The following is a 110855-nucleotide window of genomic DNA, read 5'->3' as shown; positions in this document are numbered from 1 at the left end:
CGTTGGCGGCCAGCTCGGGCGTGCCGTAGGTGGCGTACTCGGCGACCTTGACCACGCCGCCCAGCAGCAGCGCGTTGTAGTGGACCGGCGGCAGCTCGGTCATCGTCGTGGCCACGACCGTCCCGAACACCGAGTGCGTGTGCACGATCGCCTGAGTGCCCGTGGCCTGGTAGACGGCCAGGTGCATGGGGGTCTCCGACGACGGCTGGAGCTCGCCCTCGACCAGGTGCCCCTCCAGGTCCACGATCGGGCACGCCTCCGGGGTCAGCCGGTCGAGCGCCACACCGGAGGGGGTGACCGCCACCTGGTCGCCCCGGCGCACGCTCAGGTTGCCCGAGGTGCCGATGACCAGGCCCAGCTCGACGGCGCGCCTGCCGTACTCGCACAACTGCTCGCGGAGGCTCATGGGTGGGCAGAGTAGTCGGTCGTCCGAAATACTTCCAGCGGTTGTCGTGGTCAGAGGCGGTCGAGCGCCTGGAGCATGAGCCGTTCGAGGTCGACGCGGGTGAGCCGGCCCGGGTAGAGGAGCAGGTGCAGGCTGAGGCCGTCGACCAGGGCGAGCAGGTGTTCGGCGAGGTCGTCGAGGCTGCCGTCCGCGCGCACCTCGCCGGCCGCGCGGGCCTGGCCCAGCAGCTCCCGTACGGCGGCGCGCAGCTCGTCGGCCTCGGCCCGCTGGACCTCCGCCAGCCGGTCCGAGGCCAGGCTGCGGCTCCAGAAGCTGACCTCCAGCCGGCTCTCCTGGGTGCGCTCGGCGTCCAGCGGCAGGTTGTCCAGCAGCAGCTCGCGCAGGGCGGCCAGGCCCGTGACGCCCTCGACCTTGCGCGTCAGCCGCTCCCTGATGCGCTGGTGCGACTGGCTCAGCGCCGAGAGCAGGATCTCGTCCTTGTCGGCGAAGTAGTGCGCGAGCACGCCGTTGGAGTAGCCGGCCTCCTTGGCGATGGCCCTGGTGGTGGCGGCGTCGATGCCGTCCCTGACGATCACCCTGCGGGCCGCCGACAGGACCTCGGCCCTGCGCTCATCGTGATCGACGATCTTCGGCATCGGGATCCCCCTCTTCTCGCGGCGACTCCCACCATATTGACTTTTTATTCGGACGTCTGTCTATTTAGTCCATGACCGTCGCCACTGTCGGCGTGCACATCGTCGACATCCTCGCCAGGCCCGTCGAGCGCATCCCCGAGGGCCAGGACACCGTACTCGTCGAGCAGATCCGCCTCACCGCCGCCGGCGCCGCCGCCGGAACGGCCGTGGACCTGGTCAAACTCGGCAACGAGGTGATCACCATGGGCGCGATCGGGGACGACGAGCTCGGCGACTTCCTGGTGGCCGTCCTCACCAAACGCGGTGTGGACGCCTCCCGCCTGGTCCGCAGGGCCGGCGAGCAGACCGCCGCCTCGATCCTGCCCATCCGCCCCGACGGCGGCCGGCCCAGCTTCCACGTGCCCGGCGCCAACCTCGGCGTCACCCTCGCCGACCTGGACCCCGACGTCCTGCGCCGTGCCCGCGCGATCCACCTGGGCGGCATGGACGTCACCTTCGGCCTGGGCGACCCCGCCTTCTTCGCCCTCCTGGACGAGGTGCGCGCGGCCGGCGCGATCGTCACGATGGACCTGCTGTCGGAGCTGCCCGACCTGCTGGCGATGGCCCGCGCGTTCCTGCCCCACGTGGACTACGTGCTGCCCAACGAGTCGCAGGCACTGCTCATGACCGGCGACCCCGACGTGGCCACCGCCGCCGCCACCCTGCTCGCCGACGGCCCCAAGGGCGTGCTCGTCACCCTCGGCGCGGCCGGCAGCCTCGTGCTGACCTCCGGCGGCGGGCCCGAGCGGGTGCCGGCGCTGGAGACGGAGGTCGCCGACACGACCGGGTGCGGCGACGCGTACTGCGCCGGCTTCCTGACCGGCCTGCTGCACGGCCGCGACGTGCCGGAGGCCGCCCGCTGGGGCACCGCCGCCGCGGCCCGCGTGGCCACCGGGCTCGGCTCCGACGCCGGCCTCACCGACCTCGAATCCACCGTAAGGACTCTCGCATGACTGACGCCGAACTCCGCGAACGCGCGCTGAAGGTCGTCCCCGGCGGCATGTACGGGCACCTCAACGCGGCCATCTTCGCCCCCGGCTACCCCCAGTTCTTCCAGCGCGGCGAGGGCTGCCGCCAGTGGGACGTGGACGGACGCGAGTACATCGACCTCATGTGCAGCTGGGGACCGGTCGTGCTCGGGCACCGGCACCCGCGCGTCGAGGAGGCCGCAGCCCGCCAGCTCGCGCTCGGCGACTGCCTCAACGGCCCAGGGCCGATCATGGTGGAGCTGGCCGAGCTGCTGGTCGACACCGTGCCGAGCGCAGACTGGGCGATGTTCTCCAAGAACGGCACCGACGCCACCACCCAGGCGCTCATGGTCGCCCGCGCCGCCACCGGGCGCACGAAGGTGCTGATGGCGCACGGCGCGTACCACGGCGCCGACCCCTGGTGCACGCCCTCGACCGCCGGCACCACCCCGAATGAGCGCGCCGACCTGGTCGAGTTCACCTACAACTCGCTGGAGTCCCTGGAGGCCGCCGCCGCCACCGTCGAGGGCGACGTCGCGGCGATCATCTGCACCCCCTTCAAGCACGACTCCTTCGAGGACCAGGAGCTGGTCGAGCCCGCCTTCGCGCGCGGCGCCCGCGCCCTGGCCGACCGCATCGGGGCGGCCCTGGTGATCGACGACGTGCGGGCCGGGTTCCGGATCGACCTGCGGGGGTCGTGGGAGCCGTACGGGGTGCGCCCCGACCTGACCGCCTGGTCCAAGGCCATGGCCAACGGCTACCCGATCGCCGCCGTCACCGGCACCGACGCCCTGCGCGGCGCCGCCCAGACCCTCTACACGACCGGTTCCTTCTGGTTCTCGGCCGTGGCGATGGCCGCCGCCAAGGCCACCATCGAGACCCTGCGCGACACCGACGGCATCGCCGCCATGGAACGCGCCGGCACCCAGCTCAGGGAGGGCCTGTACGCCCAGGCCAAGTCCCACGGCTTCGTCGTGAACCAGACCGGCCCGGTGACCATCCCGTGGCTCAGCTTCGACGGCGACGCCGACCTGTCCACGGCCCTGTACTGGAGCGACGCCTGCCTGCGGCACGGGGTGTACCTGCACCCGTGGCACAACTGGTTCATGTCGGCGGCCCTGACGGAGCAGGACGTGGCCCGCGCCCTGGAAGCCACCGACCAAGCCTTCACCGAAACCCGCACCCACTTCGCCTGACCCTCACCCGAACGGCCCACCCGTTCGCCCGGTCACCGGGTGGGCCTGCGGAACCCCACCCTGGATGGCGCCTTCACCTCGCCGCGAACGGCGCTTTCGGCTCTGGACGATGGTCACACTACGCGCTCGCCGTGTGACGATAAGTGTCATGCCGTCCCCCCGACATGACGCTCTCAGACAGATGTTCGCCGACCGGCCTCAAGTGGCGGTGGAGATCCTGCGTGCCCTGATGGGCGTCGACCTGCCCTCCACCTCGCTGGTCCGGCAGGAGGACCGCCTGTTCAACACCCGGCCTTCCGACGACATCGAGCCGGACCTCGGCATCGTGCTCGGCCCGCCGCAGAGCCCCGCGCACGCGATCATCGTGGAGATCCAGCAGGACAAGTCCAAAGACCCCCGGCAACTGGCCCGTTACGCCGCCGCGCAGTGGCTGATGCTGCGCTGCGACGTGACAGTCCTGGTCGTCTGTCCAGACCGGGGAGCCGCCGCCTCCTACTCTCAGCCGATCGACACCGGGCTTACCGGCTACCGCCTCCAGGCGTACGTGCTGGGCCCCGACGACGTACCGGCGATCACCGACCCGCAAGAGGCCGCCGCCCACCTCGAACTCGCGGTCATGTCCGTCATGATCCACGGGCGTGAGCGGAAGGTCATCGAGGCGTTCGCGTCGCATCTTGGAGGAGATCATGGCGTCCACCGACTGGCCGGGCCACAGCCGCTTCGCCCACCAACACTTCGGCAGGGGCCACGCAGTGGGTTACGCAGAGGGCAGTCAGGAGACCGCACGGAGAATCGTGCTGTATCTGCTGGACGCGCGTGGAATCGATGTCCCCGAGGACGTTCGCGCGCGCGTCGATGCCTGTACCGACGTCGACCTGCTCATGCACTGGACCGTTCGCGCGAGCAGTGTTCAGTCCGCCCGCGACCTGTTCGACGATTCGGACGGCTGACGCACTTGGCGCCGGGTACTCAGGTGCACCCGGTCCAGGTTCTGATCGTCCTGTCTCGTTCACGGCAATCGGCGTTCGAGAGGAGACCATGACGTCCATCAACTGGCCGGTCTACCGTCCTTGCGTTCGCGAGGCGTACAAGCAGCGCCGCACGGTGGCTGACTGGGCGCCCGAATGGATGCTCGGCTTGCTGGCCTTCATGGCGGGCTACGAGGAGGGCTACGGAGAGAACTACAAGGAGGAGTACGTGGAGCGTGCTCGGCTGGCGGGCATGAAGTGTGTGCTCAAGAGCCTGCTGGCCGAGCGTGGGATCGAGGTGCCGGACGACGTCCGTGAGCGGATCGATGCCTGTACCGAGGTCGACCACCTCGTGGCCTGGACCGTCCGCGCGAACGCCGGACGATCTCTCCAGCAGGTCTTCTCCTGACGGCCGGGATCACGGCCGGGCGACGGGCGGCGGCGTGATCCTGTAGAGCCCGTCGCCGGAGCCGGAGCCGGAGGCCGGGACGGCCAGGACGAGGGCGGTCGCCGGGAACAGCGGGGACGGCAGCCCGTCGTACGGGAACCACTGCCATGAACGGAAGACGTGCGGCTCGGTCACCGCCGGAGCGTCGGCGCCCCGGAGCATGGCGACCGCCGCCGTCACCCGTACGGCTCCCTCCGGGTGGTCCAGGGCCATGCCGGTGACGACCGGCGGTCCGGCGTCGCGGATGCCGGTCTCCTCGGCCAGTTCGCGGACGGCCGCCGCCTCGAAGGTCTCGCCGGGCTCCACCGCCCCGCCGGGCAGGCACCACGACAGGGGCTCGCCCGCCTTCACCCGCTCGCCGAGCAGCACGCGCCCGTCCGGGTCCGTGAGCAGCACGCCGACGCCTACGATGCGATTCACCGTCAAAAACCGACTCCTCCCGCCAAGAGCTGTAATGCTGCCAAAAATCCGGACATGGGGTGAGTGTTGTTGATGCTCACGTAAGGAGACCGGATGGGAGCCGATCCCGAGAGCCGGTTCGAGGAGATCTATGCATTCTCCTACAGACCCCTGCTCGGCTACGCGCTGCGCCGCTGCCCCGACCCCGACGACGCGGCCGACGTGGTGGCCGAGACGTTCATGATCGCGTGGCGGCGCATCGAGGAGGTGCCGAGCGGGGAGGAGGCCCGGCTCTGGCTGTACGGCGTGGCCAGGAAGGTGCTGGCCAACCATCGGCGCGGTGAGCGCCGCCACGAGCGGCGCACCGAGGCGTTACGGGCGGAACTGGCCGCCGCACCCGTGGTCGCCGGGCCGTCCGTCGAGGACCTGTCGCCGCTGGCCCGGGCGTTCAAGACGCTCTCCGACGACGACCGGGAGCTGCTCGCCCTGGTCGCCTGGGAGAAGCTGGACACGGGCCAGATCGCCACCGCCCTCGGCATCACCCGCAACGCCGTACGGGTCCGCCTGTACCGGGCCCGCCGGCGCTTCGCCCGCCGCCTGACCGAGGCCGGGGTCGAGCGCACACAGGCCGTCGCCCTCGAAGGGAGCCCGTTGTGAACATCCCGGATCCCGCGAGCGGGCGCGGCGGGGAGCCCGTTGTGGACGTCCCGGATCCCGCGAGGGGGCGCGACAAGGAGCCCGTTGTGAACGTCGCCGATCCCGCGCGCAGGCGCGGCAAGGAGCTCGTTGTGAACATCGCCGATCTCGCCCGGGTGCGCGACGAGGAGCTGGCGGGCGTGCCCGCCGGGCAGGCGTCCGGCGCGGGGGCGCGGGCGCTCATGAAGTCGATCACGTCCGAGCCGATCACCACCGAGGGGCGCGAGCCCGTCGCGCGCCCGCGCCGCAGGGCGCCGCGCAAGATGTTCCTGCTGGGGGCGGTGGCGGCCGGGCTGGCCGCCGTGCTCGCCGTCACGCTGCCGATCTTCGGCCCGGTCACCGAGTACGCCAACGCCGCCGTCACCGTCAAGACCGGCGACGACTACATCGACGTCGTCATCACCGACCCCGAGGCGGAGGCGGCGGCCTACACCGAGGCGTTCAGGGCCGTCGGCCTGGACGCCACGGTGGAGAAGATCCCGGTCGCGCCCGAGTACGCGGGCATGCTGTTCGGCCCCGCCACCCCCGGGAACTTCCCACCGGGGACCGGCGTGACCGTTCGCAGCGTCGAGAACTGCGCGTCGGTGTGGTGCGGCACGATCTCCATGCCGACCGGGTACCGGGGCAAGGTCATCTTCGCGATCGGCCGCCCGGCCGAGCCCGGTGAACGGTACGCCGCCGGCGCGCCGAGCACGGTGGGCATCGCCGCTGACGGCGTGGCGGGCGTCAAGCTCGTGGGCAAGCCCGTCTCGCACGCCAGGGCCGAGCTGTCGCGCCGCGGTCTCAAGATCGAGTACGAGGTGATGTGGTCGAACCCCGACGGCAGCGGCAGCGGTTACGAAGTGGCCGCGCAGCACGTCAAGGACGACTGGATCGTCGACAGCGCGATCAAGGTCGCCTCGGACACGGTCCAGGTGACCGCTGTGGCCTCCGCCGACGTCCCCAAGGACTCCCTTCCGCGGGCCGCCCGCCCGCAGAAGGGCTGGGCCCGTCCCTGACTCCGGCGAACCCCGGCTGACTCCGGCGAACCCCGGCGAACCCCGGCTGAGTCCGGCGAACCCCGGCACCGGCCTCGGCGGCGTCTATGCGCCTTCGAGGGGCGCCGGGGTTTCCCCGTCCGTCCGGGCCGCGGATTCCGCGGCCGCCCAGGTGAAAATGCCCTTCGCCATCAACGACTGTTCGCCGGCCGCTCGGGCGGCGAAAACCTGGGCCCTGACCCCGTGTACTCCCGAGTCGTCAGGAGCGGCCAGCGCGGCCATTTCCGCGAGATGTCCGGCGAGCCGCTCGTCGCCCTCGGAAAGGGCTTTGAGCGCCGCGTCGGCGAGCGCGTGCGGCCCGCCCGCGAGTTCCGCCACGGATTTGGCCAGCACCGCCTCGGGGGCCGGTTTGAGATTGGCCGGATTGCCGTCGTACCAGCCGCCGTAAAGGCGCCAGAGATTCCGTACGACGAATTCCGGCTCGTCATAGCGGGCCCGCAGATAGGGCCGGTCGGAATGGCGCTCGGAGGGTTTCACCGAATGCACGATCTCGTCCAGCCGGGCGCCCGCGTTGAGCAGGTCGAGCGTCTGCGTGATGATCGACTCCAGCCATTCGGCCGTCTCCAGCAGCGCCTGCCGCACGCGGTCGGCGCCGAAGACGGGCGCGCCGTGGCTGGGCAGCATGATCTCGGCGTCGAGGGCCGCCATCCGGCGCAGCGCGTGCACCCACTCGCGCGGGTAACGCTGCACCTTCTGGGGGTTGCCGCAGTTGGGCGTCACCCAGATGAACAGGTCGCCGGGCAGCAGCAGCCGGTGCTCGCGCACGTAGCCGACGGTGGCGTCGTCGGTCTCGCCCTTGGCGTGCAGCAGGTCGAAGGTCAGCCCGCCGCGCCGTACGGTCAGCGCGTCGGTGTAGGTGACGTCGGGCCGCCGGTAGTCGGCGGGCCAGCGCAGGCGGGTGTTCTGGAACTGCCGCTGGTTGATCACCGTGTTGTAACCATTTGTCAGCAGGTAGCGGTCGAACCGATCGATCACCGCCTGATGGGCGTAAATCGTGGCCCGAGGGCCCGACTCCTCGAACGGTCCCGTGCCGAAGACGTGGTCGATGTGCCCGTGTGAGTAGAACGCGGTGGTCAGCGGCGCCCGGGACCAGCGGCGGACGTCCTCGTGCAGGCGTCCGGCGGCCCACGGCCCGCCGGTGTCGAAGAGCAGCAGCTCGCCCTCGGTCTCGAAGGCGATCGCGTTGCCGAACCCGGCCCACCAGCCCACGCCTTCCGTCACGGTCTGGACGCCCTTGCCCTCCATGCCGGTGTCCACGATGCTGTCGTCAGACTCGCCGCGCCACACCCGGTCCGCGTACTCGATAATCATGTGACCCACCCTGCTTCTAGAACGTCGTTCTAGGCAAGGGATCACGGCAAGGTCACGTCTCGATTGCGCCCCCTTGACGCGTGTCGGCGGGCATTCGTACGTTCGGGCAAACGTTTAGGAAACTTTCCTAACTGAATCCTCTTCGGGAGCCCCCATGACCCACCCGGGCGAGATCACTCGGCGTCAGCTGCTCCGCCGCATCGGCCTGACCGCGCTCGTGGCCGGGCCCGGCGCGAGCCTGCTGAGCGCCTGCGCGACCAGCGGCGGTGGCGGCGACCAGCCCTCGGCGGCGCCCGCCACGTCGATCGCGGCGTCGGCGGACCCCAAGAACCCCTTCGGCGTCGACGTCAAGAAGCCGCTCGAAGTGGTCATCTTCAGCGGCGGCTACGGCGACTCCTACGCCAAGGACCTGCACGAAGAGCTGTACAAGAAGGCCCACGCCGGCGTCACGGTCAAGCACACCGCCACCCAGCAGATCGGCACCCAGCTCCGGCCGCGCATCGTCGGCAACGACATGCCCGACGTGATCAACAACTCCGGCCCCGAGGCGCTCGACCTGGCCGCGCTGGCCACCGAGGGCCACCTGGCCGACCTGACCCCGCTCTACGACGCGCCCTCCTTCGACGACCCGTCCAAGAAGGTCCGCGACACGATCACGCCCCTCGTGCTGCAGAACGGCAAGCTCGACGGCAAGGACCTGGTGCTCAACTACACCGTCTCCCACCGGGCGCTGTGGTACAACGCCAAGCTGTTCGCCGCCAAGGGCTGGAGCGTGCCGAAGACCTGGGCCGAGTTCACCGCGCTCGGCGAGACGGCCAAGAAGGAAGGCGTCGTGCTCTTCGCCTATCCCGGCAAGAAGGGCCCGTACTACCAGCTCTGGAACGTCCTCTACACGGCCGCCAAGATCGGTGGCAACCAGGTCATCATCGACATCGACAACCTCGTCGACAACGCCTGGAAGAGCGAGGCGGTCAAGCAGGCGGTCACCGCCTGGCTGGACGTCCAGCAGAAGTACGGCGACAAGGCGTACCTGGGCCTCGACCACACCCAGACCCAGGTCAAGCAGCTGCAGAACAAGGTGCTGTTCTACCCCTGCGGCTCCTGGCTGGAGAACGAGATGACCAAGGACATCCCGCTCGACTTCGAGTACGCCCTGGCCCCCATCCCCGACGTCACCGCCTCGGACAAGATGCCGTACGGCGCGATCCAGGTCGGCGTGGGCGAGAACTTCGTCGTCGCGGCGAAGGGCAAGAACCCGCAGGGCGGCCTGGAGTACCTGCGGATCATGTTGTCGAAGGAGGGCGCGGCGGGCTTCACCAAGAAGACCAACAACCTCACGGTGGTGACCGGCGCCGCCGACAGCTCCGAGTTCCCGCCCGGCCTGGTCAGCGCCGCCAAGGCGCAGGAGGCGGCCGGCGAGAACATCATCACCGACGCCCGGTTCGAGGGCTGGTACAAGGAGCTGTTCGACTACGGCTGGGAGCAGACCAACGTCCTGATGTCCGGCCGCATCACCCCCGACGAGTTCTGCGAGCGCATGCAGAAGAAGGCCGACGACGTCAAGAAGGACGACTCCGTCACCAAGCAGACGCGGAGCGCCTGAGCACATGGAGCGGTTGCGCAAGTACGGATTCGTCATCGGGTTCCTGGCCGTCCCGGTCACGCTTTACACGGTCTTCGTGATCAGCCCATATGTGCAGGCTTTTCAGCTCTCGCTGACGAGCTGGAACGGCGTCAGCTCGGTCGTCCGATACGTGGGGCTGGACAATTTCGGCCGGTTGTTCGAGGACGACAATTTCTGGCAGGCCCTGCGCAATCACGGAATTCTCCTGCTGGTGCTGCCGCTCCTGACGATCGTCATCGCCTTGTTCCTGTCGTTCCTGCTGAATCTCGGCGGCGGCACCCGCGGCGCGGGAATGCGCGGGGTGTGGGGGTCGAATTTCTACCGGGTGGTGTTCTTCTTCCCCCAGGTTCTCGCCGTGGCCGTGGTCGGCGTGCTGTTCCAGGCCATCTACCGTCCCGACGAGGACGGTGTGATCAACGGCACGCTGGCCAGGCTCGGGCTGTCCGAGCCGATCGGCTGGCTCACCGAGCCGGGCCTCGCGCTCTGGTCGATCATCGCGGTGATGGTCTGGCAGGCGGTCGGCTTCTACGTGGTGCTGTTCTCCGCGGGCATGGCCGCCATCCCCAAGGACTACTTCGAGGCCGCCTCGATCGACGGGGCCGGCCGGGTGCGGCTGTTCTTCTCCATCACGCTGCCGCTGCTGCGCGACACCCTCCAGGTCGGCTGGATCTACCTGGGGATCGCCGCCTTCGACGGCTTCGCGCTGATCCAGGTGCTGGCGGGCGACCGGGGCGAGCCCGACGGGGCCACCACCATCCTGCCCATCACCATCTACAAGACCGCCTTCGACTACCACAAGGTCGGCTACGCCTCGGCGATGGGCGTGGTGCTGTTCTTCCTGACCGTGACGTTCGCCGTGCTGACGCTCCGCACGACCAGGCGTGAAAGGGTTGAGCTCTGATGGCTTCGCGTGGAGCGGGCAGGCCGCGGCCCGGCGTGCTGAGCGGGCTCTCCCATGTCGCCCTGGCCGTCTGGGCCCTGCTGATCATCCTGCCGCTGTTGTGGACGTTCCTGGCCTCGTTCAAGAGCAACACCGAGATCTTCGGCGACCCGCTCCAGCTCCCCGGGGCGCTGCGGCTGGACGCCTGGGGCCGGGCCTGGGACAAGGCGCACGTCGGGCAGTACATGCTCAACACGGTCATCGTCGTGTTCTTCGGCACGGCGGGCACGATGCTGTTCGGCTCGATGGCGGCGTACGTGCTGGCCCGCTACAAGTTCCTCGGCGGCAAGCTGATCTACTACTACTTCGTCGCCGGGCTCGCCTTCCCCATCTTCCTGGCGCTCGGGCCGCTGTTCTTCGTCGTCAAGCAGTTCGGGCTGCTCGACTCGCACATCGGCCTGATCATCGTCTACATCGCGTACTCGCTGCCCTTCACGATCTTCTTCCTGGCCGCGTTCTTCCGCACCCTGCCCGAGGCGGTCGCCGAGGCGGCGCTGATCGACGGCGCCTCGCACACCAGGACGTTCTTCCAGATCATGGTGCCGATGGCCAAGCCCGGCCTGGTCAGCATCACGATCTTCAACGTGCTGGGGCAGTGGAACCAGTACCTGCTGCCCCTGGCGCTCATGGGCGGCGCGCCGGACAAGTGGCCGCTCACGCTCGGCATCGCCCGGATCTCCACCAGGGCCGGCTACGAGGCGGACTGGCCGGGCCTGTTCGCCGCGCTGAGCATGACGATCCTGCCGGTGATGGTGGTCTACATCATCTTCCAGCGGCAGATCCAGTCCGGGCTCAGCTCGGGGGCGCTGAAGTGAGTTTCACCGAACACGGCGTGTAGCCGTACGGCTACTCGTTAGAGTGAGGGACCTTCCGCCAGCACACCCGGAGGGTCCCTCATGCGCGTGCCCGCACTCTTGCTCGTCCTGTTCACGGCCGCCGCCTGCGCCGGGCCGCCGGCGCCGCTCCAGGAGGTCACCAAGCCGAGCCCGCCGGGCGCGCCCGAGCTGAGCGGCGGCGGTGAGTTCACCTCCGGCGACACCGCGGCGATCGCCTACGACCGCCGCCTGGCCCCCGAGGGCGCGCAGGCCAGCCTCACGGCCGAGTCCACCGGCGGCGAGACCCGCACCTCGCTGGTCGTGGAGGGCTTCCTGCCCCGCCACCACTACGGCGCCCACCTGCACACCGCGCCCTGCGGCGCCGACCCCGACGCCGCGGGCGGCCATTACCAGCACAACCCCGGCCACGCCGACCCGGCCAGCGAGATCTGGCTCGACGTCACCACCGACGGGTCGGGCGCGGGCCGTTCGACGGCCCGCCATCCCTGGAGCCTCGACCCCGCCGCCCTGCCGAAGTCGCTGGTCATCCACGCCAAGGCCACGAAGAAGAGCGGCGCCCACGCGGGCGAGGCGGGCCCTCGGGTGGCCTGCCTGACGCTGCACTAGCCGAAAGGCGTGCATAATTACACAATTACATATTGTGGAGGTCCCGCGTTGACTAGCCGCCAGTGGCAGCCGCCCCGTTTACGGTTGTTCGAGCAGGTGCACCGCCGGGCCACCTGGCTGGAGCTACTCTACGACCTCGTCTTCGTCGTCGCGGTCGCCGAGCTGGCCGACGTGCTCGCCGGCGGGGCCGACGCCGGTCGCGTCCTCACCTTCGTCGGCCTGTTCGTGCCGGTCTGGTGGTCCTGGGCGGGTTACGTCTTCTACGCCAACCGGTTCGACACCGACGACGTCAGCCACCGCCTGCTCGCGCTGCCGCAGATCCTCGCGGTGGCCACGATGGCGGCCAGCGTCAGTGACATCGAGCAACGTTCGGCCCTGTTCGCGATCTCCTACGCCGCGGCCCGGATCCTGCTGGTCGTCGCCTACCTCAGAGCCGGCCGGCACGTCCCCGAGGCCAGGCCGCTCACCGTGCGGTACGCGGCCGGGTTCAGCGTCGCCGCGGTCATCTGGGTGGCCTCCCTCGCCGTCGATCCGCCGCAGCGGTACGCCTTGTGGGCCGTGGCGCTGGTGATCGACCTGGCCACCCCGCTGCTCAGCCGCGGCCACCAGAGCCGGCTCCCGCCGCAGAGCGAGCACCTGCCGGAGCGGTTCGGGCTGTTCGTCGTGATCGTGCTCGGCGAGGTGGTCGCCGCCGTGGTCACCGGGCTCAAGGGGCACGAGGTCACCCCGTCCGTGCTGCTGGTCGCGCTGGCCGGGGTGGCCATCGCGATGGCCTTCTGGTGGTTGTACTTCGACCACGTCGACGAGTCCGTCGTGCTGCGCACCAAGCTGGCCGGGCAGGTGTGGGTGTACTCGCACCTGCCGCTGTCGATGGGCCTGGTGGCGTTCGGCATCGGGATCGAGCACGCGATCATGCACCCGTCGGGGGCGAGCTGGGCCGTCGGGGTGCCGGCCGCCGTGGTCTTCGCCGTGCTCGGCCTTCAGCACCTGTGCTCGGCCGACCGCCGGGCGGGTGCCGTCCGGCTGGCCGCCGCCGTGCTCGCCCTCGCCTCCTCGGCGCTGCCCGTCGCGGCGGCGCTCCCGCTCCTGCTGTTGTACGGCGCCGCGCAGGTGGGCTACGACCTGCTGCGCCCCTCCCCGGAAGGCACACCGTGACCCAGGAAGTGACCCAGGAAGTGACCCAGGAAGTGTTCGACCGCCAGCTCGCGGCCATCGCCGACGGCGACCTGGCGGCGCTGCTCGCCCAGTACCACGACGAGGCGGTGGTCGTCCGGTTCGACCGGGCGGCCAGGGGCGCCGCGGAGATCCGCGAGCTGTTCACCGGCTACCTGGCGGCCGGGCCGCGGGTGGAGGAGATCACGTCACTGCGCGTCGAGGACGACGTGATCTTCTACAACGCGGTCATGACCGTGGGCGGGAACCGGGTCACGACGTTCGGGACGCTGGTCGTCAGGGACGGCAGGATCTGGCGCCAGACCGCCGCCGCCCTGCCGCTCACCTGATCGCCGCCGCCATCGGCTGCCAGGGCGCGGCGTCGAAGATCAGCATGATGGTCCGGATCCGCCCGTCCGGGCCCAGCCGGAAGTGCTCGGCCGTGCGCTGCGTGCCGGCCGGCGTGGCGGTGTGCAGGTCGTAGACGAGGGTCGCCTCCGACTCGCCGTACAGCTCGCTGATCAGGTCGATCCCGGTCACCACGCTCACCAGGGCCTCGATGCCGGCCAGGTGACCGGCGGGGTCGGCGGAGGAGACGAACGGGCTCCTGAAGGAGAAGCCCTCGCCGATCAACGCCGCCGCGGCCGGCACGTCGCCGCGGAGCCTGGCCTCGTGGTAGGCCCTGACGACCTCGCGGGCGCTCGTCATCGCCCCTCCAGGTGTGCCGCGAGCCGCTGCTCGTTGTCGGCCAGCCGCAGGCACAGGTGCCGCAGCGTGGTCAGGTCCGCGGCCGAGAAGCCCTGGAACATCGCCCGCATCGCCATCTGCGACGGCGTGCGGAACGCCTCGATCCACGCCCGGCCCTCGTCGGTGATCACGGCCAGCACCGAGCGCCGGTCGCGGCTGTCCTGGACCCGCCGCGCCAGGCCGTCGCGCTCCAGGGTGTCCACCAAGCCGGTCACGTTGCGCGAGCTGACCCCGGCGGCCTGGGCCAGGTCGCCGATGCTGATGCCGGCGCCGGCGCCCGCCGCGCCGAGGCGCAGCAGGACGTCCATCGCGCCCGAGCTGAGCCCGCGCCCCTCGCTGCCGTGCGCGCGCATGCGCTCGACCGCCTGGTACGCCGTCCGCACGGCGGCGGCCGCCTCGAAGGCCGCGGTGTCGCCGCCGCCGGCGAACTCGCTCATGGCCGCCCTGGCCCGCGGGTCGAAGAGGGAGCCGTCCGGCTCCTGGTCAAATTTATGTACGTCCTTCACAATGAATGTCTACCAGAAAAAGCGAAGGCCCGTGCGGAACGCACGGGCCTTCACGGCAGGACGGTCAGGAGTGGGCGTGCTCGGCCGGGATCGTGCCGAGGCGGCCCGCCTGGAAGTCCTCGAACGCCTGGACCAGCTCGGCGCGGGTGTTCATGACGAACGGGCCGTGGTGGGCCACCGGCTCACCGATCGGCTCGCCGCCCAGCACGATCACGTCGAGGGTGTCCTTGGCCTCGATCGTGATGGTCTCGCCCAGGGTGGTCAGGCCCGGCCGGTTGCCGAAGCCGTCGAAGACCGCGAGCTGGCCGCCGTGCAGCGGACGCCGCTCGGCGCCGACCGTGCCGCGGCCGGAGAGGGCGTACACCAGGGCGTTGTAGTCCTTGCGCCAGGGCAGGGTCAGTCGCGCGCCCGGGGTGATGGTGGCGTGCAGCAGCGTGATCGGCGTCTGCGTGCTGCCCGGACCGCTGTTCCCGGCCAGCTCGCCGGCGATCAGCCGGACCAGCGCGCCGCCGTCGTGGCTGCTCAGCAGCGCGACGCTGGACCGCCCGATGTCCTGGTACTTCGGCGCGATCATCTTCTTGGCGCCCGGCAGGTTGACCCAGAGCTGGATGCCGTGGAACAGCCCGCCCTTCTGCACGAGCCACTCCGGCGGCGCCTCCTTGTGCAGGATGCCGGAGGCGGCCGTCATCCACTGGGTGTCGCCGTTGCTGATCGTGCCGCCGCCGCCGTTGGAGTCGAGGTGCTCCATGACGCCGTCGATCATGTACGTGACGGTCTCGAAGCCGCGGTGCGGATGCCAGGGCGTGCCCTTGGGCTCGCCGGCGGCGTAGTCGATCTCGCCCATCTGGTCCATCATCACGAACGGGTCGAGGTATTCGAGCTTGATCGCCGCCAGGGCGCGGCGCACGGGGAAGCCCTCGCCCTCGAACCCGCTGGGCGCGGTCTCGACGGCGAGCACCTTCCGCTCGGGGACCCCCGCCACGGGCGCGGGCACGCGGGGGAGGGTGAGCGGGTTCTCAACGGTTACGGCGGGCATGTCGCGCTCCTTCCAGCGGGATCTGCCCCATGCAACCAAGTTGAGATTTCAACTATTCCGTCGCGTCACGGGATGCGGGACATCATCCGTTCCATGCCGTTGATCCAATTGTCGCGCAGCGCCTGGACGGCCTTGGCCGGCTCATCGGCCAGCAGGAACTCGGCGATGCGGCGGTGCTCGGCGGCCTCGCGCTCCAGGGGCGCGTCGTCACCGGCGATCAGGTGCGCGTAGCGGCGCATGCCGGCCTTGACGCTGGTGATGAGGTCGAGCAGGCGTTCGTTGCGGCAGCCGCTCAGCAGCAGGTCGTGCCACTCGTCGTCGTGGCGCTCGATGACCTGCTGCTCGGCCACGTTGTCGGGGAAGTCCTGGGCCAGCTTGAGCAGGTCGGGGGCGATCGAGCGCAGGTGGGCCGGGTCGGAGCAGTCGAGGGCCAGCGACTCCAGGGCGGCCACGATCTCGCACAGCTCGCGGAACTCGCGCCGGCTCACCGGGGCGAACCGGAAACCGCGCCCCTGGTTGCTCTCCAGCACGCCCTCGCCCGCCAGCGTGATCAGCGCCTCGCGCAGGGGAGTGCGGCTGACGCCCAGGTCGGCGGCGAGGGAGGCCTCGTTGATGTCGGTGCCGGCGGCGAAGTCGCCCCGGTCGAGCCGGCTCAGCAGCTCTTCCCTGATCTGCTCACGCAACGGTCGCCGCTCGATCGGCATGGGGGACTCCCTCTCGTTCAGGACAACCGAATCTTAACCCTTGACGTGATGCAAAATACTGCACTATGAATTCGGCATACAAAATATTACATTGCATGATCGAGGAGTTCGAGTGGGGCTGACCCGGATACCGGGGCTGCTGTTCGGCGGAGACTACAACCCCGAGCAGTGGCCGGAGGAGGTGTGGGCCGAGGACGCGCGGCTCATGGCCGAGGCCGGGGTCAACATGGCGACCGTCGCGGTGTTCTCCTGGTCGCGCCTGGAGCCCGAGCGCGGGGTCTACGACTTCGGGTGGCTCGACCGGGTCATCGACCTGCTGCACGAGCACGGCATCGCCGCCGACCTGGCCACCGCCACCGCCACGCCGCCGCCCTGGCTGGTGCGCGAGCACCCCGAGATGCTGCCGGTCAACGCCGACGGCGTCCGGCTGGAGTTCGGCTCCCGGCAGGGCTACTGCCCGAGCTCGCCGGTCTACCGCGAGCACGCCGTGCGGATGGCCACCGCGATGGCCGAGCGCTACGGCGACCACCCGGCGCTGGCCATGTGGCACATCGGCAACGAGTACGCCGACCACACGCTGGAGTGCTTCTGCCCCGAGTCCGCCGCCCACTTCCGCCGCTGGCTGGAAGAGCGGTACGCGACCGTGGGCGGCCTCAACGCCGCCTGGGGCACCTCCTGCTGGGGCCAGCACTACACGTCCTTCGGCCAGGTCGAGCCGCCCAGGACGGCCCCGGGCCCGGTCAACCCCGCCCAGGTGCTCGACTGGCGGCGCTTCTGCAGCGACGCCCTCCTGGAGCTGTTCCTGGCCGAGAAGGCGGTGCTGTGCGCGATCACGCCGGACGTCCCGGTCACCACGAACTTCATGAGCATCCTGCACGGCCTCGACTACTGGAAGTGGGCCGCGGCCGAGGACCTGGTGAGCGACGACGCCTACCCCGACCCGGCCGACCCGACCTCGCACGTGCAGGTGGCGCTCAGCTACGACCTCATGCGCTCGCTGCGGCAGGGGCCCTGGCTGCTGCTGGAGTCCGCGCCGTCCGCGGTGTCCTGGCGCGAGGTGAACGTCCCCAAGCCGCCCGGCATGATGCGCCTGCACAGCCTCCAGGCGCTCGCCCACGGCTCCGACGGCGTGATGTTCTTCCAGTGGCGGCAGGCCAAGTACGGCCCCGAGAAGTTCCACTCGGCGATGCTGCCGCACGGCGGGACGCGTACCCGCGGCTGGCGGGACAGCCTGGCGCTCGGCGCCGACCTGCGGCGGTTGTCGGAGGTCGCGGGCAGTGACACCCGCGCCCAGGTCGCGCTCGTGCTCGACTGGCCGAGCTGGTGGGCCCTGGAGGCCCCCGAGTCCATGCCGTCCAACCGGCTCAGGCTCAAGGAGCTGCTGCTCGCCTGGTACGCCCCGCTGCACGCCAGGGGCATCGCGGTCGACCTGGTGCCGCCCGGCCGGGACCTGTCGCCGTACGAGCTGGTCATCGCCCCGAACCTGTACATGTGCACCGCCGAGCAGGCCAAGGCGCTGGAGGCGTACCAGGGCAGGCTCGTCGTGGGCCCGTTCAGCGGCGTCGTGGACAAGAGCGACCAGGTGCACGAGGGCGGCGCGCCCGGCCCGCTGGGCGACCTGCTCGGCATCGCCGTGGAGGAGTTCTGGCCGCTCGCCGACGGGGACGTCCAGCGCACCGGCCTCGGCGAGGCCCGCACCTGGGCCGAGTGGATCAGGCTGGAGGGCGCCGAGCCCGTCGCCCTGTTCGAGGGCGGCGACCTGGACGGCCTGCCCGCCGTCACCCGCAAGGGCACGGCCACCTACGTCGGCTGCCTGCTCGACGACGTGACGCCGGTGCTGGAGCCGCTGCTGGACGGCATCGACCGCATCGACGTGCCGCAGGGCGTGGAGGCCGTCAGGAGGGGCGGCCACCTGTTCCTCCTCAACCACACCACCGCCCCGCAGCCGGTCACGCTCCCGCACCCGGGGACGGACCTGCTCACCGGGGCCGAACTGCGGGGCGGCATCGAGCTGGCCCCGCGCGACGCCGTCGTGCTCAGGATCGAAGGAGACAAGTGACGCACCCGTACATACCCAACGCCGAGCCGGGCGTACGAGCCGAGATGCTCGCGGCGGTCGGCGCGTCGAGCGTCGACGAGTTCTACGCCGACATCCCCGCGGAGCTGCGGCTCGACCGGCCGCTCGACCTGCCGGCGCCGTTCACCGCCGAGCGCGACCTGGTGCGCCACATGAAGGGGCTGTTCGCCCGGAACACCGACACCGAGGAGGCGCTCAGCTTCCTCGGCCACGGCTGCTACCCGCACCACGTGCCCGCCGTCTGCGACGAGGTCAACTCCAGGAGCGAGTTCCTGACCGCGTACGCGGGCGAGCCGTACGAGGACCACGGCCGCTTCCAGGCCCTGTTCGAGTACGTCAGCATGATGGGCGAGCTGCTGGAGATGGACGTCGTCAACGTCCCCACCTACGACGGCTTCCAGGCCTCGGGCACCGCGCTGCGCATGGCCTGCCGCTACACCAAGCGGTCGAAGGTGCTGGTCACCGGGGCGATCGGCGCCGACAAGCTGAGCAAGCTGCGTGACTTCCTGGCCCCCGACATCACCATCGAGCTCGCCCCGGTGGCCGAGGACGGGCAGATCGGCGAGGTCGCGCTGGACGACTCCTACGCCGCCCTGTACCTGGAGACCCCGAACGTCTACGGCGTCGTCGAGACCCGTGGCCGGGAGCTGGCCGACCACGCGCACGCCGCCGGCGCGCTGCTGGTCGTCAGCGCCGACCCCATCTCCCTGGGCGTGCTGGCCCCGCCGGCCTCCTACGGCGCCGACATCGTCTGCGGCGACATCCAGTCGCTCGGCATCCACCAGAACTACGGCGGCGGCCACGCCGGCTACATCGCCACCCAGGACCACGAGCCGCTGGTCGCAGAGTTCCCCTCGCGCCTGTTCGGCATCGCGCCGACGAAGGTCCCCGGCGAGTACGGCTTCGGCGACGTCTTCTACGACCGCACCTCCTTCGCCCTGCGCGAAGAGGGCAAGGAATGGGTGGGCACGGCCGCGGCGCTGTGGGGCATCACGGCCGGGGTCTACCTCGCGCTCATGGGCCCGCAGGGCATGAAGGAGCTCGGCGAGACCGTCCTGGCCCGCACCCGGTACGCGATGGACGCCCTGGGCCGGTCGGTCACCGTCCGGCACGCGGGCTCGGTGCACTTCCGCGAGTTCGCGATCGAGGTGGCCGACTCCGCGTCGCTGCTCGCCGGGCTGCGCGAGCGCGGCATCTACGGCGGCGTCCCGCTGGACGAGCGCACGGTGCTGGTCTGCGTGACCGAACGCCACACCATCGACGACATCGACCGGCTCGCGGCAGCCGTACAGGAGGTTGTGCAGGCATGAGCGGGCACGGAGCCGAGTCCTTCGCGGAGCTGCCGGTGGCGCCCAAGCCGCCGCTGCGCCGCTTCCACCAGGCACGCTGGGACGAGCCGATCATCTTCGAGCTGTCCAGCCCCGGCCGCCGCGGCATAGCCGTGCCCGAGCCGGGCGCGCCGAAGGTCGAGCTGCCCGAGGGCGTCGGCCGGGCCACCCCGCCGAGGCTGCCCGAGATGGCGCAGCCGCACGTGGTGCGGCACTACCTGCGGCTGTCGCAGGAGAACCTGGGCGTCGACCTCAACATCGACATCGGCCAGGGCACCTGCACGATGAAGTACAGCCCGAAGGTCAACGACCAGTTCGCCAACGCGATCGCCGAGCTGCACCCGCTGCAGCACGAGGACACCGTGCAGGGCGTGCTGGAGGTCTACTGGCGGCTGGAGCGCATGCTGGCCGAGATCTCCGGCATGTCGCGGGTGTCGCTCCAGCCCGGCTCGGGCTCGGCGGCCATCTACGCCAACATCGCCATGATCAGGGCCTACCACGCCGCCCGCGGCGAGGGCCACCGGGACCAGGTCATCACCACGATGTTCTCGCACCCCTCGAACGCGGCCTGCGCCAAGGTCGCCGGGTACGAGGTCATCACCCTCATGCCGGACGCCAACGGCCTGCCCGACATCGAGGCCCTGCGCGCCGCCGTCGGCCCGCGCACGGCCGCTCTGATGATCACCAACCCCGAGGACACCGGCATCTACAACTCCCGGATCAAGGAGTTCGTGGACCTGGTGCACGAGGTCGGCGGCCTGGCCTGCTACGACCAGGCCAACGCCAACGGCATCCTCGGCATCACCCGGGCCCGCGACGCCGGGTTCGACCTGTGCCACTTCAACCTGCACAAGACGTTCTCCACGCCGCACGCCTGCGGCGGCCCGGCGGCCGGCGCCTGCGGCGTCTCGCCGGAGCTGGAGCCGTTCCTGCCCGGCCCGGTCGTCTCCTTCGACGGCGAGTCCTACGGGCTGGAGACGCCCGCGCAGAGCGTCGGCAAGATCCGGCCGTTCCTCGGCGTCACCCCGAACATCGTGCGCGCCTACGCCTGGATCATGACCCTGGGCGCGAAGGGGCTGCGCGAGGTGGCCGAGACATCGGCGCTGAACAACAACTACCTGATGCACAAGGTGCTGCAGATCCCCGGGGCCTCGGCGCCGTGGAACCAGCGCCGGATCGAGCAGGTCCGCTACTCCTGGCAGGAGCTGTCGGAGGAGACGGGGGTGCACTCGGAGGAGATCGGGGTGCGCGCCGCCGACTTCGGCGTCCACTACTGGACCAGCCACCACCCGTACCTGGTGCCGGAGCCGTTCACGCTGGAGCCGACGGAGTCGTACTCGCGGGAGGACCTGGACGAGTACGCGGCGATCCTGGAGCACGTCGCCTCGGAGGCGCGGCGGGATCCGGAGTTCGTCAAGGGCGCGCCGTACAACCAGACGATCCACAAGATCGACCCGACGCCGCTCGACGACCCCAAGCAGTGGGCGCCGACCTGGCGGGCGTACGTGCGCAAGCACCTGGCCGCGGGCGGCTGAGCCATGACGTCCGGAGGGAACGGCGTGATCGGGCTGGTCGTCAACCCGGTCGCCGGGCTGGGCGGGTCCGTGGGGCTCAAGGGCAGCGACGGCGCCGACGTGCAGCGCGCGGCCCTGGCCAAGGGCGCCGAGCCCAAGGCAGGGCGGCGGGCCGCGCAGGCCGTCGCCACGCTGCTCGCCCGCCGTCCCGGGGCCCGGCTGGTGACCGTGGCGGGGGCGATGGGCGAGGACAGCGCCCGCGCCGCCGCGGTCCCGTACGAGCTGGCGCCCTCCGGCGTCCAGGACGATGGCATGAGCACGGCCGCGACCACGGCCGCGGACACCCGGGCGGCCGTCGCCGCGCTCGCCGGCGTGGACCTGCTGCTGTTCGCCGGCGGCGACGGCACGGCGCGCGACGTGCTCGACGCCGTGCGGGAGCTGGGCGGCCAGGCGCCGCCCGTGCTCGGGATCCCGGCCGGGGTCAAGGTGTACTCGGGGTGCTTCGCGCTCAGCCCGGCCACGGCCGGGTTCGTGGCCGCCGACTTCCTGGCCCGGCCGGACAGCGTCGAGGCCGAGGTGGTGGACCTGGACGAGGAGCGCTACCGCCGCGGGCTCGTCAGCCCCCGGCTCTACGGTAGCCTGCGCGTCCCGGCAGGCCGCGCGGCCCTGTCGGGACGCAAGGCGGGCTCCTCGGACGCGGCTCCGGCCACGGTCGAGGGCATCGCCCGGGAGGTCGCGGCCCGGCTGCGGCCGGGGGCGCGCTACGTGCTCGGTCCCGGCGCCACCACGGCGGCCGTGGGCAGGGAGCTCGGGCTCGCCACCACGCTGCTCGGCGTGGACGTGGTCGAGGCCCGCGCGGGCGGTGGCGCCGATCTGGTGGCCGCCGACGTGACCGAGGGGGAGCTGTTCGAGCTGGTACGCGGCCGGGAGACGGTCATCGTGCTGTCGGTGATCGGCGGACAGGGCTTCGTGCTCGGCCGCGGCAACCAGCAGGTCTCGCCGCGGGTGCTCGACGAGGTGCTCGGTGACGGGTCCGGCGACCGGCTGGTCGTGCTGGCCACCCAGCAGAAGCTGGCCGGGCTCGGCGGACGGCCGCTGCTGGCCGACAGCGGGGACCAGGAACTGGACCGGAAGCTGGCCGGGCACGTACGGGTGATCACCGGGTACCGCGAAAGCACGATTTATCGCATTTATGCGGCAAGTGAGGAGTTCTACGGATGAACAGGCTCGATGGCAAGGTCGCGATCGTCACCGGCGGTGCCTCCGGCATCGGCCGGGCGACGGCGTTGCTCTTCGCCGAGGCGGGCGCCCAGGTCGTCGTCGCCGACATCGACGGCGCCGGGGCCGAGGCGACGGCCAAGGAGATCACGCGGACGGGGGCGGCCGCGGTGGCCGTCCAGGGGGACGTGTCCGCGGAGGAGGACTGCCGGCGCGTCACCCGCACGGCCGTGGACACCTACGGCGGCCTGCACGTCCTGTTCAACAACGCGGGCATCATCCGCCGCACCACCGCGCTCGACCTCGACGCCGACGAGTGGGACCGCGTGATGGCGGTCAACGTGCGCTCGGTGTTCCTGATGTGCAAGCACGCCATCCCGCTCATGACCGAGGGCGGCTCGATCGTCAACACGGGCTCCGGCTGGGGCCTCAAGGGCGGCGGGAACGCGATCTCCTACTGCGCCTCCAAGGCGGCCGTCGTCAACATGACCAGGGCGCTGGCGATCGACCACGCCAAGGCCGGGATCCGGGTGAACTCCGTCAACCCCGGCGACACGAACACCCCGATGCTGCGGGACGAGGCCCGTCAGCTCAACGAGGACTGGGCCGCCTTCGAGGCCGACGCCGCCGACCGGCCGATGGGCCGCTCGGGCAGCCCCGAGGAGATCGCCCAGGCCGTCCTCTTCCTGGCGAGCGACGCCGCCAGTTACATCACCGGTTCCGCTCTCGTCGTCGACGGCGGCGGGCTCGCGTAGCCCCCAACAGCACCACCCCCCCGAAGGAGCCCATCATGAAGCGTGCGCTGGCCGTACTGGGTCTGCTCGCCACCGCCGCCACCGCCTGCAGCGGCGGTGGAGGGAACGTTCCAGGCGTGAGCGGGAACGCCGCCGCAGGGCAGGTCACCATCCGCTGGTCCACGTGGGGATCGGCGGAGGACGTCAAGCTCTACGAGTCCTTCACCAAGGACTTCGAGCAGCGTCACCCCAACATCAAGCTCAAGCTGGAGTCCGTCGCCAAGTACGAGGACTACCACCCCAAACTGCTCGCCCAGCTCACCAGCGGCACGGCTCCCGACGTGTTCTTCGTGGGCGACGACAACATCGGCAAGTTCGTCTCCGCCGGTGTCGTCTCGCCGCTCAACGACCAGCTCGCGGGCCCGGACTCCAAGAGCAAGCCCGAGGACTTCTTCGAGGGCGTGTACGGCGGCGCCAAGAAGGACGGCCAGATCTACGGCGTCCCGAACGACACCAACCCCGAGGTCCTCTGGTACGACAAGAAGGCCCTGAAGGCCGCCGGCATCACCGAGGACCCGGCCACCCTCAACGCGTCCAAGCAGTGGACCATGGCCAAGTACCTGGACATGAACGCCAAGCTCAAGGCCGCGGGCCTGGGCGGGTCCATCTACTGGAACTGGTACGGCTCCACGTACTCGGTCGTCTCCGGCTTCGGCGGCAAGGTCTGGGACGGCGGCAAGTTCGTCGCCACCACCGACCCCAAGTCCCGCAAGGCGCTGGAGACGCTGGCCAAGGGCTACCAGGACAAGACGTTCCTGAGCGCGGACGTGCTGCCGGCCAGCAACGGCGCGAACACCCAGTTCATCAAGCACAAGGCGGGCTTCTTCGCCGGTGGCCGCTGGATGATCGACATCGTCAAGAAGGGCGGCGAGCTGGACAACTACGACATCGTCCCGTTCCCGTCCGAGACCGGCGAGCCGATGCCCGGCGCCGTGGCGGCCTCCTACCTGGCGCTCAACAAGGGCACCAAGCAGCCCAAGGAGGCCTTCACCTTCCTGACGGAGTTCGTCAGCAAGGAGGGCCAGCTCCTGCGGCTCAAGAACGGCGGCGCGGTGCCCTCGATCAAGGGCGCCGAGCAGGTCGTGCTGGACGGCAACTACCCCGCGCACGCCCAGACGTTCCTCGACGTGCGGGACACCGGCTTCGCGAACTACCCCGAAGAGGTCGCGGTGCCCGGCCTGACCGCCTCGATCAACGAGCACCTGATGAAGGTCTGGCAGGGCAAGCTCGGCTTCGAGCAGGGCATGACCGAGCTGCAGACCCTCGTCGACGGCAAGCTGGGCTAGCGGATGGCCGTGCTCGCCGGGCCGCGCGGCAAGACCGCCGCGCGGCCCGCCAAGAAGCTGCGCGACCGCGACGGCTGGTGGGCCGCGATCTTCCTCGCGCCGCAGGTCGGCGCGCTGGTGGTGTTCCTGGTGATCCCGCTCGGGTTCGCCGTGGTGCTGGCCTTCATGAACTGGGACGGGCTCGGCGAGAAGTCGTGGGCCGGGCTGTCCAACTTCGCCGCCCAGCTCACCGACCCGCTGTTCGGCCGCGCGGTGTGGAACACGGTCAAGCTGGCGCTGCTGACCGTGCCGTTCGGGCTCGCCCTGGCGGTGCTGATCGCGGTCGCCCTGAACAGCATCAAGGGCAGCAACGTCTACCGGGTCGTGTACTTCATGCCGGTCGTCACCAGTTCGGTGGCCGTCGCCCTGATGTGGCAGGTCATCCTGGCCGGCGACGAGAACGGCGTGCTGAACACCTCGCTCAGGAGCTGGTTCGGCGTCAGCGGCCCCGACTGGCTGCTCGACCCCGGCTGGGTCATCGTGGCGATCGCCGTGGTGACGATCTGGTCCTCGCTCGGCCTCAACGTGGTGATCTTCATGGCCGGGCTGCAGACCATCCCGCCGCAGGTCGTCGAGGCCGCCCGGATCGACGGCGCGAGCTCCTTCCGGATCTTCCGGTCGGTCACGCTGCCGCTGCTGTCGCCCACGATCTTCTTCTCCAGCGTGGTCGCGGTGATCAGCTCGTTCCAGGCGTTCGACCAGATCTACGTGCTGGTGGACCCGAAGGACAACGAGGGCGCGCGCACGATCGTGTACCACATCTTCGATCTCGGCTTCAAGAAGTTCGAGTTCGGGCCGAGCAGCGCGGCCGCCCTGATCCTGCTGGTGCTGACGCTGCTCGTGACGCTGGTCCAGTTCGCCGCGCAGAAGCGCTTCGTCCACTACGACTCGTGAGGCGGTACGCATGAGATCACGGCAGATCGGTCTGCACGCCGCGCTCACGGTCGGCGGGCTGCTGATGCTGTTCCCGTTCGTGTGGATGTTGTTCACCTCCGCCAAGGGCGTGCGGCAGATGATCAACGATCCGACCGCCTGGCTGCCCAACCCCTGGACCTGGCAGAACTATCCCGACGCGCTGTCGACCATGCCGTTCGGGCTGGCGTACTGGAACAGCTTCTACATCGCCGCGCTCAACGTGGTGCTCACCCTGCTCACCTCGGCCATGGCCGCCTACGCCTTCGCCCGGATCAGGTTCAGGGGCTCGGGCGTGCTGTTCGTGCTGTTCCTGGCCACGCAGATGGTGCCGGCGCAGGTGACGATCGTGCCGCTCTACCTGATGCTGGCCAAGTTCGGCTGGATCGACTCGCACCTGTCGCTGATCATCCCGACGATCGCGAACCCGTTCGCGGTGTTCCTGCTGCGTCAGTTCATCAGGGCGGTGCCGATCGAGCTGGAGGAGGCGGCCAGGATCGACGGCGCGGGCCGGTGGCGGTGCTTCTGGAGCATCGTCCTGCCCAACATCCGGCCGGGGCTCGGCGCGCTCGGCATCATCGTGTTCCTGGCGTCCTGGAACTCGTTCCTGTTCCCGCTGATCTTCCTGAACACGCCGGAGCTGGCCACCGTCCCGCTGCTGCTCAGCCAGTTCGCCCAGCAGCACGGCGCGACCGACTACGGGCAGATCCTGGCGGCCTCGGCGATCGCCGTGGTGCCGACGCTGATCGCGTTCCTGATCGGGCAGCGGAAGATCATCAACTCGATGGCCGCCTCCGGCCTGGGAGGAAAGTAAGTGCTGGACCTGCGCGAACGTCCCTTCACCGAGCGCGGCTCGCGGCTGCTCGTCATGGCGGCCGACGACGGCTCGCTGCGCGTCGCCGAGGCGCTCTACGAGACCCGGCTCGACGACACGACCGTCCGCGCCGGACTGCGGTTCTACGCCGGTTCCCGGGAGCTGCGCGTGCGCCGGGCCCTGCCCCACCGGGTGGAGTTCGACGGTGACGTGACCCTGGCCTTCGCCGACCCCGACACCCTCGTCGCGGTCGGCGAGGGCGCCAGGGCCGTCTGGGACGGCGGCGAGGCCGCCGTGGACGGCTGCGTCACCCTGGCCGGCGAGCGGACCGTCACCGACGGCGCGAAGGTGCTGGCCGAGGCCGCCGAACGCTGGGCCGCGTGGTTCGCCCGGATGCCCGCCGTCCCCGGGGAGCTGCGCGAACGCGCCGAGCAGGCATGGTGGACGCTGGCCGTCAACCTGGTGCGCATCCAGGGCAGGGAATCCCTCATCCCCTCCAAGTACGGCTACGTCGGCCTGTGGAACTGGGACTCCTACTTCCACGCCATCGCTCTGCGGCACGCCGACCCCGCCCTGGCCAGGGAGCAGATCCGCATCCTGCTCGACAACCAGCGTCCCGACGGCCTGATCCCCGACGTGGTGCACGACCACGGCGTGCTCGCCGAGACCACCGACCTGCCCCGCTCCGACCTGGCCCGGCTGGCCCAGCACGTCGGCGGCGAGCCGATCGCGCACGTCGTGCCCGTCACCAAGCCGCCGCTGACCGCCTGGGCGGTGTGGAAGATCCACGAGGTGGACCCCGACCCGGGCTTCCTGGCCGAGGTCCACGAGCCGCTGGTCAGGTCGCAGCAGTGGTGGTTCGCCCACTCCGACCCGGACGGCGACGGCCTGGCCGAGTACCTGCACCCGTACTCCTCGGGCCTGGACGACAGCCCCATCTGGGACGGCGGCCCGCGCGCCGAGCCCCCGGACCTCAACTCCTACCTGGCCCTCCAGTACGACCGCCTGGGCGACATCGCCGCCGCGCTCGGCAAGGACGCCGGCGAGTGGCGGGCCAGGGCCCAGGCGCTCGTGGACCGCATGGTCGAACGCCGCTGGAACGGCCGCCGCTTCGTCACCAAGGTCGCCGGCGCGGCCGACGCCGACGTGCGGACGCCGCTCGACCTCATGCCGCTGCTCACCGGCCGCCTCCCGGCCGAGATCGCCGACCGGCTGGTCCAGGACCTCACCTCGCCCGCCTTCTGGGGCGAGCGGCCGGTCCCCACGGTGGCCTTCGACGACCCGCGCTTCGACCCCGACGCCATGTGGCGCGGCCCGGTCTGGCTGAACGTCAACTACCTGCTGATCGACGGCCTGCGCCGCTCCGGCCACCCGGACGTCGCCGCCGAGCTCGCCGCCCGCACCCTGGCCATGGTGCGCGACGGCGGCGGCCTGTACGAGTACTGGAACCCCCTCACAGGACGGCGGGCGGGCCGCGCCACGACCGGCTTCGGCTGGTCCTCGGCCCTGTTCGTCGACCTCGCCCACGCCGCCCTATGAGGACTTGACGAGCCCGAACGCCCCCCGCGTCAGCACCAGCAGCTCCTGGGCCACCGGGCCCTGCTGGAAGGGGGCGTCCGGGTTCACGGCCGTCGTGGACACCACGTAGGTCCGGCCGGCGGCCGTACGGGCGAGGAAGCTCATGGCCAGCAGGCCCGGCTCCGAGCCGCCCTTGTGCCACACGACGGGCCACTGGTTCTTGTCCAGCCGCAGCCCCGCGTCGGTGATCGACAACACCTCGCCGACGCGGGCGTCCTTCAGCCGGGCCAGCCCGGCGTAGGCGCGGCAGACCTGGGCGGGCGTGGCGAACCACTCCAGCCGGTCCAGGTCGCGCGGCTCGGCCCACGGCCGCACCTTCGACAGCGGCACCTTGTCCACGACCCCGGCCAGGTAGCCGCGGCGCGCCGACGTGCCGAGCGACAGGTACCGCTCGGCGTGCCGGGGGTAGTCGGCGCCCTTGAGCACGAACAGCTCCCGGGTCGTCAGGAACGGCACGTTGCGCCGGTCGCCGCCCCACGAGCGCACGACCCGCTCGACCGCCTTGCGACCGGCCTGGTGGATCAGCAGGTCGGTGGCGGTGTTGTCGCTGATGGAGATCATCAGCCGGGCCGCCTCCAGCACCGTCACCTTGCTGTTGTCCGGGCGGTCCTGGAGCTCGCCGCTCGGCAGGCTCTTCAGCTCGGGCCTGATCGTCAGCTCGGTGTCCCAGCCGAACGCGCCGCTCCTGATGCGCTCGGCCACCGCGCCCAGCACGTACAGCTTGAACATCGAGCCGAGCGGGAAGCTCTTCTCGCCGGCCACCGCGTGGACCGGGCGGCAGCGGCCGTCGCCGGTCAGCTCGGCGGCCAGGAAGCCGGCCCGCGGCGCGGCCTGGCGCAGCCGCTGGTCCAGCTCCGGCCAACTGGCCGGCGCGACGCCGGTGAACTGGATGTAGTCGACCTTCCCGGTGCCGTCCACCCCGAGCGCGAGGGTGAACGCCTTGCCGCCCGCCGTGACGGTCGCCGACAACGTCCGCTCCTGGGCCTGGTCCAGCCGGTCCAGCCGCATGTCCTCGAACCCGGCCAGCGCCTGGTTGAGCTGCGCCGGCGGGATGTGGTCGAGGAAGCTCGGCGCGAAGTGCCCGGCCAGCTCGGCGTCGCCGACGGGCAGCCGGGTGACGGCCTCCAGCAGCCAGCGGAGCTGCCCGCCGACGGGGGTGTCGGGGATCTCGACCGCGGCGCTCGTCGTCGGCGTGGCGGTGGCGGACCCGGTGATGGTGGCCAGGGCTGGCACGGGCTGCGTCGCGCAGGCCGTGACCGCCGTGACCGCCGCGGCCATGACGGCGGTGGCCAGTGCGGGGAACCTGTAGTGAGACATGTGCCCAGCCAACAGCCGCGGCCGGGCCCGCGCCCACCATATGGGCCGCCGTCCTCGCAGGTGAGGCTGTCCGTACCGAATGTGCGGATAACCTCATAGACGCCCATTCGGTTCCCCCTGACGATGGTGGTTCATGAGTTCCAGGCTGCTCGCCGGGTCGCTGGCGACCATCGGCGCCGTGGGGGCCCTGGCGGGTGCGCTGCTGGGGTCCGGGCTGCCCGCGCCGCCGCAGGAATGGGCCTTCGGCGTCCTCGGCCTGGTGCTGCCCGCGCTGGGCTGGCTGCTCACCGTCCGCCGTCCCGATCTGCGGTACGGCTGGCTGTTCCTGGCCGCGGCCGCCTGCTTCGGACTCGCCGCGCTGGGCACCGGCCTGGCCGTCAGGTTCCACTACAGCGGGCCGGTCGTCGTCTGGCTGTCCGCGCTCTATGCCACGTTCTACGGCCTGACCTGGATCTTCGTCCCGCTGCTCTTCCCCGACGGTCGCCTGCCGTCCCGGCGCTGGCGGCCCGTGGCCTGGATCGGCGGGGTCGCGATCGCCATGCACACGGTGGGAAACGGGCTGTTCGGCGTCGACCCGGCCCGGCCCGGCGAGCTGCCGGCCGTGCTGACGACCGGGGCGATCTGGGCGGCCCTGGCCAGCGCCCTGGGCCAGCTCCTCACCTTCCTGACGGCCGTCGTCGTCCTCGCCGGCCTCGTGGTCCGCTGGCGGCGCAGCGAGCGGGCCGAGCGCGGACAGTACGCCTGGATGGTCGCCGGCACCGCCGTCCAGCTCTTCGCGGGCGTGCTGCTGCTGTTCCTGCTGGACGCCCGGTTGTGGGGCGCCGTGGTGATCGGCCTGCTCACGGTGATGGCGGCGCTGCCGGTCGCCGTCCTGGTGGGGATCGTGCGGCACCGGCTGCTCGACATCCGGTTCGGCCTGCGGGGCTCCCGCCTGCACCTGATCTTCGACCTGCGGCCCACCGTGGACGAGGTGCTGTCCGGCCTCGGCACCGCGCTGGCGGCCACGCCCGAGCCGGTCGAGCAGCTCGGCAGGCTCGCCGCCGCCGTCCGCGACGGGCTGGAGGCCAGGTGGGCGGCCGTGACGCTGGCCGACGGCACCCGGGTGGCCGCGGGCGAGGAGGAGGGCGGGACGGCGCTGGCCGTGCCGGTGCGCGGCGGCCTCGGACGCATCGAGCTCGGCCCGCGCCGCGCCGGCCGGTACGACCGGGAGGACCGGCGCCTCCTGGAGGCCCTGGCCGTGCCCGCCGGGCTGGCCATCCAGAGCGCCGGACTGGTCGCCCGCCTGGTCAACGCCCAGGAGGCCGAGCGGCGGCGGATCGAGCGCAACATCCACGACGGCGTGCAGCAGCAGCTCGTCGCGCTCATCGCCGGGCTGGAGCTGGCCCGGGTCACCGGCGCCGGCCCCGACGCGCTGGCCCGCCTGCGCGAGCAGGCCCGCCAGACGCTCACCGACCTGCGCGAGCTGGCCGCCGGCATCCACCCGTCGGCCCTCAGCCAGGGCGGCCTGGTGGAGGCCGTGGAGGAACGCTGCTCCGGGCTGCCGGTGCCCACGACCGTCACCGCCGACCCCGGGCTGCGGGCCCGCCGATTCGCCGACGAGGTCGAGGGCGCGATGTACTTCACCGTCAGCGAGGCCGTCGCCAACGCGCTCAAGCACGCCGCCGCCGCCAGGATCGAGGTACGCCTGACCCTGGCGCCGGGCCGGGTACGGGCCACCGTCGCCGACGACGGCAGGGGCTTCGCCCCGGCCACCGCCGCCCGCCGCGGCCTGGCCACGCTCGCCGACCGCCTGGACGCGCTGGGCGGCGGCATGGAAGTCCACAGCGAGCCCGGAAAGGGGACACGCATGCACGCGTGGGTGCCGGCCGATGCCTGAGCCCGTCCGCACGGTCGTCGCCGACGACCACTACCTGGTGCGCGAGGGCACCCGGCAGCTGCTCGAACTGTCCGGCGAGGTGACCGTCGTCGGCGCGGTCGGCGACGCCGACGAGCTGCTGGACGCCGTGCGCCGGCTGGAGCCGCAGGTCGTCGTCACCGACATCCGCATGCCCGGCGGCGAGTGGCGGCCGGGCTTCGAGGGCATCGACGCGGCCCACCGCATCAGGGCCGGCCACCCCGGCACCGGAGTGGTGGTGCTGTCGCAGTTCTCCGACGCCCTGTTCGCCTTCGAGCTGTTCAAGCACGGGACGGCCGGGTTCGCCTACCTGCTGAAGGACCGCGTGGGCGACCTCGACGAGCTGCTCGGCGCGATCCGGGCGGTCGCCGGGGGCGGCTCGGTCATCGACCCCAAGGTGGTCGAGGGCCTGCTGGCCAGGCGCGAGGTCCGCGGGCAGGGGGAGTCGCTGACCCCGAGGGAGCGGGACGTGCTGCGCGAGATGGCCCACGGCCGCTCCAACGCCGGCATCGCCCGTGCCCTGCACCTGTCGATCTCGTCGGTGGAGAAGAACGTGAACGCCATCTTCACCAAGCTGGGGCTGGAGAACAGCGGCGACGTGCACCGGCGGGTGGCCGCCGTCCTGGCCTACCTCGGCCCGGCCGAGCGCTGACTCAGCCGAAGACGGCCGGGGGCGGGACCGGGGCGAGCACGGCGTCGCCGTCCTTGATGGGGTAGGCGCCGCCGATGAAGTTCTTCAGCGTCTCCCCGTGCACGCAGCGCGCCTGGGTGAGGCCGCCGGCCGCGCGCCGGGACAGCAGGTCGAGCGGCAGCTCGGTGCGCGAGGCCGCGACGATCAGGTTGCCGAACCGGCGGCCCCGCATGATCCCCGGCTCGGCCAGCAGCGCCACGTGCCGGAACGCGTCGCACACCGTGGCCAGCAGCCGCTTGGCGAACGCCAGGCCCTTGCCGTCGGCCATGTTGATCAGCAGCGTGCCGTCGGGGCGCAGCACGCGGGCCAGGTCGCCCATGTACTCCGCGGTGGCCAGCTCCACCGGCATCGTGGCGCCGGTGAACGCGTCGAGCACGACCAGGTCGGCCGAGTCGTCCCACACCTTGGCCGTGCCCTCGCGGCCGCCGGCCACGATGACCTTCAGCCGGGGGACCGAGCGCAGGTCGAGCTGCTCGCGGACCAGGTTGACCAGCAGGCCGTCGGGCTCGATCACGATGTGCCGGGAGCCGGGGCGGGTGGCCGAGACGTAACGCGGGATCGTGCACGCGCCGCCCCCCGACGTGGACGCAGCTCAGCGGCCCCTCCGGCAGGAGGTCGATGACGTCGGCCATGAGCCGGACGTACTCGAAATCCAGAAATGTCGGGTCTTGTAGGTCAACGTACGACTGAGGTACGCCATCCTTGGACAGCACCCAGCCGTCCTGCCTGTCCAGGTCCCGGAGAAGCTCGACCTCGCCGAACGTCACCGGATAAAGGCCAGGCATCGGTTCCCGCTGTCCACGTGCCACGCTGATCCCTCCCTGGGAGAACCGTATGCGACGCAAGAGGCTGATTGTGCTCGTCATCGCGGTTGTCGCGGTATTGGGGGCGGGCTCCTTCGCCGTTCTGGCCGCCGGGCAGGTCAAGGGCAGCGCCGCCAAGACCGCCGCCGCCTACTTCGACGCCTGGCGGAAGGGGGACGTCGCGGGCATGGCCCTGCTGGTCGACCGGCCGCCGGCCGACTTCTTCGACCGGCACCGCGAGTTGTCGCAGAACCTGCACGTCGAGTCGATCCGGCTCACGCCGGGGCCGGTGCGCGGCACGGGGGAGGAGTCGGCCGAGGTGCGCTTCACGGGCGTGCGGGAGCTGACGGACCTCGGGTCGTGGCCGTTCGACAGCACGCTGCGGCTGGGCGTGCGCGACCGGGCCTGGCGGGTGCTGTGGACGCCCGAGACGCTGCACCCGCTGCTCAAGGACGGCGGCACGCTGGAGGTGGAGGAGGTCGAGGCCCCGGCGGCCGAGCTGGTGACCAGCGAGGGCGCCAAGATCCCCAACGACAGCTACGCCGACGCCTACCTCAATCCGCTCAAGCCCGAGTTCGCCAAGGCCAACCACGGGCTGGAGCTGGTTTCGCGGATGCCGGGACGGCCCGACAAGACGCTGCTGACCCGCCTGCCGAAGGCGAACGTCGAGCGCACCACCCTGTCGCAGCCGGTCCAGGCCGCCGCCGCGCGGGCCCTGGACGGCGTGGCGAACTCCTCGATCGTGGTGCTCAGGCCGAGCACGGGCGAGATCCTGGCCCTGGCCGACCGGCTGGAGGACAACTTCAGCGCGGTGCGCGACGCCTTCCCGCCCGGCTCCACGTTCAAGACGATCGTCGCCGCCGCGCTGCTGGAGAAGGGGGTCGCCACGGGCGACGAGATGGGCTGCCCGGCCTCGTACGCGCCGGACTTCGCGGCGGCGATCAGCAACGACGGCGACGTGGACCGGGGGACCGTGACCTTCGCCGACGCCTACGCCTACTCCTGCAACACCACGTTCGTCGAGCAGGCCACCAGCCGGCTGTCCATGGAGGACCTGCGCAGGACCGCCGCCCGCTGGGGGTTCGACCGGCCGATGGCGACCGGCGTGGGCGGCCGGTGCGGCACGATGCGACAGAGCGACGACACGGACATGTTCTCCCTGGACGTCATCGGCCAGGGCACGGTGGTGGCCACCCCGCTGTGCATGGCCACCGTGGCCGCCGCCGTGCAGAGCGGAACGTGGCGCTCGCCCCGCCTGCTGTCGGAGGACGACGTGCGCCGCGTGGACGGCGAGCCGTTCCCCGACGTCAAGCTGGACGAGGGGGTGGTCGGGGGGTTGCGGGAGATGATGGCCGCCGTCGTGGACCACGGGACGGCGAGCCAGGCGGGCCTGCCGGAGGGCGTGGCGGGCAAGACGGGCACCGCCGAGGTGCAGGACCAGACGTCGCACGGCTGGTTCATCGGCTACCGGGGCGACCTGGCCTTCTGCGTGTTCGTCAGGAACGGCGGATCGGGGCGCTCGGCCGCGGTGCCGATCGCCGTGCGCTTCCTGAACGGCCTGTGACGGCTCGACCCGCTGGACAGGCTTGTGACCTTTGGCACTTCAGCTCAATCCGTAACCTACGGTACCGTAGGTTACATGACGACCATCACCGTGAAGCCGAGGCTGCGTGGCTGGTTGCACACCGGGGCGCTGCCGGTGACGCTGGTGGCCGGGTTCGTGCTCGTGGCGCTCGGCCCGACCCTGCAGGCCCGGCTGGCGGCCGGCGTCTACGCGATCACCTCGGGGCTGCTGTTCGGCATCTCGGCGACCTACCACCGGGGCACGCTGGGGCCGCGCCTGGCCGAGGTGCTGCGCAGGTTCGACCACGCCAACATCTACCTGATCATCGCGGGCACGTACACGCCGTTCGGGCTGCTCGCCCTCGACGGCGCGGCCAGGGTCGCCGTGCTCTCGGTGGTGTGGGGCGGCGCGCTGGCCGGGGTGCTGTTCCGGGTGTGCTGGATGAACGCGCCGCGCTGGCTCTACACCGTCCTGTACCTGGCGCTGGGCTGGACGGCGATCTTCGTGATGCCGCAGCTGCTCGAAGGGGCCGGGGTGGCCGCCGTCGTGCTGGTGGCCGTGGGCGGGGTGTTCTACTCGGCGGGCGCGATCGTCTACGGGCTGCGCCGTCCCGATCCGTCGCCGCGCTGGTTCGGCTTCCACGAGGTCTTCCACGCCTGCACGATCGCCGCGTACCTGGTGCAGTACATCGCGGTGTCGATCGTGGTCTATTCCCACATGTAGGTCGACATTTGACCCGGCACTGGTCTCTTTTCGCACGAATCGCGGAAAGCAGACCAGTATGCAGGAACTTTCGCGTTCGTGGTGGCTGCTGCTCGTCCGTGGCATCGCCGCGATCATCTTCGGTGTGCTGGCGTTGATCTGGCCGGGGATCACTCTGCTGGTGCTGGTGATCTTCTTCGGTGCGTACGCCATCGTCTCCGGCGTCTTCGAGCTCTTCGCCGCCTTCCGGCACGGCGCCCGGTCGCGGGCCTGGCTCATCTTCTCCGGCATCGTCGGCATCGTGGCCGGCATCATGGCCTTCGCCTGGCCCGGGATCACCTCGCTCGCGCTGCTCTACCTCATCGCCTTCTGGGCCATCGTCTCCGGTATCTCCGAGATCGTGGCGGGCGTGCGGCTGCGCAAGTCCATCGAGAACGAGTGGATGTTCATCATCGCCGGCATCCTGTCGGTGATCTTCGGTGTGCTGCTCATCATCTGGCCCGGCGCCGGAATGCTGAGCCTCGTCTGGCTGATCGGCATTTTCGCGATCCTGTATGGAATCGCGATGATTGTGCTGTCACTTCGTTTGAAGAAGTTCACTCGCGGGGCAGGAATACCGTAAATTTTACGGATACGACCGGGTTCCCTGTATGGAACCTCCGGCCTGTCTCACGACATTGGAGAAGGCATGGACGTACACACCCGCCTTGCCCGTCACCTGCTCGTCGATGGCTACCGTCTCGTCCTCGATCTCGAACTCAGCCGTGGCTCCTGGTTGGTGGACGCCCGCAACGGCCGCCGCTACCTGGACTTCTACACCTTCTTCGCGTCCGCCCCGCTCGGTGTGAACCCGCCCTTCGACCCCGACTTCGCCGCCCTGCTCGGCCAGGTCGCCCGGAACAAGCCCGCCAACCCCGACATCTACACCGAGCACCTGGCCGACTTCGTCGACACGTTCGTCCGCGTGCTCGGCGACCCCGAGCTGCCCCACCTGTTCTTCGTCGAGGGCGGCGCCCTGGCCGTGGAGAACGCGCTCAAGACCGCCTTCGACTGGAAGAGCCGGCGCAACGAGGCCGCCGGCCGCCCCCGCGACCTCGGCACCAAGGTCATGCACCTGACCCGCGCCTTCCACGGCCGCAGCGGCTACACGCTGAGCCTGACCAACACCGAGCCGGGCAAGACCGACCGCTTCCCCAAGTTCGACTGGCCGCGCATCGACGTGCCGGCCATCCACCTCGGCGACGTCGAGGCCGCCGAGGAACGCGCGCTGGCCCAGGCCAGGGCGGCCTTCGAGCGTCACCCGCACGACATCGCCTGCTTCATCGCCGAGCCGATCCAGGGCGAGGGCGGCGACAACCACATGCGCGGCGAGTTCCTGCGCGCCATGCAGGCCCTGTGCCACGAGCACGACGCCCTGTTCGTCCTGGACGAGGTCCAGACCGGCGGCGGCACCACCGGCACGCCCTGGGCCTACCGGCAGCTCGGCCTGGCCCCCGACGTGGTGGCCTTCGCCAAGAAGGTGCAGGTCGGCGGGATCATGGCCGGTCGCAGGGTCGACCTGGTGGCCGACAACGTCTTCCAGCTCAGCGGCCGGATCAACTCCACGTGGGGTGGCGGCCTGGTGGACATGGTCCGCAGCCGCGGCCTGCTGGAGATCATCGAGCGCGACGGCCTGATCGCGCGGGCCGGCACGCTCGGGGGCGTCCTGCTCGAACGGCTCACCAAGCTGGAGGCCGAGCACCCCGACACGGTCTCGGGCGTGCGCGGCAGGGGCCTGATGTGCGCCTTCGACCTGCCCGACCAGGCCGCCAGGGACGGCTACGTGACCCGGCTCAGGGAGGAGCACGGCGTGCTGGCGCTGCCCTGCGGGCCCCGGTCCGTCCGCCTGCGCCCGGCGCTGAACATCCCCGAGGCCGACCTCGAACACGGCCTCGGCGCGCTGTCGGCCGCGCTCTGAGCGCCGCTCGCTCGGCACTCACTCGGTGGAGGCGATGCTGGTGGCGCTGCGGCGCGGCCCGCCGTAGCGCCAGAAGAAGTTCAGCAGCACGCTGACCCGGTTGCGCCCGCCCAGCAGGTAAGCCACGTGCACGAAGATCCAGGCCAGCCAGGCGGGCAGGCCGCGCATGGTCAGCCCGTTGCGCAGCTGGAGCACCGCCTCGGCCTTGCCGACCGTGGCCATGATCCCGGGGTCGCGGTAGGAGAAGCGGCTGATCGGCCGCCCGTGCGCCGCGGCCAGGATCTGCCTGCCCACGTGCTTGCCCATCTGGATGGCCGGCTGGGCGAGCTGGGGCAGCGGGTCCGGCTGTCCGGCCAGGTCGCCGGCCACGAAGATCTCCGGATGGCCGGGCACGCTGAGCGCGTCGGTGAGCGTGATCCGGCCGCCCTTGCCCTGCGGCAGCCCCCAGTCGGCCACCTCCTTGGGCGCGGTGACGCCGAGGGCCCAGACGGTCACGTCGCTCGGCAGGCGCGTCCCGTCCTCCAGGATGACGGCGTCCGGCTGCACGCCCGCCACCGTGGCTCCCAGGCGCATCCGGACGCCTCTCCTGCGCAGCGCCTCGGCCGCCGCGTCCCGCAGCCGCGGCTTGTACGGCGCCAGCACGTAGTCGAACCGCTCGACCAGGGTGACGCTCGTCTGGTCGGGCCGGATCTCGGGATGCGTCAGCGGCACCGTACGGCGGCGCAGCTCGGCCAGCGTGCCCGCGGTCTCCACGCCGGTCGCGCCGCCGCCCACCACCACGACGTGGGCGCTCTCGCGCCGGCCCGCCGCGGTGTCCTCCAGGCAGTGCTGGAGATGCCGCCGCAGGTCGGCCGCGTCGCGCAGCGAGTAGATCGGCAGCGCGTTCTCCTCGGCGCCGGTCACGTGGACCCAGTTGGTGGTGACGCCGGTGGCGATCACCAGGTAGTCGTAGTCGAGGGTGGAGCCGTCCGCGAACTCCACCCGCCGGTCGGCCGGGTGCACCTTGCTCAGCGCGGCCCGGTGGGCGCGGACGTTCGGCCACTTCGCGGCGAACGTACGGATCGGGTAGGAGACGTCGGACGTGCCCATCCCCGCCGTGGCCACCTGGTAGAGCAGGGGCTGGAAGGTCGAGTAGGGGTTCCGGTCCACGAGCGTGACCAGGGCGCCGCCCTTGGCCAGTTCCCGCGTCGCGGCCAGGCCGGCGAAGCCCGCCCCCACGACGACGACGCGCGCTCTCCGCACCATGACCACGTCCCTTCCCGGATTGCGTTCCATGGTCCATATGGCACCCAGAGCATCGGTTAAACCATTTCTGCCACAGACACCACCGGGAGGTGGGGAGATCCGGGGTAGGGCACCGGTATGTCTGAGCAAGTGACCACGATGGAACGCCTGGGCCGCCGGATAGCCGAACGTCGCGAATCGCTGAACCTGAGCCGGCAGGAGCTGGCCGAGAGGTCCGGCGTGGCGGTCGGCTACGTCGCCTATCTGGAGGACCAGTCCGGCATCTCAGTGCGCGAGGCCCTGGCCCGCCTGGCCGAGGCGCTGGAGACCACCGTGGAGGGCCTGCTCGGGGAGGTGACCGAACCCGCCGGCGCGGGGCCGGCCTCGGCGCACCCCACGCTGGTGCCGCTGGCGGAGGAGGAGTGCCTGCGCCTGCTGCGGCCCGGGGGAGTGGGCCGGATCGCCTTCGAGGGCCGCTACGGCCTGACCGTGCTGCCGGTGAACTTCCGGATGTCGGAGGGGGCGATCGTGTTCCGCACCGCGGCGGGCGGCAGCACCGACGAGGACCTGAGCACGGGTGTGGAGGACGTCGAGTACGAGGTCGCGTTCGAGGTCGATCGCATAGAGGAGCTGACGCGGGGCGGCTGGAGCGTGCTCGTCCACGGCTCGCTGCACCACGTCACGACCGAGGACGAGCAGGCCGAGGCGGCGAGCACGGGCGTCGAGCCGTGGGCCGGCGGGCGGCGCCAGCACTACCTGAAGATCAGGCCCAGCCGCCTGACCGGTCGCCGGATCACGACCGCCTGAACCCCCGCCGGGTCAGGAGCCGTCCTTCCTGAGCGACAACCACAGTCCGATGGCCGTGACCCGGGAGTCGACGCCGAGCTTGGCGTAGATCCGGTTGACGTGGTTCTTCACGGTCTTCTCGCTGAGGAACAGGCATTGGGCGATCTGGCCGTTGGACCGGCCCGAGGCGATCAGGTCCATGACCTCGGCCTCGCGTTTGCTCAAGGAGGTGATCACACTGTCGAACGCTGCGTCGTCGACTCTCATCCGGCCTCCGGGGGCGCGCAGACGGTCTGATCGCCGATGGCCCCCGTGCTTCCGGCGTTAGCGGTAGACAGCGAGCATAACTCGCATTGTCCTGATTTGGGGGCGTTGGCGGGAGAAAACGACAACAGCCGGTCCCGAGGGACCGGCTGTGTGCTTGGGGTGAGTGAAGGGACTTGAACCCTCGACATCCAGGACCACAACCTGGCGCTCTGCCAACTGAGCTACACCCACCATGGCCGCCCGCTCCGTGACGGCACAGGAAAAGTGTAGCGGGGTTCGGGAGTCTTTACGCCATCCAATTAGCCGCTGACCCGCTCGGCGAGTTGCCGGGCGGTCGCCGAGTCGGGGCCGGGCTGCGCCACGAAGATCGCCGCGCGGTAGTAGCGCAGCTCCCTGATGCTCTCCTTGATGTCGGCGAGAGCGCGGTGGCCGCCCTGCTTCTCGGGGGCCGCGAAGTAGACCCGCGGGTACCAGCGGCGCACCAGCTCCTTGATCGACGACACGTCGACCATGCGGTAGTGCAGCCAGGCGTCGACCCCGGGCATGTCCCTGGCGATGAACGTGCGGTCGGTGCCGATCGAGTTGCCGCACAGCGGCGCCTTCTTCGGCTCCGGCACGTGCCGCCGGATGTAGTCGAGCACGAGCGACTCCGCCTCGGCCAGCGTGACGCCGCCCGGCAGCTCGGGCAGCAGGCCCGAGGCGGTGTGCATCTCGCGCACGACCTGCGACATCTGCTCCAGCGACTCCGGCGGCGGCTTGATGACCACGTCGACGCCTTCGTCGAGCTGATTGAGCTCGCTGTCGGTGATGACACAGGCCACCTCGACCAGCGCGTCGCGCCCCAGGTCGAGCCCGGTCATCTCGCAGTCGATCCAGACCAGCACGTCACTCATTCGATCTCCTCGCCCAGCGGCTCGGAGCAATCCGCCCGCTTGTTACCCCACCAGCCTAGTGCCCCCGCTTACGCGGGCTTGAGCGAGCCGAGAACCTTCGCCACCACGTCTGTGCCCAGATTGTCGGGAACGGAGATGTACAACAACGTCGGACGCTGCCCGGCCCCGCGGTCCATGAGCACGATCGCGGCGTTCTCCTTCTTCCACTTGTAGCCGTTCTTCTCCGCGACGGCGGTGAAGTCGAGCTGGAACTGCATGACCCACGCGTCATGGTCGCCGATCTTCGTGGCCTTGTTCTCGATCAGCTTGGTCGTGTGCTGCGGCTCGTAGAACTGGGTGCTGAACTGCATGAACAGCGCCTTGGCGGTGTCCTCCAGAGCCGAGGCGCCGGTGTAGGGGATGAGCGCGGCCAGCGGGCCGGCGTAGGCGTTGCCGATCCAGTCCTTGTCGCCCTCGTAGTTCTCCTGCGAGCTGGCCTGCACGCCGCTCGTCCACATCTGCTGGGAGGGGTCGGCGCCGTTGACGTCGCCGTACGCCGGCACCTTCCAGCCGTCGGGCGCCTGGTAGGACAGGCCGCTCCGCGGGTCGGTGATGCGGCCGTCCTGCGGCTGCGGCAGCTCGCCGCCCTGCGGGGGCAGCTCGGTCGGCGGCCCGGCGGAGGGCGGTTCGGCCGTCGGGAACGGCTGCGGCTCCTCGGTGGTGGGCGAGGCGACCGGGGTACTGCTGCCCCGGTTGAGGAAGAAGATCCCGGCGACCACGATCAGCGCGACCACGACCAGCGCGGCCAGGCCGCCGAACACCCACGGCAGCGGGTTGCCCTGCTTGGGCGGCGGCGCCTGGCCGGGGCCGGGCAGCGGACCGCCGGCCCACTGGGTGGGCTGCTGCGTGGGCTGCTGGCCGAAGGCGGGCTGCTGGCGGGTGGGCTGCCCGTAGGCGGGCAGGCCCTGGGCGGGCTGACCGCCGTAGGGGGGCTGACCCTGCGCGGGCTGCTGGTCGGCGGGCTGTCCGTAGGGCGGCTGGCCGGAGGAGGGCCGGCCGTACTGGAGCGTGGGGTTCGCCGGGGTGGCCGACCAGTCGGGGGACGACTGGGGCTGCGGCCCCGGGCCCGGCTGCGGCCCGGAGGACGGCTGCTGCGGCTGAGGCTGCCGCTCCTGCGCGTGGGTGGCGTCCGTCCATTGGTTGCCGTCCCACCAGCGGAGCTGCGGCTCTCCGTACGGGTCGGGGTACCAGCCCGCGGGGGTCTGCGTGGTCATGCCCGTCAGATTAGTAAGAACCGCTTTGTTGCGCATTCAGGGAAGGTCAGCACTTGTAGGTGAAGCTCGCCTTGTCGGTACGCGCCGGGCCCGGCGAGAGCACCTTCAGCGTGGCCGTGGCCTTGACGTTGCTCTTGCCTGACAACGTCCAGCGCAGCGGCACCGAGTAGGACGTCTTGTCGGCGCTCGTGCGCAGGCTGCCCTTGACGACCTCCTTGTCCAGGTTCTTGCGCCACTCGTAGCGGATCTCGCCCACGCCGCCGTTGGTGACCACCGTCCCGGTCAGGACGATCGCGCCGCCGCAGCCCAGCGTCTTCTTCGGCGCCACCACGTCGATCGACCGCACCGCCAGCTCGGGGGCGTCCGTCAGCCTGAACCAGGCCACGATCGCGCCCGCCATGACGACCGCGAAGAGCGCCGTGGACAGGATCGTGCGCCGCCGCCGTCGCCGCGACACCTTGGCCACCCGGCCTTGGGACCGCTTCTCCGGCTGGTGGACGGTCGCGGCGCCGTCGCGTCCCTCGCGCCAGATGCGTTCGGCCGTCGTCTCGGGCTGCCGCACGGTGCCGGCACCGGCTCCCGGGCCGCCCACCCCAGGGCCGAACTGCAGGCGCGGCGGCGACCCCGACGCCGGCACGTGCAGCAGCGTGACGATGTCGCCCTCGTCCTGGGGCGCCGGCGGCGGCTGCGCGGCGAACGACGGCGGCTGCGCGAACGCCGACCTGCCGCGCGCCGCCCGCGCCAGCGCGTCCCGGCTGATCAGGCCGCCGGGCAGCGCCGCGCGTTCCTGGCTCAGCATGGCGCGGGCCGGTTCGAGGCCGAGTGTGGTGGCCGTGCCGGCGGCCCGTTCGAACAGGCCGGCGGCCCGCGGCGCGGTCTGCGTGAAGGACGCGGCCAGCCCGCGGGCCAGCGACGCCCAGCCCGCCGCGTCCCGCTCGCGCGGCGAGACCTGGCCGCGGATCGCGTCGGACAGGCCGCGCTCCGACAGCAGCGCGGCCCCCTCGGCGGTGATCACCACCGTGCCCGGATGCACCGAGCCGTGCGTGACCCCGGCGGCGTGCAGCGCGAGCAGCGTCTGCGCGGTCTCCGTCAGCACCGACGCCGCCCCCGCCGGATCGACGGGCGCGCCGGCGAGCAGGTCGGCCAGCGTGGGGCTGACCGCCTGCGCGGTGAGCAGCCACACCTGGTCGCCCGCCGCGACCACGTCGGCCACCGGGATCAGCCCGCCCATGCCGCCCAGCACGAGGTGCTGGTCGGTCATGACCGTGTTCACCACGCGCTCCCGGACGCCGGGCAGGCCGATGACCCGCGGGTCGAACAGCAGCGCCCCGGCCCTGCGGCCGTCCGGCGAGATGGCGTCGATCCAGTTGCCGAGCTCGGTCATCCACGTGTGCTCGGTCAGCCGGAATCCGGCGATACCGTTCCTGTGGTTGTCCATCCCCCTTGCCCCCCGGCGCGTCTAGCGCTGCTTTCTGTGGCGTCCTGCCATGCGACGTTTCACCGCAAGTGTGACCGGAACCGCGCCGGACGTCATCAGGCCGAGCGCGAGGAGTCCGGCCTGCGCCTTGCCCACCTGGTCCAGGGTGGGCGTCTCGGTGCCGCCGTCGCCGTCGCCGCCGCCGCTCGGCGTCCCGGTCGGGCTGGGCTCCTCCGTCTCCGAAGGCGGCGGGCTGCTCGGGGGCGTCCTGGTCGGCGGCGTCCTGGTGGGCGGGGCGGAGGTCTGGGTGGGCGTGGGAGTGGCCGAGGTGGGCTTGCTGCCGTCGCTGGTCGTGCTGTTCTTGCCGGTGATGTCCGGCTCGGGGGAGTCGGTCGGGGTCGGCTTCGGCGTCCTGACCGGCCGCCTGGTCGGCTTCCGCGTCGGGGTCGGCTTGGGCGTCCTGGACGGCGAGGCCGCCGCCGTCGCCGTCGGCAGGACGGGCGGCGGGGTCGAGACGGCCGGGTCCGCGGAGGTCGGCGTCGGGTCCGGCTCCGGGGTGGTCTCCTCGGGCGTCGCGGTCGGCTCCTCCTCCGTGGGCTCCTCGTCGATCACCGGGTCGGTCGCGCTGGGCGTGACCTCGCTCGTCTGGGCCCGCAGCACCGGCTCGTCGGAGGAGGAGTTGACCAGGATCACGCCCACGGCCACCACCACGCCCACGGCGACCGCGCCGATCGCGATCTTGGCCGAGAGCTTGCTCAGCAGGCGGGCGGGGTCGGGGAAACGGGTCTCGGTGAGCGCGGTCTGCGTCTCGGCGGCATCGTGCAGGGGGCTCGGGAACAGCAGGATCAGCAGGCCGGCGAGCGCGGCCAGGCGGCGGCGTCCGCGCTCCTCCCAGTCGGCCCCGTACGCCTCGGCCGCGATGGCCTCCAGCTCGGTCAGGAACGCCTCGGCGGACGGCGGCCGTTCGCCCGGCTGCTTGGCCAGGCCGCGTTCGACCAGGCTCTGGAGCGCCGTGGGCACTTCCTCGACGGGCGGCGGCGCGCTCTGGTGCTGGCGGGCGAGCGCGGCGACGTTGGGCGCCCGGAAGGGCCGGGTGCCGGTCAGGCACTCGAAGAACACGACGGTGGCGGCGTAGACGTCGGTCGCCGGCCCGGCGGCCCCGCCCGCCCACTGCTCGGGCGCCATGTACGGCGGCGTGCCCGCGGCGCTGGCCCCCTCGCCGGCCCGGACCGCGATGCCGAAGTCCACCAGCTTGCTGACCCCGTCGCCCTGGACCATCACGTTCTCGGGCTTGAAGTCGCGGTGGACGACGCCGATCGCGTGCGCGGCGGCCAGCCCCTGGAGCGAGCCCTTGAGCACGACCAGCGCCGCCTCGGCCCCGGTCGGCCCCTCGGAGCGCAGGATCTCGCGCAGCGAGACGCCGTTGACCAGCTCCATGACGATCGCCGCGCCCTGCCCCGACTCGACGTAGTCGATCAGGCGCGCGTGGTGCGAGCTCTGCAGGGTGCCGAGCAGCCGGGCCTCGTGCCGGAACCTGGCCACGAAGCCCATGTCGGCCCTGAGCTCGTCGTTCAGATATTTGATGGCGACTTCCACGCCGTCGTGGTCACGCGTGGCCAGGACCACCCGGCCGGCGGCACCGCTGCCCAGTTCCCGGACTTCGGTGTAGCCGGGGACCCCCCACTGCCCATCGCCGTACATAAACGGTCTCCTCTGGAGTCATTCGGGCCCCCACCCGCATCAAACGCTGCGTAGCTTAACCAGAGGGAAGGGCTTTCCCGCCACCGATATGCCGATATGGCCGAATTTGCGAGGTTAGTCCACCGTGCCGGGCTTATCGGATTGTGGGGATTCCTGCGGTTTGGGCGTTTCCTGTGGTTTTGGGGTTTCTTCTGGCTTGGGTGTCTCTCTGGGGCATTCTGGGGTTTTTCCGCTCGCCTGGTCCGGGCCGTCGGCCGCCTCCGGCGTCGTGCTCGCCGTGACGGTCCAGGTGGTGCCGCACGGGACGGTCCTGAGCGCCCGGCTCACCGTCCTGGTGTACGTGGTGTCGCCGGACAGCGTGAGCCGCTCCGAGCCGGCCGGCTCGCCGCCGAGCAGGAACCCCACCTCCAGCGTCACCGGCCGGTCGTCGGCGGTGACCACCGAGACGGTCGCCGCCAGGCCGCCCTCGCTCAGCCCGGCCCTGACGATCGAGACCCGTCGCACGGCGGGCGGGCAGGTGACCTCGACCCGGGCGGTCCGGACGCGGTCGCCGGCGCGGACCCGTACCGACAGGGTGGAACCGCACGGGCGCGCGCGGAAGGAGTGGGTGAAGACGCGGGAGTAGGAGGTCCGGCCGGACAGGCTGGCCGTACGGGTGCCGACGGTCTCGCCGTCCACCGCGAACGCGGCCTCGACCGGGAGCTCGCCGGTGCCGTCGGCGGTCACGCCGACCCGGGCGCGCGCGGTCAGCCCCGGCGCCTCGGGCATCGCCAGCGAGACGAACAGCCCGTTCACCCGCGTCTGGCAGGCCGGCACCGGCACCGAGGAGGACCGGGCGCCGCCCGGCGCGGCGGGGGAGGTGACGACGGTCAGCGTGACGGTCCCGCCGCACGGCCGTTCGCCGAGGTCCCAGGTGAAGGCGCGGGTGTAGGACGTCGCGCCGCTCAGCCGCAGGCGGTGGACGTGGCCCTCGCCGCCCGGCGCGGTCCACGTCCCGGTGGCGTTGACGGGAGCGCCCCCGGCGGTCCGGACGGTGACGGAGGCGCGCGCGACGCCGTCGCCGCCGACCGTGACGTCACCCACGCTCACCCTGAGAACGGTCGCGACGGGCGTCGGCGTCGGGGTGGGCGTCGGTTTGGGGGTCGGTGTGGGGGACGGCGTCGGGGTCCGGGTGGGCGTCGGTTCGGGCGTCGGTGTGGCGGTCCTGGTCGGCTTCCTCGTGGGCCCGGCCGTCGGCGTGCGCGGCGCCCGGGTGGTGACGGGCGGCCTGGAGGTCGTCGGCGGCGGCAGCAGCTCGGGCGGGGACGCCGGCGACGGCGGCCCCTCGTGCGAGGTGCGCGGCGTCGCCTCGGGGGTGGTCGGCGGCGCGAGCACCGCCTCGGCCGTGCTCGGCGGCGCGGTCACCGCCTCGGTCGTGGCCGGCGGCACCGCGACGGCCGCGCCGACCGGCTGCTCGGCAGGCTGCCGCCGGGCGGCGAGCGCGACCACCACCGCCACCGTCACCACCGCCACCAGGGCGGTGCCCATGCCCACCCGCACCGCGTTGGACCGCAGGCCGCGGAAGACCGTCCTGGCCAGGGACGTGGTGACCTCGGGGGTGGGCTGCGGCGGGGCCGGCAGGAGCAGCGCGAGCAGGGCGACCAGCGCGGCCAGGCGCCGTCTGCCCCGCTCCTCCCAGTCCTCGCCGTACGCCGCCCGCGCCGTGGCCTCCAGCTCCTCGACGAAGGCCAGGGCGCTCGGCGGCCGGTCCCGCGGCTCCTTGGCCAGGCCGCGCCGGACGAGCCCCTGGACCGCCTCGGGTGCGTCGTGGAAGGGCACCGGCGCGTGCACGTGCTGGTAGCCGAGCACGCTGGGCTCGGTCGACCGGTACGGCCGGTGCCCGGTCAGGCACTCGAAGAAGACCGCGGTGGCCGCGTACACGTCGGTCGCCGGCGAGGCGGGCCGGCCGGCCCACAACTCCGGCGCCATGTACGGCGGCGTCCCCTCCGGATGCGTGGCCGTGCCTTGCGGCACCGCGACGCCGAAGTCCACGAGCTTGCTCATCCCGTCGTCGCGGACGAGCACGTTCTCGGGCTTGTAGTCCTTGTGCACGACCCCGGACGCGTGGGCCCTGGCCAGGCCCAGCAGCGAGCCCTTCAGCACGACCAGCGCCGCCTCCGGCTCGGTCGTGCCGTTCTCACGCAGCAGGGCGCGCAGCGAGACGCCGTTGACCAGCTCCATCACGATGCAGGCGCCGTTCGGCTCCTGGATGTACTCCCACATCGTGGCGATGTTCGGGTCGCGCAGCGAGGTCAGCACCCGCGCCTCGGCCTGGAAGCGGGACAGGGCGGCGGGGTCGCGCAGCAGCGCCTCGGAGAGGTACTTGATCGCGACCTTCACGCCCGTCTCGTCGTGCACGCCCAGCACGACGCGCCCGCTCGCGCCCGCGCCGAGCTGTCTGATCTCCGTGTAACCGGGAGCACTCCACTCCATCGCCCTCTCCCATCAGGAGCCGGCCCACCTGATGAGACGCGTGATCAAGGAGTCGGGTTTGCCAGGTGGTTCCGGATTCATGGAACTACTCCCGACGGAGGATGTGAACCGGTATATCGATACCTTCTGGAAGTGCCGGATCCGGTTGCGGTTCGCCCCAGGTCGTGACCAGCGGATGCACCCCGGCCCAGACCGGCAGCGCGTAGTCCTCCTCCTCGTCCTCCGGCGCCCCGCTGCGGATCTTGACCGACGCCTCGGCCAGCGACAGGGCCAGCACGGCGGTGGCGGCCAGCTCCTTGCGCGTGGGCGGCCGGACGTAGTCCCACTGGCCGGGGGCGAGCTGCTCGGTGAGCGCCCGCAGGGCCGCCAGCCGCTCGTCGGGGTCGCTCACCAGCCGGGCGCGGCCGTAGACGATCGCCGAACGGTAGTTGAGGGAGTGGTTGAAGACCGAGCGGGCCAGCACGATGCCGTCCAGGTGGGTGACGGTGACGCACACCTCGGTGCCGTCGCCGGCCCGCAGCGAGCGCGCGCCGGTGGAGCCGTGCAGGTAGAGGGTGTCGCCGATCCGTCCGTAGCCGGTGGGCACGACCATGGGATGGCCGTCGGCCACCACGCCGAGATGGCAGACGAGCCCGCTGTCGAGCACGTCGTAGAGATCGTTCCGGTCGGTGCTGCCGCGGTGCTTCTCTCGGCCGAGAGCCGTGCGCGGGGTGGAGGAGAGCATGATTCGACGCTAATCGCGAAGTGGACCTATCCTGTAGGGCCACTAACCGACCCTTCCTAGAGACCACTTTCGTGCGCACCCACATTGACCTGCCGGTATCCCTGTCCCGCGACTCGGCCGTCCCGCTGACCACCCAGCTCGCCGGCTGGCTGCGGCACGCCATGATGGGCGGCGCGCTCGCGCCGGGCGAGCGGCTGCCGTCCACGCGGGCGCTGGCCGACCAGCTCAAAGTGAGCCGGACGGTCGTCACCGAGGCGTACCAGCAGCTCTACGCCGAGGGCTGGCTGGAGGGGCGCCACGGGTCCGGCACGTTCGTGGCGGCCATGGAGTCGCACGTCCCGCCGCGCGAGAGCCCGTACGAACCGGCGCCGCCCGCCCGCCGTCCCGAGGGCGAGTGGATCGACCTGCGTCCCGGGGACCCCTGGGTGCGCGACTACGACCGGGCCGCCTGGAAGCGGGCCTGGCGCAGCGCCGGCGAGCTGCCGCCCGGCGACTCGCCCGACCTGCACGGCCTGCCGCGCCTGCGCGAGCTGCTCGCCGACCACCTGCGCAGGGCCAGGGGCATGGCCGTCGGCCCCGAGAACGTCCTGGTCACCAGGGGCACCGGCAACGGGCTCGACCTGTGCGCGCTGGCCCTGCTGGCCGGCGGCGGGCGGGCGGGCGTCGAGGACCCGGGCTACCACGTGGCCCGCACGGTGTTCGCGGCCAGGGGCGCCGAGGTCGTGCCCTGCCCGGTGGACGAGGACGGCGTGATCGTCGACGACCTGCCCCGCGACCTGCGCGTCCTCTACACCACCCCGGCCCACCAGTACCCGCTGGGCGGCCGGCTGCCGATCCCGCGCCGGGAACGCCTGCTGTCCTGGGCCAGGAGCACCGGCGCCACGATCGTCGAGGACGACTACGACGCCGAGTTCCGCTACGACGTCGCCCCTCTCCCCGCCCTCTACGGCCTCGACCCCACCCGCGTCGTGCTGCTCGGCTCGCTGTCCAAGACCCTGGCCCCCGACGTCGGCGTCGGCTGGCTGGTCGGCACGCCCGACCTGGTGAGCCGGATTGCCGCCCTCCGCGCCGCGGTCTCCGACCGCACCAGCGGACCGGTCCAGCAGGCCGTCGCCACCCTCCTGGAACGCGGCGACCTCGACCGCCACCTGCGCAGGATGCGCCTGGAGTACGCCCGCCGCCGGGCCGCCGTGGTGGAGATCCTCGGCCCGGTCTGCCGCCTGCGCGGCGACACCGCCGGGCTGCACGTGCTGGCCGAGCTGCCGGCGGGCGACGTCCAGGAGGTCGTGGAGCGGGCCAGGGAGCGCGGCGTGCTGCTCGACCCCGCCGACCGCCACCACCACGACCGCGCCCGCCTGCACGGCCTGGTCCTCGGCTACGGCTCGGCCTCGCTCAGGGACGTCCGGCGCGGCTGCGCGGTGCTGGCCGGGCTGATCCGGGATGCTCAGACCGGATTGAGTATCTGAGCGCTGGCGCCCGCCGGGCCGCCGTCGGCAGGGTGGCGGGCATGAAACCCTGGCTCCTGCCGGCCTCGCTGATCGTCACGGCGGTCACCGCGTGGCTCGTCCTGTACGCGGGCGTGCCCCTGTCCACCCTCCTGTCGCTGGGCCTGGGCGCGATCTGCCTGGTCTGGCTGGCCGTCCTGCTGACCTTCCCGTGGAACCTGTCGTTCGCCGCCCGGCAGGTGGTGCGCGACATCGAGGTCTCCCGCGAGACCGGCATCGACGTCCCGGCCCGCGGTGCGGAGGAGGCCAGGACGATCGCCCGCCGCATGCTCGTCCTCGCGGTCGCCGGGCACGTGGTCTCGGCCGTCGTGGTCGCGGTGGTCACGTTCTTCTCCGGGCGGCAGATCGGCTACTACTTCGCCGGGTTCTACCTGCTGGCCACCGCGTTCCGGCCGGCCGGAGCCTACGTCGGGCACCTGCGCGAGCGGGTCAGGACGCTGGGACGCGAGGTCCGCTACCCGCGCCTCGACGTGATCGCGCTGCGCGACCAGGTCGAGGCGCTGTCCGCCGCCGCCGAACGGCTCACCCGGCAGGCCGAGGAGCTCGGCGGCGAGCTCGCGGCCACCAGGGCCGGCCTGGAACGGGCCGACCACGACCTGGACCGCCGGATCACGCTGATGGCCCGCCGCTTCGAGGAGACCGTGGACGGCCTCAACGACAACCAGGAGATCATCACCGGGCTGCGCGCGTTCCTCAGACTGCTTCGCGCGGACCCCACATAGGCGGCTCCAGACCGCGCAGGACGGGCAGCGAGCGGGCCGCGTATAGCGGGTCCACGGGCAGCACGTGCCGGGCCCACCAGCGCGCGGGGCCCGGGTCCGGCGAGGCGTCGGTGAAGCCGAGGGCGTACTCGTCGTACGGCGGGTCGTACAGGTAGCCGGTGGCCACCCCGCGGCGCTCCAGCTCGGCGACGGCCGCGTCCCTGTCGCGCACCAGCAGCGGGACGCGGAACAGCGGCTGGTCCAGGTTGTCCAGCACGGCGGGCGCCACCGTGGGCAGCTCGGCCAGCCGGGCGATCCCGGCCAGCCGCCGCGCCCGCTCGCCGGGCACCTTGGCCAGGCGCCTGGACTGGTACCAGCGGACCAGCCGCCCCCGCCGGGCGCGGTAGGCCGCCAGGTCGGCGCGTACCCACGGGTCGAACGGCGGCAGCGCGGGCACCTGCTTCAGCGCCAGCTCCAGCGCGTCGGGCTCCAGGGCGATGCGGTAGCCCTCGCGCTCCTCCTGCATGCCGAGGGCGCGCATCAGCGCGAGCGCCGGGCGGACGAGGTCGAGCCTGAGCGCCGCCTGCCGGGCCATGGAGGTGGCCACGCTGAACAGGTCGGCGCGCAGCGCGCCGGGGACGAGCAGCTCGTCGCGGGCGCGTTCGAGCGCTTCGAGGTCGGCGCGGTCGGTCACCGCGAGCACGCCGCCCGAGCCCGCGCCCGGATGCTTGGACAGGCTGAAGACCCCCGCCTGGCCGAACGTGCCCAGCGGGCGCCCGCCCGGAGCGGTCTCCAGGGCGTGCGCCACGTCCTCGATCAGGATCTTTCCCGCGAAGGCCGACACCTGGTCGGGCAGGCCGTACAGGTTCGTCGTCAGGACGGCGTCCACCGTGGACAGGTCGACGCGGGAGACGTCGATGTTGCCGTCCCGCGGGGACAACGGCGCGATCACCGGGCGCAGACCGGCCGCCAGCACGAGGAAGAGGATCTCGTCGGCCGAGACCGGAGACATGAGCAGCCGCTGACCCGGCAGGCACCAGTGGCGCAGCGCGAGGTAGAGGCCGAGGCGGTTGGATGGGAGCCACAGGCAGTGCCGCCCGGTGCGCTCCGCGATGAGTCTCACCCTTGTAGGACGGTACGCAATCGCCCAAAAGTTTTCAACGCTTTGTCGGCGGTCTTGAGCAGCAGCGGATTGGCCATCACCGTGGCGCGCGTCTTGCGCACCGGCACCCGCATCATCCAGTGGACCCCCGCCGCCACGCCGGCCCTGGCCACACGGCCCTCGGCCACCTCCAGCTCGCCGTTCTTGAGCTTCTCCTTGTACTCCTTCTCGCCCCGGCCCATGTCGATCACCTGGACGCCCGACGCGGCGGCCGCCTCGGCCATCGCCAGGTGGTGGATGAGCCCGGGGGAGTACTTGGCGTAGGCGGTGTCGTAGGCCGGGAACCAGCCGGCCAGCGTCGTGCGGGTGCGCACCCCGAAGTGCCCGGCCACCGGCACGTCGTCGACGTAGACCATGTCGAGGACGCCGGCGAAGCTGTCGGACCGGGTGGCGAGCAGCCGCTCGACCAGCTCGACGATCCACCGCTGGGAGAACCGGTCGGTGCGCCCGGTACGCCGGTACTGGTCGGTCTTCCAGCCGAGCAGCGTGTGCAGCGGCCCGGTTTCGGCGATCGCGTAGTCGTGGCGCAGCGGCCCCGACTCGCGCTGCAGCTTGCGCGACTTGGCCAGGGTCGACTTGTACGTCTTGCCGGACCGGGCGCGCAACGTCTCGGTGTAGGGGCCCCACCCGTCGCGCAGGTCGATGATCGGCGAGGGGTGCGTGGTGCACCGCCCGTCGAGCAGCGGCTGGCCGGAGACCAGGTGGTCGAACTCGTAGACCGACAGCCCGCAGTCCTTGATCAACCGATGCGGGTCGAGGTCGAGGCCCTTGGCGTGGACCAGGCCCTGCGCGTCGGTCAGCCCCGCGGCGACCGGCTTGCCGATGCCCAGCGGATGGCGTTCGAAGGGGAAGAAGCCGACGATGTCCGGCCCGTCGTACAGGACGGCCACCCGGACCAGGTCGCGGAGCTCGCCCACGGTGACCGTGAACTCCGGGGACAGGAAGGGGTTGTCGAAGGCGGCGTCGGACTCCTGCAGGGCGCGCCATCGGCTGAGCTCGGGCTGTCCCAGATCGCGAGGGTGGGCAACGGTGACGCGCATGGGCTCCTACTGTCGGCTTACCACAACCTGACCAGCATGCGGTCAGAGGTGTAGGGCCAGGTTAAAGGATGGGCGCCCATGCCTGGGATGTGCCGGGCCTACTGTTATGCAACTCTCAGCTGGCTTTCAGGACCGAGTGGCGTTCTAATGTGTGTCCATGACGGTACCAGGGATCGACTGGCCGCGGCTGGTCTCGTGGCTGGGCAGGAACGTGCCGGACGCCGGGGAGCCGCTGTCCGTCTCGCTGATCTCCGGAGGCAGGTCGAACCTGACCTACCTGGTGGAGGCGCGCGAGCGCCGGCTGGTGCTGCGCAGACCGCCGCTGGGTCACGTGCTGCCCACCGCCCACGACATGCGGCGGGAGTGGCGGGTCATCTCCGCGCTGGCGCCGACGCCCGTCCCGGTGCCCGAGCCCGTCGCCTTCTGCGCCGACGAGGAGGTGGTCGGGGCGCCGTTCTATGTCATGGGGTACGTGCCCGGCGCCGCCGTGCAGACCAAGGACGAGCTGGGGCAGCCGACGCCGGCCCAGACGCGGCGGCTGTCGGAGCGGCTGGCCGAGGTGCTGGCCGCCATCCACGCCGTGGACTACCGGGAGGTGGGGCTCGGCGACTTCGGCCGTCCCGAGGGGTACCTGGCCCGGCAGCTCGACCGGTGGTGCCAGCAGTGGGAACGGTCGAAGACCGCCGACCTGCCCGACTACGACAGCCTCGTACGGCGGCTGCGCGAGCGGCTGCCCGCCGCGTCCGACAGCACCCTGGTGCACGGCGACTACCGGCTGGACAACACGCTGGTGCGCCTGGCGCCGCCGCCGGCCGAGATCGAGATCATGGCCGTGGTCGACTGGGAGATGTCCACGCTCGGCGACCCGCTGGCCGACCTGGGGCTCACGCTGACGTACTGGCACGACCGCGGGGACGACGAACGGGCCCGCATCCCCGTGTCGGGCGACGTGACGGTGGCGCCGGGGTTCATGAACGCCGCCGAGTTCGCCGCCCACTACGGGAAGGTCTCCGGCCGCGACATCTCGGACCTCGGGTTCTACGTGGCCTTCGGCAACTTCAAGCTGGCGGTGATCGTGGAGGGCATCCACGCCCGCTTCAAGCAGGGTAAGACCGTGGGGGAGGGGTTCGACCGCATCGGCGCGGCCGTGCCGACGCTGATCTCCCGCGCCCATCGCATGCTCGACCAGCCCTGACCCCGCAAGGAGCCCCATGAGCACAGTTGCACTCATCACCGGAGCGGCCAGCGGCATCGGCGCCGCGGTGGCCCGGCGGCTGTCGTCGGGCGGCGCGAAGTGCGTCCTCGTCGACCGCGACGGCGAGGGCGTCGAGCGGGTGGCCAAGGAGGTCGAGGGCGCGTGGCTGGCCGCCGACGTCAGCACCGAGGAAGCCTCCCTGGAGGCCGTCGCGCTCGCCGAGCAGCGGTACGGACGCCTCGACCTGGTGCACCTCAACGCCGGCATCTCCGGGGGCGTCGACCTGGCGAACTTCGACCTGGAGCGCTACCGCGCGATCGTCGGCGTGAACGTGGACGGCGTCGTCTTCGGCGTGCGCGCCAGCGTGCCGCTGCTGGCCAGGTCGGGCGGCGGCGCGATCGTGGCCACGTCCTCGCTGGCCGGGCTGGTGGCCTTCGCCGGCGACCCGATCTACACCATGACCAAGCACGCCGTCGTCGGCCTGGTCCGGGCGCTGGCCGAGCCGCTGTCCCAGCAGAACATCCGGATCAACGCCGTCTGCCCCGGATTCACCGACACTCCGCTGGTGGCCGCCGCGCGGGAGATGTTCGTCGACGCCGGATTCCCGCTGCTCACGGCCGAGGACGTCGCCGCCGCCGTCGAGTCCGCCTTCTACGCCGAGACGCCGGGCACCCTGCTCATCGTGCAGCCGGGTAGGCAGCCGGTGCCGTACCGTTACTCGGGGGTTCCCGGGCCCGCGGGCGGTCAGCGCCCACCCGCTTCCGATTGACAGCAAGTCTGCTGCAAGCGGAACGATTACCGTCATAAGGGCCGGGCACTGCCTGGCCCTTGTACGTTGCGTGATGGTAAGGAGCGTTCCGTGATTCCCACCGAGGGCAGACACGCGCGCAAACGGTCGCCATGGCCGATCGCCCTGGGGGCCGGCGTCCTCGCGGTCGTGCTCGTCGTCGGCATCATGGTCTACGCGGGCATGCGGTCGAGCTCCCGCGAGGGCTTCAAGGGCGGCGAGGTGGCCGAGGTCGGGCCCACCCAGGCGCCGCCGCGGCTCGAACAGCCGCCCGTGCTCCACGACTGGCCCCGGTGGGGCATCACGCACACGCAGTACAGCACCGAGACCGAGCCGCGCCCGGTCGTCGAACAGGCCAGGGGCATGCTCGGACGGGTGCCGATGCTGCAGAACCAGCACATCATGGGCTGGGGCGTGGGCAACCCCGAGCCGAGCCCCGGCCAGTTCAGCTTCCGCGACCTCGACCGGCGGCTGACGTTCATGGCGTCGTCGCGGGCGGTGCCGGTGATCACCCTGTGCTGCGCGCCCGACTGGATGAAGGGCGGGCAGCCCGGACGTACCGACTGGAGCAAGAACCACACCGTCGCCCCCAAGCCGGAGCACTTCGACGACTACGCCAAGCTGGCCGCGCGGGTGGCCCGGCAGTACCCGACCGTCAAGTACTACATGGTGTGGAACGAGTTCAAGGGCTTCTGGGACCCCTCCACCAACCGCTGGGACGCCGAGGGGTACACCCAGCTCTACAACAAGGTCTACACGGCGTTGAAGAAGGTCGACCCGCAGATCAAGGTGGGTGGGCCGTACATGCCGATCGAGACCGGCTCGGGCGGCGGGCCGTCCGAGCTGAAGGGCCCGTGGGGGACCGTCGACCAGCGGGCGCTCGACGCCATCGAGTACTGGATCGAGCACAAGAAGGGCGCCGACTTCATCGTCGTGGACGGCGCCTCGATGACGACCGACAAGGGGAACGTTCCCGACGACTTCGGCGCTCTCGGCAAGTTCGGCGCGATCACGAAGTGGCTGCGGGAGAAGAGCGACGACCTGCCCGTCTGGTGGGCCGAGTGGTACGTCGAGCCGGAGAACTCAGGGTGGAGCGAGGAGCGGCGCACGGCCGTGCAGGCGGCGGCGATGATGGAGTTCGCCAGGAGCGGCGTCACCACCGCCCTGTACTGGAACCCGCAGGTGAAGGGGACGGGCCAGTGCGACGGCTGCCTCTGGGCGCCCGGGCGGGGGGACGAGATGCCGATGGCGGGGCTGCTGAGCGGGTTCACCCGGTGGTTCCCGGCGGGGGCGCGGCTCGACAGCGCGGTGACGTCGTCCGACCCGAAGGTGAAGGTGCTGGCGCAGGAGCAGCAGGTCGTCATGGTGAACACGTCCGACCGGGAGGTGACGGCCACGGTGGACGGCAAGGCGGTGACGCTGGGGGCGTACGAGATCAAGTGGGCGGGAAGAGGCGGCGCCTGACGGCACCCGACGCCTGCGGCGCCCATGGTCCCAAACCCGGCGCCTGCGGCGCTGATGGTCCCCCCCGGGAAGGGCGCCTTCGGCACCCCCTGGAAGGGCGCCTTGCGCATCCCTGGTTGGCGCGTCGTTCTTGGTCATCGGCGACGTACGGCGCTCACCTGCGCCTCGGCTCCTGGGGTTCGCCGCGGCTCCTACACCGGACTCCACGACACCGTCACCATGCGTCGAACACCCACGAGAGCCCCTCAGCCTAGGCATCGCCCTCACCCGCCGGCCTGCCTCGCCCTCACCCCCGGCGACTCCCGACACCCGAGCCCGCACCCAGGCCCCTCCCCACCCGACCCCGGCTTCACGACCCGGCCTCACGACCCCGGCTTCACGACCCCGGCTTCACGACCCCGGGCCCGTTCCGGGGCAGCCGCCCGGTACGGTCCACCGCTTCACCGATCCCGACACACATGAACGTAGAGTGGTGCTCCATAAGCTGAAAGTGACTGACTTGTGATGCCGGGGACCGTGATGACCGACAGCAACGCCGAGCCGCCCATCGTGCACATCCTCGACCCGATGAGCGCGGCCTACGACGCCGCCTTCGCCACCTTCCTGGCCCACACCGACCAGAAGATCCGGGCCCGCGAAGAACTGGCCCGGGTCGTGGGACGGCTGCCCCACCGCCGTACGCTCATCGACGCCGGCGCGGGGACGGGCGAGACCACCGCGTGGCTGGCTCCCAGGTTCGACCGGACGATCGCCATCGAGCCGAACGAGCACCTGCGGGCCGAACTGGCCCGCAGGTGTCCCGAGGCCACGATCCTCGGTCAGGACATCGCCACCGCCGCCCCGGAGGAGACCGCCGACCTGGTGTTGTGCGCGCACGTCCTGTACTACCTGCCGCAAGATTCCTGGCTGCGGCAGCTCCAGAGGCTGGCCTCCTGGACGGCCGAGGGCGGCTTCGCCGTGGTCGTCATGCAGAACCCCGACAGCGACTGCATGCGCCTGCTGCGCCGCTTCACCGGTCATCGCTACGACCTGGACGCCCTCGGGCGCGCCTTCGCCGCCACCGCGGGCACCGAATGGGAGATCGGCATCAGCACCGACCCGGCCTCCGTCACCATGCCCGACCTGGAGACCGCCCTGGCCGTCGCGCAGTTCATGCTGAACGTCGTCCCGCTGTCGCAGCCGCCCGCCATGGACGAGGTCGCCGCCTACCTCCAGGAACACTTCCGCACCCCGGACGGCTACCGCCTGAGCTGCGATCAGGACTTCCTGGAACTCCAGCGCAACGGCCCAGACGCCTGACAACAGGCAACCCGCCCGGACCGCCCAGTGGCGGCCCGACGCGGCCCTGACGGGCCTCCACGGTCGGCCCTGACGGCCTCCGCGATCGGCCGGGACGGGCCTCCGCGATCGGCCCTCACTCGCCCTGGGCGGGTGGCGGCGTGACGGCCATCGTGAAGGCGGTCTCGGTGAGGAGCGCCTGGTCGAGCACGATGTGCGGCCGCGTGCCGCGTTCGAGCTGCTGGAGGCCGAGCACCACCGCCAGCGCGAGCAGCGCCCGCCGTTCCGCCTCCCCCTCGTCGAAGCCCAGCCCCACCAGGAGCCCGGCGACGAAGTCGACGCGGCGGCGGGTGACCCGGGTGACGATGTCGGCGACGCCCTCGCGTTCGGCGTCGAGGTAGAGGCGGCTCTCGCCGCCGCGCCGCCCCGCGCGGGCCGCGACCGTGCCGAACAGGGCGCGCAGCCGGGCGCGCGGCTCGGCCTCGGCGGAGGCGGCCGCGATGATGTGCTCGGTCTCCTCGGCCTCCCAGCGTTCCATGACCGCCCGGACGAGCGCGCCGCGGTCGGCGTGGTGCCAGTAGAAGGAGCCCTTGGTGGTGCCGAGGTCGCGGGCGACGGCCTCGACCCGCACCGAGTCCAGCCCGATCTTGGTGAACCGCGCGTACGCCGCGTCCACCCACTGTTCCGCCGTGATCCGGCCCCCTTGCGCCATTCGCCATACGGTACCGTATAGTCCTCACCATACGGCACCGTATGGAGGCGTCATGAGAACACCCGTCTACTGGTCGTCCGCCCTGGACGACATGCCCGCGCCCGACTACGCCGACGTGGTCGTCGGCGTGCTGCCGCCGCGCGCGACCGACGACCCGCGGACCTGGGCGAAGGCCGTCTTCTCGATCAGGTCGATGCCCCGCTGGATCGCCGCGGCCCTGTGGTTGCGCCAGGCGGTCGTGCCGCTGGTCGGCATCCCGCGCGCGCCGCGCGACGTCTTCCGGGTCGCCCGGGTCGAGGGGGAGGAGGCGCTGATCGCGGCCGACGACCGGCACCTGGACTTCCGCTGCGGGGTGGGGGTCGATCGCGAGGCCCGGCTCGTGCGGGTCACGACCACCGTCCGGCTGAAGGGCCGGCGCGGCCGGCTCTACTTCTGGCCGGTACGCCTCGTGCACCCCATCGTCGTCCGGGCGATGCTCCGCTCGGCCCAGCGCCGCCTGGGTGCGCCTAGAGGGTGACGACGACCTTGCCCGTGGCGTGGCCCTGCTCGACGTGGGCGATGGCCTCGGGCACCTGGTCCAGCCGGTACGTCCGGCTGACGACCGGGACGACCTGGCCCGCCTCGACGAGCCCGCGCACGGCGGCCAGTGTGTCCCGGTCCGCGGCCGTGACGAAGTTGACCAGGCGCTGCCGGACGAACGGCTTGGTCACGAGCACGCGCAGGATGCGCCCGGTCGGCCCGAGCAACGACCCGCCGCCGGAGCCCCCGTTGGGGACGTAGGCGCCGGTGGGGGCGAGGGCCCGCCGGTAGTCCGCGAGACGCCGGTCGCCGACGTTGTCGAGGATGACGTCGTACCGGCCGGGATACCGGGCGAAGTCCTGCCGGGTGTAGTCGATGACCTCGTCGGCCCCCAAGGACGCGACGAGCTCCGCCTTGCCGCCGCTGCACACGCCGGTCACCTCGGCGCCCAGTGCCTTGGCGATCTGCACCGCGAACGTCCCCACCCCGCCCGCCGCGCCGACGACCAGGACCTTCTGCCCCGGTTTGACCTCGCCTCTGGTCGCCAGGGCCTCGTAGGCGGTCAGCGCCGCCAGCGGCACGGCCGCCGCCTGCTCGTACGTCGAACCGGCCGGCTTCTCCAGCAGCACCTTGTCCTGGGGGACGGCGACGTACTCGGCGAAGGCGCCCCGGAAGTGGCCGAACACCTCGTCGCCGGGCTTCAGCCGGGTGACGTTGCGGCCCGTCGCCTCGACCTGACCGGCCAGATCCATGCCGAGCCCGTCGAACTTGGGGCGGCGCAGCCCGGAGACGGCCCGCATCACGTACGGCAGACCGCGCACGAAGTGCCAGTCGCCCGGGTTGACGGCCGCGGCCCGCACCCGGACCAGCACGTCGTCGTCGCCGACCGGCGGCGGATCGACCTCGCGCAGTTCGACGACGGCCTCGGGCGGCCCGTAGGCGGCGTAACGGATGGCCTTCATGGCACGCTCCTACTCGACGGTTCTGAGGATCTGCTCGATGGACGCCGTGCGGGCGCGCAGCTCGGCCAGGTCGGCGGCCGAGCGCTGCTGGGCGTCAAGGGTGTTCTCGGCGAGCTGCTCGAACCGGTGCACGAGCCGGCGCAGGTCGTCCTTCTGCAGGGCCTCCAGCTTCGCCTTGCGGAAGTCGAAGAGGCCGACGATGACCAGGCAGATCAGGAAGCCGGTCACGAGCAGCACACCGAGGATGAAGATCACCTCGGGCCAGGCGGTGGGCATCAGGGGCGCTCCTTGGGCTCCGGGTCGGGCGCGGTGAGGGTCTTGGCCGCCTCGGCCAGCGCCGCTGCGGTGAGGTGGACGTCGAAGTCGGTGACTTCGTAGTACTTCATGGCCTTGCCGTCCTCGGAGAGCTCCAGCGTGCCGACGATCAGGCCGGCCGCTTCCAGCCGCCGCAGGTGCATGTGGAGGAGCGGACGGCTGACGCCGATCTCGCGGGCCAGGTGGCTCACATAGTCGCGGCCGGCGGCCAGGGTCGCGACGATGCGCACCCGCAGGGGGTTGCCCAGCGCCGCCAGCATCTCGACCAGCTCGTCACCGGTCGGCCCGGCATCGGTCATGATTTCCCGTCACGTGAAAGATTTTCCTTACACATGAGAGCGTACCTCGCCCAAAGGGTTTTTGGGCAGAAGATTTCAGACGGTCTGCGCGGAGTCGGGAGCCTTGTGCCGCTCGCCCGTGGGCCTGCGCCAGTACGTCAGGAAGCGCAGCACCCACTCCACCGGCCCGTACCGGTGTCCCTTGAGCCACCAGTGGCTGTAGAGCACCTGGACGGTGAAGATGGCCAGCGCGATCAGCACCTCGACGGCGGGGCTGACCCGGTCCACCAGGGCCAGGCCGTAACCGGTGAAGATCAGCGAACAGATCAGCGACTGGCCCAGGTAGTTCGACAGGGCCATCCGCCCGGGGGCGGCCAGGGCCCGGCCCACCCGCGGCAGGTACGGCAGCACCCGCAGGAACGTGGCCGCGTACGCGGCGGCCAGCAGCGGCGCGGTCACCAGGTCGATCGCCTCGCCCAGGAACTTGTTCACCGTGCCGTTCCAGGCCGACTGCGTGTAGACGAAGGCCCCGGCCAGCCCGACCGTGAACCCGGTCCACTGCAGCCTGCGCAGCGCCACCTTGTGCGCCGACAGGTTCCGCAGCACGCCCAGCTTGCCGACCGCCAGCCCGATCAGGCACGCGGCCAGCACCGCCGGCCCCTGGAACAGCACCCGCAGCAGGACGATCAGCGACAGCTTGCGCATGTGCTCGGAGATGATCTGCCAGAACACCCCGCCGAGGGCGGTGTCGGACCTGGCGGCCTCGGCGGTGCCCTCGGCGACCGTGCCGGAGGCGTCCAGGCCGACCATCGCCAGCAGGGCCAGCATGAGGAACCCGAACGCGAGCACCAGGGTCAGCAGCCCGGCCAGCACGATCGCGGTCTTGGGGCCGATCCGGCGCAGCACCAGCAGCGCGATCCCGACGAACGCGTACGTGGTCAGGATGTCGCCGGGGAACAGCAGCACCGCGTGGGCCAGGCCGATCAGCAGCAGCCCGCCCAGGCGGCGCAGGAACATCGGCACGAACGCCCGCCCCTGCCGGACGGCCGAGTCGAGCTGGAGCGTGAAGCTGTAGCCGAACAGGAAGGAGAACAGCAGGTAGAACTTGTTCTCCATGAACAGCGTCACGAGCCAGCGCACGACCCAGTCGAGCGAGGAGTCGAAGCCGGGCTCCGCCATCCCGGCCATCCGGTAACCGGAGGCCAGGAAGGCGATGTTGACGACGAGGATCCCCAGCAGCGAGAAGCCGCGCAGGGCGTCCACAGAAGTGATCCTCGCGGCCGCGAGTCGTGCATCGGGCATGGCGGGAAGTGTCTCCTGTGTCCTCATCAGGCCTACATCATCCCGCAAAACCTTAGCGTTTCCTGTGAATTCAGTTATTTAGTGCGATGTGGATAAATCTCTCCACGATCACTGCTACTGAGATCAAGAACGACGGGATGGCCAGGAACATCAGCCCTCTGCGCGCCCGTCGTGCCCGGTTCGGCCCGTTCAGCCCGATGACCTCGTAGCCGAACAGCGCCACCCACGTCACGACCAGCGCCCCGATGCCGACGGGCGTCCACGGCGAGGTGGGGTCGCCACGTCCCTTGTAGGGGTTGGGATCGGGGATCTCCGTGCCCTTCACGAACTTCTTCCAGGTGTAGAGCGCGGCGTCGTCGTTGGAGAAGACCTTCTTCAGGTCGGGCGAGGCGTCCAGCGCGGCCCGGAACCGCTGTCCCCAGTCCTCCGGGAAGCCCTCGTTGAGCTGCAGGTAGCTGACCTGCCCGCGGCTCACCATCAGGTACGAGTTGCGCGGCTGCTCCTTCAGCTTGGCCACCGCGTCGGCGATCTGCGTCGGGTCCTTGTGCACCAGAGCCTGGACGCCGAAGTTGACCAGCTCGACGTCCCGCTCGCCCCACGGCAGGGTCGGCGTGACCTCCGGGCCCTCCTTGGGCACCAGGTAGAGCACCTTGGCGCTCGGCTTGTCGTGGTCGTAGACGTAGTGCAGGGCGGCGACCTCGCCGGTGGTGACCCGTTCGAACTTCTCGTTGCCGTACCTGGCCAGCAGGAACGCGAAGGCGAACAGCACCGCGAAGCAGGCCGCGAGCACGACCGAGATCTTCCTGGTCAGCTCGGGGTTGAAGCGCACGTTCCGCCTGCGCAGCGGCACGGTCTCCTCGCGCACGTCCGCGCTGTCGGCCGGCAGGTTCGGGAAGAACGCGTAGGCGGCCAGCAGGCAGGAGCCGGGCAGCGCGAACATGTATATGCGCAGCCCGATCTCGCCGCCGTAGCTCTGCAGCCCCAGCGCCAGCACCGGCACGCACAGCAGGATCAGCGCGGACCGGTCGAACACCCCGCGGCGCAGCCGCCGGAACAGCCCGGCCGCCGCCAGCGAGAGGATGACCCCGAGGATGCCGAGCCGCGCCTGCAACACCAGCGCGTGCGCCGGGTCGCTGCCCTCGACGCGGTCGGAGGTGGCGCTGCCGATGTTCTGCAGGATCTTGCCCAGGCCGCCGAAGATCGCGTCGATCTGGCCCGCCCAGAACCCGACCGTCATGTAGCTGATCCACGCCAGCGTCACGAGACCGAGGAAGAACGGCAGCGCCCAGGTCAGCGAGGTCCGCTTGAAGATCAGGAACGCGGTCACCACGCCGAGCATCATGAACGGCGTGATCTGGTGCGAGGCCACCGACGCGAAGAACAACGCCAGGAGCATCAGCAGCATCAGCAGCTTGTCGGCCCGGTAGGTGCCGGTGTTCACGATCTCGCCGGGCGTCATGGCGTCGAGCTTGCCCAGCAGCTTGCGCAGCCCCTTGGGCGGGATCGGCTTGGTGCGCGGCTCCACCCGTCCGAACCAGCGCAACAGGATCGCCACGAACGCCAGATACAGGGCGAAGGTGAACCCCTGCGGCGAGAAGTAGTCCTGTCCGATCCACTGCACGAGGATGAACAGCAGCGCCGCGAACCAGCGGGCCCGCGTCGTCGCCACCACCTGGCGCAGGATCAGGACGAACGGGAGCAGGTAGAGCAGGTTCGACAGGAGCGGCGTCCACTGCAGGATCGTCGTCATGTCGGTGATGCCGGCGGCCTTGGTGACGAACGCGAACAACGCGAAGAAACCCGGCCAGCCCATGCGGGCGTCGATGCTGATCGCCGTCTCGCCCGTCCTGGAGATGAACTCCACGAAACCGGCGTGGATGTACGCCGTGGGGAAGCGCGGCTCGGTGGCCACCAGGGCGCCCGCGCCGTGCAGGGCGAACGTGATGGCGGCGATCTGGAACAGCAGCAGGAACTTGCGGTCGGTGCTCTGGGCGACCGTGACGAAGAACGACACGATCATGATCAGGAGGGCGACGAACGCGGTCGCCGGCAGCGCCGAGATCAGGCCCAGGCCGTTGATGTTCTCCGGGTCCACACCCCACAGCGGGCCCGGGGGCACGCGCAGGGCGAGGATGTACATGAGCAGGCCCTCAAGCACGAGGACGACGGGCAGCCACTTGGGCGCGCTGGCGACCAGCGCCCCGACCCGCCCGCCGGCGGTCCGGCCCTTCTGCCCCGCGGCCACGGGCGCGCCTTCGCCGCCCAGCGGGCCGCCCACGACCTGTCCGTCACCGGAAGCCGCCGGAGCCCGCTCGACCACCGGAGCCCCGACCCCGGACGCCGCGACGGCACCGGCATCGGCCGTCCGGGTAACAGGCGCCCGGAAGGCAACGGTCCTGCCGTCACTCTCACCCTCGCCGTCAACGACAGCGCCGGCCTTCTGGGGCCCGCTGCCCTGCGGACCGGACGCACCAGACGTACCGGCGACGGCCGCACGGGCGGCATCCGCGCCGGATGCGCCTGCGTTCCCCGCGTCGGCGACCCCGGTGCGACCAGGGCCCGCCTCCCCGTTCGGCGAGGCCCCACCCGCGTCGGAGGAGCCCCCGGAACGAGCAGACCCTGTCGCAGGCGACCCAGCCGATCCCGAAGCACCCGATCCAGCCGATCCCGCAGCACCCGACCCAGCCGCGCCAGCCGCGCCAGCTGCGCCGGAGCCCTTCGGGCCGCTTCCCGCACCCTGGGGTGTCGCGGAGCTCTTAGAGGAGCTGTCGCCGCTGTCAGCGGTCGTGGGGGAGCCGCCCTTGGCGGCCCCGGCGGCGGGAGCCTGGGGAGACTCCGCCGCAGGCATCGGCATGGTCCCGGCGGTCGGTGAGCTCTTCGCGTCCGAAGCCGCGGGCCTCTCGGTGCCGGACGGCTCGGCCGGGGCGTGGGGTGCCCTGGCGGTGAACGCGTTGGGCCCCGCCGTCTTCGGCTGGGCCGCGACGTCACGCTCGGCGAACGCCTGCGAAGGCCCGGAAGCGGGCTCGTCTGTCGTGGGAGGGTGGCCGATGTGCACGGTTCCGGGGACGCGGAAGGCCGTCGTCGTCTCGGCGTTCACCTCCGCCGGGGAGCCGGACGCCTCCGGCGCCTCCTCGTCCGACGCCGGCGGGGACGCCGGAGCGCCCCCTTGACCGTCGTCGAACGTCAGCCGCGGGATCACCCCCGTGGCCTCCGGATCGAAGGGCGTCTCTGTCTCCTCCCCGGCGTCCTTGCGAACGTCGGAGGAGCCGGTCTTCCCCTTAGTCATGCCATCGCCGTCCCGTTGCCTCACGTTGACCATCATGCGGCCCCGGACGACCCCTGAGTGACAGTCGGCTGCCCAGTTTCACCAAAATTGAGTATTTTGCGTAGATTTCCGAAGATCAGAAGTGCCACCAGCAGCTCGCTGAAGAGCAGCCCGTACCCCACGGCGTTCACCCCGAAGTGCGGGAAAAGGGCCACCGTGGACACCAGCACCAGCACGGCCAGCCCGATCTGCACGAGCGCCAGCGTGCGCGCGTGACTCTGCGCCCGCAACGCGCTCAGGTACACCTCGATCAGCACCCGCGGCAGCACGGCCAGCGCCATCAGCCGCAGCAGCGTGGACCCCTCGTCGGCGAACTCGGCGCCGAAGACGGTCAGGATCAGCGGCGCCCCGATGATCGCCACCGCGATGATCGGAGTCACGATCATGAAGCCGCGCCGCAGCGCCCGCCGGCAGTTCAGGGCCAGTTTGGAACGGTCGAACGACCCCTCGACCGTCAGCGACACCGCCATGTTCATGGCCAGCAGCTCGATCATGCTGGCCAGCGTGTGGGCCATCGAGAAGCGCCCGAACGTGGCCTCGCCCACCTTGGTCGCCACCACCACGGGCACCAGGTAGACGATCGCCAGGATCGACAGGGTGCCGGGGAAGTCACCGGCCAGGAACCGGCCGATCTGCCGCAGGCCGGGCGGCTCGTGGGCGGTGCCGAGGCTCTTGACGTGCCGGGGCACGACGACGCCGAAGATCAGCCAGTTGACCGGGATCAGCGCGAGGGCGGTGGGGATCATCCACGAGACGAAGATCCCGCCGTCGGGCAGCGCGCCGGCCAGCGCGACCAGCAGGCCCATCTTGACCAGGCCGAACACCAGGTTGTTGACCGGCACCCAGGTGGCCTTGCGCAACCCGGTGAGCACGACGTCCTGGAGCGTGAAGACGGCCCACACCAGCACCGAGGCCAGGAAGAACAGCCCCGGCCCGAACCCGGCCAGCACCGAGTACGTCTTCCCCCACAGCGGCAGCGTCAGCAGGAAGCCGAGCGCCGCGACCCCGCCCGTGGCGGCGGCCAGGCCGTAGCCGCGCAGGATGAGCTCGGGCGTGCGCCGCCCGGCCACCGGCAGGAAGCGGGCCAGCGCCCCCACGAAGCCGAGCGCGGTCAGCGACGCGAACAGCCGCATCGCGGTGATCACCGCCTGGCCGCGCCCGAACTCCTCGGGGGTGTAGAAGTGCGCCGCGAGCAGCCAGTAGCCCATGCCGAGGGTGCCCGTGACGACCGTGTTGGCCATCAGGGCGTAACCCTGGCGGAAGAGCGGATTGCTGAGGTCGCGGAGGATCTTTTCCCGCAGGCTAGACATTTCCGCGCACCCGCTGCAGCCCGTACCTCGTCCGCCGGACGACCGCGTACCCCTTGGTGAGGATGCGTTCGCGCAGGTAGATGAGAGGTACGGCGTTGCCTTCGACGGCGCGCTTGAACATGCTGATGGTCGTCGGCTTGCCGACCGTCAGCCGGGGGATGGCGAGCATGTCGTGGCGGTCGGCCGCGATGGTGTTGCTCACGGCGCAGGCGGCGAAGTAGCCGGCCTTGCGCACCTCGTGGCGGACCCGGGCGCTGGAGTAGCCATAGGGGTAGGCCATGGTGGCGACCGGCGCGCCGATCTTCTCCTCCAGCAGGCCCTTGTTCCTGCGCAGCTCCTGCCGCAGGTCGTCGGTGCGGAGCTGGTCGAGCTGCGGGTGGCTGTGGCTGTGGCCGCCGATCTCGATGCCGTTCTGGGCGGCCTCGCGGGCCTGGCCCCACGACAGCATGTCGTCGAGCGGACGGCCCGCGGCGTCCTTGCCGGCGTCGGACACCCAGCCGCTGGTCAGGAAGACCGTGGCCGGGAAGTTGTAGCGGTCGAGCAGGGGCAGCGCCTGGCTGTGGAAGTCGGCGTAGCCGTCGTCGAAGGTCAGGACGATCGGCTTCGCCGGCACCGTACGGCCGTCGATCTTGTTCAGCGCGGCCACCAGGTCGCCCAGCGTGAGCGGGGTGAACCCGCTCTCCGACAGGTAGGCGAGCTGCTCGGCCAGGTCGGACGGCCGCACGGCGTGCGGCCGCGTCTCGTCGTTGGGGCTGTCGCTGACCGAGTGGTACATCAGGATCGGAATGCGGATCATGAGCGTGCCACCTTCAGCCTCGCCGTGCCGACCACGTAACCCCAGGTCGTCCAGGCCAGGCCGACGACGATCGCGGCGGCCCTGCCGAGTCCGGACGGATCGCCGCGCAGGGCGTCGCCCACGCCGCGCAGCGCGCCGAGCGGCAGCGTCTTCATGGCGTGGGCGCGCTCGCTGGCCAGGCCGTCCTGGGTGCCGACCTCCCGCGTGACCAGGGCCTTCGACAGGCCCTCCGCGTAGCACCTGGACCTGAAGTAGGCGAAGCCCTCGCGCTGCCTGGACACCTTGTGCCCGATGACCGCGCGGGGCTCGAACAGCATGACCGAGCCCGGCTTGCGCTGGCTCAGCCTGATGCAGAACTCGGTCTCCTCGCAGCCCAGCGGGCGCGACTTGCGGCCCTGCACGCTGCGGCCGATGCCGCTGTGGAAGCCGCCGACCTCGGCGACGACCTCGCGCAGGAAGGCGGCGTTGCCGCCCATGACGTTGCGGATCGGCGCGCGTACCGCGGGCATGCCGCGGTACGTGCACCCGACCGTCCAGTCGAACTCGTACGGGAACCAGCGGGGCCGGCGCTTCGACGCCCACAAGGGGTCGGTACGCCCGCCCACGCCCACCACACCGGATTCCTGGAAGCCCTCCTCCAAAGCCTCCAGCCACCCCGCGTCGGCGACCGCGTCGTCGTCGAGAAACGCGACGATCTCACCGGTGGCCGTCGCCACGCCGGTGTTCTTGCCGCCGGACAGCCCCTGCTCGTGCGTGTTCTCCACCACGATGGCCTGTGGATAGGCGCGCTTGAGCTTCAGGTGCAGGTCCGGATTGTGGTCGACCACCAGGATCAGCTCGTGTGCCGGGCGGCTCTGGTTCTCGACCGACTCGACTGCCTGCCTGATGTCCTCCCAGCGCTCTTCTGTGTAGACGCAGATGACAACAGACGTGTTCACAACGGTTCCTCTTACGCGACGCCTCGGTCAGCGGCGGGAGTGGCGGTGGGCTCAGGCTGAGGGGCGGAGGGCTGGCGGCGCCACTCCTTCAGGATCGTCTTGAGCACACGGAAGCCATCTCGTACGGCACGCAGGTTGCTCTCGCCGTGAATGCGGTTGCGCTCGTGGCTGGGCACCTCGTGCACCTTAAGCCCGGCCTTGGCCGCCCGCACGTTCATCAGGGTCTCGACCTCGAAGCCGTCGCAGTCGAGGTCGAGCACGTCGAGGTGACGCGCCCAGAACGCGTTGTAGCCGTAGCACAGGTCGGTGTAGCTGGTCTTGTACATCACATTGACGATGCCGGTGAGGACCTTGTTGCCCAGGCGCCGGTTGAGCGTCAGGTCGTCGCTGCCGCCGCCGGCGGCGTAGCGCGAGCCCTTGACGAAGTCGGCCCCGGTCACGAGGGCGCCCACGAACGAGATGATCTCGCGGCCGTCCGTCGAGCCGTCGGCGTCGATCATGACGATGATGTCGCTGGTGCACGCGGCGAAGCCGGCGGACAGGGCGTCGCCCTTGCCCTTGCCGGTCTGCGTGACGATCTTCACGTTGGGCCGCAGGCGCTTGGCGACCTCGACCGTGTCGTCGACGGAGTTGCCGTCGACGAGCACGATCTCGTCGACCCACTGGGGGATCGTCGCGAAGACGTGCGGCAGGTTCTCGGCCTCGTTCATCGCCGGGACGACCACGCTCACCGTAGGGGAAATGGCCAGGTGAGGGGTGACGGGCGTGAAGCTCGAAGGGGGCGGCATGGAACGCAAGGGCGACTTCTGGACCTTGCCGTTGTGCTTGGTGATCTCGGGACTCATGGCGAGGGATATCCTTCCGGGACCCGGCCCTGCTCACCGCACGGAGTCATCCCCGGGTGCTGCGGGAATGGCGGAGCCGACGAGCGGTGCATTGTTGGGTCCTGTGGAGTGAGGGTGTGTGCTGGTGCCGGGGGGTGGTGCCGGGAGCGTTCAGCCGGCTCCCGTTGGTTCCTTGACTACATTGGGTGACTCCTGCTGCTGCTGCATCGAGGTGCGCACCCGACCAAAGCCCTTGAGGACGCGGTCGGCCGCCTTATAAAGAGACGGTCGATCCAAGACGATTGTTCGAGCTTTGTTGAAAGGAGTTCGGCCCATCCAGTGGACGGCCGCTGTCGCGGACGGTCGTGAGATGCGGCCCTCGGCAACGTACAGGACCCCGCTCTTGAGCCAGTCTTTGTACTCTTTGCCGCCCTTGCCCATGTCGACCATGTGCATCCCGTCGTTCGCGGCGGCCTCGGCCATCTGCAGATGGTGAACGATGCCGGGCGAGTAACGGGCGTACTCGGTGTCGTAGGCGGGGAACCACCCTACAAGCGTCGTGGCCGTACGGAGACCGAAATGCCCGGCGACAGGCACGTCCCCGGCATAAAGCATGGTGAGGATGCCGGAGAAGTCCGATGACTTCTCGGCATGCATCATGTCGATGAGTTCGACGATCCAGGGCTGGGCGAACCGGTCGACCCGGCCGGTGCGCCGGTACTGGTCGGACTTCCAGGCCAGCAGCGTGCGCAGGACCTCGGGGTCGGTGGCGTTCCACTCGAAGCGCAGCCCGCCCTGCTCGCGGCCGAACTTGCGCTCCTTGTAGCGGACGGTCTTGAGGTTCTTGGGGGAGTTGGCCTTGACCTGCTCCAGCCAGGAGTCGAAGCCGGAGGTGAAATCCATCACGGGGGCCGGGCGCACGTCGGCCTCGTACGGGGCGAACGTCGGCTGGCCGGCGACCAGGTGGTCGAAGTCGAACACGCTGAGCTTGCAGGCGCGCAGCAGCTGCTTGGCGTCGAGGTGCAGGTCGGGGACGGCGATCAGGCCGTGGCAGGTGGTGAGGAAGCCGCCGAGCGGCTTGCCGATGCCGAAGCTGTGCCGCTCGTACGGGAAGAACCCGGCGATGCGGTTGCCGTCGGAGATGACCGCCACCCTCACGTAGTCACGCAAGCGGTCCATCGCCACGGCGAACTCGACGGAGAGGAACGGGTTGTCCAGACTCGGATCGGCCTTCTGGAGCTCGCGCCATCGGGCGCGTTCGGAGTCGCCGAGGTCTCTCGGGCGCACTACCTGGATGTTCACCTTGCCCTGGCCCCCTGTTCGGTCTGCATGTTCTTCCCCCGGTACAACACGCGAAGCACGTACATGAACCCGCCGAGCACGGCGACCGTCGCCACGCCGGCTCTGGGCGACCATGCGTTGAACAGCAGCATGGCTTCGGCGAGGAGCACGTTCAGGACGAGGCTGGCCGCGGCTCCTACTGATAGTGCGGCAAGGGGGTCACGATCGCGCAACAGTCCCACCACCGCCGCCCCCGGCACCACCATGAGGAACAGGGAGATCAAGAACGGGCGCAGCGGGGTGTCGAGGTCGAACAGCGCGACCACGGCCCCCGCTATGCAGGCGAGCGCCAGCAGCCATGCCAGCGCTCTGCGGTGCTTGAGCATCTCCTGTTTCTCTCCTGCTCTTTCTGGTCAAGACATGGTTGATCGATTTTCATGGGACCAATCCTGGTCCGGGCACGTCAATGCCGACGCTTGGTGAGCCGTTGAGGTTCACCGGCATGGCGAAGTTTCTCCTGTGACTTCCGCCACAGGACGTGGTGACTCCGGGTTTCCGGGCGTGTTCCCCAAGCTAACCAGAATGCCCTATGTGGCCTATGATGTTCGAGCCAGGGTCCTGTTTATCCCGCTATGTCCGCTCTTCCAGGGGAGCTGTTCGTCACCCTTGTGGCGCGGCGTCCACATTCGAGGTCTGTCCGTCGCTCGGCGCCTCGGACGGCTCGGCGGTGGGCGTGGGCGGGTCGGAGGGGGGATCGGACTCCGGGGCGCGGTCGGCGTTCCAGGCCAGCGAGCAACTGGCGGCGCCGCCGTTCGAGGTGAACGAGACGCGGCCGCGGCCGCCGGCGCTCGGGTCCACGACGGTCACCCAGATCGACACCGAGCCGCCCGCCTTGACCGAACCGCTGGCGGGGAAGACGTCGAGGCCCTGTGACGCGGTCGCCACCCAGGAGACCGCGGCGTTGCGGGCGCGCAGCCCGATCTTGGCCGCGCCCGCGATCGAGGCGGGGCACGTCGTGCCGAGCCGGGCGACCGGCGCGGGCCTGCGGCGGCTCACCGTGGGCGCGACCGGCCCGCCGCCGGGCCGCCGGGCGGGCCGCCGGACCGTCGGCGTGGCGGACGGGGACGCCTCCGGCGTGTCGGCGCTCGGCGTGGGCTCGGGCGTCACGTCCTCCTCCTCCAGCGCCGGCTCCGGCGTGCGCTCGGAGGAGGGGGAGAGCGTGGGCGTGGGCGTCAGGGTGAGCGCGGTCTGCGCGGCGTCGCCGCCGTTCAGCACGACCACCGCCCCGGTCGCGGCCAGCACGCACACCCCGGCCAGCACCACCGGCCCGAGACGGCGCGGACGGCGGCGGCGCGAGCGCCGTTCGGCGGCCACCGGGAAGCCGGTGCGGTCGAAGTTGTCGCCGCGGTCGGTGATCAGCGTCCTGGTCTGGTCGCGCCCGGGATCGACGCAGGTGTCCACCACCCGGCGGCGCAGCGAGAGCGGCGGGAACTCGACCGGCACCAGGTCGAGCAGGCGCGAGGCCGCAACCTGCCGGTGCTTGCCCTCGGTGCACACCTCGCACCCGGCGATGTGTCCCGACAGCCGCCGCCGCAGCAACGGCGTGAGCGGCCCCTCCCAGGAGTCCACCATCGCCGACAGGTCCGGGCAGTGCGCCCGGCCCGTCTTGGCCAGGACGACCGCCGCGGCCGCGTTCTCCAGCTGGTCGCGGGCCCGGCCCAGCCGGGTGGCGGCCTGACGGGAGGTCAGCCCCAGCACCGAGGCGACCTCGACCGGCGTCAGGCCGTGCCGCAGCGACAGCAGGACGATCTCGCGCTCGTTCCCGCTCAGCTCGCCCAGCGTCTCGCGGACCAGCCCGGCCAGCTCGGAGTCGGGCTCCCCGGACGGCGGCCCGGACGGATGCGCCTGCGGCAGGCCCCCGGCGGGCGTGCCGCGGTGGGCCATCCTGGCCCGGACCTGGAACCTGGTCAGCGCGTACACCCAGGCGCGCAGGCGGCCGGCCTCCTTCAGCCGGTCCACGCAGCCCTGCGCGGTCACCAGGGCGTCGTGCACGGCGTCGGCGGCCGAGTCCCGGTCGCCGATCAGCGAGAGGGCGTAGTCGTAGAGCCGTTCGCCGTAGGAGTCGTACAGGGCGGCGGGAGCGTCGGTGTCGGCCCGCCGCAGAGCGGCGACCAGTTCCTGATCGTCGGCGCGGCCGACCGTCGGCCATCCAGGCACGGATTCCCCTCCCCGCGGGTGGAACGGGCGCTCAAGCCCCCACGCGGGAGAGGACGCCGCCTCGATCGGCCAGGTTGACCGGCGCGGCAGCCGTCATGCCCAACCGGCATGACGTCGTGATCCGTGTGACGGGAGTGGCTCAGCCGTCGCAGTCGGGGGCGCAGAGACGGCGTTCCATGCCCTGGAGGAAGAAGTCGCGGACCTGGAGCACGTCCTTGGCGATGTAGGCCTCGCCGCCGGTCGTCTTGGCCAGCGTGTCCATCTGCTTCCTGCCCGCCTCGGCCTCTGGCCCGAAGGCGATGAGCAGGATGCTGATCGGCCGCTTCGGGTTGTAGGTCTTCTTGAGGTACTGCAGGATCTGGGCGTTAGAGACGCCGCCGTCGGGATCGTCGTTGCCCGCGCCGTCCGTCAGGATCAGCAGGGTGTTGATCTTGTCTTCCTGGTACGTCTTCGTCAGCTCGCCGTAGGCGGCCTTGATGGTGTCGTTCAGGCCGGTGTCGCCGGTGGCCTTGGCCTGGATCTGCCCGAACTGCCGGACCAGCGCCTGCTTGCGGAGCACGCCGTTGGTGGACTCGGCGAGCGGGCCGACGGAGACGAGTTCCTGCCAGTCCTTGCCCTGTCCGTCCATGTGGGTGGAGAACGTCCACAGGCCCAGCTCGGAGTCGGCCGGGAACAGCCCCAGGCCCTCCATGGCGATCTTGTTGATGGCCTGCATGCGGGTCATGTTCGTGCCGGGGACGGGCAGCGCCATCGTGCCGGAGACGTCGAGCAGGGTGAGCAGCCGGGTGCCGAGGTTCAGCCGCGACCAGGTCTGCACCATCGAGGCCACGCTCTTGGCGTCGGGCCGCGGCAGCGCCTCCGGCTTGTCGGGGACGAACCCCTTCTCCTTCGTCAGCGTCTCGCCGGCCTTGCCGTCGGGGCTGCGGAAGCCCGCGTCGCGCAGGATCTTCTTGGCCGCGTCCGTGCCGAGGTCCTGCCTGAAGTCCGCGGCCGCCTTCTGGGTCGCCGGGTCCTTGGTGACGATCGTGATCGGGTAGTCGAGGCTGAGCGTGCCCTCCTTGGGATAGAGGGCGACCACCGGGGCCTCGGGCTTCTTGGCGTTGTGGGCGTAGACGGCCTGCTCGGAGGCGACGCCGACCGGCACCTTGCTGCCCGACTTCACCGTCAGGCTGGCCAGCAGCGCCGCCGGGTCGGAGGCGAGCTGGCCGGAGATCTCCTTGAGCGCGCCGACCAGCGCCTTGTTCTGCCCGGCCTCCTTGGCCGAGGTGGCGGCGGCCAGCAGCGCGGCCAGCCCGGCGGAGTTCTTCTGCGGGTCGAGCGCCAGCACCCGGACCTTCCTGCCGGGGCCGTCGGGGTTGGCCACGTTGGCCGCCGCGATCATGCCCGCCCAGCTCGGCGTCAGGCTGCCGGACAGCTTCGCCGCGGCGGACTTGGCCGCGGCCAGCACGACGGGCGACAGGGCGACCGAGCCGGCCGGCTCCGGCAGCGCCGAGCCCGCGGGGGAGTTGCGGAGGTTGCCCACCAGCAGGCTGGAGTCGGCCACCCACACGTCCGCGCCGGACTTGCCGGCGGCCAGCCCGTTCGCGGTCTTGGCCGCCGCCTCCCTGGTCACGGTGACCTCGACGCACTTGCTGTCGATCGAGTGCAGGGCCTTGGTGTAGTTGGCGGCGATCTTGTTGAGCGCGGGGTGGATGTCGGGGGTGGCCACGACGCGCAGCGGCAGCTTGCCGGCCGAGCAGTCGTGCTCCCGATTGAAGATCACGAACGCCGCGACACCGAGGAGCACGGCCAGCGCGACGGCCCCGGCCAGCGGTACGAGCACCCTGCCACGCCCGCTGACCGACCGTCTGCGGGAGGGTGGTTCCTGGGCTCGGTAGCCGCCATCGAGCTCGTCTGTCCGGTGTCGCCCCACGATGTCCTCTTAGGTGTGTTGAGACCTTCCGGAGACCCTAGCGGGAGTTGCTCCGCAATACTCCGGGAACACTACTCGGTGGGCTCTGTGTGGCAAAACCGCTCTTTTGGTGCGCCTATTACGGAGAGTGGCGGTCAATGGCAGCAGGCGTGACCGCGCCAGGCGCGCGCTCCCTCACGCACCGCGACCGCCGCGAGGGCCACCGCCATGGCCGGATCCACCCACCACCAGCCCAGCGTGTTCAGCCACAGACCGGCCAGCACGCCGGCCGCCATGGCGGCGCAGATCAGGTTCTGGGTGCCCTCGCCGGACGTCGCCGCCGACGCCAGCCGGGCCCCCAGCCGCCGCTTGACCAGCCCCAGCGCGGGCATGCTGACCAGGCTGACCGTCGTGACCACGATGCCGAGCACGGTGGGCGTGGCCCGGTGGCCGGCGTCGAGGTCGTGCGCGACGTGCCCGACGAGGTAGGGCGCGAGCAGCCAGAAGCTCACCGCCACCGCGCGCCTGGCGGTGGTCTCGGCGTGCGGCGAGAGCGTGCGGGCGCCGGTGAAGCGCCACACCACGATCAGGCTCGCCCCCGCCTCGGCGAAGGCCGACAGCCCCCACCCGATCAGCGCGACGGAATGCGCCGACAGCCCGGCGGCCAGGCCCAGCGTGCTCTCCACGGCCAGCCAGGCGAGCGTGGCCACCGACAGCGCACGCGCGGCGCGGGCGGCTCGCAGCCAGTCGGCCGTCGCGGCCGGATGCTCATGAATCCGCTGGTCAGACACCATGAACCCCCGAACTCCCGGCTATCCGGCCGTCGACAGCGTTACGTAACGTACCCATGACCCAGAGTGACTTTAAGCCCTGTGCGGCAAAGGATGTTCAAGATTCACCGGATAATGGCGGTGATCGCGTCCGGGGGAGGGATCGTGCCGTTCACGCCCAGTCACATCGCCGCCGTGCTGCCTCTGGTGGCCTCCGGACGGGCGCGGCGGTTCGCCGATCCGTGGGCGCTCGCGCTCGGGACGATGGTCCCCGACCTGCCGATCTTCCTGCCGTTCCTGCCGGTCTACGGCGACTGGCACTCCTGGCAGGGCGTGTTCACCCTCGACCTGGCCGCGGTGCTGCTGCTCCTGCCGCTGTTCCACCTCGTGCTGCGCGATCCGCTGGTCTCGCTGCTGCCGCCGTCCCTGGCCGGGCCGGCCGCGGCGCTCCTGCGGCCGGGCCGGCTCAGGATCCTGCCGGTGGTGGCCGGCAGCGTGCTCGGCTCGGCCACCCACCTGTTCTGGGACTCCTTCACTCACTCCTACGCCTCCGCCCGCTGGGGCGCCTGGCCGGACACCCCCGTCTTCGGCACGACGAGGCTCTTCAGCGTGCTGCAGTACACCTCGTCGGCCGTCGGGCTGGCCGTGGTCGTGTGGTGGGCCTGGCGCGCGTTGTCCCGCACCGAGGCGGCCGGCGTGCCGGGCCGTCTGCGGCTCGCGCCCGCCGTGCGGTGGGCCGTGCTGGCCGCCTGTACGCTCGGCACGGTCGCCGGCGCTCTCGTGTGGCCGCTGGTGGACGAGCCCAACCCCGCCTTCGGCTTCCGGAGCGTGCTCACCAAGACGGGCGCGGGCACCGTGATCGGGCTGTCGGCCGTCCTGGCCTGCTACGCGATCGTCTGGCAGGTCAGGCGGCGCATGGCAGTATCGGAAGGTGCCTGACTACGTGTTCGACGCCGACGACCCCCGAATCGCCGACTACACCCGGCTGCGGGACGTCGAGCTGCGCAAGAGCCTGGAGGCGGAGCGCGGCCTGTTCCTCGCCGAGGGGGAGAAGGTGATCAGGCGGGCCATCGCCGCCGGCTACCCCATCCGCTCGGTCCTGACCACCCGGCGCTGGTACGAGTCGCTGTCCGACGTCATCGGCGACGCCACCGTCTACGAGGTGAGCGACGAGCTGATGGCCGGCATCGCGGGCTTCCAGATCCACCGCGGCGCGCTGGCCTCCATGCGACGCCTGCCGCTGCCCACGGCCGAGACCCTGATCAAGGGCGGCGCCCGCCGGCTGCTGGTCCTGGAGGACCTGGTCGACCACTCCAACGTCGGCGCGATCTTCCGCTGCGCGGCCGCGCTCGGCGTGGACGGCGTCCTGCTCTCGCCGCGCTGCGCAGACCCGCTCTACCGCCGGGCGGTGAAGGTCTCCATGGGTGCGGTCTTCTCGATCCCGTACGCGCGGCTCGACGACTGGTACACCGGCCTCGGCGAGCTGCGGGCGGCCGGGTTCCAGACCCTGGCGCTGACCCCCGACCAGAGCGCGGTCCCCCTCGACCGGGTCCCGATGGGCGACCGGGTGGCGCTGCTGCTCGGCGCCGAGGGCGACGGCCTGTCCTCCCACTGGCTGCACGAGGCCGACCACGCGGTGTGCATCCCCATGAGCCCGGCCGCGATGGACGCGGGCGTCGACTCGCTCAACGTGGTGGCCGCGGCGGCGATCGCCTGCCACGGGCTGATGCGCTCGGCCGCCGCGCGCTGACCGTCCGGGCGTGCGAATGGGTCTGGTGGCGCTTCGACCAGGCGTGTAACCCTGTAATCATGCAGACCCTGTTCGAGCACGCCGGCGGCGAAGAAGGCTTACGCCGCTTCATCGAGATCTTCTACCGCAGCCTGCTGGCCGACCCGCTGCTCCAGCCGCTCTTCGGCGAGGGAAAGGCGAGCCACGTGGACAACCTGACCGCCTTCACCGTCGAGACGTTCGGCGGCCCTGACACGTTCTCGGCGGAGATGGGCGGCTTCCCGCTGCTCATCGAGGCGCACCGCGGGCTGGGCATCGAGGAGGCCCAGCGGCGGCGGTTCGTCGAGCTGTACATGGAGGCCGCCGACGCGGCCGGGCTGCCCGATGACGAGCCGTTCCGGGCCTCGCTCCGCTCGCACGTGGAGTTCGGCACGCAGGTGGCGTTGCAGAACTCCCACGCCGAGACCGACGACCAGCTCCACCCGCTGCGCGAGGTGCCGCGCTGGGACTGGGAGCGGCCGCCGGAGTAGCCGGTCAGGGGCGGTCGGTGTCCTCGATGAGCCAGTCGGGGTAGGCGTCGATGTCGTGCAGCACCGGCTGGGCCTCGACGGTGCCGGCACCGCCGTTCGCGCCGATGTGCGCCGCCAGTTCGGCGGCCTGTTCGCGTGGTGTGATGAGGGTGAGCTGCCAGGAGACCCCGGCCTCCGCGGCCGGGACTTCCGCGATGTCGATCGAGGTGGCCAGCCCCGCGAGCAGGATCGTGTGCGCGAGCGCGGCGGCCTGCTCGTGGCCTTCGATCGTCGTGCGGACTTCGATGAATTCCGCCATGATCTTCCTTATTGCGGAGGGGTACATTCACCACCCTAATCTGCGCGAATCGACCGTGGGGTCGGCTTCGGGCGGCCGAAGTCGGCCTGGGTGGCGTCGGTTGCGACGAGCCGGTACCCGAGATCGGCGGCCTCAACCACGACGGGATGCGGCAGGATGTGATCCGCCGATCACCGAGAGCGACCGACGGAGGTCCCGTGAAGCCGACCTGGATCATCGCGGCCGCGGTCGCGGCCACCCCGCCCGCGTTCACGGCCCCGCCCGCGTTCACGAGCCCGCCCGCGTTCACGACTCTGCGCGTCACTCGTGCGGGAGCGGCCGTGCGCCCGGAGGCGGCCACGCATCCGCGGGCCGCCTCCGCCGATCGCAGCGCTCTGAGCTGTGCCGTCAGCTCCCCGACCGGTCGGCCGCTGACCTTCAGCCCGCGCATCGGCCTGACCGCGAAGCCGGTGTCGGCCCGCGGCAACCTCCAGCTCACCGGCTGCCTGTCGGCCGACAGCTCGGCCCCCTACCTGCGCTCGGGCTGGGTCACCCTGAAGAGCGTCGGCCGGGCGTCGTGCGCGAGCGCCCGGCAGGTCCACGGCACCGCCCGCATCACCTGGTTCGGCCTCGACGGGCGGCCGGTCGGCACCTCGGAGGTGCGTACGCGGGCCGACCGGCTGGCCACCCAGAGCCCGGCCGACAGCTTCCTGACCGGCACGGTCGTGTCGGGGCCGCTGGACCGCGAGCGCGTCCGCGGCACGATCACGCCCGCCATGGGCCTCCTGGCCTGCGCGACCGGCGGCCTGGGCACGCTGTCCGCGGCGGGCCGGCTCACCTTCGGCTGACCTCCGGCCGGCTGCCGCGGGTCAGTCGCCGGCTCGCGTTCGGCTGATCTCCGGCCGGCTCCCGCGGGTCAGTCGCCGGCTCACGTCCGGCCGGCTTCGGGCGGTCAGCCGCCGGCGATCTGCTCGCCCGCGAAGTCCAGCAGTTGCTCGGCGGTGCTGAAGCGGCGCTCGTCCCCGTCGTGGAGCAGGACGCCGAACACCCGCCTGCCGCCGCGGTCGCCCGCGAACAGCAGGCAGTACCGCGCCGCGTTCGTGTATCCGGTCTTCACGCCCACGACGTCCGCGGATCGGCCGAGCAGCTTGTTGGAGTTGCGCCAGGTGTGCGCCCCGTGCAGGGCCGACTTGGCGACCTTGTACACCTTGCTGCCCACCACCGTGCGGAAGACCGGGTCGGCCATCGCCCGCTGCGCCAGCGTGACCTGGTCCACGGCGGTCGAGTAGCCGCCGTTGGCCGGCGTGGGCAGCCCGTCGGGGTTGGTGTAGCGGGTGTCGCCGAGGCCGAGCGAGCGCGCGGCCCGGTTCATCTTGGCCACGAACGCGGTCTTGCCCGGCCCGTACTTCCTGGCCAGGGCGTTGGCGGCGTCGGCGCCCGAGGGGAGCATGAGGCCGTACAGCAGGTCCCTGGCCGTGAGGCGCTCGCCCTTCCGCAGGCCGGCCGTGGTCGCGCCGTTGCTGGTCGCGTGCTTCACGTCGGCGGCGGTGACGGTGATCGCCTCGTTCAGGCGTCCCTCGCGCAGGACGACGTAGGCCGTCATCACCTTGACCAGGCTGGCCACCGGCACCCGCCGGGTCTCCCGCTTCGCGAAGTGGATCGTTCCGTCCGAGTCCACTACATATGCCGCCTCCGCCTTCACGGTCGGGACGTCGGCGGCCCGTGCGGCGGACGCCGGGTAAGAGATCCCCACAACCAACGCGAGTACGGCAGAGCCGATGAAACCCCCAATACGCATGCCAGACATGTTCGCAGGAGATCAAGGGTTGGTTTGCGAAACTCGGCCGTAAGTGGCCCTCAGTTGGGGGTAAATGCTTGATAGATCCGACATCTGCGGGGAGACGAGGCCGTGGCAGGCAGGTTCATCATCAGTCAGGACGAGCGGGGCGCGTTCCGTTTCGCGCTCGTCGCGAACAACGGGCAGACGCTGGCCGTGGGCGAGGGCTATCCGAGCAAGGCCGCCTGCGTCAACGGCATCGAGACCGTGCGCAGGAACGCTCCCGAGGCCGCCATCGACGACCAGACTCCGCCCACGATCTAGGACGAGGCCAGGGCCTTGCGCCGGCGGCGGACGAAGAACCAGGCCACGCCCGCCGCGACCGCGAGCAGCAGGACCAGCGCGCTGACGGGCGAGCGGGCGGCCAGTTGCAGCCAGCCCCACACCAGCGCCGTGAGCCCGAACCACCAGATGGGCGCCCAGGTCAGGCAGCCGAGCGCGCTCGCCACCACGTACCAGGGATAGGACACCCGCAGCGCGCCCGCCACCCATGGCAGCGTGTGCCGCAGCATGGGCACCCAGAAGCAGCCGTAGACGGCCAGCGCGCCCCACTTCTCGACGACGCCCTCGATCCGCGCGATGCGCTCGCGGCCGAGCCGCACGCCGACCCTGGACTCGTAGAGCTTCTCGCCGAGCTTGCGGCCGACCCAGTAGTAGACCTGGAACGCGCCGAACAGCGCGAGGATGAGAACGGCCCCCACCAGCCAGTACGGCAGCCCGAACCAGAACGGCCGGGCGGGATCGGGGAGGGCGGCAGCCGCATGCCACATGAGCCCGCTCACCCCCACTCCAACGCCTTAGGTCAGCCTTACCTTAGTCAAGGAAGAGGCGTTCCGCCACATCAGCTTGCAAGGCCGGGTCGCCGGCTGCAAGTAGCCGACAACCACCCCTCAACCATCCCGCCCTATACCTGAACTGAGCAAAAGGGGTGTTGATCATGTCGTCGAGAAGTGCGGTGGTCCTGGCCGGGGGTACCGCCAACGCGGTCAAGCTCTTCGTGGCCGCGCTCGCCTTCACCAGCGCCTACGTCGGCTTCTCCGCCTACAGCAGCGCCGGATCGGCCGCCGAGCCGGTGCGGACCGTCACCCTCTCGGCCCGCGAGCTGCCCATCACCGCCCCGGCCCGGCAGAGCGCCCCAGCCCGCGCGGGCGAGATCGCCCTCAGCGCCCTGACCGACGGCGCCCCCGGCTGCGGCAAGTCGTTCCTGGCCCGCGGCCTGCTGGTCAACCCGCGGCCCGGCACGACGGTCCTGTACCGCTGGCGGTTGTCGCGCTGGAGCCCGGCGACCGGGACGTGGCGCACCTACCTGGCGGACCACTCCGGGTTCGCCGGCGGCAGCCGGAGCGTGGAGTGGCAGCCGCAGATCTCCGGCAACGCCGGGTGGTACCGGGTCGAGCTGATCGCCCGGCCCGGCGGGACCGTCACGAGCGAGCGTTTCCAGGTGAGCTGCTGACCGACCGGCGCGCCGCCTCCACCCAGCGCGGCACGCCCACCCGCTGGGCCACCTCAAGAGCCTTCTCGTAGTGCTCACGGGCCGCGTCGGGCTGGCCCAGCCGGATGGCCAGGTCGCCCAGGGTCAGCGCCACCGGCCACAACGCCACGACGCCCGTGCCCGCGCCGGCCACCCGGTCGGCGAACGGCTTGAGCTTGTCGTAGCAGTCGACCATGCGCTCGCGGTCGTCGAGCAGCATGCCCGCCAGCGCCCGCCAGGTCATCACCAGCTCGTAGAGGAAGTCGGGCCGGACGGGCGGGCGGGTGGCGGCCACGGCCCTGGCGTCGTTGAGGTGCCCGGCCGAGGCGAGGGCGAGGGCGTAGGCGTCGAGCGTCCACTTGGCGCCGCGCTGATGGGCCGGCGCCAGCAGCTCGACGGTCTCGGCCGCCCGGCCGTCGACCAGGTGCAGGCAGAACGCGGTGATCAACGGGAGGTCCTGGCGGCCTTCGAGCATGCCGGCCCGCGCGGTCATCCTGGCGGCCTCGCGGTAGGTGCGTTCGGCGCCCGCGTAGTCGCCGGCGATCATCATGCGCTGACCGGCGTACCAGACGACGACGGCCGCGGGAGCGGACAGGTCGTACTGCTTGGCCAGGCGGTCGGCGGCGGCGGCGTGCTCGTCGGCGACGGCGAACTCGCCCCTGGCCGCCGCGCACTCCAGCAGCACCAGGTGGGCCAGGGCCTGCGTGGCCATCTGGCCCGAGCGCTGGGCGACCTCCAGCAGCTCCCTGCCGATGCCCTCGCGAGTGTCGACGGCCGGGATGTCGTAGGACTGGCGCAGCCGGCCGCTCAGCGCCGCCGCGATCAGCGTCGGGTCGCCGCTCTGCCTGGCCAGCTCCAGCGCCTCCAGCGACGCCTGCCGCCCGCGCTCGGGCGCGGAGGAGCCCTCCAGCTCCAGCGCCAGCGTGGTGAGCAGGCTCGCCCGCAGGCGCTGCTCGCCCGCGGGCAGCTCCATGAGCGCCTTCTCGGTGACGTCGACGATCTCCCACGCGGTACGGGTGAAGTCGCGCGCCATGCCCTTGTGCGGCACCGCCAGCGACGCGGCCACCTTCGCGGTGATCTCCAGGTCGCCGAGCGGCAGCGCGGCGTCCATGGCCTGGCGGCGCAGCAGCCTGGCCGCCGTCATGTCGCCGCACAACGCCAGCGCCTTGATCTGCCGGAGCATCAGCCGCAGCCGCTCCTTGGCACGCTGCGGCTCGGACTCGCGGCCCTTGTCGTCCTTGCGCGGACCGCCGCGGTCGAAGGCCGCGATGGCCTGCTCCCACAGGGTGGCCGCCTCGCGGTGGGCGAAGCGCCGCTCGGCCTGCTCGGCCGCCAGGCCCGCGTAGTGGACGGCCTTCTCGGCCGCGTCGGCCAGGAAGTAGTGGTGGGCCAGCGCCGCCACGTCGGAGGACGTGCGCTGCTCGATCACCGCGGCGACCGCGGCGTGGAGGCGGGTGCGGCGCAGGCGGGAGGCGTCGGAGTAGATCGTGTCGCGCACCAGGTCGTGGTCGAAGCGCAGCAGCCCGGGACCCGGCTCGGTGACCAGCCCGGCCAGCAGCGCGGCCTCGACCGCCTCGATCACCGCGTCTTCGTCGCCGGCGACCGTGACCAGCACGTCGAGGTCGACGTCGCGGCCGATCACCGCGGCCTGGAGCAGGATCTGCTGGGCGCCGGCGGGCAGCCGCGAGATGCGCCGCCGCAGCACGTCGCGCACGCCCGAGGGCACGCGTGAGAGCACCTGCGTGGCGCTGGCCCGGTCGGCCGCGCCCTCGGCGTCGAGCAGTCGGACGGTCTCGCGCACGAAGAACGGGTTGCCGCCGGTGCGCTCGACGATGGACTCGACCGCGTCCTCGTCGATCTCGCGGACGCAGGTGGCCTTGACCAGCTCGGCCACGGCCTTCGGGTCGAGGCCGGACAGGCCAACGCGCAGCGGCTCAAGACGGGCCAGGGCGGCCAGCACGTCGGACTGGCGGTCGTCGAGCTCGCTCTCCCGGCACGTCACGACCAGCAGGACGCGGCTGGTGGCCAGCAGGCTCGGCAGCGCGCGCAGCAGGGCCAGCGTCTGGTCGTCGGCCCAGTGGAGGTCCTCCAGCGTGAGCAGCACCGGCGCCCGGCGGGCCACGCCGGCGAGGTAGCCGCCGACCGCGCGGTGCAGGCGGAAGCCGCCCGAGACCTCGTCCTCGTCGGGGTCGGGGGCGGTGTCGTCGAGCAGGGGGGCCAGGAGCTGGGCGTACTCGCCGGCGCCGGTCGTGCCGATCAGCGAGCGCAGGATCTCGACCCAGGCCCAGCCCGGCGGGGTGGCGCTGGAGTCGGGGCAGGCGCCGGAGGCGGTGATCCAGCCGTCGGCGCCGAGCCTGCCGTCGAGCTGGCGCAGCAGCGTGGTCTTGCCCGCGCCCGCGACGCCGGTCACGATCGCGACCTGGAAGCGGCCGGTGCGCGAGGCGGCCGTGGTCAGCCTGGCCAGCTCGGCGTCGCGGCCGACGAACGGCTCGGGCTCCAGCGGCGGCGGCTCGACGTGCGCGGCGGCCGGGCGGGGCGGCCAGGTGTCGGTGACCGGGGCGGGCCGGGCGGGACGCGGCGGCGCGGCCAGCTCCAGCTCGGGGGCCTGGGCCAGGATGTCGGACTCCAGCTTGCGCAGCGCGGGCCCGGGGTCGATGCCCAGCTCGTCGGCCAGCATGTTCCTGGCCCTGCGCAGCGCGGCCAGCGCGTCGCCCTGCCTGCCGCAGCGGTAGAGGCCCAGCGCCAGCAGCCGCCAGCCCTCCTCGCGCAGCGGGTGCTCGGTGGTCAGCGCCTCCAGGTCGGGGACGGTCTCGGCGTGCAGGGCCAGGCGCAGGCCGGTGTCGGCGTGCCGCTCGCGGGCCACCAGACGCAGCTCGGCCAGCCGGTTGACCTCGGCCTCGGCCCAGGGCTGGTCGGCGAAGTCGGAGTAGGGGGTGCCGCGCCACAGCCCGAGCGCCTTCTCCAGGCGGCCGCGGGCGGACTGCGGGTCGCCCTCTTCGAGGTGCTCGCCCGCCGCCCTGACCAGCTGCTCGAAGCGCAGCGCGTCGACCTGCTCGGCGGCCACGCGCAGCGCGTAGCCGGAGGCGACGGTCACCAGCAGGCGGTTGGGGCCGCCGCGCGGCCGGCCCGGTTCGAGCACCCTGCGCAGGCGGGAGATGTAGACCTGCAGGCCCGACTGGGCGCCCTTGGCGGCGTCGTCGTCCCACAGGTCGTAAAGAAGCGTGTCAACCGGCACGACCTGACCTCTGGCCACGAGAAGTCGGGCGAGGACGGCCCGCTGCCGCAACCCGCCGAGGTCGAGTTCGTCGTCGTGTTCGTACGCCTCGACTGGCCCCAGAACCCGGAACGCCACCATGTCAGCCGCCACGCTATGCGTGCTTCCGAAGGGCGCACAAGGTCTTTGATGGCTTTGGGATTGTCACTGCGGGGCCTTCGAGATCGCGGACGGGGGTTCCGCGGCGGCGTTCCGGCCGTTGCGCCTGCGCAGGAGCGCCCACGCGCCGAGCGCGAGACCGCCGAACGGGATCTCGATAGTGTAAGTCCAGAAGCCGAAAAGTAGTGCTGTCGCGACGGCCGGAGTGCCCGGCACGCCGAAGGTGATCAGCATCGCGGCGACCCCGCTCTCCATGATCCCGGCCCCGCTGGGCGTGATCACGGCGCTGGTGAGCACCCGGGACAGCGCGAAGACCGCGATCGACTGGGCCAGGCCCGGCCAGGCGCCGGTGGCCGTCATGCAGGCCGCCATGATCGCCCACTGGAAGCCCAGGAAGAACACCATGCCGAGCGACAGGCCGAGCGCGCGCGTGCGGACGACCTCCGTGGTGTCGGCGCGCAGCCGGTGGAAGGCCTCGGAGGCGTGCACCTTCAGGCGCAGCAGCCGGGTGAGCCCGTCGAGCGCCCGGCCGAGCACGGCGGCGGCGCGGTCCCAGTAGAGGGCGACGGCCACGACCAGGCAGAGCACCAGGATGGAGATCGCGCCCGTCCAGCCCGCCCTGACGAACGCCGGATCGAGCACCTCGCCCGCCATGAGCAGCGCGATGATGCCCACGGCCGGCAGGATGAACCTGAACAACGTGTTCCAGATGCCGCTGACCAGCGTCATCACCACGATGGGCCGGTTGGCGAAGCCCCAGCCCCTGGTCATGGCGAACGACAGCGCCACCCCGACCGCGCCGCCGAACGGCAGCAGGTTGCTGACCGCGCTGCCCGCCGCGTTGAGCGCCAGGCCCTGGAGGTTGTTCAGCCCCGGCAGCGAGTTGGTCAGCACGAACGTGTACGCCAGCAGGCTCAGCAGCCACAGGGCCGTCATCAGGGCGATCTGGCCGAAGCTGAGCGCCCCGAAGACCGCGCCGATCTCGCGCCAGGAGACCGGCTTGCCGGTGAGCGCGTGCACGATCTGCGGCAGGTAGACCACGAGCAGCACGGCCAGCCCGAGCGACAGGACGGACAGGGCGATCTGGAGCGGCTTGTTCTTCATCGCCCACCAGTCTGACGGGTCGCCGGAGCCGGCACGTCACCCTCAGGTGCTACTTCGGCCATGGGTCGAAAGGGTGAGTGAGACGAGTGCCGGGCGGCAGGTCGCGGCGTACGAACCACTCGGTGCCGAAGACCAGGCGGTAGAGCGGGCCGGGGACCTTCAGCATGACGGCGAGGGTGCGGTCGCTGTCGCCGCCGCTGGCCTGGGACGCGTGCGCGGCCATCGAGGCGCGCTTCTGCCGGGCGTAGCGGCGGACGTTGACCCGGTGGGTGATCGTGTCGCTCGCCGAGTACGCGCTCTCGAACGTGCGCACGTCGAACTCCGGCGGGAACTTGTACACCCGGCCCGCCATGCGTAGCAGCCGCACCAGCGGGTCGCGGTTGACCGTCGCCTCCAGGACGATCTCCGTGCCCGCGATCTGCGCCGCCCGCTTGCCCACCCGGTGGACCTGCACGTGGTCGGGGTGCCCGTAGCCGCCGGCCGGGTCGTAGATCGACAGCAGGTCGGCCTTCTCCTCCTCCAGGATCGCCGCGAGGGCCCTGGCCGCCGCCTCGGTGTCGGCGTCGATGAAGGCGTTGTCGGGCCGCTCCTCGGCGACGCCGCCCTTGGGGCTGAGCCCGGAGTCGCCGTAGCCCAGGCACTCGACGCGGGCGCAGCCGAGCAGCGCGGCCGACTCGTAGAGCTCCTTGAGCCTGGTCTCGCGCAGCTCCTCGCCGGGGCCGATCTCGGCCAGGCCGCGCTCGCCGGCGGTCGCGACCACGAGCACCACGCGGTGGCCCTCGGCCGCGAGCATCGCCATGGTGCCCGCCGTGAGCAGGGCCTCGTCGTCGGGATGGGCGTGGAAGAAGACCGCGGTACGTGGAGGCACACGCCCAGATTAGTCTGGGAGGGGTGCGGATCTTTCACGTGAGTGACTGTTACCTGCCGCGACTCGGGGGGATCGAGGTCCAGGTGGCCGACCTGGTGCGGGCGCAGCGCGAGGCCGGGCACGACGTCGTCGTGGCCACGGCGACCAGGGGCGAGGCGCTGCCGGGGGTGCGCAGGGTCGTCGCCAGGATGCCGTTCGACCTGCCGGTGCATCCGTTCGGAGTGGGGCATCTCACTCGGGGCGTCTCCGTCGTCCGGCCCGACGTGGTGCACGTGCACACCGGCGCGGTCTCGCCGTTCGCCTGGATGGGGGTGCGGGCGGCGCGGCGGGCGGGGGTGCCGTGCGTGGTCACCGTGCACAGCATGTGGGACCCGGTCACGCGGGGGCTCTACCGGCTGCTGCGGCTGGCGTTCGGCTGGCAGCGCTGGGGGCTGGTGGCCACCACGGTGAGCACCGCGGCGGCGGCGCCCATCAGGGCGGTGGCCGGGCCCGGCGTGCCGGTGCGGGTGGTCTCCAACGGCCTCGACCTGTCGGGCTGGGCGCCCGCCCCCGGCGTGCCGCCGGAGCGGGCGGAGGTGCACGTGGTGGCCGTCGGCCGGCTGGCCCCGCGCAAGCAGCCCGTACGGCTGCTCAGGCTGCTGCGGGCCGCGCGGGCGCGGGTGCCCGCCGCGATCCCGATGCGCGCCACGATCGTCGGCGACGGCCCCGCGCGCGCCCGCATGGAACGTTTCCTGGCCGAGCACGGCATGACCGGCTGGGTGTCGCTGCCGGGCCGCTATTCGCGGGAGCAGATCGCCAAGCTGCTGGAGTCGGCCGACGTCTTCGTGGCCCCGGCGCCCAGGGAGTCGTTCGGCATCGCGGCGCTGGAGGCGCGGGCGGCCGGCGTGCCGGTGGTGGCCAGGGCCCAGAGCGGCGTCGCCGACTTCGTCAAGGACGGCACCGAGGGGCTGCTCGGCCGCACCCTGGACGACCTGGCCGGGGCGGTGGCGCGGCTGTGCTCAGACGCCGGGCTGCGCCGGGAGATCGCCGCGCACAACCGCTCGACGCCGCCCGTCGCGGGCTCGTGGGCCGGGGTGCTGGAGGGGTTCGACCGGGCCTACGAGCAGGCGATCGCGCGTTAGGCCAGGCCGCCCCTGCGCAGCGTGTACTCCGGCGCGGCGAAGTCGCCGCCCTGCGGGGTGTCGTCGGTGAAGAAGGCGGCCGGCGTGCCGGTGACGCGGGAGGCGTACGACTCGGCGTCGTCCTCGGGCTCGTAGCCGAGCTCGGGGGACAGCAGCCAGAAGCGGCGGGTGTTGGCCGAGACGGCGTAGGCGGCCAGGAAGCGCAGGCCGGGCGTGGTGACGGCGGCGTGCACGAACCCGGCGCAGTCGCGCGGGCTCAGCCAGGTCGCCAGGTGGCGGACGTCCTGGGGCTCGGGCTCCAGGCTGCCGATACGCAGGCAGACCACTTCGAGGCCGAACTTGTCGGCGTACAGGCGGCCGAGGGCCTCGACGGCGGCCTTGCTGACGCCGTACAGGCCGTCGGGGCGCGGCGGCAGGTCGGGGGAGATCGTGGCGGTGGCCGGGTACATGCCGGTCAGGCGGTTGCTACTGGCCAGCACCACGCGCGGCACGCCGGCCAGCCGGGCCGCCTCCAGCACGCGGTGGGTGGTCAGCACGTTGCCGTCGAGCAGGTCCGGCAGGGGGGCCTCGTCCGGCACCCCGGCCAGGTGCACGATCGCGTCGGCGCCCTTGACCAGCGCCACGGTCTCGGCCAGGTCCGACAGGTCGGTGCGGACGGCCTCCTCGCCCGGCCCGGCCTCCATGGGCGCCCGGTCGGCCAGGACGAGCCTGGTGGCGGACCGGCGGAGCCGCTCGCGTACGGCACCGCCCACCATGCCGGCTGCGCCGGTGAGCACGATCATCTTCATGCCGACATTGTGCGGCATCGGGCCGATGCGGTCAGTTCCGGCGGAGAACGACGTACCCGTCGCGTTCGAACACCTTCGTGTACCCCTCGGTCTGGAGCTGCTCGACCCGGTTGCGCTGGTCGTCGGCGGAGCCGAAGGGGAACTCCCAGCGGGCGGTGTCGGCCACGATCCACGGCGCGCCGCGCGGGGCCGCGCTCCACAGCAGGACGGTGGTGCGCGAGGACAGCGCGGGGCCCACGGAGTTGACCGCCTCGACCGTCACCCCCGAGGGCACCCTGCTCACCGCCTCGGCCGCGGCGGCGGCCTTGTCCTCCTTGTAGAAGGCGGGATGGTAGAGCTGGTCGAGCGCGAACCTGGGCACCAGGGTGAGGGCGACGGCGCAGGCCGCGGCGGCCCAGGCCAGCTTGAGCCCCTGCCGGTCGGCGCGGCCGGTCCAGCGCAGCAGCCTGGCCAGGCCGTCCACGCCGGCGCAGAACAGGATCAGCACGGTGAACGCGCTGTACTGGAAGTCGGCCTGCCACCACTGGGGACGGTCGGACAGCAGGCGTTCGAGCACGTGCGGCAGCGCCGCCAGCGACAGCGGCGACAGCAGGCACAGCAGCAACGTCGGCCAGGCCAGCAGGAACAGGGTGTCGACCTTGGCCTCGTCGCTGAAGGGCAGCAGCAGGGCGGCGAGCGGGTCGCGCAGCATCGCCAGCAGCGCGGCGGGCGCGTCGGGGCCGAGGTGGCCGTAGGCCCAGAAGTCCTTGCTGTCGCCGCCGAACGAGGTGATCAGCAGGCCCCGGACGAGCACGACGGCCCCCGCGCCGACCAGCGCGCACACGAGGCCGCGCAGGCGGTCGCCGACGACGAACAGGTACAGCCCCGCCCCGATCACCAGGAGTCCCATGTCCTCCTTGACGAGCAGGAGCCCGAGCATCGCCAGGAACGCCGGCAGCACGCGTCCGGCGTGGTAACGCTCGATCATGATCGCGGTGAGCAGCGGGACGAACATCACCTCGTGCGCGTCGAAGGCGACGGCCTGGGCGATCGGCCACGACAGCGCGTACGCCACGGCGACCAGATAGGCGGGCCCGGCGCCCAGCACGCGGCGGGTGAACAGCCACAGGAACGGGATCGCCCCGGCGAACAGCAGCGCCTGGGCCACGATGAGCGTCTCGGGCCCGTCGTGCACCCAGTAGAAGGGCGCGAGCAGCGCGTAGATCGGGGAGAAGTGGTCGGCGAGCTGGAGGTACTCCGTGCCGCGCTCGTGGAAGACGCCGAGCACCGGCACGTACGGCGGCCGGAAGCGGGCGTAGTTGCGCACCGCCTGGTCCACGATCACCAGGTCGAACGTGGTCGCCCGGAAGGTGGCCAGCTTGACCAGCCCGAGAACGGCGTACGCCACCGCGGCGAGCAGCGCGATCGCGCCGACCCGCACGCGGTGGCGGAGGAGCACTCTGGCGGGGAGTGCGGTGCCTGCCGGAGGCCGTGTGATCACCGTTTCGTCGGTCACGGCAGCAAGCGTAAGGGGATCATCCGGTCCTGTCCGTACCCCGTACCGGCGGACCGGATGAGGCGGTCACCGCGCCGGCCTGCCCCCCGCAGGCGGTGCGGCGACCGCGGACCGGTCAGGAGCAGGCGGCGGTGATCTTCGAGGTGAAGCCGCTCATCTTGCCGCTGAACTCGGTCGTCTTGCTGATGTCGCCGCTCTGCAGGCTCTCGAAACCGGCGGCGAAGTCGTTCAGGGCGGCCGCGACGTCGCCGTCGTACTTGCCGGCGAGCTCCTTGGTCTTGGCGGCGGCGGCCTTCGAGGCGTCCCCGACCGCCGCGGCGTCCGTGGCGTTCTTCGTGATGGCGCCGCTCCACTCGGTGGTGATCTTCGAGAGCTCGTTGACGGCGGTGTTGCAGTCAACGGCCTGGCCGACACCGCAGGCGGTGGACAGAGCGGCAAGGGAGATCGTCGCGACTGCGAGGGCGAGTCGGCGAGGGGGAGTCATTTTTGGTGCCCTTCGTTGGTTTTCCGTACGAGGAGGACATTAGCGATCTCTGGTTGATCCCCGCTTGCACGCCGCTAACATTCCGGCCGTCAGGTGGGCGTAAAACCGCGCCCCAGCACGTGGACGACCTCCTCGGCGTCAGGCATGTAGACGACCTGCGAGCGCCGCATCCGGGTGCGCATGCCGGTGCGGACGATCTCGGCCACGGCGGGGTCGCGGCCGGCCTCGCCGTACATCTGCCTGGTCAGGCGGGCGACGCCCGGGTGGCCCCACAGGGCGAGGGTGTCGGAGACCACCACGCGCAGGTCGCCTTCGAGTGAGCCGGTGTCGGGGACGGCGACGTGCGTGTCCATGAGCCCGCCGATTGATTCGAGCAGCATGTCGCGTTTGGTGGCGTAGCGCCGGAACACGCTCGCCCTGCCCATGCCTGCCGCCTTGGCGACGTCGTCCATGGTGAAGTCGAGGCCGTGGGAGAGCAGCAGCTCGGTGGCGGCCTGCCTGATGCGGTGGTCGACCGTGGGATCGGGAGGCGGGTCACGACGTCGAGGTGTACGAGCAGGCGCCCGAGCTGCGCACGGCGGGCGGATCGGTGACCCTCTGGCCCGGCAGCACGGCCATCCTCGACGAGCTCGGCGTCGGGTACGCGGGCCTGGGACGGCGGCTGGAGACCATGGAGTCGTGGGCCGACGACGGCCGCCGGCTGGTCACCGTCGATCTCACCGCGGCCGAGCGGCGCTACGGGCATCCGTGCGTCCATGTGGCCCGGCGTGAGCTGGTCGAGGCGCTGTCGGCGGGCCTGCCCGTCGTCTACGGCGCGGGCGTCGAGCACGCCGAGCCGGAACGGGCGCAGGCGCGGCTGACAGGCGGCCGTACCGTGCGCGGCGACCTGCTGGTGGGGGCCGACGGCCGCAGGTCGGCGGTGCGCCGCGCCCTGTGGGGCGAGGACCCGGCCGCGTTGAGCGGCTGGGTCACCTGGCAGGGCTTCACCACCGCGCCGACCTCGTTGACGCACTCCCGCCGGGCCGTGATGATCGCCGGACGGCGGGAGCTGTGCGGGCTGATCCCGGCCGGGGCGGGCCGGTTGTTGTGGTGGTTCGACGTCCAGGCGTCGCCCGGGGGGCCGTTCTGGCAGGACGACCCGGACATCGTGCCGCGGCTGCGCGAGCGGTTCGGCGGCTGGGCCGACCCGGTGCCCGCGGTGCTGGAGACGATGGAGGACATCGGCTTCTTCCCGCACCACCGGCAGGCGATCCCCCGGGTCTGGGGCAGGGGCCCGACCACGCTGGCCGGGGACGCGGCCCACACCATGCCGCCCACCATGGCCCAGGGCGCCAACCAGGCCCTGGAGGACGCCTGGCTGCTGACCCGCTCGGCCGGCGGCGACCTGCGCGCGTACGAGCGGGCCAGGGCGCGGATCGCGCGGCGTCCCGCCATGATCGCCGGCACGGAGGTGACCAACCGGCAGCGCTCGTTCGCGGGCCTGGTCCCCGACTGGATGGCGACCAGGATGCACACGGCGTCGCTGCGCAGGTTCAGCACCTACCTCTTGACAGCCTCGTGAAGGCCGCCGGACGATGTCGCATATAGAGCAACTCGGTGCGTAATACGCAACAAGGGGTGTCGGTTGACCACCACGTCGAGCTTGATCTCCACGCTTCCCGGCCGCTCCTACACCGACCCCGACCTGTTCGCCGAGGAACAGGCCAAGATCTTCGAGAGCATGTGGTTCTGCGCCGTGCGCGCCGGCGACCTGCCGAAACCGGGCGCGTTCCGGACCGTCCAGGTGGGCGCGGAGAGCGTGCTCGTGGTGCGCGGGCGGGACGGGCTGCTGCGCGCCTTCCTCAACGTCTGCCGCCACCGCGGCGCGCGGCTGTGCGTGCAGGAGCGGGGCGAGGTCAGAAGGACGATCAGGTGCGCCTACCACGCCTGGTCCTACGACCTGGACGGCAGGCTGGCCGCCGCCCCCAACCTGGCGAAGATGCCCGACATCGACCGCGTCGAGTACGGCCTGGTCCCGGTGGGCCTGCGCGAATGGCTGGGGTACGCCTGGGTGTGCCTGGCCGACGAGCCGCCGTCCTTCGAGGACACCGTCACCGCCGCGGCCACCGAACGCCTGGGCGACCCGGCCGCCATCGAGAACTACCACGTCGACCGGCTGGCCCTGGGCCGCCGCGTGGTCTACGACGTCAAGGCCAACTGGAAGCTGGTCGTCGAGAACTTCATGGAGTGCTACCACTGCGCCACGATCCACCCCGAGCTGGTGGCCGTGCTGCCCGAGTTCGCCGGCGGGTACGCCGCCCAGTACTACGTGGGCCACGGCGCCGAGTTCGCCGAGCGCGTCGAGGGATTCACCGTGGACGGGGGCGCGGGCTTCGGCCGGCTCCCCGACGTGGCCCCGGAGCAGGACCGCCGCTACTACGCGATCACCGTCAAGCCGCAGGTGTTCGTCAACCTGGTGCCCGACCACGTGATCCTGCACCGGATGTTCCCCATGGCCGCCGACCGCACGGTGGTCGAGTGCGACTGGCTCTACCACCCCGACGTGGTGGCCTCGGGGGCCGACCTGACGCCGTCGGTCGAGCTGTTCCACCGGGTCAACGAGCAGGACTTCGACGCCTGCGAGCGGACCCAGCTCGGCATGGGGTCACGCGCCTACCGGGCGGGCGGCGTGCTGGTGCCGAGCGAGCACCACATCTCGGCCTTCCATCAGTGGGTGAACCAGCGCCTGCGCGGATAGCGCACCCGCAGGCCGCCGTACTTGGCCCGGCCGCCGACCACCAGGTAGAGGACGCCGGGCCGCCGCCTGCCCGGCACGTCGCCGACGACGGTCTGGCCCCAGTCGGTCCGGAAGGCGTCGACGTTCACCGCGGCGCCCTCGGGCACGGTGATCCTGGCGGAGCCGTACGTGAGGTCGAGTTCGAGGTCGACGACCGGGTGGGGGATGACGGCCTGGGACAGGTCGAGATCGACGCCGCCGTACTTGGAGGAGATCCGCAGCCGCCGCGGGACGGCCCAGTCACCCGAACGGCGCACGTGCCCGCTCTTGGACTCCAGCTCGACCACGTCGTCGGCCGGGGCCGCCGGGGCAGGCAGATCGGTGGTCAGGCCGAGCAGGTCGCCGTAGGTCCTGGCGGTGAGCGCCAGCCCGAGCCGGTCCTCCAGCTCGGGACGCGTCAGGCGGCCCTCGGCGAAGGCGTGCTGGAGCCGCTCCGCCGCGCGCTCCCGGTCCTCGTCGGAGACCCGCATCTGCATTTCCGACATGTCCTGAGCATAGGTTCGCGGCGGTCAGAACGGGAGGCGTCGCCCGGAAGGGGTCCGCAGATCGAGGTGGGAGTACCGGCGCCCCCGCGGGGGCCTGCGCACGAGCTGAAGTCGCTTCACGCCCTGTAAATACCCATTTGATTGTCTAAGAGTCCTCATGCGGAGGTACCGTGTGCCTGATGTCGGCGGACCCTTTCGTGCATCCGGCCCTCTTCTACCGAGGTGACCCGGAATATGTGGCTGCCACCACGGCTTTCGTGCGCGAGGGGCTGGCCGCCGGGGAGCCCGTGGCGGTGGCCGTGCCCGCCGCGAACCTCGCCAAGATCGAGGCTGGGCTGGGCGCCGACGCGGCCCGGGTGACCATGCTGGACATGGGCGTGGCGGGCCGCAACCCGGGGCGGATCATCCCGGCCGTGCTGCGGGCCGTCGCCGACCGGCATCCTGACGAGCACGTACGGATCATCGGCGAGCCGATCTGGCCCGGCCGCTCGGCGACCGAATACCCGGCCTGCGCCCAGCACGAGGCGCTGATCAACCTGTCGTTCGCGGGGCGGCGCGTCACGATCCTGTGCCCGTACGACCTGGCGGGGCTGACGCCCGAGGTGCTGCGCGAGGCCGAGCGCACCCACCCGGTGCTGCGCGACGCCTCCGGCGAGCGGACCAGCCCCGGCTACGCGCCCGACGAGGTCGTCGCCCGGCACAACCAGCCGCTCCCCGAGCCGGCCGCGTGCGTCTCGCTGCGCTTCGACCACACCAACCTGGCCTCGGCCCGCATCCTGGCGGCCGGCCAGGCCGAGGCGGCGGGCTTCGGGGACGACCGGCTCGACGACATCCGGCTCGTGGTGGCCGAACTCGGCGCCAACAGCCTCGACTACGGCGGCGGCGCCGGCCTGATCAGGGTCTGGATCGAGGACGCGCGGCTGGTCTGCGAGGTCGCCGACGGCGGTCACATCACCGATCCGCTGGCCGGGCGCCTGCCCGTCGAGGCACGCCGCTCCGGCTCGCGCGGCCTGCTCATCGTCAACCTGCTCGCCGACCTCGTACGCGTCCACAGCCGCCCCGGCGCGACCGCGGTCCGGGCCTACTTCGACCTGCCGGCCTCCCTGGTGTAGACATCGGAGGATGATCCGGCTACGGCCCATGCGGGCGCGCGACGCGGGCGAGTCCCACCGCGTCGCCACCAACCTGGAACTCTTCTTCGACCTGTGCTTCGTCGTCGCGGTCTCGTTCGCCGGCTCACAGCTCCACCACGCGCTCAGCGAAGGGCACCTGGCCGAGGGCGTCCTCGGCTACCTGACGACGTTCTTCGCCATCTGGTGGGCGTGGATGAACTACACCTGGTTCGCCTCCGCCTACGACAACGACGACTGGCTGTTCCGGCTGACCACGCTGGCCCAGATGGCGGGCGTGCTGGTGCTCGCGGCCGGGGTGCCCAGGGCGTTCCAGGAGCACGACTTCCGCGTGGTCTACGCCGGATACGTCATCATGCGCCTGGCCATGGCCGCCCACTGGCTGCGGGCGGCCTGCGGCGACCGTCCGGGCCGGCGGACGGCCGTGCGGTACGCCGCCGGCATCTGCGTCGCGCAGGTCGGCTGGATCCCGCTGCTGGTCGTGCCGGGGGAGTGGTACCTGGCGGCGTTCGCGCTCGGCGTGCTGCTGGAGCTCGCGGTGCCCGTGTGGGCCGAGCGGGGCAGCCCGACCGCCTGGCACCCGCACCACATCGCCGAGCGGTACGGCCTGTTCACGATCATCATGATGGGCGAGAACGTGCTGGCCGCCACGGTCGCCTTCCAGGCCGAGGCGCGCACCGCCGGCCTGCGGCCCGAGCTGATCGTCCTGGCCCTGGGCGCGCTGGTGATCGCCTTCGCCATGTGGTGGCTCTACTTCGACCCGCCGACCGCCGAGATCCTCGACTCCACCAGGCACGCCCTCCTCTGGGGGTACGGCCACTACGCGATCTTCGCGGCGGTCGGGGCGTTCAGCGCCGGGGTCGAGGTGAGCATCGACCACGCGTCGGGCGCGTCCCACCTGTCCGCCACGGGCGCGGCGCTGGCCGTGTCGGTGCCCGTCGCGGTGTTCCTGTCGATGCTCTGGCTGCTGCACGTGCGGCCCCACCGCTACGGGGCCGCCGACAGCGCGGCCTTCCTGGCCGCGGCCGTGCTCGTGCTGCTGTCGGCGCTGACGCCGGCGCCGATCCCGCTGACGGCGCTCGTCCTGGTCGCGCTGGTGGTCGTGACCGGCGTGACCAGGCGCGCGGCCTAGCGCTCGACCTCCGACATGTTCGGGTAGCGGGCGCCCCGGACGGCGTCCGCGGGCACCGCCCTGGCCATGGCGCCGACCGACTCCTCGATCGGCACGTCGGGGTTGCGGCGGTGCATGTAGTAGACGTCGATGTGGTCGATGCCGAGCCGCCGGAGCGAGGCGTCGCAGGCCGCCCTGATGTACTCGGGGCTGTTCTCGACCGTGCGCGTGCCGTCGTGGCGGTTGATGCCGACCTTGGTCGCCAGCACGACCTACTCCGACATGCCCATGCAACCCAGGCCGAGGGCCGACACCCGCGGGCCGCCGGTCCCCAGAACGCGCGTCTTCACATCCGCTCCCGGTAGTTGTCGATCTTGAGGTCGAGGACGTCCATGTCCGCGCTCAGCTCGGCGATCCTGGCCCGGACGCGCTCCCGGTGCAGCTCCAGCATGGCCAGCCGCTCGGCGGAGGTGTGCTCGCCCATGCGGCGCAGCTCCGCGTAGCGGCACATGTCGGCGATGGGCATGCCGGTGGTCCGCAGCTTGGTGAGGAAGTCCAGCCAGCGGAGATCCGCCTCCGCGTAGTCGCGATGCCCGCTGACGTTGCGGCCGACCGAGTGGATGAGCCCGATGCGCTCGTAGTAGCGCAAGGTGTGGGCGCTGAGACCCGAACGCTGGGCGGCCTCTTGGATCGTCATGTATCCAGAGTCACCCTTCGAGTGCACTCCAAGTCAAATCGGGGGTGCCGCCGACTGCACCCACCCTGAGGAGGCAGACCCTACCCAGGGTCGTCTTCCCGCAGGTCACGGGCCCGTCCCCGGACTCTGCCGACCAAGGTATTAGGGGACGGATCAGGGCCCGCTGGGGGCTCATCTCCGATGCCGGTCAAGGCCGCCTTACGCGAGCTTTAAGGCATGAGGGGATTGCTTGTCAGCGGATTCACGGCCATCGGCACCGGAGCCGGCGCGATGCTCACCTTGCACGCCGAGGCGGGCCTCGACCCGTTGCACAGCGTCATCAGCGAGTACGCCTTCCAGGCGTCCGGATGGCTGCTGCCGGCCTCGCTGACGCTGTTCGCCGTGGGGTCCGGGCTGATCGCCGAGGCGCTGCGCCGCTCCGGCGCCAACCGCTGGGTCGTCGCGCTGCTGGTGGCGTGGGGGGCGAGCATGTTCCTGATCGGGGCCTTCCCGACCGACCGTCCCGGGGTGCCGCTCTCGTTGTCCGGAGGCATCCACCGCTACGCCGCCTTCGCCGCCTTCCTGGTGATGCCCGCCGCGGGGTTCCTGCTGGCCAAGGCCAGGATCCGGTACGCCAGAGCGATGCGCGTGCTGAGCGGCGTGGCCCTCGGGGCGCTGTTGCTGGTCGTGGTCCCGTACGTGGTGCGCATGTTCGGCATCCCCCTGAGCAACGACGACATCCCGGCGGGCCTGACCCAGCGCGTGGTGGTCGTGACCGAGATCGGCGTGCTGGCGCTGGCGGGCCTGTCGATGCTCAGGCCGGCGGCGCGGCGGGTGTCGGCCGTGCTGGCCTGACGCCTGGCCGGTTCGCGAGGGGCGGGATGATCTTCCCGCCCCTTTTCGTGTGAGAACGGTCCGCTCCTGGAAAGAGGGAGGGCTCTGACCTCGCCCAAGGAGCTGTGAAGATGACCATTTTGATCGCCTACGACGGTTCGGACGACTCCAAGGCCGCCATCGCGTTCGCCGGACGGGCCGTGCAGGACAGGTCCGCCGTCGTGCTGACCGTCTGGGAGCGGCTGGCGATGACCTCCGCCCGCGCCTCCGCCGGGCTCATGATGACCCTCGACAACACCGCGGCCGAGGACGAGGCGATCGGCCAGGCGATGACCGAGCTGGCCGGGCACGGCGCCGAACTGGCCCGCGAGGCCGGCCTCGACGCGACGCCGCGGTGCGACCTGGACTCGGTGGCGGTGTGGTCGACCATCGTGGACGTCGCCGACGAGATCGACGCCACCCTCATCGTCACCGGCACGCGGGGACTGGGCGGCGTGCGATCGCTGCTGCTCGGCAGCACCTCGGACCGCGTCCTGCACCACGCCCGGCGTCCCGTGCTGGTGGTCCCGGGCCCCGAGGCGACCTCCTGACGGACCCGGCGGCGAGGATGCCGGTGGCGTGCGGCAGAGTGGGGCCCTCGGGATCTCCTGACCGGTGACCCGGTCAAGGGCGGTGGAGGGGGCGGCATGGCCGAGGGCCTGGCGCGGCGGCTGGGCACCGGCGACGCGGTCGTCGTCGGGCTGAGCGCGATGATCGGCGCGGGCGTGTTCGCCGCCTTCGCCCCGGCCGCCGCCGCGGCGGGCGGCTCACTGCTCGTCGCCCTCGCGATCGCCGCCGTCGCGGCCTACTGCAACGCGACCTCCTCGGCCCGCCTGGCCGCCCTCCATCCCGAGTCCGGCGGCACCTACGTCTACGGCCGGCGGCGGCTCGGCCCGCTGTGGGGCTACCTGGCGGGCTGGGGCTTCACCGTCGGCAAGACGGCCTCGTGCGCCGCGATGGCCCTCACCTTCGGCTCGTACGTCGCCCCGGGCGCGGCCCGGCCGCTGGCCGTCGCGGCGGTCGTCGCGCTCACGCTGCTCAACCTGTTCGGCGTCCAGCGTTCGGCCGCGGTCGCCCGGGTGATCGTCGTGCTCGTGCTCGCCGTGCTGGCCGCGGTGATCGTCGCCGGGCTGGCGGGGGAGCGGCCGTCCGGAATGCCGGGCGCGGGGCTGCCCGGCGCGGGCCCGTGGGGCGTGCTCCAGGGAGCCGGGCTGCTGTTCTTCGCGTTCGCCGGATACGCCAGGATCGCCACGCTGGGGGAGGAGGTGCGCGATCCGGCCCGTGCCATCCCGCGGGCGATCGGCATCGCCCTCGGCGTCACGCTCGTCGTCTACACGCTGGTGGCGGTGGCCGCCCTGCGCACGCTCGGGGCGTCCGGGCTGGCCGGGTCCCCGGCGCCGCTGGCCGACGTCGTGCGCCGGGCGGGGGCGGAGTGGCTGGTGCCGGTCGTGGGGGCGGGGGCGGCGGTGGCCTCGCTCGGGGCGCTGCTCGCGCTGCTGCTCGGCGTCTCCCGTACCGTGCTCGCGATGGCCAGGGAGCGTGACCTGCCGGGCGTGCTGGCCGCGGTCGACCCGGAGCGCCGGGTCCCGCGCCGGGCCGAGGCGGCGGTCGGGGCCGCGGTGGTCGTGCTGCTGCTGGTGGCCGACCTGCGCGGCGCGATCGGGTTCTCCTCGTTCGGGGTGCTGGTCTACTACGCGATCGCCAACGCCTGCGCGCTGACCCTCTCGCGGGCCGAGGGCGCGCCGGTCAAGGCCGTGCCGGTGCTCGGGCTGGTGTTGTGCCTGGTGCTGGCGTTCACGCTGCCGCTCGCCTCCGTGCTCGCGGGGCTGGCCGTCTTCGCCGTGGGGCTGGCCGTCTGGGCCGTACGCCACCGCGCGAGCGGCTCGCGGGCGTAGACTGGGCGTGATTCCTCTCGACGATGGCCCGGGCGTGCCGACGAAAGCGCCCTTTCCGTGAACGTTCGCGTAAGGAACCTCCGCCCGGCCGCATGAGCGGCATCCGGGTGCGCACCCCCAGAGAGCTCCAGGCCCAGCGGCGGCGCAGGCGGCCCCGATGCCTCGGCCATCTCACCGTCGCCCCTTTGTGGCCCATGCACGGCGTCAACCTCGGCACCCTGCTGCGCACCTGCGACGCGGCCGGCGCGTGCCTGGCCGTGCCCCGCCTGCCTTGGGTGCCCGAGGCGCTGGCCAGGGGGAACACCCTCCGGGCCGGAGCATGCGTCCATTGGGTCCATCCGCTGCCCTGGCTGGCCTCCCGGCGCGACCGCGTGCTGGGCGTCGAGCTGGCCGAGAACGCGATCAGGCTGGCCGACCTGCCCATGGCCCGCGAGCCGACCGTCGTCGTGCTCGGCCACGAGGCCACCGGCATCCCCGGCGAGGCGCTCGACCTGCTCGACGCCGTGGTCGAGATCCCGATGATCGGCACCGGGGCCAGCCTCAACGTGGCGGTGGCCGGGTCGCTGGTGCTCTACAAGCTGGCCGGGCTGGCCTGACGCCGGGTACGATGCCGAACATGACGATCAGCGCGGTGATGATGACCCCGTAGGGGGTTTCACCGACGACGTCCTGTTGAGGCCCTGCGACCCGGGGCCTCTCGTCGTGTCGGGGCCCTTTCGGGAGGCGACCGATGTACATCACGACGACCATCCCCTACGTCAACGCCCGCCCGCACCTCGGGCACGCGCTGGAGCTCGTCCAGGCGGACGTGCTGGCCAGGCACCACCGGCGGCGCGGCGAACCCGTGCGGTTCCAGACCGGGACCGACGACAACTCGCTGAAGAACGTGCTGGCCGCCGAGGCCGAAGGACTGCCGGTACGGGAGTTCGTGGACCGCAACGCGGCCGCGTTCGAAGGGCTGCGCGAGCCGCTCGACCTGTCCTTCGACGCGTTCGTCAGGACGAGCGGCCACCCCGCCCACCGCGCCGGGGTCGAACGCATCTGGAAGGCCGTCGAAGGCGACCTCTACCAGCGGCACTACGAAGGGCTCTACTGCGTCGGCTGCGAGCAGTTCTACCCCGAGGGACCCTGCGCGGAAGGTCACGAGGCGCCCCTGCAGGCGGTCTCGGAGCGGAACTGGTTCTTCCGGCTCTCCCGCTACCAGGACGCCCTGCTCGACCTCATCCGCGGCGGCGGCCTGCGCATCGAGCCGGCCGCCCGGCGCAACGAGGTGCTGGCGTTCGTCGAGGCGGGGCTGGCCGACATCAGCGTCTCGCGGTCGGCGGCGCGCGCCCGCGGCTGGGGCATCCCGGTGCCGGGGGATCCCACCCAGGTCGTGTACGTGTGGTGGGACGCCCTCGCCAACTACGTCACCGCGCTGGAGGGGGCGGACCACGAGCGCTGGTGGGCGCGCGAGCCGGACAAGGTGCACCTGGTCGGGAAGGGGGTGATCCGCTTCCACGCCGTCTACTGGCCGGCGATGCTGCTGGCCGCCGGCGAGCCGCTGCCGTCGCAGATCTTCGTGCACGACTACCTCACGGTGAACGGCCGCAAGATCAGCAAGTCGTCCGGGACGGCCGTCGACCCGGTGGCCCTGGTGGACGCGTACGGCGTGGACGCGGTGCGGTGGTGGCTGCTGCGCGAGGTGCCGCGCGTGGGCGACGCCGACTTCACCGAGGGACGCCTGATCGCAAGGGCCGACGAGGACCTGGCCAACGGCGTGGGCAACCTGGTCAACCGGGTGGCCACGATGGTCCACCGGTTCCTGGACGGAAACGCGCCGGAGGTGCGCGAGGAACTCGGGCCCGGCGACGTGCACGGCGCGCTGCGGGACTTCGACTTCCGCCGGGCCGCCGGAGCGGTGTGGCGGCTGGTGGAGGAGGCCAACAGGTACGTCGAACGCGTCCGTCCGTGGCAGCAGGCCGCCGGCGAGCGGGAGGCGTCGCTGGGCGTGCTGGTGGGGGCGTGCCGGACGCTGGCCGTCCAGCTGGAGCCGTTCCTGCCGACGGCGGCGGCGCGGGTGGCGGCGGCGGTGTCGGGGGAGCGGCTGCCGCGGCCGGAGCCCCTGTTCCCGCGCCTGACCCGGTGAATCCCGACATGTGCCGACGCGCCGATCGGGCTGCGCCGTGGACGGTTGACGGTGCGGCAGGGGCGGCCTACGTTGGGCGCACTTACTGACCAGTTGGTATGGAGGTCCCATGCCCACCGTCGAGACCGTCCGGGGCCCGATCGACGTCGAACGGCTCGGCCAGACGCTGATGCACGAGCACGTGTTCGTCGTGGCCGCCGAGCACGTGGACAACTACGGCCAGGGCGCCTGGTGGGACGAGGAGTTCCGGGTCGCCGACGCCGTCGCCAAGCTCGGCGCTGTGGCGGCCAAGGGCGTGCGGACGATCGTCGACCCGACGGTCTGGGGCCTCGGCCGCCACATCCCGCGCATCCAGCGGGTGGCCGCCGAGGTGCCCGGCCTGAACATCGTCGTCGCCACCGGCCTGTACGCCTTCGAGGAGCTGCCCCACCAGTACGAGCACCGCGGCCCCGGCCTGTTCCTCGACATGCCCGACCCCATGATCGACGACTTCGTCCGCGACCTCACCGAGGGCATCGCCGACACCGGGGTGAAGGCCGCGCTGCTGAAATGCGTGGTGGAGCACAAGGGGCTGACGCCCGGCGTCGAGCGCATCTGCCGGGCCGTCGCGCGGGCCCACGTGCTGACCGGAGCGCCGATCACCGTGCACACGAACGCCTTCACCCAGAGCGGGCTGCTCGCGCTGGACCTGTTCGCCAAGGAAGGGGTGAACCTGGAGAAAGTGGTCGTCGGGCACGCGGGCGACAGCAACGACCTCGACTACCTGATGCGCCTGGCCGACACCGGCGCGACGCTGGGCATGGACCGGTTCGGTCTCGACGTCTACAACCCGACCGAGCAGCGCGTGGCCACGATCGCGGCCCTGTGCCGGCGCGGATACGCCGACCGCATGGTCCTCAGCCACGACACCGCCTGTTTCATGGACTACTTCGGCGGCGCATGGGACGAGGCCAGAAACACGCTCGCGCCGAACTGGCGCTACGATCACATTCACGATGACGTTCTGGCAGCACTGCTCGGCTCTGGTGTCACCGATGACCAGATCGAACAGATGCTGGTGTTCAACCCGAGACGCTACTTCTCGTAAAGTGGTCGAGAAGTGACGACAAGTGGGAAACAACGCGGGTAGGTGGAGCTGGGTGACTTCGGAGCAGGCTTTGTCGATCAGCCTCGGACTCCAGGGCCCCTGCGTCATCGCACGCCTGACCGGGGATTTCGACTTCGGGTCCGCGGCCGAGGTGCGCGACCGGGTCACCAAGGCGCTCGACCTCACCCAGCCGCCGCTCCTGGTCATCGACATGCAGGCCGTCAGCGTCTGCGACTCCTCCGGCCTGTCCGTGCTGGTCTACCTGCACAAGGCCGTCACCGCCTCTGGCGGCAAGCTGCTGCTGTCCGGTCTGAACGGCCGGTGCAAGCACCTGTTCGCGATCACCGCGCTGGACAAGTTCTTCGACATCCGCAGCACGGCCGAGCTGGCCATCGCCGAACTCAACGAAACCGGGAATTCGCCGCCGTTCACCGGGTAGTTGCCGGTGCATGTCGGCCGCAGAGCCCGACCTGCTCGGCATGTACCTGGAGCAGATCGGAAAGAACCCCCTGCTCTCCGCCGCGGACGAAGTCGACCTCGCCCGGCGGATCGAGGCAGGACTGTACGCGGGCCACCTGATCGAGCGCGGCGCCGCGACCCCGGAGCTCGAAGCCGTCGTCCGCGACGGGCGGCGGGCCAAGGACAAGCTGATCAGGTCCAACCTCCGCCTGGTCGTCGCCGCCGCCAGGCGGTACGCCTTCCGCGGGCTGCCGCTGCTCGACGTCATCCAGGAGGGCAACCTCGGGCTGATCAGGGCCGTGGAGAAGTTCGACTACACCCGCGGGTACAAGTTCTCGACGTACGGGATGTGGTGGATCCGTCAGGCCATCGAACGCGGCATCCACGACAAGAGCCGCACCGTACGGCTGCCCATCCACGTGGCCGAGGACCTGTCGCGGCTGCTCAGGGCCGAGCGGCGGCTCGCCGCCGACCTGGGCCGCGAGCCGACGGACGGCGAGCTCGCCGCATCGGCGGCGCTCACCGCCGGCCAGGTCGCCGCGTTACGCAGGCTCGGGCAGGAGGTGGTCAGCCTGGACCTGCCGGTCGGCGAGTCCGGCGAGAGCCGCATCGCCGACCTGATCGCCGACGAGGACGGGCCCGGGGTGCAGGAGATCGCCGAACGCCGCGCCATGAGCGCCGACGTCCTGGACGTGGTCACGTCGCTGCCGCCGCGCGAGGCGGTCGTCATCAGGCTCCGGTACGGCCTCACCGGACAGAAGGCGGAGAGCTACAGCGAGATCGCGGACCGCCTGGGGCTCACCAGGGAACGCATCAGGCAGTTGGAGAAGCAGGCACTGAAACGCCTCCGCCAGTACAGCCCCCTCCTGGCCTGGGCCTCCTGACCTCTCGCCCCCTCATCCGCTGTTCTTGGACGGCGGGTCGTCCGCTGTTCTTGGACGGCGGGCGTCGTAGCGCGGTCATCCGGTCGGCCCCGGACAGCGGACGGGGCCGAGCGCGTGCTCGGCCCCCGTTCTCCTCGGGTCTTGGGTCAGGCGGTGACGAGGAGCGCGACCCCGATCAGCACCGCAACCGGGACGAGCCACATGACGGCCTCGACAGCGAACTCCTTGTACATCGCGCAAGTCTCCCTCGAAACGCCCAAGTGGGGCACCGCTAAACGTCACTGCGCAGCATAGCCGCCCCCACCCCCGACTCGATCCACCCACATCCCGGCCGCCGCCCCCACGCCCCTGGGGGGAGCTCACAGCTGCTGGCGGGCGATGCGTTTGCCGAGCCCCGCCAGGGACTCGTCGGCCATCAGGGCGGGCAGGCGCGGGGCGTCCACGTCGATCTGGTGCAGGACGGCGGGATGGGCGCCGTTGAAACGGCTCCACGCCCGGACCACCTCCGGCATCGCCGCCACCGCCGTGTCCGACAGGATGGCCTCCCTCGGCAGCCACGACGTCAGGAACTGGCTCACCCGCGCCGGACTCCACCAAAGCGGACGCTCACCCACGAACTCCGCCAACTTCTCGAACGCCTCCCGCGCCCCCGGCACGTCGGGCAGATCGTGGAAGCCGGCCATCGTGCCGTCGGGCGCCTGCCGGACGAGCCCGGGCACGGCCAGGGCCCGCGCGATGGCCAGCGGACGGACGGCGGGCAGCGTGTCGGCCACCTGAGCCCCCATGATCCGGTCGCCCAGCTCGAACGCGTCCAGCATCCGTCCGGCCACCACCCCAGGCTCGGCCGGGCTCAGGCCCAGGTCGTCGAGGAACGTGACCTCCTCGACGACGGCGTCCACCGCGAGGCCGCCGTTGGGCTGGTCGATGCCGACGACGAGGATGTGCGGCTCCTTGCCGTTCGCGTACCTGAAGGACAGGACGGCCAGGGTCTGCTCGCCGTACGGGTCGGCCTTGCCGTACCAGGCTCCTTCGCAGGTCACCTGCCCCATGCGACGCACCCATCCGGGCAGCCCGAGATCGGCCTCCGCCGTCCCGGCCACCTCCACCCCCAGAACCCGCAACCCTCCTGCCCCGGGCTCCGCCCCCGCTGCCGCCTCCGCTTCCGTCTCGGATTCCGCCTCCGCTTCCGTCTGGGGCTCCGGAGAGGATTCCGCGCCGGGCCATCCGGGCCTGTCGACCGCGGCCAGGGCGGCGAGGGTGAGACGCGACTCAGCGCTGCCGTCCTCGGCCAGCTCGCCCAGGAACGGCCTCACCTCATCGGGCTCCAGAGCGGCGGTGAGCCGGGCCGCCCAGAGCTCGGTCCGCAGCGGCGAGCGCCAGCGAAGCAGGTCGCGGGCTTGGCCGACAGCCATGGAAAACACAGTTGTCCTCACCCTCCGACCGTATCGCCCCCACCGGAAACCCCCCCGCCCAGTGAGTGCCTGGGCCGGCTTGAACGGTGGATCGGCGGCTGGGCCAGTCCGAGCGGCGGGCTGGTGGAGAGGGCGGCCTGATCAGCGGGCCGGTGGCTCGGGAGTCTCGGCGGTGGGCTGGTGCCCGAGGCGGCCTGATAGGTGGGTTGGTGCCTGGGCCGGCTTGGACGTTGGGCTGGTGCCTGGGCCGGCTTGGACGCTGGGCTGGTGGCAAGGGGTGTCCCCCTGACGGCGGGCCGGTTGTGGGGCCGGGCCGCCGTCAGGGGGTGAGGTCAGCGGTTGTCGTTGCCGAGTCCTGCCTTGCGGAGGGCTTCGGCCATCGCGCCCATGGGAGCCGGACGGTCCTGGCGGCGCTGCCCGCCGCGCTGACCGTCGCCGCGCCCCTGGCCGCGACCGCCGTCACGACCGCCGTCGCCACGACCACCCTGGCCGCGACCGCCGTCACGACCGCCGTCACGACCGCCACCGCCGCGAGCACCGTCGCCCCGGCCGCCGTCGCCCCGGCCGCCGTCGCGGCCGCCCTCGCCACGGGGGGCGGAGCCGTCACGAGCGCTGCCGTCGCGGCGGGGCTCGTTGCGGGAGCCGTCCGAACGGGCGCCCGACTTGCGGGGCGGGCGGCCCTCCGAGGACGGCTGGGTGACGTCGTCCTCCAGGCGGAGGGTCAGGGAGATGCGCTTGCGCGGGATGTCCACCTCAAGGACCTTGACGCGCACGATGTCGCCCGGCTTGACCACGTCGCGCGGGTCTTTGACGAAGGTGCGGGACATGGCCGACACGTGGACCAGGCCGTCCTGGTGGACGCCGATGTCGACGAACGCGCCGAAGGCGGCCACGTTGGTGACCACGCCCTCCAGGATCATCCCCGCCACCAGGTCGGAGATCTTCTCCACGCCCTCCTTGAAGGCCGCCGTCTTGAACGCCGGACGCGGGTCGCGCCCCGGCTTCTCCAGCTCGCGCAGGATGTCGGTGACGGTCGGCAGGCCGAAGGTGTCGTCGGTGAAGTCTTGCGGCCGGATGGTGTGCAGGGCCGAGGTGTTGCCGATCAGCGACTTGAGGTCGGTCTGGACCGAGCTCAGGATGCGCCGGACCACCGGGTAGGCCTCCGGGTGCACGCTGGAGGCGTCGAGCGGGTCGTCGCCGCCCGGGATGCGCAGGAAGCCGGCGCACTGCTCGAACGCCTTGGGCCCGAGCCGCGAGACGTCCTTCAGCGCCGTGCGAGTGCGGAACGGGCCGTTCTCGTCGCGGTGGCGCACGATGCCCTCGGCCAGCGTCGCGCCGATGCCCGACACCCGCGTGAGCAGCGGCGCGGACGCCGTGTTGACGTCGACCCCGACCGCGTTGACGCAGTCTTCGACGACGGCGTCGAGCGAGCGGGAGAGCTTGGACTCGGCCAGGTCGTGCTGGTACTGGCCGACGCCGATCGACTTGGGGTCGATCTTGACCAGCTCGGCGAGCGGGTCCTGCAGCCGGCGCGCGATGGAGACCGCGCCGCGCAGCGACACGTCGAGGTCGGGCAGCTCCTGGGAGGCGTAGGCCGAGGCCGAGTAGACCGAGGCGCCCGCCTCCGACACGACGATCTTGGTGATCGACGGCATGAGCTTGACCAGGTCGCCGGCCAGCTTGTCGGTCTCGCGCGAGGCGGTGCCGTTGCCGATGGCGATGAGCTCGACGCCGTGCTTCTGGGCCAGCGCGCCGAGCACGGCCAGCGACTGGTCCCACTGGCGCTTGGGCTCGTGGGGGTAGATGGTGGCGGTCTCGACGACCTTGCCCGTGGCGTCGACCACGGCCACCTTCACGCCGGTGCGCAGGCCGGGGTCGAGGCCCATGGTCGCTCGGGTGCCGGCCGGGGCGGCCAGCAGCAGGTCGCGCAGGTTGGCGGCGAACACGCGCACCGCTTCGTCCTCGGCGGCCTGCCACAGGCGCATGCGCAGGTCGATGCCGAGATGCACGAGGATGCGGGTGCGCCAGGCCCAGCGCACGGTCTCGGCCAGCCACGTGTCGGCCGGACGCCCCTTGTCGGAGATGCCGAACCGGGCGCCGATGCGCAGCTCGTAGTCGGCGGTCTCGTCGGGCTCCAGCGCGACGTTGAGCACTTCCTCCTTCTCGCCCCTGAACATCGCCAGGATGCGGTGGGAGGGCAGCTTGGTGAACGGCTCGGTGAAGTCGAAGTAGTCGGAGAACTTGGCCCCCGCCTCCTGCTTGCCCTCGCGCACCTTCGACACGAGCCGGCCGCGGCTCCACAGCCGCTCGCGCAGGTCGCCGATGAGGTCGGCGTCTTCGGCGAACCGCTCGATCAGGATCGCCCTGGCCCCTTCGAGGGCGGCGCCGGCGTCGGCCACGCCCTCGGTGACGAACTCCGCGGCGACCGTGGCCGGGTGGAGCGTCGGGTCGCCGAGCAGCTTCTCGGCCAGCGGCTCCAGGCCGAGCTCGCGGGCGATCTGCGCCTTGGTGCGCCGCTTGGGCTTGTAGGGCAGGTAGATGTCTTCGAGCCTGGCCTTGGTCTCGGCCGCCATGATCTGCGCGCGCAGTTCGTCGTCGAGCTTGCCCTGAGACTCGATCGACTCCAGGATCGCCGCCCTGCGCTCGTCGAGCTCGCGGAGGTAGCGCAGCCGTTCTTCGAGCGTGCGGAGCTGCGCGTCGTCGAGGGCGCCGGTGACCTCCTTGCGGTAGCGCGCGATGAACGGCACGGTGGCGCCGCCGTCGAGCAGATCGACCGCCGCCTGCACCTGCCCGTCGCGCACGCCGAGCTCTGCCGCGATCCGCTGGTGAATAGAGAGCACTTGCCTGCCTTTCGATGGTCCCGCCGGTCAATTGTGCAGGACTACGCCGTCTTTCATGACCAGAGTGCGCCGAGGGTGAACGACCACGGCCTCTCCGGGGCCGCTCGCGGGCACCACGACGAGGTCGGCCCGGTCGCCCGGAGCCAGGCCGTAGCCGGGCAGCCCGAGGGCCAGCGCGCCGCCCACCGTCGCGGCCTCCAGGGCGAGCTCGATGTCCTCGTCGCGGCGGAACGCGCTGCGGTAGGCGAGGTGCATCGCGCGCTCCAGCATGTCGCCAGAGCCGTAGGGGCCCCACAGGTCGCGGACGCCGTCGTGGCCGCAGGCGACGGTGACGCCCGCGGCGCGCAGCTTCTTGACCGGCGGCACCGGGTAGCTGTAGACGGCGGCGGTGGCGATGGCCACGCCCGCGTCGACGAAGCCCTGGATCAGGCGATCCTGGGCGGCCTCGCCGAGCTCGCCCAGCGCGTACGCGTGGCTGACCGTGACCCGGCCGCCGAGCCCCAGCGCCTTGGTGCGCTCGATGATCAGCTCCAGCTCCCAGCCGCCCAGCGAGCCGCCGTCGTGGAGGTGGATGTCGATGCGCGCGCCGAACCGGTCGGCCAGGCCGAAGATCAGGTCGAGGTGGCGCACGGGATCGCGGTCGACGCCGGCCGGGTCGAGGCCGCCGATCGCCTCGACGCCGCCTCGGAGCGCCTCGGCCAGCAGGTCGGCGGTGCCGGGGTTGGTGAGCACGCCGTGTTGCGGGAAGGCGACCTGCTGCACGTGGACGGGGGAGCGGGCGGCGGCCTCGCGCACGGCCTCCACGCCCCGCAGGCCCACGGACGGGTCGATGTCGGTGTGGGTGCGCACGTGGGTGGTGCCGGCCTCGCTCATCCGGGCCAGCAGCGCGGCGGCCCGCTCGGCGCTCGGCACCCCCAGCTCGGCGCGGCGGCCCAGGTCGTTGGCGATGCGGCCGGCCAGCGAGTCGTCGGCCGAGTGGGGGATCCACGGGCCGCCGTAGAGCGTCTTGTCGAGGTGGCAGTGGGCGTCGACGAGACCGGGCAGGACGAGCTGACCGGACACGTCGAGGACGAGGGCGCCGGGCGCGTCGAGGGACGGGCCCACCCGGTGGATGCGGCCGTCGCGGACGAGCAGGTCGGCGGGGAACGCGAGCCCCCAGGGCCGCCCGCCGCGGATCAGCACGTCGGTCATGCCCAGCACCCTAGAGGGCGGCACCGACGATTTCCGTGCCCCCGGACGTGAGGATCGTGAGCCGCCCGCGACGGCGGGACGGGTCAATCGGGGCGGGTGGCGAACAGTTCGAGGTGGTGGCAGGAGCGGCAGCGGTAGGCGTCGATCTCCCACTTGGGACGGCCCATCAGCCGGGCGCCGCCGAAGATCCCGCGTGACAGCGCCCCCTCGACCCAGCGGGCGTACCCCCGGGAGTGCTCACCCTGGTCCGCGACGAACCCGGGTTCGAGCCCCTCCGCGCCGCAATGCGTGCACCGTAAGTTGTCCATGCCGCAGAGCCTAGATCTCCGCGAGGTGCGCCACGTTGGCCACGTCGGCCGGATCGGTGCTGGGCCGCCCGCCGAACCAGGCGTCGAGGATCTCGCCGAGCACGACGTCGGAGGTCAGGCGGAGGCTGAGGGCCAGCACGTTGGCGTCGTTCCACCTGCGCGCCCCGTCGGCGGTGTAGGCGTCGGCGCAGAGCGCGGCCCGCACGCCGGGCACCTTGTTGGCCGCGATGGAGGCGCCCGTGCCCGTCCAGCAGCAGACCACCGCCTGGTCGGCCCGGCCCTCCGCGACGTCTCTGGCGGCCAGCTCGCAGGCCCACGCCCAGTCGTCGCGCTCGCCGTCGTCGAGTGCGCCGTGGGTCAGCACCTCGTGACCCCGCCCGCGCAGCTCGGCCACGATGCGCCCGGCCACCCCGTCGTTGCTGTCCGCCGCCACCGAAATCCGCATGGGCCCATCTCTACCAGCAATGTGGTGACGGGTGCGGGGATCGAACCCGCCTGGAGCGGCTTATGAAACCGCCGGGCACACCAGCGCCCCCACCCGCCTGGAACGGGCCGGGGGCCGCCGATCTCAACGGCGGGAGCCCCCGGACGGGTGCGGCATGCGCATTCGCCGGATGACGAGCTGGATGACCAGCCGGATGACCATGGGCACGAGCATGCCGCCCGCGCCCTCGGCCCCGCAACGCGTTTTCTCAGGTGTACCGGGCGCGCATGCGCTCGCAGAAGTCGTCCGACAGCTTGGTCATCAGCCTGGACAGCTCGGCCCGCTCGGCCTCCGGCCAGTCGGACAGCACCTCCTCGAACCACTCGGTGGTGACCCGGCGGCACCTGCTCGCCACCTCGGCCCCCTCCTCGGTGAGCGCGATGCGCCAGGCCCGCCGGTCGTCGGGGTCGCGTACGCGCTCGACCAGCCCGCGCTGCTCAAGAGCCGCGACGTGCCTGGTCACGTGCGGGCTCTCGACCTGCAGCCCCTCGGCGATCATGCCGATCCTGCGGGGCTCGCCCGCGTCGAGCAGGTAGACGATGATCTGCACGTCGGGCCGGTCGAGCCGGATGCCGGCCGCCTCGGTGAGCCATTCGTGGGTCTTGGCGCGGTTGAGCGTGACGACCAGCCGCCGGAAGGCCGACACCGTCCTGTTGAGATCTTCGCCCATCTGTTTGCTTACCTAACTTACGTATGTATCATCGTTGCTCGGTTACTTACCTAAGTTATCTAAAGGAGCCGACATGGCGACAGCCGTCGTACCCGCGGCGCGTGAGACGTCGATGCGCAATCCCTGGCCCACGGTGGTCTCCCTGGCGTTCGCGGCCTCCATCGCCGCCCTCCAGAACACCGCGGTGGTCCCGTTGCTTCCCGTGCTGCAGCGGGAGCTGCACGCCTCGCTCTCGGCCGTGAGCTGGACGCTCACCATCAGCCTCCTGGTCGCCGCGGTCTCCACGCCGCTGCTGTCGCGCTTCGGCGACATGTACGGCCGGCGCCCGATGATCCTCGGCGCGCTGGGCCTGCTGGTGGTGGGTTCGGTCATGGCGGCGATGGCCACGTCGCTGACCTGGTTGATCGTCGCCCGGATCCTGCAAGGGGCGGTGTCCGCGCTGGTCCCGTTGTCGATCGGGGTGGTCCGCGACCTGCTGCCCAGGCAGCAGCTGGCGACCGGCATCGGCGTGCTGAGCGCGACGATGGGGTTCGGCAGCGGCGGCGGCATGATCCTGGCCGGGCTGGCCGCCGGTGACTACCACCTGGTGTTCTGGATCACCGGCGGGATCTCGGCGGTCGCCGTCGTGATCCTGGCCTTCCTCGTGCGGGACGTGGCGCCGGCCGGCAAGGGCCGTCCCGACCTCGCCGGGGCCGCGCTGCTGACCGCCTGGCTGGTCGCGCTGCTGCTGGCGATCAGCGAGGGCGGCTCGTGGGGCTGGACGTCGCCCGGCGTGCTCGGCCTGTTCGCCGCGGCCGCCGTGCTGGCCGTGGTGTGGGTGCTGGTCGAGCGCAGGGTGGCCGAGCCGCTGGTCGAGATGTCGATGCTGGTGCACAGGGGCACGATCGGCGCGACGGTCTCCTCGATGCTGCTCGGGTTCTCGTTCTTCACGATGCTGACCGGCATGTCGCAGTTCGCCCAGGTTCCGAAGGCGACCGGCTTCGGCTTCGGCGCCTCCACCCTCCAGGTCGGGCTGTTCCTGCTGCCGAGCACCCTGTTCATGCTGGTCATCTCGCTGTTCGCGGGGCGGATCATGCGCCGGTTCGCCGCCTCGTTCATGGTGGCGACGGGCGCGGGCGTGACCGGGCTCGCGGGGGCGTGGCTGGCGTTCGAGCACGGCAGCCCGGCCACCCTGTACGTGGCCTCGTCCCTCATGGGCATCGGCCTCGGCATCGGCTACGCCGCACTGGGCACGATGGCCGTCGAGCACGTCGAGCCGTCCAGGACCGCGCTGGCCGCGGGGGTCAACGCCCTGGTGCGCATCGTCGGGGGCAGCGTG

Annotated in this window: 109 protein-coding genes, 2 tRNA genes and 1 pseudogene (2 of these 112 only partly in view); 56 read left to right on the top strand and 56 right to left on the bottom strand. The window is 71.6% G+C overall.

Annotated elements, in window-relative coordinates; genetic code table 11:
- Together ACIBQ6_RS07645 and ACIBQ6_RS07640 are read right to left on the bottom strand one after the other, a co-directional pair.
- Positions 1 to 406: the 5' portion of a class II aldolase/adducin family protein gene (locus ACIBQ6_RS07645; protein WP_387670789.1), read on the bottom strand. It extends 233 nt beyond the left edge of the window; 406 of the gene's 639 nt are visible here — the first part of the coding sequence; the start codon lies at positions 404 to 406; the stop codon falls past the left edge of the window.
- 50 nt (positions 407 to 456) lie between these two features.
- Positions 457 to 1041 (bottom strand): TetR/AcrR family transcriptional regulator, encoded by a 585-nt coding sequence (locus ACIBQ6_RS07640; RefSeq protein WP_357998699.1) that lies wholly within the window; start codon positions 1039 to 1041, stop codon positions 457 to 459.
- Between the two features lie 71 nt (positions 1042 to 1112).
- Here ACIBQ6_RS07640 and ACIBQ6_RS07635 point away from each other — a divergent pair, with 71 nt between their 5' ends.
- The 4 genes from ACIBQ6_RS07635 to ACIBQ6_RS07620 all read left to right on the top strand — a co-directional run bounded on the left by ACIBQ6_RS07635 (position 1113) and on the right by ACIBQ6_RS07620 (position 4621).
- Positions 1113 to 2033, top strand: coding sequence for a carbohydrate kinase family protein (locus ACIBQ6_RS07635; protein ID WP_397210665.1), 921 nt, complete (start codon positions 1113 to 1115; stop codon positions 2031 to 2033).
- Positions 2030 to 3244: an aminotransferase class III-fold pyridoxal phosphate-dependent enzyme gene (locus ACIBQ6_RS07630; RefSeq protein WP_397210664.1), complete on the top strand. Its 1215-nt coding sequence runs from the start codon at positions 2030 to 2032 to the stop codon at positions 3242 to 3244. The genes ACIBQ6_RS07635 and ACIBQ6_RS07630 overlap by 4 nt, the downstream gene beginning before the upstream one ends.
- A gap of 181 nt (positions 3245 to 3425) precedes the next feature.
- Positions 3426 to 4286: a hypothetical protein gene (locus ACIBQ6_RS07625; RefSeq protein WP_397210663.1), complete on the top strand. Its 861-nt coding sequence runs from the start codon at positions 3426 to 3428 to the stop codon at positions 4284 to 4286.
- Positions 4283 to 4621, top strand: a complete 339-nt coding sequence (locus tag ACIBQ6_RS07620) for a hypothetical protein (protein WP_397210662.1) — start codon at positions 4283 to 4285, stop codon at positions 4619 to 4621. Before ACIBQ6_RS07625 ends, ACIBQ6_RS07620 begins: the two co-directional genes overlap by 4 nt.
- A 9-nt stretch (positions 4622 to 4630) precedes the next feature.
- Here ACIBQ6_RS07620 and ACIBQ6_RS07615 read toward each other — a convergent pair whose 3' ends face one another.
- Positions 4631 to 5080 (bottom strand): NUDIX hydrolase, encoded by a 450-nt coding sequence (locus ACIBQ6_RS07615; RefSeq protein ID WP_397210661.1) that lies wholly within the window; start codon positions 5078 to 5080, stop codon positions 4631 to 4633.
- A 93-nt stretch (positions 5081 to 5173) separates the two neighbouring features.
- Here ACIBQ6_RS07615 and ACIBQ6_RS07610 point away from each other — a divergent pair, with 93 nt between their 5' ends.
- Both ACIBQ6_RS07610 and ACIBQ6_RS07605 read left to right on the top strand, forming a co-directional pair.
- A complete protein-coding gene (locus ACIBQ6_RS07610; RefSeq protein ID WP_358288148.1) occupies positions 5174 to 5716 on the top strand; it encodes a sigma-70 family RNA polymerase sigma factor in 543 nt (180 codons plus the stop codon).
- 86 nt (positions 5717 to 5802) lie between these two features.
- Positions 5803 to 6753: a hypothetical protein gene (locus tag ACIBQ6_RS07605; RefSeq protein WP_397210660.1), complete on the top strand. Its 951-nt coding sequence runs from the start codon at positions 5803 to 5805 to the stop codon at positions 6751 to 6753.
- 84 nt (positions 6754 to 6837) lie between these two features.
- Here ACIBQ6_RS07605 and ACIBQ6_RS07600 read toward each other — a convergent pair whose 3' ends face one another.
- Positions 6838 to 8103 carry an alkyl sulfatase dimerization domain-containing protein gene (locus ACIBQ6_RS07600; RefSeq protein WP_397210659.1) on the bottom strand — a complete coding sequence of 422 codons (1266 nt, stop codon included), beginning with the start codon at positions 8101 to 8103 and terminating at the stop codon, positions 6838 to 6840.
- 154 nt (positions 8104 to 8257) lie between these two features.
- On the opposite strand from ACIBQ6_RS07600, the gene ngcE reads away from it, so the two are divergent.
- The 6 genes from ngcE to ACIBQ6_RS07570 all read left to right on the top strand — a co-directional run bounded on the left by ngcE (position 8258) and on the right by ACIBQ6_RS07570 (position 13611).
- Positions 8258 to 9706, top strand: a complete 1449-nt coding sequence (ngcE, locus tag ACIBQ6_RS07595) for an N-acetylglucosamine/diacetylchitobiose ABC transporter substrate-binding protein (protein ID WP_397210658.1) — start codon at positions 8258 to 8260, stop codon at positions 9704 to 9706.
- A gap of 4 nt (positions 9707 to 9710) precedes the next feature.
- The gene (locus ACIBQ6_RS07590) at positions 9711 to 10628 is read left to right on the top strand and encodes a sugar ABC transporter permease (RefSeq protein WP_352352001.1); all 918 of its coding nucleotides are present in this window, start codon (positions 9711 to 9713) and stop codon (positions 10626 to 10628) included.
- Positions 10628 to 11482 (top strand): carbohydrate ABC transporter permease, encoded by an 855-nt coding sequence (locus ACIBQ6_RS07585; RefSeq protein WP_352326101.1) that lies wholly within the window; start codon positions 10628 to 10630, stop codon positions 11480 to 11482. The genes ACIBQ6_RS07590 and ACIBQ6_RS07585 overlap by 1 nt, the downstream gene beginning before the upstream one ends.
- A gap of 87 nt (positions 11483 to 11569) precedes the next feature.
- A complete protein-coding gene (locus ACIBQ6_RS07580) occupies positions 11570 to 12109 on the top strand; it encodes a superoxide dismutase family protein (RefSeq protein WP_358288133.1) in 540 nt (179 codons plus the stop codon).
- Between the two features lie 84 nt (positions 12110 to 12193).
- Positions 12194 to 13264, top strand: a complete 1071-nt coding sequence (locus ACIBQ6_RS07575) for a low temperature requirement protein A (RefSeq protein ID WP_358288130.1) — start codon at positions 12194 to 12196, stop codon at positions 13262 to 13264.
- Positions 13261 to 13611 carry a nuclear transport factor 2 family protein gene (locus ACIBQ6_RS07570; RefSeq protein ID WP_397210657.1) on the top strand — a complete coding sequence of 117 codons (351 nt, stop codon included), beginning with the start codon at positions 13261 to 13263 and terminating at the stop codon, positions 13609 to 13611. Before ACIBQ6_RS07575 ends, ACIBQ6_RS07570 begins: the two co-directional genes overlap by 4 nt.
- Here the strand turns inward: ACIBQ6_RS07570 and ACIBQ6_RS07565 are convergent.
- From ACIBQ6_RS07565 to ACIBQ6_RS07550, 4 genes are all read right to left on the bottom strand, one after another.
- Positions 13604 to 13969 (bottom strand): hypothetical protein, encoded by a 366-nt coding sequence (locus ACIBQ6_RS07565; RefSeq protein WP_397210656.1) that lies wholly within the window; start codon positions 13967 to 13969, stop codon positions 13604 to 13606. The two genes, ACIBQ6_RS07570 and ACIBQ6_RS07565, sit on opposite strands and share 8 nt — an antisense overlap.
- The gene (locus ACIBQ6_RS07560; protein WP_358288121.1) at positions 13966 to 14514 is read right to left on the bottom strand and encodes a MarR family transcriptional regulator; all 549 of its coding nucleotides are present in this window, start codon (positions 14512 to 14514) and stop codon (positions 13966 to 13968) included. The genes ACIBQ6_RS07565 and ACIBQ6_RS07560 overlap by 4 nt, the downstream gene beginning before the upstream one ends.
- A 64-nt stretch (positions 14515 to 14578) precedes the next feature.
- Positions 14579 to 15550, bottom strand: a complete 972-nt coding sequence (locus ACIBQ6_RS07555) for a pirin family protein (protein WP_387655663.1) — start codon at positions 15548 to 15550, stop codon at positions 14579 to 14581.
- 65 nt (positions 15551 to 15615) lie between these two features.
- A complete protein-coding gene (locus ACIBQ6_RS07550) occupies positions 15616 to 16254 on the bottom strand; it encodes a GntR family transcriptional regulator (protein WP_352326109.1) in 639 nt (212 codons plus the stop codon).
- Positions 16255 to 16366: 112 nt separating this feature from the next.
- Here ACIBQ6_RS07550 and ACIBQ6_RS07545 point away from each other — a divergent pair, with 112 nt between their 5' ends.
- The 9 genes from ACIBQ6_RS07545 to ACIBQ6_RS07505 are packed head-to-tail and all read left to right on the top strand — an operon-like array spanning position 16367 to position 27775.
- Positions 16367 to 18313, top strand: coding sequence for a beta-galactosidase (locus ACIBQ6_RS07545; protein ID WP_397210655.1), 1947 nt, complete (start codon positions 16367 to 16369; stop codon positions 18311 to 18313).
- On the top strand, positions 18310 to 19641 hold the full coding sequence (gene gcvPA, locus ACIBQ6_RS07540) for an aminomethyl-transferring glycine dehydrogenase subunit GcvPA (RefSeq protein WP_358288112.1): 1332 nt from the start codon (positions 18310 to 18312) through the stop codon (positions 19639 to 19641). The genes ACIBQ6_RS07545 and gcvPA overlap by 4 nt, the downstream gene beginning before the upstream one ends.
- Positions 19638 to 21194: an aminomethyl-transferring glycine dehydrogenase subunit GcvPB gene (gcvPB, locus tag ACIBQ6_RS07535; RefSeq protein WP_397210654.1), complete on the top strand. Its 1557-nt coding sequence runs from the start codon at positions 19638 to 19640 to the stop codon at positions 21192 to 21194. The genes gcvPA and gcvPB overlap by 4 nt, the downstream gene beginning before the upstream one ends.
- Positions 21195 to 21197: 3 nt before the next feature.
- Positions 21198 to 22394, top strand: coding sequence for an ATP-NAD kinase family protein (locus ACIBQ6_RS07530; protein WP_397210653.1), 1197 nt, complete (start codon positions 21198 to 21200; stop codon positions 22392 to 22394).
- The gene (locus ACIBQ6_RS07525; RefSeq protein ID WP_358288106.1) at positions 22391 to 23146 is read left to right on the top strand and encodes an SDR family NAD(P)-dependent oxidoreductase; all 756 of its coding nucleotides are present in this window, start codon (positions 22391 to 22393) and stop codon (positions 23144 to 23146) included. The genes ACIBQ6_RS07530 and ACIBQ6_RS07525 overlap by 4 nt, the downstream gene beginning before the upstream one ends.
- Positions 23147 to 23181: 35 nt before the next feature.
- Complete coding sequence (locus ACIBQ6_RS07520) at positions 23182 to 24471, top strand: ABC transporter substrate-binding protein (RefSeq protein WP_387670752.1); 1290 nt, start codon at positions 23182 to 23184, stop codon at positions 24469 to 24471.
- A gap of 3 nt (positions 24472 to 24474) precedes the next feature.
- The gene (locus tag ACIBQ6_RS07515) at positions 24475 to 25404 is read left to right on the top strand and encodes a sugar ABC transporter permease (RefSeq protein WP_358288100.1); all 930 of its coding nucleotides are present in this window, start codon (positions 24475 to 24477) and stop codon (positions 25402 to 25404) included.
- 10 nt (positions 25405 to 25414) lie between these two features.
- A complete protein-coding gene (locus ACIBQ6_RS07510; RefSeq protein ID WP_358288097.1) occupies positions 25415 to 26236 on the top strand; it encodes a carbohydrate ABC transporter permease in 822 nt (273 codons plus the stop codon).
- Complete coding sequence (locus tag ACIBQ6_RS07505) at positions 26237 to 27775, top strand: amylo-alpha-1,6-glucosidase (protein WP_397210652.1); 1539 nt, start codon at positions 26237 to 26239, stop codon at positions 27773 to 27775. It begins immediately after the preceding gene.
- Here the strand turns inward: ACIBQ6_RS07505 and ACIBQ6_RS07500 are convergent.
- The gene (locus ACIBQ6_RS07500; protein WP_397210651.1) at positions 27770 to 29131 is read right to left on the bottom strand and encodes a serine hydrolase; all 1362 of its coding nucleotides are present in this window, start codon (positions 29129 to 29131) and stop codon (positions 27770 to 27772) included. The two genes, ACIBQ6_RS07505 and ACIBQ6_RS07500, sit on opposite strands and share 6 nt — an antisense overlap.
- 133 nt (positions 29132 to 29264) lie before the next feature.
- Here ACIBQ6_RS07500 and ACIBQ6_RS07495 point away from each other — a divergent pair, with 133 nt between their 5' ends.
- Both ACIBQ6_RS07495 and ACIBQ6_RS07490 read left to right on the top strand, forming a co-directional pair.
- Positions 29265 to 31007, top strand: a complete 1743-nt coding sequence (locus tag ACIBQ6_RS07495) for an ATP-binding protein (protein ID WP_397210650.1) — start codon at positions 29265 to 29267, stop codon at positions 31005 to 31007.
- The gene (locus tag ACIBQ6_RS07490; RefSeq protein ID WP_358288086.1) at positions 31000 to 31677 is read left to right on the top strand and encodes a response regulator transcription factor; all 678 of its coding nucleotides are present in this window, start codon (positions 31000 to 31002) and stop codon (positions 31675 to 31677) included. The genes ACIBQ6_RS07495 and ACIBQ6_RS07490 overlap by 8 nt, the downstream gene beginning before the upstream one ends.
- A 1-nt stretch (position 31678) precedes the next feature.
- Here ACIBQ6_RS07490 and ACIBQ6_RS07485 read toward each other — a convergent pair whose 3' ends face one another.
- Positions 31679 to 32233, bottom strand: coding sequence for a spermidine synthase (locus tag ACIBQ6_RS07485; protein WP_397210953.1), 555 nt, complete (start codon positions 32231 to 32233; stop codon positions 31679 to 31681).
- 317 nt (positions 32234 to 32550) lie between these two features.
- Here ACIBQ6_RS07485 and ACIBQ6_RS07480 point away from each other — a divergent pair, with 317 nt between their 5' ends.
- The 4 genes from ACIBQ6_RS07480 to lat all read left to right on the top strand — a co-directional run bounded on the left by ACIBQ6_RS07480 (position 32551) and on the right by lat (position 36742).
- Positions 32551 to 34083: a penicillin-binding transpeptidase domain-containing protein gene (locus ACIBQ6_RS07480; RefSeq protein WP_397210649.1), complete on the top strand. Its 1533-nt coding sequence runs from the start codon at positions 32551 to 32553 to the stop codon at positions 34081 to 34083.
- A 75-nt stretch (positions 34084 to 34158) separates the two neighbouring features.
- A complete protein-coding gene (locus ACIBQ6_RS07475) occupies positions 34159 to 34806 on the top strand; it encodes a hemolysin III family protein (protein ID WP_352325192.1) in 648 nt (215 codons plus the stop codon).
- A 58-nt stretch (positions 34807 to 34864) separates the two neighbouring features.
- Complete coding sequence (locus ACIBQ6_RS07470; RefSeq protein ID WP_358288076.1) at positions 34865 to 35407, top strand: HdeD family acid-resistance protein; 543 nt, start codon at positions 34865 to 34867, stop codon at positions 35405 to 35407.
- A gap of 66 nt (positions 35408 to 35473) precedes the next feature.
- Positions 35474 to 36742, top strand: coding sequence for an L-lysine 6-transaminase (lat, locus tag ACIBQ6_RS07465; RefSeq protein ID WP_397210648.1), 1269 nt, complete (start codon positions 35474 to 35476; stop codon positions 36740 to 36742).
- 18 nt (positions 36743 to 36760) lie between these two features.
- On the opposite strand, the gene ACIBQ6_RS07460 is transcribed toward lat, so the two are convergent.
- Complete coding sequence (locus ACIBQ6_RS07460; protein ID WP_397210647.1) at positions 36761 to 38017, bottom strand: NAD(P)/FAD-dependent oxidoreductase; 1257 nt, start codon at positions 38015 to 38017, stop codon at positions 36761 to 36763.
- An 87-nt stretch (positions 38018 to 38104) separates the two neighbouring features.
- On the opposite strand from ACIBQ6_RS07460, the gene ACIBQ6_RS07455 reads away from it, so the two are divergent.
- Complete coding sequence (locus ACIBQ6_RS07455) at positions 38105 to 38773, top strand: pyridoxamine 5'-phosphate oxidase family protein (protein ID WP_397210646.1); 669 nt, start codon at positions 38105 to 38107, stop codon at positions 38771 to 38773.
- Positions 38774 to 38785: 12 nt separating this feature from the next.
- Here the strand turns inward: ACIBQ6_RS07455 and ACIBQ6_RS07450 are convergent, their stop codons facing one another.
- From ACIBQ6_RS07450 to ACIBQ6_RS07415, 8 genes are all read right to left on the bottom strand, one after another.
- On the bottom strand, positions 38786 to 38977 hold the full coding sequence (locus ACIBQ6_RS07450) for a LuxR C-terminal-related transcriptional regulator (protein WP_358288064.1): 192 nt from the start codon (positions 38975 to 38977) through the stop codon (positions 38786 to 38788).
- 197 nt (positions 38978 to 39174) lie between these two features.
- A tRNA-His gene (locus ACIBQ6_RS07445) sits at positions 39175 to 39250 on the bottom strand.
- Between the two features lie 68 nt (positions 39251 to 39318).
- Complete coding sequence (gene orn, locus ACIBQ6_RS07440; RefSeq protein ID WP_357978410.1) at positions 39319 to 39912, bottom strand: oligoribonuclease; 594 nt, start codon at positions 39910 to 39912, stop codon at positions 39319 to 39321.
- Positions 39913 to 39980: 68 nt separating this feature from the next.
- Positions 39981 to 41165, bottom strand: coding sequence for a DUF2510 domain-containing protein (locus ACIBQ6_RS07435; protein WP_397210645.1), 1185 nt, complete (start codon positions 41163 to 41165; stop codon positions 39981 to 39983).
- A gap of 46 nt (positions 41166 to 41211) precedes the next feature.
- Positions 41212 to 42603: a hypothetical protein gene (locus ACIBQ6_RS07430; RefSeq protein WP_397210644.1), complete on the bottom strand. Its 1392-nt coding sequence runs from the start codon at positions 42601 to 42603 to the stop codon at positions 41212 to 41214.
- A gap of 21 nt (positions 42604 to 42624) precedes the next feature.
- Positions 42625 to 44283 carry a protein kinase gene (locus tag ACIBQ6_RS07425; RefSeq protein ID WP_397210643.1) on the bottom strand — a complete coding sequence of 553 codons (1659 nt, stop codon included), beginning with the start codon at positions 44281 to 44283 and terminating at the stop codon, positions 42625 to 42627.
- Between the two features lie 114 nt (positions 44284 to 44397).
- Entirely contained in the window at positions 44398 to 46755 is a 2358-nt protein-coding gene (locus tag ACIBQ6_RS07420; protein ID WP_397210642.1) for a protein kinase, read from the bottom strand.
- Positions 46756 to 46840: 85 nt separating this feature from the next.
- Positions 46841 to 47479: a pyridoxamine 5'-phosphate oxidase family protein gene (locus ACIBQ6_RS07415; RefSeq protein ID WP_397210641.1), complete on the bottom strand. Its 639-nt coding sequence runs from the start codon at positions 47477 to 47479 to the stop codon at positions 46841 to 46843.
- 71 nt (positions 47480 to 47550) lie between these two features.
- Here ACIBQ6_RS07415 and ACIBQ6_RS07410 point away from each other — a divergent pair, with 71 nt between their 5' ends.
- Entirely contained in the window at positions 47551 to 48945 is a 1395-nt protein-coding gene (locus tag ACIBQ6_RS07410) for a PLP-dependent aminotransferase family protein (RefSeq protein ID WP_358288047.1), read from the top strand.
- A gap of 41 nt (positions 48946 to 48986) precedes the next feature.
- On the top strand, positions 48987 to 49706 hold the full coding sequence (locus ACIBQ6_RS07405) for a hypothetical protein (protein WP_358288044.1): 720 nt from the start codon (positions 48987 to 48989) through the stop codon (positions 49704 to 49706).
- Here the strand turns inward: ACIBQ6_RS07405 and ACIBQ6_RS07400 are convergent.
- Positions 49678 to 50808: a DegT/DnrJ/EryC1/StrS family aminotransferase gene (locus ACIBQ6_RS07400; RefSeq protein ID WP_358288041.1), complete on the bottom strand. Its 1131-nt coding sequence runs from the start codon at positions 50806 to 50808 to the stop codon at positions 49678 to 49680. The genes ACIBQ6_RS07405 and ACIBQ6_RS07400 overlap by 29 nt on opposite strands.
- The gene (locus ACIBQ6_RS07395) at positions 50805 to 51887 is read right to left on the bottom strand and encodes a GNAT family N-acetyltransferase (RefSeq protein WP_397210640.1); all 1083 of its coding nucleotides are present in this window, start codon (positions 51885 to 51887) and stop codon (positions 50805 to 50807) included. The genes ACIBQ6_RS07400 and ACIBQ6_RS07395 overlap by 4 nt, the downstream gene beginning before the upstream one ends.
- Before the next feature lie 157 nt (positions 51888 to 52044).
- On the opposite strand from ACIBQ6_RS07395, the gene ACIBQ6_RS07390 reads away from it, so the two are divergent.
- The 4 genes from ACIBQ6_RS07390 to ACIBQ6_RS07375 all read left to right on the top strand — a co-directional run bounded on the left by ACIBQ6_RS07390 (position 52045) and on the right by ACIBQ6_RS07375 (position 56632).
- Complete coding sequence (locus ACIBQ6_RS07390) at positions 52045 to 53082, top strand: phosphotransferase family protein (RefSeq protein WP_352351965.1); 1038 nt, start codon at positions 52045 to 52047, stop codon at positions 53080 to 53082.
- A 16-nt stretch (positions 53083 to 53098) separates the two neighbouring features.
- A complete protein-coding gene (locus tag ACIBQ6_RS07385; protein WP_397210639.1) occupies positions 53099 to 53851 on the top strand; it encodes an SDR family oxidoreductase in 753 nt (250 codons plus the stop codon).
- Between the two features lie 90 nt (positions 53852 to 53941).
- Entirely contained in the window at positions 53942 to 55333 is a 1392-nt protein-coding gene (locus tag ACIBQ6_RS07380; protein WP_358288031.1) for a xylan 1,4-beta-xylosidase, read from the top strand.
- Between the two features lie 519 nt (positions 55334 to 55852).
- A complete protein-coding gene (locus ACIBQ6_RS07375; protein WP_397210638.1) occupies positions 55853 to 56632 on the top strand; it encodes a class I SAM-dependent methyltransferase in 780 nt (259 codons plus the stop codon).
- Positions 56633 to 56747: 115 nt separating this feature from the next.
- Here the strand turns inward: ACIBQ6_RS07375 and ACIBQ6_RS07370 are convergent, their stop codons facing one another.
- Positions 56748 to 57323 (bottom strand): TetR/AcrR family transcriptional regulator, encoded by a 576-nt coding sequence (locus ACIBQ6_RS07370; RefSeq protein WP_397165991.1) that lies wholly within the window; start codon positions 57321 to 57323, stop codon positions 56748 to 56750.
- A 52-nt stretch (positions 57324 to 57375) separates the two neighbouring features.
- Here ACIBQ6_RS07370 and ACIBQ6_RS07365 point away from each other — a divergent pair, with 52 nt between their 5' ends.
- The gene (locus tag ACIBQ6_RS07365; RefSeq protein ID WP_397210637.1) at positions 57376 to 57840 is read left to right on the top strand and encodes a DUF2867 domain-containing protein; all 465 of its coding nucleotides are present in this window, start codon (positions 57376 to 57378) and stop codon (positions 57838 to 57840) included.
- On the opposite strand, the gene ACIBQ6_RS07360 is transcribed toward ACIBQ6_RS07365, so the two are convergent.
- The 5 genes from ACIBQ6_RS07360 to ACIBQ6_RS07340 form a co-directional block, all read right to left on the bottom strand.
- Entirely contained in the window at positions 57830 to 58804 is a 975-nt protein-coding gene (locus ACIBQ6_RS07360; protein WP_397210636.1) for an NAD(P)-dependent alcohol dehydrogenase, read from the bottom strand. The two genes, ACIBQ6_RS07365 and ACIBQ6_RS07360, sit on opposite strands and share 11 nt — an antisense overlap.
- A 9-nt stretch (positions 58805 to 58813) precedes the next feature.
- On the bottom strand, positions 58814 to 59080 hold the full coding sequence (locus ACIBQ6_RS07355) for a hypothetical protein (RefSeq protein ID WP_352326042.1): 267 nt from the start codon (positions 59078 to 59080) through the stop codon (positions 58814 to 58816).
- Positions 59080 to 59418 (bottom strand): winged helix-turn-helix domain-containing protein, encoded by a 339-nt coding sequence (locus ACIBQ6_RS07350; protein WP_352351957.1) that lies wholly within the window; start codon positions 59416 to 59418, stop codon positions 59080 to 59082. The genes ACIBQ6_RS07355 and ACIBQ6_RS07350 overlap by 1 nt, the downstream gene beginning before the upstream one ends.
- 75 nt (positions 59419 to 59493) lie before the next feature.
- On the bottom strand, positions 59494 to 60699 hold the full coding sequence (locus ACIBQ6_RS07345; protein ID WP_397210635.1) for a DUF418 domain-containing protein: 1206 nt from the start codon (positions 60697 to 60699) through the stop codon (positions 59494 to 59496).
- Between the two features lie 70 nt (positions 60700 to 60769).
- Positions 60770 to 62977 (bottom strand): hypothetical protein, encoded by a 2208-nt coding sequence (locus ACIBQ6_RS07340; protein ID WP_397210634.1) that lies wholly within the window; start codon positions 62975 to 62977, stop codon positions 60770 to 60772.
- Between the two features lie 523 nt (positions 62978 to 63500).
- Between ACIBQ6_RS07340 and ACIBQ6_RS07335 the strand changes: the two genes are divergently transcribed.
- Complete coding sequence (locus ACIBQ6_RS07335; protein WP_397210633.1) at positions 63501 to 63869, top strand: hypothetical protein; 369 nt, start codon at positions 63501 to 63503, stop codon at positions 63867 to 63869.
- 148 nt (positions 63870 to 64017) lie between these two features.
- Here ACIBQ6_RS07335 and ACIBQ6_RS07330 read toward each other — a convergent pair whose 3' ends face one another.
- From ACIBQ6_RS07330 to ACIBQ6_RS07290, 9 genes are all read right to left on the bottom strand, one after another.
- On the bottom strand, positions 64018 to 65334 hold the full coding sequence (locus tag ACIBQ6_RS07330; RefSeq protein ID WP_397210632.1) for a lipopolysaccharide biosynthesis protein: 1317 nt from the start codon (positions 65332 to 65334) through the stop codon (positions 64018 to 64020).
- Positions 65327 to 66130, bottom strand: a complete 804-nt coding sequence (locus ACIBQ6_RS07325) for a polysaccharide deacetylase family protein (protein ID WP_358288009.1) — start codon at positions 66128 to 66130, stop codon at positions 65327 to 65329. The genes ACIBQ6_RS07330 and ACIBQ6_RS07325 overlap by 8 nt, the downstream gene beginning before the upstream one ends.
- Entirely contained in the window at positions 66127 to 67068 is a 942-nt protein-coding gene (locus ACIBQ6_RS07320; protein ID WP_358288006.1) for a glycosyltransferase family 2 protein, read from the bottom strand. Before ACIBQ6_RS07320 ends, ACIBQ6_RS07325 begins: the two co-directional genes overlap by 4 nt.
- An 11-nt stretch (positions 67069 to 67079) precedes the next feature.
- Positions 67080 to 67913 (bottom strand): glycosyltransferase family 2 protein, encoded by an 834-nt coding sequence (locus ACIBQ6_RS07315; RefSeq protein ID WP_357978338.1) that lies wholly within the window; start codon positions 67911 to 67913, stop codon positions 67080 to 67082.
- Positions 67914 to 68063: 150 nt separating this feature from the next.
- The gene (locus ACIBQ6_RS07310; RefSeq protein WP_358288003.1) at positions 68064 to 69179 is read right to left on the bottom strand and encodes a GNAT family N-acetyltransferase; all 1116 of its coding nucleotides are present in this window, start codon (positions 69177 to 69179) and stop codon (positions 68064 to 68066) included.
- An 11-nt stretch (positions 69180 to 69190) separates the two neighbouring features.
- Positions 69191 to 69559: a hypothetical protein gene (locus ACIBQ6_RS07305; RefSeq protein WP_352327059.1), complete on the bottom strand. Its 369-nt coding sequence runs from the start codon at positions 69557 to 69559 to the stop codon at positions 69191 to 69193.
- Between the two features lie 274 nt (positions 69560 to 69833).
- A complete protein-coding gene (locus tag ACIBQ6_RS07300) occupies positions 69834 to 71390 on the bottom strand; it encodes an RNA polymerase sigma factor (RefSeq protein ID WP_397210631.1) in 1557 nt (518 codons plus the stop codon).
- Positions 71391 to 71529: 139 nt separating this feature from the next.
- Positions 71530 to 73212: a substrate-binding domain-containing protein gene (locus tag ACIBQ6_RS07295; RefSeq protein ID WP_358287997.1), complete on the bottom strand. Its 1683-nt coding sequence runs from the start codon at positions 73210 to 73212 to the stop codon at positions 71530 to 71532.
- Between the two features lie 224 nt (positions 73213 to 73436).
- Positions 73437 to 74075 (bottom strand): hypothetical protein, encoded by a 639-nt coding sequence (locus ACIBQ6_RS07290; protein ID WP_358287994.1) that lies wholly within the window; start codon positions 74073 to 74075, stop codon positions 73437 to 73439.
- 141 nt (positions 74076 to 74216) lie between these two features.
- Between ACIBQ6_RS07290 and ACIBQ6_RS07285 the strand changes: the two genes are divergently transcribed.
- The 3 genes from ACIBQ6_RS07285 to ACIBQ6_RS07275 are packed head-to-tail and all read left to right on the top strand — an operon-like array spanning position 74217 to position 76310.
- A complete protein-coding gene (locus tag ACIBQ6_RS07285; protein ID WP_397210630.1) occupies positions 74217 to 74990 on the top strand; it encodes a DUF4184 family protein in 774 nt (257 codons plus the stop codon).
- Positions 74983 to 75801, top strand: a complete 819-nt coding sequence (locus ACIBQ6_RS07280) for an RNA methyltransferase (protein ID WP_358287988.1) — start codon at positions 74983 to 74985, stop codon at positions 75799 to 75801. The genes ACIBQ6_RS07285 and ACIBQ6_RS07280 overlap by 8 nt, the downstream gene beginning before the upstream one ends.
- Positions 75802 to 75860: 59 nt before the next feature.
- Complete coding sequence (locus ACIBQ6_RS07275) at positions 75861 to 76310, top strand: group II truncated hemoglobin (RefSeq protein ID WP_358287986.1); 450 nt, start codon at positions 75861 to 75863, stop codon at positions 76308 to 76310.
- A gap of 4 nt (positions 76311 to 76314) precedes the next feature.
- On the opposite strand, the gene ACIBQ6_RS07270 is transcribed toward ACIBQ6_RS07275, so the two are convergent.
- Entirely contained in the window at positions 76315 to 76608 is a 294-nt protein-coding gene (locus ACIBQ6_RS07270; RefSeq protein ID WP_397210629.1) for a hypothetical protein, read from the bottom strand.
- Between the two features lie 197 nt (positions 76609 to 76805).
- Here ACIBQ6_RS07270 and ACIBQ6_RS07265 point away from each other — a divergent pair, with 197 nt between their 5' ends.
- Positions 76806 to 77435 (top strand): hypothetical protein, encoded by a 630-nt coding sequence (locus ACIBQ6_RS07265; RefSeq protein ID WP_397210628.1) that lies wholly within the window; start codon positions 76806 to 76808, stop codon positions 77433 to 77435.
- Positions 77436 to 77539: 104 nt separating this feature from the next.
- Here ACIBQ6_RS07265 and ACIBQ6_RS07260 read toward each other — a convergent pair whose 3' ends face one another.
- Positions 77540 to 78385, bottom strand: a complete 846-nt coding sequence (locus tag ACIBQ6_RS07260) for a D-alanyl-D-alanine carboxypeptidase family protein (RefSeq protein WP_397210627.1) — start codon at positions 78383 to 78385, stop codon at positions 77540 to 77542.
- A gap of 111 nt (positions 78386 to 78496) precedes the next feature.
- On the opposite strand from ACIBQ6_RS07260, the gene ACIBQ6_RS07255 reads away from it, so the two are divergent.
- Positions 78497 to 78688 (top strand): YegP family protein, encoded by a 192-nt coding sequence (locus tag ACIBQ6_RS07255; RefSeq protein ID WP_397210626.1) that lies wholly within the window; start codon positions 78497 to 78499, stop codon positions 78686 to 78688.
- Here the strand turns inward: ACIBQ6_RS07255 and ACIBQ6_RS07250 are convergent.
- The gene (locus ACIBQ6_RS07250) at positions 78685 to 79206 is read right to left on the bottom strand and encodes a DedA family protein (RefSeq protein ID WP_397210625.1); all 522 of its coding nucleotides are present in this window, start codon (positions 79204 to 79206) and stop codon (positions 78685 to 78687) included. The genes ACIBQ6_RS07255 and ACIBQ6_RS07250 overlap by 4 nt on opposite strands.
- Positions 79207 to 79361: 155 nt before the next feature.
- Between ACIBQ6_RS07250 and ACIBQ6_RS07245 the strand changes: the two genes are divergently transcribed.
- On the top strand, positions 79362 to 79877 hold the full coding sequence (locus ACIBQ6_RS07245) for a hypothetical protein (RefSeq protein WP_358287971.1): 516 nt from the start codon (positions 79362 to 79364) through the stop codon (positions 79875 to 79877).
- On the opposite strand, the gene ACIBQ6_RS07240 is transcribed toward ACIBQ6_RS07245, so the two are convergent.
- The 3 genes from ACIBQ6_RS07240 to ACIBQ6_RS07230 form a co-directional block, all read right to left on the bottom strand.
- A complete protein-coding gene (locus ACIBQ6_RS07240; protein WP_397210624.1) occupies positions 79846 to 83250 on the bottom strand; it encodes a BTAD domain-containing putative transcriptional regulator in 3405 nt (1134 codons plus the stop codon). The two genes, ACIBQ6_RS07245 and ACIBQ6_RS07240, sit on opposite strands and share 32 nt — an antisense overlap.
- A gap of 63 nt (positions 83251 to 83313) precedes the next feature.
- On the bottom strand, positions 83314 to 84372 hold the full coding sequence (locus ACIBQ6_RS07235; RefSeq protein WP_397210623.1) for a lysylphosphatidylglycerol synthase domain-containing protein: 1059 nt from the start codon (positions 84370 to 84372) through the stop codon (positions 83314 to 83316).
- A 49-nt stretch (positions 84373 to 84421) separates the two neighbouring features.
- Positions 84422 to 85240: a PIG-L family deacetylase gene (locus ACIBQ6_RS07230; RefSeq protein WP_357998908.1), complete on the bottom strand. Its 819-nt coding sequence runs from the start codon at positions 85238 to 85240 to the stop codon at positions 84422 to 84424.
- A 38-nt stretch (positions 85241 to 85278) separates the two neighbouring features.
- Here ACIBQ6_RS07230 and ACIBQ6_RS07225 point away from each other — a divergent pair, with 38 nt between their 5' ends.
- Entirely contained in the window at positions 85279 to 86361 is a 1083-nt protein-coding gene (locus ACIBQ6_RS07225; RefSeq protein ID WP_358287962.1) for a glycosyltransferase, read from the top strand.
- Here the strand turns inward: ACIBQ6_RS07225 and ACIBQ6_RS07220 are convergent.
- From ACIBQ6_RS07220 to ACIBQ6_RS07205, 4 genes are all read right to left on the bottom strand, one after another.
- A complete protein-coding gene (locus ACIBQ6_RS07220) occupies positions 86358 to 87149 on the bottom strand; it encodes an NAD(P)-dependent oxidoreductase (RefSeq protein WP_358287959.1) in 792 nt (263 codons plus the stop codon). The genes ACIBQ6_RS07225 and ACIBQ6_RS07220 overlap by 4 nt on opposite strands.
- 31 nt (positions 87150 to 87180) lie before the next feature.
- Entirely contained in the window at positions 87181 to 88644 is a 1464-nt protein-coding gene (locus ACIBQ6_RS07215; RefSeq protein WP_397210622.1) for a DUF2079 domain-containing protein, read from the bottom strand.
- A 115-nt stretch (positions 88645 to 88759) separates the two neighbouring features.
- Positions 88760 to 89128: a hypothetical protein gene (locus ACIBQ6_RS07210; protein WP_352351928.1), complete on the bottom strand. Its 369-nt coding sequence runs from the start codon at positions 89126 to 89128 to the stop codon at positions 88760 to 88762.
- Between the two features lie 89 nt (positions 89129 to 89217).
- Entirely contained in the window at positions 89218 to 89631 is a 414-nt protein-coding gene (locus ACIBQ6_RS07205) for a TetR/AcrR family transcriptional regulator (RefSeq protein WP_397210951.1), read from the bottom strand.
- 38 nt (positions 89632 to 89669) lie between these two features.
- Between ACIBQ6_RS07205 and ACIBQ6_RS07200 the strand changes: the two are divergent.
- Positions 89670 to 90689, top strand: a pseudogene (locus ACIBQ6_RS07200) (FAD-dependent oxidoreductase); the annotation flags it as partial.
- A gap of 63 nt (positions 90690 to 90752) precedes the next feature.
- Positions 90753 to 91865 carry an SRPBCC family protein gene (locus ACIBQ6_RS07195; protein ID WP_397210621.1) on the top strand — a complete coding sequence of 371 codons (1113 nt, stop codon included), beginning with the start codon at positions 90753 to 90755 and terminating at the stop codon, positions 91863 to 91865.
- Here ACIBQ6_RS07195 and ACIBQ6_RS07190 read toward each other — a convergent pair.
- Positions 91835 to 92389 carry a DUF1707 domain-containing protein gene (locus ACIBQ6_RS07190; RefSeq protein WP_397210620.1) on the bottom strand — a complete coding sequence of 185 codons (555 nt, stop codon included), beginning with the start codon at positions 92387 to 92389 and terminating at the stop codon, positions 91835 to 91837. The genes ACIBQ6_RS07195 and ACIBQ6_RS07190 overlap by 31 nt on opposite strands.
- 179 nt (positions 92390 to 92568) lie before the next feature.
- Between ACIBQ6_RS07190 and ACIBQ6_RS07185 the strand changes: the two genes are divergently transcribed.
- Together ACIBQ6_RS07185 and ACIBQ6_RS07180 are read left to right on the top strand one after the other, a co-directional pair.
- Positions 92569 to 93501, top strand: a complete 933-nt coding sequence (locus ACIBQ6_RS07185; protein ID WP_397210619.1) for an anti-sigma factor RsbA family regulatory protein — start codon at positions 92569 to 92571, stop codon at positions 93499 to 93501.
- A gap of 10 nt (positions 93502 to 93511) precedes the next feature.
- Positions 93512 to 94651, top strand: a complete 1140-nt coding sequence (locus tag ACIBQ6_RS07180) for a low temperature requirement protein A (RefSeq protein WP_397210618.1) — start codon at positions 93512 to 93514, stop codon at positions 94649 to 94651.
- Here ACIBQ6_RS07180 and ACIBQ6_RS07175 read toward each other — a convergent pair.
- Together ACIBQ6_RS07175 and ACIBQ6_RS07170 are read right to left on the bottom strand one after the other, a co-directional pair.
- Entirely contained in the window at positions 94648 to 94899 is a 252-nt protein-coding gene (locus tag ACIBQ6_RS07175) for an aldo/keto reductase (protein WP_397210617.1), read from the bottom strand. The two genes, ACIBQ6_RS07180 and ACIBQ6_RS07175, sit on opposite strands and share 4 nt — an antisense overlap.
- Before the next feature lie 77 nt (positions 94900 to 94976).
- Complete coding sequence (locus tag ACIBQ6_RS07170; RefSeq protein WP_358287935.1) at positions 94977 to 95327, bottom strand: MerR family transcriptional regulator; 351 nt, start codon at positions 95325 to 95327, stop codon at positions 94977 to 94979.
- Positions 95328 to 95543: 216 nt separating this feature from the next.
- Between ACIBQ6_RS07170 and ACIBQ6_RS07165 the strand changes: the two genes are divergently transcribed.
- The 8 genes from ACIBQ6_RS07165 to ACIBQ6_RS07130 all read left to right on the top strand — a co-directional run bounded on the left by ACIBQ6_RS07165 (position 95544) and on the right by ACIBQ6_RS07130 (position 102632).
- Positions 95544 to 96161, top strand: coding sequence for a DUF998 domain-containing protein (locus ACIBQ6_RS07165; RefSeq protein WP_352327172.1), 618 nt, complete (start codon positions 95544 to 95546; stop codon positions 96159 to 96161).
- Positions 96162 to 96271: 110 nt separating this feature from the next.
- Positions 96272 to 96730 (top strand): universal stress protein, encoded by a 459-nt coding sequence (locus ACIBQ6_RS07160; RefSeq protein WP_357699338.1) that lies wholly within the window; start codon positions 96272 to 96274, stop codon positions 96728 to 96730.
- Positions 96731 to 96826: 96 nt separating this feature from the next.
- Positions 96827 to 98074, top strand: coding sequence for an APC family permease (locus ACIBQ6_RS07155; protein ID WP_397210616.1), 1248 nt, complete (start codon positions 96827 to 96829; stop codon positions 98072 to 98074).
- A 92-nt stretch (positions 98075 to 98166) separates the two neighbouring features.
- Positions 98167 to 98670 (top strand): TrmH family RNA methyltransferase, encoded by a 504-nt coding sequence (locus tag ACIBQ6_RS07150; RefSeq protein WP_397210615.1) that lies wholly within the window; start codon positions 98167 to 98169, stop codon positions 98668 to 98670.
- Between the two features lie 134 nt (positions 98671 to 98804).
- A complete protein-coding gene (metG, locus tag ACIBQ6_RS07145) occupies positions 98805 to 100202 on the top strand; it encodes a methionine--tRNA ligase (protein ID WP_397210614.1) in 1398 nt (465 codons plus the stop codon).
- Positions 100203 to 100311: 109 nt separating this feature from the next.
- The gene (locus ACIBQ6_RS07140) at positions 100312 to 101289 is read left to right on the top strand and encodes a phosphotriesterase-related protein (RefSeq protein WP_358287923.1); all 978 of its coding nucleotides are present in this window, start codon (positions 100312 to 100314) and stop codon (positions 101287 to 101289) included.
- 52 nt (positions 101290 to 101341) lie between these two features.
- Entirely contained in the window at positions 101342 to 101728 is a 387-nt protein-coding gene (locus ACIBQ6_RS07135) for an STAS domain-containing protein (RefSeq protein ID WP_358287921.1), read from the top strand.
- A 10-nt stretch (positions 101729 to 101738) separates the two neighbouring features.
- Entirely contained in the window at positions 101739 to 102632 is an 894-nt protein-coding gene (locus ACIBQ6_RS07130) for an RNA polymerase sigma factor RpoD/SigA (RefSeq protein WP_397210613.1), read from the top strand.
- Positions 102633 to 102991: 359 nt separating this feature from the next.
- On the opposite strand, the gene ACIBQ6_RS07125 is transcribed toward ACIBQ6_RS07130, so the two are convergent.
- The 7 genes from ACIBQ6_RS07125 to ACIBQ6_RS07095 all read right to left on the bottom strand — a co-directional run bounded on the left by ACIBQ6_RS07125 (position 102992) and on the right by ACIBQ6_RS07095 (position 109537).
- Positions 102992 to 104044: a hypothetical protein gene (locus tag ACIBQ6_RS07125; RefSeq protein ID WP_397210612.1), complete on the bottom strand. Its 1053-nt coding sequence runs from the start codon at positions 104042 to 104044 to the stop codon at positions 102992 to 102994.
- Positions 104045 to 104376: 332 nt separating this feature from the next.
- On the bottom strand, positions 104377 to 106884 hold the full coding sequence (locus tag ACIBQ6_RS07120) for a Tex family protein (protein ID WP_397210611.1): 2508 nt from the start codon (positions 106882 to 106884) through the stop codon (positions 104377 to 104379).
- A 27-nt stretch (positions 106885 to 106911) separates the two neighbouring features.
- Entirely contained in the window at positions 106912 to 108075 is a 1164-nt protein-coding gene (locus tag ACIBQ6_RS07115) for an amidohydrolase (RefSeq protein ID WP_397210610.1), read from the bottom strand.
- A gap of 83 nt (positions 108076 to 108158) precedes the next feature.
- Complete coding sequence (locus tag ACIBQ6_RS07110) at positions 108159 to 108383, bottom strand: hypothetical protein (protein ID WP_352328727.1); 225 nt, start codon at positions 108381 to 108383, stop codon at positions 108159 to 108161.
- 10 nt (positions 108384 to 108393) lie between these two features.
- Complete coding sequence (locus ACIBQ6_RS07105; RefSeq protein ID WP_357978224.1) at positions 108394 to 108828, bottom strand: RpiB/LacA/LacB family sugar-phosphate isomerase; 435 nt, start codon at positions 108826 to 108828, stop codon at positions 108394 to 108396.
- A 22-nt stretch (positions 108829 to 108850) separates the two neighbouring features.
- Positions 108851 to 108926: transfer RNA gene (locus ACIBQ6_RS07100), tRNA-Met, on the bottom strand.
- 149 nt (positions 108927 to 109075) lie between these two features.
- Complete coding sequence (locus ACIBQ6_RS07095; RefSeq protein ID WP_352328725.1) at positions 109076 to 109537, bottom strand: MarR family transcriptional regulator; 462 nt, start codon at positions 109535 to 109537, stop codon at positions 109076 to 109078.
- 73 nt (positions 109538 to 109610) lie between these two features.
- On the opposite strand from ACIBQ6_RS07095, the gene ACIBQ6_RS07090 reads away from it, so the two are divergent.
- Positions 109611 to 110855: the 5' portion of an MFS transporter gene (locus ACIBQ6_RS07090; RefSeq protein ID WP_397210609.1), read on the top strand. Its footprint extends 162 nt past the window's final position; only the first 1245 of its 1407 coding nucleotides appear in the window; its start codon is at positions 109611 to 109613; the stop codon falls past the right edge of the window.

Origin of the sequence: Nonomuraea sp. NPDC049655 (assembly GCF_044465465.1) — a bacterium.
Classification (GTDB): domain Bacteria; phylum Actinomycetota; class Actinomycetes; order Streptosporangiales; family Streptosporangiaceae; genus Nonomuraea.
The sequence above is the reverse complement of the archived record's forward strand: the minus strand, read 5'-3'. Positions and strand labels throughout refer to the sequence as shown.

What these genes read in the sequence shown, in the direction of transcription:
- ACIBQ6_RS07640 (WP_357998699.1), bottom strand. Translation starts at nt 1,041, where the DNA reads ATGCCGAAGATCGTCGATCACGATGAGCGCAGGGCCGAGGTCCTGTCG.
- ACIBQ6_RS07635 (WP_397210665.1), top strand. Translation starts at nt 1,113, where the DNA reads ATGACCGTCGCCACTGTCGGCGTGCACATCGTCGACATCCTCGCCAGG.
- ACIBQ6_RS07630 (WP_397210664.1), top strand. Translation starts at nt 2,030, where the DNA reads ATGACTGACGCCGAACTCCGCGAACGCGCGCTGAAGGTCGTCCCCGGC.
- ACIBQ6_RS07625 (WP_397210663.1), top strand. Translation starts at nt 3,426, where the DNA reads ATGTTCGCCGACCGGCCTCAAGTGGCGGTGGAGATCCTGCGTGCCCTG.
- ACIBQ6_RS07620 (WP_397210662.1), top strand. Translation starts at nt 4,283, where the DNA reads ATGACGTCCATCAACTGGCCGGTCTACCGTCCTTGCGTTCGCGAGGCG.
- ACIBQ6_RS07610 (WP_358288148.1), top strand. Translation starts at nt 5,174, where the DNA reads ATGGGAGCCGATCCCGAGAGCCGGTTCGAGGAGATCTATGCATTCTCC.
- ACIBQ6_RS07600 (WP_397210659.1), bottom strand. Translation starts at nt 8,103, where the DNA reads ATGATTATCGAGTACGCGGACCGGGTGTGGCGCGGCGAGTCTGACGAC.
- ngcE (WP_397210658.1), top strand. Translation starts at nt 8,258, where the DNA reads ATGACCCACCCGGGCGAGATCACTCGGCGTCAGCTGCTCCGCCGCATC.
- ACIBQ6_RS07590 (WP_352352001.1), top strand. Translation starts at nt 9,711, where the DNA reads ATGGAGCGGTTGCGCAAGTACGGATTCGTCATCGGGTTCCTGGCCGTC.
- ACIBQ6_RS07585 (WP_352326101.1), top strand. Translation starts at nt 10,628, where the DNA reads ATGGCTTCGCGTGGAGCGGGCAGGCCGCGGCCCGGCGTGCTGAGCGGG.
- ACIBQ6_RS07565 (WP_397210656.1), bottom strand. Translation starts at nt 13,969, where the DNA reads ATGACGAGCGCCCGCGAGGTCGTCAGGGCCTACCACGAGGCCAGGCTC.
- ACIBQ6_RS07555 (WP_387655663.1), bottom strand. Translation starts at nt 15,550, where the DNA reads ATGCCCGCCGTAACCGTTGAGAACCCGCTCACCCTCCCCCGCGTGCCC.
- ACIBQ6_RS07550 (WP_352326109.1), bottom strand. Translation starts at nt 16,254, where the DNA reads ATGCCGATCGAGCGGCGACCGTTGCGTGAGCAGATCAGGGAAGAGCTG.
- gcvPB (WP_397210654.1), top strand. Translation starts at nt 19,638, where the DNA reads ATGAGCGGGCACGGAGCCGAGTCCTTCGCGGAGCTGCCGGTGGCGCCC.
- ACIBQ6_RS07530 (WP_397210653.1), top strand. Translation starts at nt 21,198, where the DNA reads ATGACGTCCGGAGGGAACGGCGTGATCGGGCTGGTCGTCAACCCGGTC.
- ACIBQ6_RS07525 (WP_358288106.1), top strand. Translation starts at nt 22,391, where the DNA reads ATGAACAGGCTCGATGGCAAGGTCGCGATCGTCACCGGCGGTGCCTCC.
- ACIBQ6_RS07520 (WP_387670752.1), top strand. Translation starts at nt 23,182, where the DNA reads ATGAAGCGTGCGCTGGCCGTACTGGGTCTGCTCGCCACCGCCGCCACC.
- ACIBQ6_RS07515 (WP_358288100.1), top strand. Translation starts at nt 24,475, where the DNA reads ATGGCCGTGCTCGCCGGGCCGCGCGGCAAGACCGCCGCGCGGCCCGCC.
- ACIBQ6_RS07510 (WP_358288097.1), top strand. Translation starts at nt 25,415, where the DNA reads ATGAGATCACGGCAGATCGGTCTGCACGCCGCGCTCACGGTCGGCGGG.
- ACIBQ6_RS07500 (WP_397210651.1), bottom strand. Translation starts at nt 29,131, where the DNA reads ATGTCTCACTACAGGTTCCCCGCACTGGCCACCGCCGTCATGGCCGCG.
- ACIBQ6_RS07495 (WP_397210650.1), top strand. Translation starts at nt 29,265, where the DNA reads ATGAGTTCCAGGCTGCTCGCCGGGTCGCTGGCGACCATCGGCGCCGTG.
- ACIBQ6_RS07490 (WP_358288086.1), top strand. Translation starts at nt 31,000, where the DNA reads ATGCCTGAGCCCGTCCGCACGGTCGTCGCCGACGACCACTACCTGGTG.
- ACIBQ6_RS07480 (WP_397210649.1), top strand. Translation starts at nt 32,551, where the DNA reads ATGCGACGCAAGAGGCTGATTGTGCTCGTCATCGCGGTTGTCGCGGTA.
- ACIBQ6_RS07475 (WP_352325192.1), top strand. Translation starts at nt 34,159, where the DNA reads ATGACGACCATCACCGTGAAGCCGAGGCTGCGTGGCTGGTTGCACACC.
- ACIBQ6_RS07470 (WP_358288076.1), top strand. Translation starts at nt 34,865, where the DNA reads ATGCAGGAACTTTCGCGTTCGTGGTGGCTGCTGCTCGTCCGTGGCATC.
- lat (WP_397210648.1), top strand. Translation starts at nt 35,474, where the DNA reads ATGGACGTACACACCCGCCTTGCCCGTCACCTGCTCGTCGATGGCTAC.
- ACIBQ6_RS07460 (WP_397210647.1), bottom strand. Translation starts at nt 38,017, where the DNA reads ATGGAACGCAATCCGGGAAGGGACGTGGTCATGGTGCGGAGAGCGCGC.
- ACIBQ6_RS07455 (WP_397210646.1), top strand. Translation starts at nt 38,105, where the DNA reads ATGTCTGAGCAAGTGACCACGATGGAACGCCTGGGCCGCCGGATAGCC.
- orn (WP_357978410.1), bottom strand. Translation starts at nt 39,912, where the DNA reads ATGAGTGACGTGCTGGTCTGGATCGACTGCGAGATGACCGGGCTCGAC.
- ACIBQ6_RS07435 (WP_397210645.1), bottom strand. Translation starts at nt 41,165, where the DNA reads ATGACCACGCAGACCCCCGCGGGCTGGTACCCCGACCCGTACGGAGAG.
- ACIBQ6_RS07430 (WP_397210644.1), bottom strand. Translation starts at nt 42,603, where the DNA reads ATGGACAACCACAGGAACGGTATCGCCGGATTCCGGCTGACCGAGCAC.
- ACIBQ6_RS07425 (WP_397210643.1), bottom strand. Translation starts at nt 44,283, where the DNA reads ATGTACGGCGATGGGCAGTGGGGGGTCCCCGGCTACACCGAAGTCCGG.
- ACIBQ6_RS07420 (WP_397210642.1), bottom strand. Translation starts at nt 46,755, where the DNA reads ATGGAGTGGAGTGCTCCCGGTTACACGGAGATCAGACAGCTCGGCGCG.
- ACIBQ6_RS07415 (WP_397210641.1), bottom strand. Translation starts at nt 47,479, where the DNA reads ATGCTCTCCTCCACCCCGCGCACGGCTCTCGGCCGAGAGAAGCACCGC.
- ACIBQ6_RS07405 (WP_358288044.1), top strand. Translation starts at nt 48,987, where the DNA reads ATGAAACCCTGGCTCCTGCCGGCCTCGCTGATCGTCACGGCGGTCACC.
- ACIBQ6_RS07395 (WP_397210640.1), bottom strand. Translation starts at nt 51,887, where the DNA reads ATGCGCGTCACCGTTGCCCACCCTCGCGATCTGGGACAGCCCGAGCTC.
- ACIBQ6_RS07390 (WP_352351965.1), top strand. Translation starts at nt 52,045, where the DNA reads ATGACGGTACCAGGGATCGACTGGCCGCGGCTGGTCTCGTGGCTGGGC.
- ACIBQ6_RS07385 (WP_397210639.1), top strand. Translation starts at nt 53,099, where the DNA reads ATGAGCACAGTTGCACTCATCACCGGAGCGGCCAGCGGCATCGGCGCC.
- ACIBQ6_RS07375 (WP_397210638.1), top strand. Translation starts at nt 55,853, where the DNA reads ATGACCGACAGCAACGCCGAGCCGCCCATCGTGCACATCCTCGACCCG.
- ACIBQ6_RS07370 (WP_397165991.1), bottom strand. Translation starts at nt 57,323, where the DNA reads ATGGCGCAAGGGGGCCGGATCACGGCGGAACAGTGGGTGGACGCGGCG.
- ACIBQ6_RS07365 (WP_397210637.1), top strand. Translation starts at nt 57,376, where the DNA reads ATGAGAACACCCGTCTACTGGTCGTCCGCCCTGGACGACATGCCCGCG.
- ACIBQ6_RS07360 (WP_397210636.1), bottom strand. Translation starts at nt 58,804, where the DNA reads ATGAAGGCCATCCGTTACGCCGCCTACGGGCCGCCCGAGGCCGTCGTC.
- ACIBQ6_RS07355 (WP_352326042.1), bottom strand. Translation starts at nt 59,080, where the DNA reads ATGCCCACCGCCTGGCCCGAGGTGATCTTCATCCTCGGTGTGCTGCTC.
- ACIBQ6_RS07350 (WP_352351957.1), bottom strand. Translation starts at nt 59,418, where the DNA reads ATGACCGATGCCGGGCCGACCGGTGACGAGCTGGTCGAGATGCTGGCG.
- ACIBQ6_RS07345 (WP_397210635.1), bottom strand. Translation starts at nt 60,699, where the DNA reads ATGCCCGATGCACGACTCGCGGCCGCGAGGATCACTTCTGTGGACGCC.
- ACIBQ6_RS07330 (WP_397210632.1), bottom strand. Translation starts at nt 65,334, where the DNA reads ATGTCTAGCCTGCGGGAAAAGATCCTCCGCGACCTCAGCAATCCGCTC.
- ACIBQ6_RS07325 (WP_358288009.1), bottom strand. Translation starts at nt 66,130, where the DNA reads ATGATCCGCATTCCGATCCTGATGTACCACTCGGTCAGCGACAGCCCC.
- ACIBQ6_RS07315 (WP_357978338.1), bottom strand. Translation starts at nt 67,913, where the DNA reads ATGAGTCCCGAGATCACCAAGCACAACGGCAAGGTCCAGAAGTCGCCC.
- ACIBQ6_RS07305 (WP_352327059.1), bottom strand. Translation starts at nt 69,559, where the DNA reads ATGCTCAAGCACCGCAGAGCGCTGGCATGGCTGCTGGCGCTCGCCTGC.
- ACIBQ6_RS07290 (WP_358287994.1), bottom strand. Translation starts at nt 74,075, where the DNA reads ATGGTGTCTGACCAGCGGATTCATGAGCATCCGGCCGCGACGGCCGAC.
- ACIBQ6_RS07275 (WP_358287986.1), top strand. Translation starts at nt 75,861, where the DNA reads ATGCAGACCCTGTTCGAGCACGCCGGCGGCGAAGAAGGCTTACGCCGC.
- ACIBQ6_RS07270 (WP_397210629.1), bottom strand. Translation starts at nt 76,608, where the DNA reads ATGGCGGAATTCATCGAAGTCCGCACGACGATCGAAGGCCACGAGCAG.
- ACIBQ6_RS07260 (WP_397210627.1), bottom strand. Translation starts at nt 78,385, where the DNA reads ATGCGTATTGGGGGTTTCATCGGCTCTGCCGTACTCGCGTTGGTTGTG.
- ACIBQ6_RS07245 (WP_358287971.1), top strand. Translation starts at nt 79,362, where the DNA reads ATGTCGTCGAGAAGTGCGGTGGTCCTGGCCGGGGGTACCGCCAACGCG.
- ACIBQ6_RS07240 (WP_397210624.1), bottom strand. Translation starts at nt 83,250, where the DNA reads ATGGTGGCGTTCCGGGTTCTGGGGCCAGTCGAGGCGTACGAACACGAC.
- ACIBQ6_RS07235 (WP_397210623.1), bottom strand. Translation starts at nt 84,372, where the DNA reads ATGAAGAACAAGCCGCTCCAGATCGCCCTGTCCGTCCTGTCGCTCGGG.
- ACIBQ6_RS07220 (WP_358287959.1), bottom strand. Translation starts at nt 87,149, where the DNA reads ATGAAGATGATCGTGCTCACCGGCGCAGCCGGCATGGTGGGCGGTGCC.
- ACIBQ6_RS07210 (WP_352351928.1), bottom strand. Translation starts at nt 89,128, where the DNA reads ATGACTCCCCCTCGCCGACTCGCCCTCGCAGTCGCGACGATCTCCCTT.
- ACIBQ6_RS07190 (WP_397210620.1), bottom strand. Translation starts at nt 92,389, where the DNA reads ATGTCGGAAATGCAGATGCGGGTCTCCGACGAGGACCGGGAGCGCGCG.
- ACIBQ6_RS07185 (WP_397210619.1), top strand. Translation starts at nt 92,569, where the DNA reads ATGTCGGCGGACCCTTTCGTGCATCCGGCCCTCTTCTACCGAGGTGAC.
- ACIBQ6_RS07180 (WP_397210618.1), top strand. Translation starts at nt 93,512, where the DNA reads ATGATCCGGCTACGGCCCATGCGGGCGCGCGACGCGGGCGAGTCCCAC.
- ACIBQ6_RS07170 (WP_358287935.1), bottom strand. Translation starts at nt 95,327, where the DNA reads ATGACGATCCAAGAGGCCGCCCAGCGTTCGGGTCTCAGCGCCCACACC.
- ACIBQ6_RS07165 (WP_352327172.1), top strand. Translation starts at nt 95,544, where the DNA reads ATGAGGGGATTGCTTGTCAGCGGATTCACGGCCATCGGCACCGGAGCC.
- ACIBQ6_RS07160 (WP_357699338.1), top strand. Translation starts at nt 96,272, where the DNA reads ATGACCATTTTGATCGCCTACGACGGTTCGGACGACTCCAAGGCCGCC.
- ACIBQ6_RS07155 (WP_397210616.1), top strand. Translation starts at nt 96,827, where the DNA reads ATGGCCGAGGGCCTGGCGCGGCGGCTGGGCACCGGCGACGCGGTCGTC.
- ACIBQ6_RS07150 (WP_397210615.1), top strand. Translation starts at nt 98,167, where the DNA reads ATGAGCGGCATCCGGGTGCGCACCCCCAGAGAGCTCCAGGCCCAGCGG.
- metG (WP_397210614.1), top strand. Translation starts at nt 98,805, where the DNA reads ATGTACATCACGACGACCATCCCCTACGTCAACGCCCGCCCGCACCTC.
- ACIBQ6_RS07140 (WP_358287923.1), top strand. Translation starts at nt 100,312, where the DNA reads ATGCCCACCGTCGAGACCGTCCGGGGCCCGATCGACGTCGAACGGCTC.
- ACIBQ6_RS07130 (WP_397210613.1), top strand. Translation starts at nt 101,739, where the DNA reads ATGTCGGCCGCAGAGCCCGACCTGCTCGGCATGTACCTGGAGCAGATC.
- ACIBQ6_RS07125 (WP_397210612.1), bottom strand. Translation starts at nt 104,044, where the DNA reads ATGGCTGTCGGCCAAGCCCGCGACCTGCTTCGCTGGCGCTCGCCGCTG.
- ACIBQ6_RS07115 (WP_397210610.1), bottom strand. Translation starts at nt 108,075, where the DNA reads ATGACCGACGTGCTGATCCGCGGCGGGCGGCCCTGGGGGCTCGCGTTC.
- ACIBQ6_RS07110 (WP_352328727.1), bottom strand. Translation starts at nt 108,383, where the DNA reads ATGGACAACTTACGGTGCACGCATTGCGGCGCGGAGGGGCTCGAACCC.
- ACIBQ6_RS07105 (WP_357978224.1), bottom strand. Translation starts at nt 108,828, where the DNA reads ATGCGGATTTCGGTGGCGGCGGACAGCAACGACGGGGTGGCCGGGCGC.
- ACIBQ6_RS07095 (WP_352328725.1), bottom strand. Translation starts at nt 109,537, where the DNA reads ATGGGCGAAGATCTCAACAGGACGGTGTCGGCCTTCCGGCGGCTGGTC.